Origin of the sequence: Rhodococcus sp. As11 (assembly GCF_048957735.1) — a bacterium.
Classification (GTDB): Bacteria; Actinomycetota; Actinomycetes; order Mycobacteriales; family Mycobacteriaceae; genus Rhodococcus; species Rhodococcus gordoniae.
The window spans coordinates 56332-171674 of sequence record NZ_JARDJE010000007.1 but is presented as its reverse complement, the minus strand read 5'-3'; the positions used below and the strand labels follow the sequence as shown (position 1 = coordinate 171674).

The following is a 115343-nucleotide window of genomic DNA, read 5'->3' as shown; positions in this document are numbered from 1 at the left end:
CGATCATCCCGCTCTACCGGGCACGCGAGGTCGGGGCAATGGTCGCCCAGTGCGAGTCGGATTGGCTGATCACCCTGGGAGAATTCCGCGGCTTCGACCACGGCGCCATGGCCGAGGAGCTGCGTGCGGCGAGTGGTGACCGCCTTAACCTGCTGATCGTCTCCTCCGAGCTGCCCGACGGCGACCCGGCCGGCCTTCCTCCTGTGCCGGTCGGCAGGGACGAGGTGCGCTGGATCTACACGACCTCCGGAACGACGTCGGCGCCCAAGGGTGTCTGCCATACGGACGGGACGCTCATCGCCGGCGGTGTCTCTCTCGCCGATGCGATCGGTGCGTCGGCCGAGGACGTCGGCACCATCTTCTTCCCGTACGCGCACATCGGCGGCCCCGACCTGCTGATCGCCTCGTTGACCACCGGCATGTCGTTGACGCTCATGGAGGTCTACGAGCCGCGTGCCGCAGTGGACCTGATGCGTCGTGCGGGCGTGACCATCACCGGTGGCTCGACCCCGCACTACGCCTTGCTGCTCGAGGAGCAGCGGAAGAACCCGGGCGCTCGCGTGGTTCCGACCCTGCGCATGCTGACCGGCGGTGGAGCGCCCATGCCGGAGAAGCTGTTCCGCGACGTGCTCGCCGAGATGGGCATCCCGATCCTGCACGCCTACGGCATGACCGAGTGTCCGATGATCACCTCGGCGCGGATGAGCGACAGTATCGAACAATTGGCCACCACCTCCGGTCGTCCCGTGCTCGGGTGCGAGGTGCAGATCCGCACCGAGGAGGACGACGTGCTGCCCACCGGCGAGGTGGGCCGGGTGTGGCTGCGCGGCCCGATGTTGTTCAAGGAGTACCGCGCCGACGGCGAGATCATCCGTCCCTTCGACGCCGACGGCTGGATGTTCACCGGCGACACCGGCAGGCTCGAGGTGGAGGGCCATCTGGTCCTCGTCGGCCGGGAGAAGGACCTGATCATCCGCAAGGGCGAATCGATCAGCCCCACCGAGATCGAAGAGGTGCTCGCGGCGCACTCCGCCGTCGCGGACGTCGCCGTCATCGGCCTTCCCGACGACCGGTCGGGCGAGCGCATCTGCGCTGTCCTGCAACTGCACGAGGGTGCAGCCGATCTCGACGTCGACGAGATCCGCGCGTACTGCCGGGAGGCCGGTATCTCGCCGGCGAAGTTCCCCGAGGACGTCGTGATCGTCTCGGAGATGCCGAAGACCCCGACGATGAAGATCCGTAAGCAGCATCTCCGGCAGTCCGTCATCGACCAGCGGGCACTGTCCGGCGCGGCCGTCGACTGACACGGCCCCCGTGCCCGCCCCCGAATCCGAGAATTGGAAGTTCCCATGCCAGGACGTAGCTTCATAGAGCGCGCCGTCGAGTGCGCCGACACCAATGCGTTGCGGATGGCGCTGTACCAGGCGACCCGCGACGCGGAGATCGCCGCGATCACCCCGGAACGCGTCTTCGGCCCGACGACGGACGCGATCGTGTTCTCCGACGAGGACACCGCGCTCATCCGCGCGAAGGCCGTCGAGTACCTGCTCACCGAACCGGACGAGTCGGCGCTGCCGGTCCCGTCGCGGGACGAGATCGTCGAGCTGCTCGAGATGGCGGAAGCCCGCACTCTCGCGTCCGACGATCTGATCATGCGGCACAAGCTCCCGGCCTTCTCCGACCTGCCCTATCAGGCACAATGGCACGGGGAGAAGGTGATTCCGGAGGGTTACCACGTCGCGATCGTCGGTGCCGGCTTCGCCGGTATCGCCATGGGTGTGCAGCTGGCGAATCTCGGCGTCCCGTTCACGATCTACGAGCGTCGCGCCGAGGTCGGCGGGGTGTGGAGCATCAACACCTACCCCGACGTGCGCGTCGACACGGTGAGCTTCACCTACGAGTACGCCTTCGAGAAGAAGTACCCGTGGACCGAGTATTTCGCCCGACAGTCCGACGTGCGCGCGTACATCGACCACGTGGCGCACAAGTACGGTGTGTACGAACACATCCGGTTCGGCTCCGACGTCACCCAAGCCCGCTTCGACGAACCGACGCAGCGCTGGACACTGACCGTGCAGGGCGAGGAGTCCGTCACCGAGGTCGAGGCGAACGTTGTCGTCGCCGCCAGCGGTGTGTTCGCGACGCCGCGTGAACTCTCGGTCGAGGGCGTCTCCGACTTCACCGGCCAGATCGTGCACACCGCCCGGTGGAACGAGGACGTCGAGTACGCCGGCAAGAAGGTCGCCGTGATCGGCAACGGCTCGACCGGCGTGCAGCTGCTGTCGAAGATCGCTGAGAAGGCCGAATCCGTGACGGTGTATCAGCGCACACCGCAGTGGATCTCGCCGCGAACCAACTACGGCGTGCCGATCTCCGACGAGCTGCAGTGGCTGATTCAGAAGATGCCGTTCTACTGGAACTGGAACAAGTACGTCGCCGGCCTCGCGACCATCGACCTGCGGAACGTGCTCATGCCGGACGCGGAGTGGATCGCGAACGGCGGGCAGATCAGCAAGCGCAACGACATGCTGCGCAAGATCCTGGTCGGCTACATCTCGGCCCAGGTCGACGGCCGGCAGGACCTCCTCGACAAGCTGATCCCGGACTACCCGCCGATGACGCGACGCCCGGTGGTCGACAACAACTGGTACGCCTCGCTGACCAGGAACAACGTCGAACTCGTCACGACCCCGATCGAGCGGATGACGGACACCTCCATCGTCACCGCCGACGGAGAGGACCGCGAGACGGAACTGGTCATCGCCGCGGTCGGCTTCCAAACGGAGAAGTACATCTGGCCGACGCAATACTTCGGCCTCGGTGGTGTGACCCTCGAAGACGTCTGGACCGCGCAGGGTGCGCAGGCACACCTCGGCATGACCGTGCCGGGTTTCCCGAACATGTTCATGCTGTACGGCCCCAACTCGCAGCCGGTGGCCAGCGGTGCAGGTCTGCCGGTGTGGTTCGAGGTCTGGACAGGGTACATCGCCGAGTGCATCGTGGGGATGCTCGAGAAGGGCCGGGCGTCGATGGTCATCCGCAAGGACGCCTTCGACGAGTACAACGAGCAATTGCACGAAGAGGCCAAGAAGCTCATCTACCTGATGCCGAACTCGGCGATGGAGAAGAACTACTACGTCAACGAGTTCGGCCGGCTGCAGATGAATGCACCGTGGAACGGTGAGAAGTACTACGAACTGTGCGAGAGCCCGGACGAGTCGCACTACGACTTCACCGAGGCGCCGTAGGGCCCCGGGTCCACGAACGAAGGACCACCGAGATGCGGTTCACTCTGGAGTATCCCGGCGACGTCGCAGGTGCGGCTCCCTGTTTCCGTGAGGGTCCCGTGCTCGCTCGGATCAGCAGGGAAGCGCAGGATCACGGCTTCGAGGCGCTGTGTCTGGCCGATCATCCGGCACCGTCCGCGAAGTGGTTCGAGGCCGGTGGGCACGACAGCTTCGAACCGGCGGTCGCGCTGGCGTACGCGGCGGCGGCCACCACATCGTTGAAGTTGATGACGAACCTCTACGTGTTGCCCTTCCGCAACCCGTATCTCGCCGCCAAGGCGCTGACCACTCTCGATCTTCTGTCCGGGGGACGCCTGGTCGTGGGGGTGGGGGCAGGTTACCTGCGATCGGAATTCGCCGCGTTGGGTGTGAGCTTCGACGACCGCGCCGCACTCTTCGACGAGGCCATCGATGCACTGCGGCACATCTGGTTCTCGCCGTCGACACCGGTGACCGGTGAAAGGTTCGGCGGTACCGGGGAAATGCGTCTGTACGGTCCTGTGCAGCAACCGCATCCGCCGCTGTGGATCGGTGGCAACAGTCGTGCCGCGATCAGGCGGGTGGTGAGCGCGGGGGAGGGGTGGTGCCCGGTCATCGGGTCCGAGCGGATGACGTCCTCCGTTCGGACGGCTTCGATGGCGGGCGTGGAGGATCTGCGTCGGGGCGTGGTGCGCCTGCGGGACGAGCTGCTGCGCGCCGAGCGCGACCCGGCGCAGATCTCGATCCAGGTGGGCGCCCCGCCGGTCGATCTCGCCGATTCCCGCTCCGTGATGCGGTTCGTCGAGCAGGCCGGCGAACTGGCGGAGGTCGGTGTCACGCATCTGTGTGTGCATGCCGACGCTCGGTCGATGAATGCCGCGTCGGAGTTCGTCGCCGGATTCGGGGAGCAGATCATCCGGCCGCAGTCGGGTTGACGTCGAGGCCGGGGATCTGCGTCGCGTTCTGCGGCCCGTCCCCGCGTGGACACGTGGACGCAGATATGTCAATGGGAAATGTGCGGCCTGTTATGCCAGGTGGATTCTGAATCCTTACTTGTGACCGCTCTTTCGCGGTCCCGTGCTACGCAGTGGCGGAATCCCGCTCGAAGCCGAACCGAATTCGGGCCGAGTTGTTGACGCAAACGTAGCCGGTGGCTACAGTGAGTCCGGTCACAAGTCGTGTGGGTAGATGTCGTCGTTCATGGATTCGATTCGTACTTGCTGTCCGGCACGTCCCGAACCGACCGACAACCACCCCCGAACCTCGTTACCGAGGACCCGATGTTGAGGAGTCGATGTTGAGCACGCGTAAGTCGAACTGGGGCCGCTGGGGCGAAGCGGATGAGCTGGGCGCCCTCAACCACCTCACACCGGAGCGGGTCCTCTCCGCCCTTCGCCTGCCCAAGACGGGCAAGACCTACAGTCTCAGCATCCCGATCCAGCGATCCGGCGTGCCGAACCTCGAATACCGCGGAATCCCGCAGCGGCTGACCCTGACCAACCATCAGGACGAGGCGATGGCGCGCGCCAACGGCGGTGCCCCGGGCGTGGGTGCCAACGAGGACCAGCTCGTCATGCCGTCGCACACCTCGACGCACATGGACGCACTGTGTCATGTCTACGCCGACAACAAGATCTACAACGGCTACCCCGCCGATCAGGTCACCCCGTACTCGGGTGCGGCCAAGTGCAGCATCGACAAGGTCGGCGGCATCGCCGGCCGCGGCGTCCTCATCGACGTCGCCACCTCGAAGGGCGTCGACCTGCTCGAACCGGGTTACGTCATCACCGTCGCCGACCTGCAGAAGGCGCTGGACGATCAGGACGTCGAACTGCAGACGGGCGACCTGGTGCTCATCCGCACGGGATGGCTGGAGGACTATCTGGTCAACCAGGGCGAGATGATGCCGCAACCAGGAATCGGCCTCGAAGCGGCTGCCTTCCTCGCCGAGAAGGACGTCGCGCTGGTCGGTTCCGACAATGCAGCGATCGAGCCGATCCCCTTCGATCAGAATGTCTACCTCGGCGGACACATCATCCTGCTCGTCGAGCACGGCATCTACCTGGTCGAGAACATGAACCTCGCAGAACTCGCCGCCGACAGATGCTACGAGTTCCTGCTGACCATCGGCGCCCTGAAGATCACCGGCGGAACGGCGAGCCCGGTTACCCCCGTCGCCGTCGGCTGACCGCACCCCTCACACGAACAGGACCTCCGGATGACTGCGAACACCGAAGCCACCGTGCACACGTACCGCACTTCCCATGTCGGGTTGTGTGTCTCCGATCTCGCCAAGAGTCTTCGCTTCTACTGCGACGGACTGGGTTTCATCAAGATCATGGAATACGACATCGACGAGCAGATCCCTGAGGTGGATGCACCGTGCAGCCTCACCTCGACCTTCCTGGAGAAGGACGGACTGCGCATCGAACTGCTGTCCTACCGGCAGCCCGGTGTGATCGGTACGCCTCCCACCCGTCGTAACCATCTGGGCATGACCCACCTGTCGTTCTTCGCCGACGACATCGACGCCGCGGCCGACGCGCTGTGCGAATACGGCGGCACGCTGGTGCCGGAGACCCGCGCCGGTCTGGGCGATCCGACCGCGCCGCAGTTCGTGTTCGTGGCCGACCCCGATGGCAACCGCGTCGAACTCATGCACATCCCTGCCGGCACCCCCTGGTGACCGGGCCTGCGCCGGACTACGGCTTCCCCTCGATACCTCGCTGAATGCGTCACAGCGACGAATCCCCTCCGCCGCCGGATCGCGCACTTCGACGCAGTGACGACCAAAGGACTTTCATGACCGCTCCTGACACCACCGCACGCGACCCACACCTCTGGGAACCCCAGCGCAAGGTCGACGACCTCGAATGGTTCCGCGCGAAGTACGCCGAAGAGCGCGACAAGCGCCTGCCGAACACCGGTGCCGATACCTTCCAGGCGATCGACTTCGAAGGCAAATTCGCGGACTACGACGCCGACCCGTACGCGGACGGTCCGCGCACCACGCCGCCGCAGACCGCCGACCTGGACATGCTCGTCATCGGCGCGGGCTTCATGGGCATCAGTACCGGCATCGAGCTGAAGAAGATCGGCGTCACGAATTTCAAGATCCTGGACGTCGCAGCAGATTTCGGCGGCACCTGGTACTGGAACCGTTACCCGGGCGTGCGCTGCGACATCGAGTCGTACATCTACCTGCCGTACCTCGAGGAGACCGGTTACATCCCCACCGAGAGATACACGCGCGGCAGCGAGATCTTCGCCTACACCCAGTCCCTCTGCACGCAGTTCGGCCTGTACGAGCACGCCCTGTTCCAGACTCGGGTCACCGAGATGGAATGGGACGAGGACACCGCGCGGTGGACGGTGCGCACCGACGGCGGCGATGTGTTCCGCGCCCGCTTCGTCTCCACGCAGAGCGGCCTGTTCAGCCGCCCTCAGCTGCCTGGCATTCCGGGCATCGAGAAGTTCGCCGGCCACAGCTTCCACACCAGCCGGTGGGACTACGACTACACCGGCGGCGACACCACCGGAAATCTGACCGGGCTCCGCGACAAGCGCGTGGCCATCATCGGCACCGGTGCCACCGGCATCCAGGCCATCCCGCACCTCGCCGAGCACGCGAAGTCGCTGGTCGTCTTCCAGCGCACGCCCAGCCAGATCGCGCCCCGCGAGAACGCCCCGACCGACCTCGAATGGTTCAAGTCCCTGCCCGCGGGGTGGCAGAAGGAGCGTCGTGTCTCCTTCGACAAGTGCGCGATGGACCGCGCCACCGTCGACTGCGACGTCGACGACGGCTGGATCAAGTTCGCGAAGTACCAGATGCGTAAGATCTACGAGGCCGGCGGTGCGGAACCGACCCTCGAGCAGTACATGGACGCGATGGAGCGCTCGGACTACGAGTGGAACGAGATGTTGCGCGACCGGGTCGACGCCATCGTCAAGGATCCGGCCAAGGCCGACAAACTCAAGACCTACTACCGCACCATGTGCAAGCGACCGGGCTTCAGCGACGACTTCCTTCCGGTGTTCAACAAGGAATCCGTCCACATCATCGACACCTCCACCACGCCGATCGACCGGATCACCGAGGAGGGCATCGTCGTCGGCGACCGCGAGTACGAGGTCGACCTCATCATCTACGCGACGGGCTTCCAGCAGGGACGCACCTGGACCGACAAGGCCGGCTACGACGTGCTGGGCCGCGACGGCAACCGGCTGTCGAAGAAGTTCGCCGAGGGCGCGAGCACCTACCACGGCTTCCTCAGCAAGGACTTCCCGAACCTGTTCTTCCTGGGGTTCGTTCAGTCGACCCAGGTTTCGAACATCTCGAATCTCATCGACAACCAGGCCCGGCACATGGTCTACATGGTCGGCAAGTGCCTGAAGGAGGACATCCGGGCCATCGAACCGACCGCCGAGGCCGAGGCAGGTTGGAACGCGACCATCGCCGAACACGCGGAGATGCGACGGGAATGGAACCTCTCGTGCACTCCGGGCCACTACAACAACGAGGGCCGTGTCGACGACAAGCGCAGCACCCTTGCGGGCGGTCTGTACGGACCCGGCTACGAATATTTCGAGATGCTCGAGAAGTGGCGTGAGGACGACACCTTCGACGGCATCGCCGCGACCCGCTGAGCCGGCGGCATACCGACAGGAATTCTCGAGGACTGCGGGCAGCCGACCTTCCGGCTGCCCGTGCGTCCGGTTCACGAAAGTCAGGAGAGAGTAATGACGTTGACTCCGGTGCGACTCGGTTACGCACTGTTCACCATGGTGGATCCGTCGCGCGGTCATGAGGTCGAGTACAACCGCTGGTACGAGCGCGATCACCGCTACTCGGGCTGCATGGTCGGTCCGGGCTGGTTCACCGGCAGCCGTTGGGTCGCCACGAAGGCTCTGAAGGACCTGCGCTTCCCGGAGACCGGACCGGTCGCGACGAAGACCGAGAATGGTTCGTACCTTGCGATCTACTGGGTACACGAGCCCGATGCGGAAGTCGCAGACGCGTGGGCGCAGAAGCAGGTCGGCGAACTGTACGCCGCCGGCCGCGGCTTCGCCGAGCGTGAGCACGTCCACACCGGCCAGTACCTGCCGGACTCGACCGTCTCTGCGCAGGAGGACGGCGTCCCTCTCGAACTCGCACACGATCACCATTACGGCGGCCTCGTCACCGTGATGATCGAACCAGCAGAGGGCGTCGACCGCGCCGCCGCTATCGACATGATCGACAACGGACCGGCCGAGACCCTGGTCGGCAAGGGTGCCGTCGATCTGATCAGCAGCTGGCGAATGAAGCCCTGGCCCTCCGACCACAATGTGCCGATGAAGATGGGCAACGACGGCGGAACCACCGACCGCATCCTTCAGATGCTGTTTCTCGAAGACGAGCCGACCGCGAGCTGGCAGCACATCGTCGACTACGCAACGGATATCGAGAAGTCGGGTGCGGGCACGGTCACCTTCGCGTCGCCGTTCATCCCGACTGTGGTCGGTACGGACAAGTACACCGACGAATTGTGGTGAGACCTGTGTTGAGCGGTGAGAAGATCCTGGTGACCGGGGTGACCGGTCAGATCGCGTTCCCGATCGCGAGGACGCTGGCGGCCGAGAACGAGGTGTGGGGACTGGCGCGTTACAGCCGGCCCGACGACCGGCAGCGGGTGAGCGAAGCGGGAATCGTCCCGATCACCTGCGATCTCGGCAACGGCGACTTCGACGGTGTACCCGAGGATTTCACGTACGTCGTACATCTGGCGGCGAGTCTGGCTCCGGGTTGGGATTACGACGCCGCGATCCGCGCCAACGCAGAAGGCACCGGACTTCTCCTGCAGCACTGCCGGTCCGCCAAGGGCGCACTCGTGATGTCCACCCATTCGGTCTACCGCCCGCAGGACGACCCGATGTACCTGTTCACCGAACAGTCACCGCTGGGCGAGTGCAACAGCACCCACACCCCGACCTACTCGATGTCGAAGATCAGCCAGGAGGCCACCGCGCGGTTCGCCGCCCGCGCCTTCGGTGTTCCGGTGACGATCGCTCGGATGAACGCGTCGTACGGGCCCAACGGGGGACTCCCGGCCATGCACGTCGACGCCATCGCTGACGGCCGGCCGATCACCACCCGCTGGGATCCGTGCATGTACAGCCCGATCTACGAGGACGACATCAACACCCAGGTCGGTGCCCTGCTCGAGGCAGCCTCCACACCTGCTCTCATCGTCAACTGGGGTGGCGACGAACCGGTGAGCGTGCAGGAGTGGGCGGCCTACGCCGGCGAGTTGATGGGGGTCGAGCCCGTCGTCGACGTGACTCCGATCGAGGGAACGCTGCGCGGATCCATCGCGGACACCACGCTGCGTGCCTCCATCACCGGGCCGTGCACGGTGGATTGGCGTGAAGGCATCCGCCGGACGGTTGCCGCTCGTCATCCGGACAAGCTCATCGAGACCGTCCGCTCGTGAGCATCCTTTCGTAGAACATCATTTGGGAGACGACATGCCGATGACAGTGCACGAGTCGCTGCCTGCCGAACGGGCCGGTAGGCCGGCGGGTCCGGAACTGCTGGACCGCCGCGCGATGTTCGCCGCGACCGAGATCGACCCCGCGCTGGGGGTCACGGCCGGTGATGCAAAGTTCGCGGGTGTGCCGTGCCGGACTCTTCGGGCCGGCGACCGGGCCACCATCCTCTACCTGCACGGGGGTGGATACCGGATGGGTAGTCCGGAGGCATACAACGCCTACGCGGCGAAGATCGCGGCCGGCGCCGACGCCACGGTCGTCCTGCCGCGGTATCGGCTCGCGCCGGAGAACCCGTTTCCGGCCGGGCTGCGCGACGCCATCGCTGTCTACGAGGCACTCACGTCCGCGGCGGAGGGACCGATCGTTCTTGCCGGTGACTCGGCAGGCGCCGGTCTCGCCGCTGCGGTGATCGTCGCGGCAAAGACGGGCGGTCTGCGCACTCCTGACGGGCTGATGCTGCTGTCGCCGTGGCTCGACCTGCACTGCTCGTCGCCGTTCTACGAGACCGCACCCGACGTCTTCTTCCCGCTGGCGACGGCTGAGTCGGCACGCGAGGACTACCTGCAGGGCGCCCCTGCAAGTGACCCGCTGGCGTCGCCGTTGCTGGCCGATCACACCGGATTCCCGGCCACCCTGATCCAGGTCGGCGGCAACGAGGCGCTGGTCGGTGATGCACTCGGGCTGGTCGGGTCACTCGCGAAGGCGAATGTCACCTGCACGCTGGAAGTGGTTGCGGATCAAGGACACACTTGGCCCTTGATCTACCCCGACCACAGCGTCTCCGTCGCGTCGATCGAGTCGTGTTCTCGGTTCGTCCAGTCGATCGAACGGACCGGACAGGGCTGATGACTGTGTGGGCCGAGGGTTCTACCTGTCCGTAGAACCCTCGGTAGTGGTGTCATCGGTCGTGTCGTGCTCTGTGGACAACGTCTCCATAAGGCTCCGCATGGCACGCATGTCGGAGCGCAGTTCGTCGAGTTCGGAACGAAGGCCGTCCAGTGTGTCGGCGGGTGACTCCGGACCGGTACTCGTAGCCGGTACCGGTTCGCGCCGCGCATCCGTCGACGACGGTGGCGTCGGCACATCGGATGAGCCGGTTCGTTCCGGAGCGAACCCGTCGAGGAACACCGAGGTGACGGTAGCCGTTATAGATTCGATGTCGGCTGCGAGCGTGTCCCGGTGCCACCTGACCGACTGGAAGACGCACTCTCGCATCATCCGCTGGAATTCGAAGACGTCGATACCGGACTTGAATTCACCGCCACGCACGCCTTCATCGACTACATCGAACCACACCCGGTGGGAGGACTCTACGGCTCCGGCGATCTCCGCATACTCGGGAAGTGCACCGAGGTTGTCGAACTCGTTCTGATAGATTTCCGTAGCGTAGGGGTGCTGATTTGCAACTTCCAGGGAAACCCGGACTATGAGTTCGAGACGGCCACGGGCCGTTCCGGTGCTGGTCAAGGCGTTTGTGTAACTGCCTACCAGGTCCGTCAGGAAACTCCTCAGGATCTCGGAGACGATCGCGTCCTTGGAGTCGAAGTAATGATACAAAGTCCCGGAGTTCAGGCCCACCGCATCGGCGATCTCGCGGATCGTGGTGGCCGAGATGCCTCGTTCGGAAAATAACCGAGCCGATTCGGCCAGGATCATCTGACGCCGGCTGGCTGTCACTGTTTACCTCTCGTATGCGGACGATTCGTGTAGGTGCCGCCACGAGGCTATCAGCGGGTCAGGGCTGTTTTACCTCGGTGGCGGCGCCGGGTTCCTCGCTCCCGAATGGGGTCGTTGCGTGGCTCAGTCGGCGGGGGGAGGGGCCAGGGCTATCGGAGGGGCGATCTCTGCGGCGGCGTCATCGCCCGAATCGCTTGCACCGCAAACGTCGTGGTCCGCACACTCGCGCGCATCCTCGACCTCCGCTCCTCTGCCGATCTCGGTTTCGAAGGTGGATTTCCACTGGGCGAGCTGCTCTGCGGTCCAGCCGAACTGTGTACGTTCACCGAGCAGGCGATCGGCGATCCTTACAACCATTGCTACCCGGGCCGCGCGTCGCGACTCGACCTGCCCGAGAATGTCTGCCGGGGTCAAGGGTCGTGTGCTCGTGCGGTAATGCGCCCAGGTGGTTTCGAGGGCGTCGGATTCGGAACAGTCCCTGAGGAGTTCGGCCCAGTAATACTCACCGAACCCCTCCGGCAACGCGTACTGTTCGATTCCGGACCGGATCCGCAGGATTTCCCGGCAGGTGAATACGTCGACGGTCTTGACTCTCATGACGCGATCGCAATGCGGGCGACCGGTGTGAGGTAACTGTCTTCGATCGCGAGCGCATCACCCATCGACATCCACCCCTCCTCGGGGTCCGGCTGTGCGTTGGCGTCGTTCTCCACGTCGATCGAACTCATGGACTGGGTCCTCCTGTGCGGAAGCGATGGGTGTGCGGATTATGCGGACTGCGGGTCGTCGGCGGGTTCTTTCGACCACGCCAGGTTCTGGTCACCCCACGTGCGGGGTGGGCGGGAGAAGACCTCCTCGAGCATCGGCATGAAGAACTCGAGAGGTTCCGAATCGTAGTCGGGGTCGAACGACTCCTGGTCCCAGGCTGCGCAGAAGTGGGCGCAGCTGTCGAAGTACGGCGAGTCCCGGTACCGGTCACGACTGTCGGTCGGAATGCCGAGCTTGTCACCGTAGTGGTAGGTCTGGAAGACACCGTGGTGCTTGACGATCCACACCGCCTCGTCGTCGAGGACCGGTCGCAGGATGGCGGCGGCGACCTCGCTGTGATTGTCCGGGCAGAGATCGTCGCCGATGTCGTGCAGCAGTGCGGCGATCACCAGATCGACACGGGCGCCCTCCCGGTGCGCGCGGGTCGCGGACTGCAACGAATGCTCGTAGCGATCGACGCGGTAACCGAAGGTGTAGCCCTTCATCGACTCGAGCAGACGCACCACCGTCCCTAGCCAATGGTCGCGTCGATGAATCGCGGCCTCGTCCCGGATCAGTTCCATCTCCGCGGCAGTGGCGTCGTCCATCCGGGAGAATTCGACGGTACGGGTGTTGTCGACCATGTCAGTTTCCTTCGGTGTCGGTGTCGGTGTCGGTGTCGGTGTCGGTGTCGGTGTAGGTGATCGGTGTCGGTGTAGGTGATCGGTGTGAGTCGGCCCGCGGCAGTCAGGCCGAGCGGACGGTGGTTTCGCTCGGGGCGTCTTTCTCCGCGGTGAGGACCAAACCCTTGGTCTCCTGAGTGAAGTAGGCGGCGGCGGCAACAGCCAGTGCGAGCACGATGACGTACCAGGTGAACAGGTCCGGCGTGCCGCGGGCGGTCAGCCACGAATTGAGGTAAGGCGCAGTACCTCCGAAGATCGCGGCCGCGAGCGACACGGCGATTCCCGTACCTGCCGCGCGGGACTTCGTGGAGAACAGTTCGGCGAACCAGGCGACCTGCGTACTGGCCGCGAGTGCCTGGATGACGAGCGCCAGGGACATCGCCACGACCAGGGTGACGGCCGAGTCGTCGAGCATGCCGGACAGGGGGAAGGCGAGCAGGGCCACCAGCAGTCCCCACACGATGTTGTTGGGGCGACGTCCGAACCGGTCGGCCAGCAGTGCCGCGAGCGGGAGAGCGAGGATGAAGACGACGTTGGCGACCACGCCGGCCCACATCGCCAGTTTGTCGTTCACGTTGTAAAAGCTGATGGCGTACGCGGGCGCGTTCACCGACCAGGTGTACGAGAAGACCGATGTGCCGCCGACAAGGAGGACGACGCGCAGGATCGAGGTGCGCTGCGCCCAGATGTCCCGGAGTGCGGAGCGGGCCGACGACGGTGCCCCCGCGCTCACGGCCTCGGCGGCCTGATCGGTGAAGGCTTCGGATTCCTCGAGGCCACGGCGGAGGTAGAGGGCGAAGAAGCCGAGTACACCACCGATCAGGAACGGGATTCGCCAGCCCCAGTCGGCCATCGTTTGGGAGTCGATCCCGGTACGCATCAACGCACCCAGGAGGGTGGCGAGCACGGTTCCGCCGACGGTGGACATGATGACAGTGGTACCCCACAGCGCGCGGTTGTCCGGCCGTGCCACCTCGGCGATGTAGGTGTACGAACCGCCCTGCTCACCACCGTGCGCGACACCCTGAACGCAGCGGACGACGAGCAGCCACAGCGATGCGAACACACCGATCTGCTCATAAGTGGGCGCGATCGCGATGAGGACGCTCGATACTGCGACGAGGGTCATGGTCAGCACCATGACGAATTTGCGGCCGCGGCGATCGGCGACCAGCCCGAAGAGCAGGCCGCCGATCGGGCGCATGACGAACCCGACCGCGAACACCGCCATCGTCGACAACAGGTTCGATACTTCGTTGGTGGAGTTGAAGAACTGGTTGGAGAAGTAGACCGCGAAGATCGCGAACACGGTCCAGTCGAACCACTCCAACGTGTTTCCCATGTTGACGGCCATGATCATCCGAGCTCGGCCTTTGGCCCGAGGCAGGTTCGGCGGCGTCGGCCTTCCCGAGGGGTCGTTCTGCGTTGGCGAGGCGGTCATGCCGGTTCTCCTTGTCGGGAGCATGCTGTGGGGTTGAGGGGACGGAGGAGCAGGCGCGCGGTGTGCGACGGCTGTTCGAGGGACACAGTGCCGTCGTGGGGCCATCGGCCTTCTGCACCTGACCGATTCGGAGTGCGGTCGGGGGCATGAAATGCCGAGGGGTGTGTGCCGTATGGCGCGCGTCACAAATCTAGGACTATCCGCGAATAATGTCAATCAAGCGGTTGGCTGGCCCCCGGTTCATCGAGGTCGGGGGGTGAATCTCTACCGATTCGGGCCGCTCGGCGGAGTGTATGTGCAGGTCGGAAGAATGCGGGCCTGCGCAGGTCGTGGGTGCGGCCCACCGGTGTTGCTCGCCGAAGGCGACGGCATCGTCCGAAGGGCGGCTTACATTCGTAACTTTTGTAAGATAGAGTTTCGCCACGTCCGACTCTGTGACCCCAATCTCACCCCTGGAGGCGCTGTGACTGTGTACGACGAATCGACTGCGATCGGAGGTGGTCCGGATTCGACAGGTGAGTGGCGACCACGTGCCACGCCCCCGATCGGGGTCGACCTCAGCAATGCGCAGAAACTCGCCTGCGCGTTCCGGATCCTGGCGCACAACGGCTTCAGCGAGAACATGGCCGGCCACATCACCTGGGCCGATCGGGACGACGACAGTCTTCTGATCAACCCGTGGGGGTTGTGGTGGGACGAGGTCAAAGCCTCCGACGTGTGCCGTGTGGACGCGAACGGTGCTGTGATAGAAGGAAAGTGGGATGTCACACCCGCCTATCACATCCACACCGAACTACATCGGCGTCGTCCTGACGCCCGGGTGGTCATCCACAACCACCCGTACTACGTGACCTTGCTGGCCGCCGTCGGTGTGTTGCCGATGATCGCGCACCAGACCGGCAGCTTGTACGACGACGACCTGTCCCTGGTCGACGAGTACGGGGGCGAGATCAACGACGCCGAACTCGGCCGCGGCCTCGCCGACCAGATCGGCGATCGTAACAACGTCATCCTCGCCAGCCACGGCATCATCACAACAGCCGACACGATCGAACTCGCGGTCTACCGCGCGGCCTCGATCGACCGGTTCTGCCGGTTGGCGTATGACATCCTGCTGCTCGGCAAAGACCCACTACCGATCGAGAAGAGCATTCGCGTCGCGATGCAGAAGGCGCTCGTCGAGCGCGCGGCCGGTGTCTACTGGGCAGGCGCCGTACGCAAGCTGATCCGTACCGATCTCGACGTTCTCGACTGACAACATCTGTATCCCAAACGTTTACGGTTGCGTGAGTAGCGCAGCCGGATTCGCCGACCCCCGACAATTGAGGAGCGTGCGAGATGGCCAATCTCGACGAACTGATCCACAACACCGACTTCACCCAGAACGTCAAGGGAAAGGTGACTTTCCTGCCCGAGCCGGAGAAGGCGCACCGGCCCTTCCCCTTCATCTCCGTCGACGACCACATCGTCGAGCCGAAGGACACCTTCGAGGGGCGCCTGCCGGCGAAGTTCGCCGACCGGGCACCCAAGGTCATCCACCGGGACGGCGCGGATATCTGGGTGTACGACGGTAAGGAGATTCCGAACGTCGGCTTCAACGCGGTCGTCGGACGCCCGGTCGACGAGTGGGGCTTCGACCCGCAGCGCTTCGAGGACATGCGCCGCGGTTCGTGGGACATCCACCACCGTGTCAAAGACATGAACCTCTCGGGTGTGTATGCGTCCCTGAATTTCCCGTCGTTCCTCCCTGGATTCGCCGGCCAGCGTCTGCAGCTCAGCACCAAGGATCAGGAACTGGCGCTCGCTGCGACCCGCGCCTACAACGACTGGCACCTCGAGGACTGGGCGGGTCCGTACCCGGACCGCATCATCCCGTGCCAGATCCCCTACTTCCTCGATCCCGAGATCGGTGCGCAGGAGATCTACCGCAACGCCGAGCGCGGCTTCAAGGCGGTGACCTTCTCCGAGGGTCCCCATGCCCTGGGGCTGCCGTCCGTGCACTCGGGTCACTGGGACCCGATCATGCGGGCGTGCGAGGAGACCGAGACCGTCATCAACCTGCACATCGGCTCGTCCAGCACGTCGCCGAGCACGTCGGAGGACGCCCCGCCGGACGTGTCCGGCACACTGTTCTTCGGTTACGCCATGTTCGCGACCGTCGACTGGCTGTTCTCGAAGATCCCGGTACGCTTCCCGAACATCAAGATCGTGATGTCGGAAGGTGGAATTGGTTGGGTTCCAGCACTTCTCGACCGTCTCGACCACATGACCACGTACTCGTCGATGTACGGCACGTGGGACGGCATCGACATCTCCCCCGCGGACGTGCTCAAGCGGAACTTCTGGTTCTGCGCCGTGGAAGACCCGTCGACGATGGTGCTGCGCGACCGGATCGGCATCGATCACATCCTGCTGGAGGAAGATTACCCGCACAGCGACAGCCTGTGGCCGCGGACCATGGAGGTCGTCAGCGAATCCATGAAGGGACTCTCCGCCGACGAACTGCGCAAGATCACCTGGGAGAACGCCTCCAAGCTGTACCGGCATCCGGTGCCGCAGAGCGTGATCGACGACCCGAACAGCTTCTGACCGGATTCTGAACGGCCCCGGCCGGACGGCCGGGGCCGTTCAACCGAAGAACAAGCGGTCCCGCGCGACCGCGGGATCGAGGGCAACGGCAGGTCGTTCCGGGTCGTGCGGATAGGTCTGTACGTCCCGGAGGTGCCGGGCCGCGATCACCCGCGCCGATGCGGCGTCGCCGTCCTCGATGCACTGCAGGATCTGGCCGTGCACGGCCAACGCCTGCGCTCGTTCGGCCGGCGGGATGCTCTCCGGGTCCGCTCGCTCGCTGGCCCAACCCGTCACGTGGCTCGACCACAGGGCTTCGAGGGCTCCCGCCAACACGATCAACGACCGGTTTCCGCACAGGTGCACCACGGATTCGTGAAACCGTCGCGAGAGCGTGGTTGCGGCAACAAGATCGTCGACATTCGAGAGGGATTCCTCGTGCAGCGCGCGAAGGACCGGAACCACTTCGGTGCCCCTGTCTTCACGTTCCGCGCACAAGGCGGCGCACATCGGCTCGACCTCGTGGAGAGCGCGGCCGACGTCGTCGATGTCCGTCCCCGACATCGCGAGCACCATCGAGAGGCTGTATGCGACATTTCCGGGGGTGGGTCGGTGCACGACGGCTCCGCCCCGGTTACCGCGCCGGACACGGACGAGACCCTCGGCTTCGAGGATGCGCAGGGCCTCACGCAGGGACTGCACGTTCACCGGGTACTGCTCGCGCAGTTCGGCCTCCTTCGGCAGGAGGTCACCCTCGTTCAGGTCGCCCCGCAGGATGCGCTCGCGGATCTGGTCTGCCACCATCTCGGCCAGCCGCCGCCAGCGCAGGCTGCTCGGATCGGGACTCTGCGACTTCCCGCCCTGTCCCTGTGCAGGTACTGCCGTCACGTCCTTGTGCCCCCTGGAATCCATAACGGCTGAATTTACCAAATTTACAGAACTTAGCTGCGGTCGACGGTTGTCACCTCGGCGTCCACCAGGGTGGTTCGTCGTGGCACACCCGTGCCACATCGGCCGCTGTCATACCGAACATTCGCCGACGGCGCGGCGCACCGCCCGCTCGACCGGCGGATCCTCCATGAGGATCAGGACTCGGTCGGTCGGGCGGTGCGTCCGGTGCTGATGCTGCGCGGGGATCAGGCCGTCGATGGTTCACCGTTTCTTCCGGGCAGTCGCGTTGCCGCCAGCCCGCCGAGCACTGCGCATGCGGCGATCAACATGTAGGCCCACTGGAACCCGATGCCCTCGTACAACGGAATTCCGCCGGTCATCGCCTGAATGTTCGCATTGAGCACCACGAACACCACGGTCGTGCCGATACCCGCCATCAGGGTGCGACTCACCTCGGTGAGGCTGGAGCTGACCACCTGATGTTCGGGTGGCACCGCCGCGATGACGAGGTTCGGGATCGCGGCGCCCGCCAGTCCCACACCGAGATGGGCCAGGCCGGTCGCGGTGAGCACGAGCAGTTCGTCACCCCGCCCGACGCCCATAGTCAGCGCGCCGACCGCGATGGCCACGGCCGCCGCGACCATGTGCACCTTCGCTCCGAGTCGCCGCACGGTGAGCCCGACGATCAGTCCGCCGCCGACGATGCCGATTCCGTTGATCACGCCGAAGATCGCGAACTCACCGGCAGTCATGCCGAATCCGTAGTCGCCGCCGGCTTCGCGAGGCGTCATCGCCATGATCGCGAGGATCGAGCTGGTCGTGGTGCCGACGCCGTACACCAGACCCGAGGCGAGCACCGTGTACAACAGCGCCGGACGTCGCAGTTGCTGCAGATCGACCAGTGGTTCGGGGACGTGGCCCGCCTGCACGATCCAGGCTGCGAACAGCGCGCACCCGACCGCCAGCAGACCGAGCGTTCCGGCGCTGGTCCAGCCCCACTGCGGCGCCGAACTCACCGCGACCAGAACGGCAGCGACCGAGCTGCCCAGTAGGAACGCACCTACCAGATCGGGACGCGAATCCGTGGACCGCACCGGGGATTCCGGCACCACGAGCAATGCGGCGACCGCCAGTACCGCCGTGAGGACGGTGACGAACCAGAAGGCGCCCGCGACACCGTGATTGTCGATGAGCCAGCCCGCGAGGAACGGCTGCAGCACGACGACGATACCGGTGCCGGTCACGGTGACACTGACCGCGAACGGCACGATCTTCTCCGGGAAGACGTCCCGGATCAGCGAATAGCAGAGGAACGCGACCGAGAAGATCGCACCCTGCAGCGCCCGCCCGAGAAGGAACATCGGGAAGCTCGACGCGACCGCGGACAGCAGGGATCCGACGAGGGTGATGGCGAGCACGATCATCAACAGGCGCTTCTTGCCGTACATGTCGGCGAGCTTGCCCACCAACGGCATCGCGATGCTCGCGATGAGGAACGCGATCGTCATGGTCCAGCCGGCCTGTGCTGTCGCGTACTCGGCCGAGATGGCAGGCAATGCGGTACCCGCGAGGACCGCGGACACCGGGATGATCTCGCTGACGAGAATCAGGACGATCAGAATCGAGACCAACCGGGGCGTCCACCGGTGGGTGTCCTCCGCGACGGCGGCGGTGCCACCCGCCGGCACCGCGCCGTCGACGGTGCCCGTCACTGCGGAAGACCCTTCGTTCCGGCCGGCGGCGGCGTGTACCGGTGGCCCCACACCGCGCCCTCGGTGATCCGGTAGGTCGGGGCCGCGCCTTCGATTCGCTCACCACCCCATCCGATCTCGGTGGCGTGACCCTCGGGGGAGTAGGTGTAGAACGAGAGCATCCGGTCGTTGGTGTGCTTGCCCAGCGACTGCATCATCGGAACTCCGAGATCGTGGGCGCGATCGAGAGCCTTGCCCACGTCGTCGAGGTCGACGGTCTCCACCATGAAGTGCAGCAGCGCAGGGCCCGCGGCAGGATTGAGTCCGAGCGTGTGCTGGCGCGCGTTGCAGCCGAGGAAGTAGCTGGTGCCGCCGGGCAACGCGAGCGAGTTGCGTTCGGCGAATCCCAGTACCCCTACGTAAAATTTGTAGGCCGCTTCCGTGTCGACACAGTTGAGGATGACGTGTCCCATGCCTTGATCGCCGGTGACGAAGCCGGACACGTGCGGAAGCTCCACACGCCGATGGCTCAGCACCGGCCCGTAGAACAGTTCCACCCGGTTGCCGGACGGGTCGTCGAATGCGGCGAAGCCCGTGACCTGCCGCAGCGCACACTCCTCGGCGGTGCCGGCACGGGTTTCGATGCCCATGGCCTCGACCCGGGACACCAGATCCTTCAGGTCGGAGCGGTTGAGTACCTCGAAGCCGACGGCCTCCAGTCCCGGCGTGGCCGATTCGGTGACGACCAGGCGCGGCGGGTAATGGTCCATGCGGTAGTGCAGTGAGTCCGGCGACGGGCCGTCGACCGGCATCATGCCGATGAAATCGCGGACGAAGGTATTCCACCGCTCCGCCGACTCGACGTTGAGCCGTAAGTATCCCAGTGACAGAACAGGCATTGTGTACTCCTCGAGATCAGTAGAGGTTGCCGGGTTCGCCGGTAAGCATGTACCGGCCGTACTCGAAATTGACGATGTCCGGCAGGTTGATGGCGTGGTGCTGGCCGGCATGGACGTCGCGCCAGACCGATTGCAGGGCACTCGACAGCGCGATCGACCGTGGCCCACCCACCTGGTAGGCCTTGTCCGCCGCCGAGACCGCGAGCCCGACGGCCGCGATGTGATCGCGTTTGGTGCGCTGACGCATCGCCATCGAGACCGGCTCGCCGCGTTCGACGGCGTCGAAGGCGTCGGCGAGGTCGGACTGCAGGATTCGGTACGCGGTATCGACCTCGAAGTCCGCCTCGGTCAGGCGTGCCAGTGTGGCCGCGTGCGGCATCTTGGACGCGTCGATCGTCAAGCGGGACTTGTGGATCGAGACAGCTTCGTCGATCACTCGGCGGGCCATGCCGATCAACGGCACTGCGACGGCGTTGACGAACAGGGTGTACCAGGGCAACCGGAAGAGTCCGGCGGTGTTCACCTCGTTGCCGGGATAGCGTTCCGCGTAGAGGTCGACGACGTCGTGCGTGCGATGCTCGGGCACGAATGCGCCGTCGACGACGATGTCGTTGCTGCCGGTGCCGGCGAGCCCGGACATGAACCAGACGTCGTCGATGGTGTAGTCGGCGCGGGGGAGCAGCAGATGGATGTGCTGCCCGGTGCGCTTCCCCTGCTCGTCGGTGACCATCGCGCCCAGGAAGACCCAGTCGCAGTGATCGCTGCCCGACGAGAATCCCCACCGTCCGGTCAGTTCGTAGCCGCCCGGCACGATCTTGGCGGTGCCGGCCGGACTGTAGGACGAACTGATCCACGCGTCGGGGTTCTCTCCCCATACGTCCTTCTGGGCCTGATCCGGGAACAGGCCGAGGTGCCAGGAGTGGACGCCGACGACACCGGTGACCCAACCCGCCGAGCTCGACAGCCGCGCAAGCTCGTACATCGCGGTGTTGAAGACCCCCGGATCGGCCTCGAACCCGCCGTAACGCTTGGGTTGGATGAGTCGCATGACGCCCGCGTCGCGCAGGATTTTCGCGGTGTCCGCCGAGAGGCGGCGCTCCTCGGCGCACTCCGCCTCGAGTGCCTTCAGACGGTCGCCTGCGGCGAGGGCGGTGTCCAGTGCTTCGTGCCGGAACTCCATGTGGGGAAACTCCTTCGATGTCAGAGGGGAAATCAGCGGGTGAGGAAATCGGTGGTGAGCGACTCGAAGTCGTGCTTGCGCTCGACCTGCGCCCAGTGCCCGCATTCACCGAGGATGTGCAGGTCCGCCTTGGGCATGCGCCGGAGCGCGAACAGGGCGCCGTCCGGCGGCAGCATGCGGTCGTCGCGTCCCCACGTGACCAGGGTCCGGTGCGGGATCTCGTCGGTGCGTGCCCACAACGGAGCCTTGCCGGGCAGTGCCAGCGATGCCATGACCGCGCGCATCCGCTCGATGGCCCGGGGGGCGGTGGCGTTGTTCCAGCGTTCGTCGAGCAACTGCGGTGTGATCGTCGCCGGGTCGTAGACCATCGAGTCGACCCAGGCCTCGAGCGCCTCACGGGTGGGGTCGACGAGGAACGCGTTCAGACGCCGGGCACCCTCGCTCATCATCGGTCCGAGCAGCGGCGCGTACAGGCCGCCGGGGCCCATCAACACCAGGCGCTCGACGCGTTCGGGTGCGAGCGCCGCCGTCTCGAGTGCAACCCATCCACCCATGGAATTGCCGAGGAGGTGGGCCTTTTCGATACCGAGGTCGTCGAGCAGCCTGACCATCGACTCCGCGGCGAGTTCGGGGTACGGGCGGTCGTACTCGATATCCGGGCTCGCACCGAAACCGGGCATGTCGACGACGATGGTGCGGAAGTTGCGCGCGAAGACCGGCAGGTTCTTCGAGAAGTTGGACCAGCCGGAGACTCCCGGGCCCGACCCGTGCAACAGCACAAGCGGATGACCCTCACCGGCCTCGTGAAAGTGCAGTTGGTCGGTGGCTGACGGCCCGGAAGTGGTGGCGTCGTAGTCGAGGGTTTCCATGCTATCCAATCTCTTTTGCGGGGAGTGCATTTCGTCCCGGCGAGGCCGAGAGGACCCACGGGGAGGTGGGTCCACCACGGTGGGAACGTGGTGTGAGGCGGGTCACGAATGTGCATTATGGTAGCCGTTGTGGTCGACCTAATCAAGCGATCGATTGGAAAGCCAATCAATCGTTTGATAATTCCGCCTCGAAGGCGTTACCGTGGGGTCCGGCCGTCATGTGACGGCCGACACGATCACGAGTTCGGGCCCGGGAGGCAGCGATGGACAACGCGGTGGCTGCGCGTTACAAACAAGCCGGTTGGTGGGGTACGCGCTCGCTCGGTCGAGTGGTGGCCGACCACGCAAAGAGGATTCCCGCGGCGCCGGCCTTCGTCGCGGGTATGGACCGGACGAGCTGGCGCGACTACGACGTCTACGCCGACGCGATCGCGGCAGCACTGGTCGGCGCCGGGATCGAGCCCGGGGAACGAGTCGGAGTGCTCCTTCCGGACACTGCCGACGTACACGCGGCGTTGGTAGGAACCGAGCGCGCCGGTCTCGTGGCGATGGGCATCGGCGCACGTGCCGGTGACGCCGAGATCACGCACCTGCTGGGCCGTTCCGGTGCGGTCGCGCTGATCACCAGGGCGGACGACCGTGGCCGCGACGTCGAGCAATTGGGGAAGCTTTTGCTCGCGGCCGGGTTGCCGGTCCGCATACACTTCGTCATCGGTAACGGGCAGGTGCAGATGCTGCGTCGGCTCGATTCCGGGAGCTGGCGTGAGGTCCCGATCGAGTTCGCCCCGCACGACGTGGTGCGTCCGCGTGCCCTCGGCCCGGACGATGTCTCGATGCTGAACTCCACCTCGGGGACTACCGGCCTGCCGAAGTGTGTGGTGCAGTTCCAGAATCGCTGGATGCACTTCTCTCAGCTGGCCATCGAGGCCGGCGAACTCGGGCATGACGACGTTTTCCTCGCAGCTGTTCCTGCCCCCTTCGGTTTCGGACTGTGGACGAGCCACTTCGCGCCGACTCTGCTCGGGGCACCCACGGTGTTGCTGCCTCGTTTCAGTGCCGACGAGATGGTGCGAAAGATCGAGGAAGAACGGGTGACCGTTCTGTTCTGCGTCAGTACGCAATTTCGCATGCTGCTCGCGTCCGATCTGGCGGAACAGGTCGACCTTTCGTCCCTGAAGGTCATGTTCACCGGCGGGGAGGCGGTGCCTTACCCCGATGCAGCGCGATTCGAGGACCGGACCGGCGCCACTGTGCTGCAGTTCTTCGGATCCAACGAGAGTGGCGCCTTCAGCTACACGACGACCAAGGACCCTCGGGAGAAGCGGCTGACGACCGCGGGACGGATAGTACCGTCGATGACCGTTCGGCTGTATGACGACGAGGGGCGGGACATCACCGCGAGTGGCGGACCGGGACAGCCGGGTGGGACGGGGCCACTTCTGAGTATGGGGTACTACGACGACCCGGCGGCCAACGACGAGCTCTACGCACCGGACGGCTCGCTGCTCATGGGAGACCTGGTCACCATCGACGACAGCGGCTATCTCACGGTCGTCGGCCGCAAGGCCGAAATCATCATCCGGGGAGGGAAGAACATCTCGGCCGCCCACGTGGAGCGAGAGATGGAGACTCACCCGGACGTAGAGATGGCGGTGGCCGTAGGGCTTCCCGACGACGTTTTCGGTGAACGGGTTTGCGCAGTCATCAGCGGAAGTTCCGCTGCCGGTCCGACACTTCCCGACCTGACCGCGCATCTGGTCGAGCACGGGATAACCAAGGAGTACCTGCCCGAATATCTACTCGTCGTCGACGAGATACCTCGATCTTCGGGAGGCAAGCTGGCCAAGGGGAAGGTTCGAGATCTGGCTCTGGCAGCGCTCGCCGCCGGTGAACTCGAGGTTGCGGCGAGCGTCGGCCGCCTCGAGCCGGCAGGCAAAGGTGCACAAGGATGAATCCATCCGCGACCGTACTCGTTCCCGGTGGGACAGGCGGTCTCGGAGTGGCGGTCGTCGAACGGCTGCTGCGCGACGGCTGGCGCGTGGTGGTGCCGTCTCGTTCCGAGGCCGCCGATCGGCGACTGGCCGGGCTCGCCGACAGCGAGCTGGAGCTGGTTCGAGCCGACCCGCTGGACGAGGCAGCGGTCGGTCGCGCGGTCGAGGTGGCAGCCTCGCGGACCGACGCACCGCTACGTGGGCTGGTGAACTTGGTCGGTGGCTTTGCCATGGGTGGACGAGTCCACGAAACCAGGGTCGAGGATTTCGATGCACAACTGTGCCTGAACGTACGCCCGACATTCCTGGCCAGCCGGGCCGCGCTGCCGCACATGATCGCGACCGGTGGCGGGTCGATCGTGTGTATCTCCAGCGCAGCTGCCCGCGCCCCGTTCCCGGGAGCATCCGGCTACATCACCTCGAAGGCTGCACTGCTCGCGTTCGTCGACGTGCTGGCCACCGAGTACCGCGCCGAGGGAGTGCGGGTCAACGCCTTGCTGCCGACGGTGATCGACACCCCCGCCAACCGCACGTTGCAACCGAACGCGGACCGGTCCGCGTGGGTGACAACCGACCTGGTAGCCCGGACCGCCGCGTTTCTGGTGTCCGAAGAATCCGTGCCGACGACCGGCGCTCATATACCGGTGTCGGCGATCGGCCCCCGTGAGAGATCAGCCCGATGAGAGGGAAAGCCGTTGCGGTAGGGGCCGCTGCGTCAGTAGGAAGAACGCACGTCAGTGGGCCACGATGCTGTATTCGCCGAAGAAGGGAATCCCTGTGACCGAGATCGGCCAGCCGAACCGCGTTGTCAGCTTCACTCGAATGGACGAGTCGACGAAGGAGGACATCGATCTCATCTTCACCGAGTCGAAGAAGTTCCTCAACGATCGCTTGGTCGACACCATGATCGACTTGCTCGACTCCCTCAAAGGACCGACGCTGGGATACCAGGTCGACCGCTATGAGCACTCGCTGCAAACGGCTTCGAGGGCTCTCCGCGAAGGCGCCAGAACAGATCTGGTCGTCGCGGCCCTGCTGCACGACGTCGGTGACGCCATGGCACCGGCGAATCACGCAGAACTGGCAGCGTCGATCGTCCGTCCCTATCTGGACGCGGAATCGACCTGGGTCGTACAGCACCACGGCATCTTCCAGGGTTACCACTACTGGGACCGGCTCGGGCTCGATACCAATGCACGCGAAAAATTCCGTGGCTCTCCCTATTTCGATACCTGTGCCCATTTCTGCGCCGAGTGGGATCAGGTGTCCTTCGACCCGGCATACCCCACCTTGCCGATCGATCACTTCGTGCCGATGTTGCGTGAAGTCTTTGCCCGCCCGGCATCCGGTTTCGGTACGGACTGACAAGTGGTGCGACGGTCGGTCTCATACATCTGCAGCGAATCGTGTCCAGAAATTCGATGACCGTGTCGCCGGCAACTACCAGCCGGCGACACGGCAGAGGAACCCGTCGATCTACTCGTCGGTTCCGAGAATCATGGCGCTCGTGGGCACACCGGTACCTGCAGTCACCAACACATTCTCTACTCCGTCGACCTGGTTCACCGACATCCCGCGAACCTGCCGGACACCTTCCGCGATGCCGTTCATGCCGTGAATGTAGGCCTCACCCAATTGCCCTCCGTGCGTATTGATCGGGAGACTGCCACCGAGTTCGATTTCACCGTCACGAATGAAATGCTTGGCATCCCCTCGTTCGCAGAAACCGAACTCTTCGAGTTGGCACAACACGAACGGTGTGAAGTGGTCGTAGAAGATCGCTGTTTGAATATCCTTCGGGCCCAACCCGGTATCGGACCACAACTGTCTACCTACGACGCCCATTTCGGGCAGGAACGTGTCCTTGTCGGCCCGGTAGTAGCTCGTCATCGAGTGCTGGTCGTATCCCGAGCCCTGCGCGGCGGAACGGATAACCGCGGGCTTTGACACGAGGTCGCGTGCTCTTTCCAGACTGGTGATGACGAAAGCTTGACCACCATCCGATTCCTGGCAGCAGTCCAGAAGATGCAGCGGTTTGGCAATCCACCGCGAGGCCTGGTGATCTTCCAATGTGATGGGCGCTTCATAGAACCATGCGTTCGGGTTCGTCGCTGCATGGCGCCGGTCGGCTACCGCGACGCGTCCGAAGTCCTCGCTGGTCGCGCCGGAGACGTGCATGTACCGACGAGCCAGCATCGCAACCCACGACGCGGGGGTGAGCAGCCCATGGGGGACATACCAACCGAAGTGCGCCGCCCGGGCGTCCGGTGCCAATCCCTCCACGCTCATAGCTCTACCGAAGCGCCTGCCGGATCGTTCGTTGAACGCTCTGTAACACAGAACCGTTTCAGCAGCGCCTGTCGCGACTGCCATCGCAGCATGTAGCACGGTACCTGCAGCGGCCCCGCCGCCGTAGTCGACCAGACTGAAGTAGGACAGTTCCTTGCACCCCAATCCGCGAGCCACCTCGATCGTCGGGTTGGTGTCCATCGAGAAGGTCACCATACCGTCGACTTCGTGCGGCGAAATCCCAGCGTCATCGAGAGCCGCTTTGCATGCTTCGAGGGCAAGCTGCAGCTCGGAACGACCCGATGCTTTGGAGAATTCGGTAGCCCCGATGCCGACGATCGCTGTTTTGTCGACGATGTTATGCATGTGCAGTCACCTCGTTACTGTCCAGGGCGAGCACGGCAGTTCCCGACACGTGGACCCCCAAGGAGTTTCGACCCTCTATCGACACGCGAGCCGTTCCGTCCTCTGAGAGCTCGTCTATGTGCCCTGTGAATGTCAGACAGTCACCGGGAAAGTTCGGTGCTCCGAGGGTGATATCGAGCTTCTTCAATCGTGCTTCGGGGCCGGCCCAGTCGGTGATATACCGGCCCACGAGGCCGTTCGTCGTCAGGATGTTCATGAAGATGTCTTGTGTACCGGCCGCTCGGGCAGCATCGCGGTCGTGGTGAACGGGCTGGAAGTCTCGTGTGGCAATGGCGCCGGCGACCACGAGGTACGTCGTAACGGGAACGTCGGAGGCAGGAAGACGATCCCCGGCCTGGTAGTTCTTCACGGCAGTACTCCTGTTCGGGGTTCGGTGGCGGACGGCTACGCGCACAGTGACGCCGTCGGCAATGTCAACTCGTCGTCTACCGCATGTGCGGTTACCTCGACTTTCATGCCGATCTCGACGTCGTCTTCCCTGGTTCCTTCCAGGTTCATCACCAAACGTGGACCCTCGGTCAGCTCGATCAAGGCAACGATGTACCCGTCCTGGAAAGGTGGCACGATGGGATGATGCATTACGACATAGCTGATCAATTCGCCCTCGCCCGACATCTGTCTCGGCGACCAATCCAACGAGTGGCAGTTGGGACACATAGGCACTGGCGGGTGGCGCAATTCTTCGCATGAGTTGCATCCTTGAACTGAAACCCTCCCGGCCTTCAGTTCGTCGTAGAAGAACTGGTTGTCACCATTGATCGGGGGACGAGGTCGTATCGCGTCAATCATCTTCTCTGCCTTGAGTATTGGTGTACCACAATGTTCGGAAACGCATCGAACCGACAAATTGCTCCGTCTGGTCCGTATAGGTGGTGAGGGTCGTGACAAAATAGCCGGAACCGAGTTTCGTCGACTTCCGCGTTGACAGATGTTCGACCTTCTCGGCGCAGGTCAGCACATCACCCGGAATCAGGTATCGCGCGTACTCCTGCGCGCAGTTCACTGCAACGACGTTTGCGAAACCTCCCTCACGTAACAGGCTGTAGACACGTTCGACATCATTGGGACGCGACGCATCGATCTCACCGGGGCTGGGCATGTTCCACACCTGTAGCGCACTGGGCGGAGCCACGACATCCGGGTGTCCTGCTTGTTCCGCCGCTTTCCGGTCCAGATATACCGGATTCCGGTCCCTGATCGCATCACACAGATGATGAATCATGGGTTCATTCACCGGATCCCGCGCAACCGAGACCCGTGCATCACCCGACTCGATGATCAGGTGTATTTCCTTTTCCATACGGTCTTGGTCCATCATCTCCCCCTCGACCGCGCGTAATCGGATGTGCGCAGGGCAGTGAGAAGGTTGGTTCGGCTGTTCTTGTCGAAGTCTTCCGATATTCTGTCCACATCTTCCTGCGTCAGAAGTCGATACTGCAGATCTGCGGACGGCCGGTAGTAGATGACATCGTCCACGTACCACAATTCGTTGCGCAACTGCACTTTGTCGATCTTGCGCGTCGCAGTGACGGGAACGTTGGTGACGATTCGGACATATTTGGGAGCCCACTTGGTCCCGAGGTCGGGTTGGTCTTCCAGGAACTGCGCAAAGCCGCCGGGGTCGAAGTGTCGGGGATCCGCGACTTGCAGTGTCGCCATGACCTGGTCCCCCGTCCGCTCGTCGGGAGCCGGATACACTGCTGCAAGAACGACCTGAGGGTGGCGTGAAAGGATGCGCTCTATCGGCGCAGCCGAAAAGTTCTCGCTGTCGACTCGCAACTTTTCCCCGGCCCTGCCCGCGAAATAGAAGTAGCCGTCCTCGTCGCAGTATCCGAGGTCGCCGGTCAGGAAAATATCTCCTCGGATCCGTTCGTCGGCAGCCGAGGGATTCTTGTAATAGCCCTCGAATTGTCGGGCACCGGTCAGATTGGCCATCTCTCCGATGGCCTCGCCTGCATTCAGGAGGCGACCGTTCCGGTCGAATCTGGCGCGGGCGCATTCTTCGAGCGTCTCCGGATCGAGGATTGCTGCCCCCATCTCGTCTCGGGGACGTCCTAACGCGTCTTCGGGCGTGTCCGTTGTTCTGACGATCGCGAGACCGCCTTCGCTGGCTCCGTAGCTTTCCGTGGGAACTATTCCGAAGCGACGTTCGAACTCCTCACGGTCGACTTTCGACGCTTCGGTGCCGAATGCGAACTTGAGGAAGGTTTGCTTCTCCTCGGGGCGTTCGGGTCGGGACAGGACGTACGCAAGTGCGCGGCCGACATAATTGAAATACGTCGCCTTGAACTTCAGAAGGTCGTCGACGAAGCGCGAAGCCGAGAATTTTCGGGCCAGCGCAAATGTTCCGCCGGTGTACAGAGGATTCGACCAGCACGCCATGAGTGCGTTGCCGTGGAAGAGTGGCATGGCGTTGTAGGAGACGTCGTCGCGCCCGAGGTTCATGTGCGCACGCGATGCAATTCGCGCAAATCGACCCGTCGAGCAAATTACTGCCTTCGGTTTTCCCGTGGATCCGGAAGTGAAGAGGAGCAACAACTGTGTCTGTGGGTCATGTGCTGCAGGAACATCCGGTATTCCGCGATCTCGATACGAGTCGAGCCGATTGCTGTACTCCGACGAATCGATCAGGATGATCTTGTCCGGGTGTAGCCCGAGTTGGAGACCCTCCAGGCGTTTTACGAGAACGCTGTCGGTGATGATCATCTCGCAATCGGTGTAGCGGATATCCGCGGCCAGTTCCTCACCGTTTCGAGTCAGATTGATGCCGACCGCCGTCCCTCCCGCGAAGGAAGCACCGCCTATTGCGAACAGGTAGTCGGGAACGTTCTCGAGCATGATGCCGATATGAAAGGGCCGGTCAGGGTCATGGAGGTCCTGGAACAAATGGGCTCGTCGGCTCGATTCGGCGACGAACTCTCGCCACGACCATTGCGAGTCCTCGAAAAGGAGGGCGGGATGGTCATCCGCCGCCCGCCTCCGTAGCAAGTCCGCCGTGGTCAACGGGGCATCGTGATTCAACAGAACTCCTTTCGTGGCCACCATTCTGGGATCGGTCATCTTCAGATCCCTGCGGTGAGGACAGCACTGAGCTCGTCGAGCAGAGCGGGCGCCGGCCCTGCGACAATGTCGAGTTCTCGAACCCAGAGAAAAAATCGATGGATGTGGTTGTCGACGTCGGCGCCCATACCGCCGTGAAGGTGTTGAGTCGCGTGCACTACACGGACACCTCCTTCACGTGCCCACCATGCCGCCACCAGAGCGGCTGTCGCTGCGTCTTCACCCTGGTCGAGTTGCCAGGCTGCGTCCAACATCGTCAACCGGATGGCTTCGGTGTCGATGTAGGCGTCGGCCGCCCGCATTGCCACCCCTTGATTGGTCGACAAAGGCCGGCCGAACTGCTCCCTGGTAGATGTGTACTCCGCGGTGCGCTTCACAGCCTCTTCGCACAGACCCAACTCGAGCGCCGCGATCCCGGTCAGCAGCCGGGTGCGTATCCACCGTGCCGGGTCTCCGGAATGTGAGGGGCGGCCCACGAGATCGCGATTGTCGACGTGAACCGAGTTGAAGTCTATGGAGGCGTGGATATTACGGCTGATGCCTTCGAAGCGGTCGACCTCGAGTCCGTCGCGCTCGAGGGACAACAGAAATGTTCGAGTGCATCGTGAATCGTCAGCGAGAACGAGGACGTGTGTGCACGATCCCGCCAGGTAGACCTGAGGGAGGCTTCCGTTCAGAACCCAGCCGTAGTCATGCCCTTCGGCACGTACGCTGCCCCACGGATCGGAAACGGCCACTGCGATACGGGCGCTACCGTCCCGGATCGACGGCAGGGCCGGGGAGTCCACATCACCGAATTCCGCTAGGGCAGATGCGGCGATGGACGTGGACACGAGGGGGACTCGGCTGAGATGTCTGCCTTGTTGTTCCAGCACAATCGCCAGTCCCACCGTGCCCACGCCGCCTCCACCGATCTCGGCGGGCAGGACGACATCCAGCAACCCGGTGTCGATCAATCGAGTCCATAGTTCGCTGTCGAACGCCTGGCCGGCGCGTTCGAGTTCTGCAACCCGCTCGTCGGTGCTGTGTTTCGCAAACACCGACACTGCGAGTTCATGGACGATCTGTTGTTGCTCGTCGAACGAGAAGTCCATGCTGCGCTCGGTCATCGAGTCCTCCGTGCCATGCCAAGTCGGTTCCATGCAACGATTTCTCGTTGAATCTCTGCTACGCCTCCGCCGAACGTGTTGATCTGTGCAGAAAGGTTCAGCAGAGCGAGGCGTCCGGAGTCGCTCCGCCATGGTTGTTCTGTGATGCGCATCGCTGTCGAACCACGCACTTCGAGTAACATGCGATAGACGTCGATTGCGGTTTCGGTGGCAAACACTTTGGCGGCGGATGCGTCTCCTGGGAGTGCAGATCGGTCTCCGGTCGCGTCCACGAGTTGCCAGTTCAGTAACTGCATGGCTCGTACTCGGGCGTACGATTCCGCGAGCTTGGTTGCAGCCCAAGGGAGCTCGATCACAGCGCGATCGTCCGGCGTCTTTGCGCATCGGGCCCATTCGATGGTGTCCTCGAGCATCCCTTCGCACACGCCGCTGAGTGCTGCGAGACCGATGCGCTCGTGGTTCAACTGGGTGGTGATCATTTCCCAGCCGCGGTTCTCCTGGCCCACGACGTTCGTGACCGGAACCCGTACATTGTCGTAGTAGGTCGCTGTCGTCGTCCCGCCGCCGACCGTGTGTATCGGCGTTGCCGAGAACCCGTTCGAACTGGTCGGTACGAGGATCAGCGAAATGCCCTTGTGTTTGGGCGCCTCCGGGTCGGTGCGGGCTGCAAGCCAGATCCAGTCGGCGCCGTCGGCTCCGGACGTGAACACCTTGTTCCCATTGATGACGTATTCGTCGCCGTCGCGGACCGCGCGTGTGCGCAACGATGCCAGGTCGGTGCCGGCGGCCGGTTCCGTGTAGCCGATGGCAAATATCAGTTCTCCGCGAAGAATTCGGGGCAGAAAGTACTCCTTTTGGTCTTCCGAGCCCTTGGCCATGAGTGTCGGGGCCACCGTGGTGAGCGTGACCATCGGTAGCGGTGCTCCGGCGCGATAGGCCTCGTCGAAGAGGACATATTGCGCGTCCGGCCCTTTGCTCTGACCGCCGAAGTCCGTCGGCCATCCGATACCGAGCCAGCCGTCGCTTCCCATCTGCCGCAACACTCGGCTGCGGGTCGGGCCACCGGCCGCGCCTTCCGCGCGGAGTTCGGCACGGACCTCTTCTGTGAGTAGGAGATTGAAGTACCGGCGAAGTTCTTGGCGCAGCTTGTCGGTCTTCTCCGACGTTCGTAGATACACCCGCTGCCTCCTTTCTGTCGTGGGCTCGGTCCCCACGCTGCGGCGCTGGGACGATCGCGGTGTGTATTGAGGCTAACGACTACTCGTTGCGCATACAAGACTTGTATATGCAACAGTTGTGTCTCACCACTATGGGCAGCGCATGCAGTAGAATGGGCGCGCAAGAGGCGTGGGAGTCGACGTGTTGAGGAGATACGAGAATGCCTGTTCCGCCGAACTCCGAGGAGCTCGTGCCCGATCGGATCACCACGCCGGTATGGGGCGACCTGCAGCCCGAAAGTGAATCCGTGGTTATCGGAGACCGCTTGATCGACGTGACCCGCCGGTTTCTGCATACGAAACGGCGGGAGTGGAACCAGACAAAGTTGTACACGGTCGATGGTCAGGGACTCGGCGTCGCTCAGATCGATGCTCTGGAGGTGGTGGCTCAGCACGGCGAGATGCACATGAATCAGCTTGCAGCGAAGCTGAGGCTCGACCCCTCGACAGTCACACGCGCAATCAACCCTCTGGTTGAGATGCAGCTCCTCGAGCGCTATACCGATCCTTCGAACCGCAGGTACGTCGTCCTTCGATGTACCCCGAGCGGAGAGGCGGCCGTCGGGCGCTTCGTCGAGGAGCGCCGGCGTGTGATGCGAGAAATGCTGGACCCGATGGACCCTGCTCGCCGCTTGTTGCTCGTCGAGCTTTTCGAGGAGTACACGGCTCTTCTCGAGCAGAATCAGGCGAGGAGAGAAGATGCGGCCGGCTGATCGATTGCGAGTTGTCCTGGTGTGCCAGTGCCGGCAGTACTCATGGGGCAGGTGCGGTCGGCTCGCAGAGTCGGTCGAGCGGCCGCAACGGTCTGCGTGCTCATGATGGTCTCGGCCTCGACGAACCTCGAGGCGCTGAGCCGGGGTTGGGGGTATCTGCTCGACGAGCAGGCCGCGCTCGGGTAGTCGTATGTCACTACCCGAGCGCGGCCCGCTCGGCAAAGGGCGCGTGATCGACCATCGAGGTAGGTGAGCGACCGGGCGTCCTCGCGTCACCTGTGAAAGAAGAATCATCTTCTGCAGCGGTAGATCTCGAATGTCAGGCCCGGATATGCCACATCATCCGGCAGATCCCGAAGGGAATGTCCGAGATCAGTCGCGGATGAACGCCTTGTCGAACAACATGATGTGGTCGATCGACGGATTCATTCGAAAGACGTTCGGGGACCACGCGACGTAGGTATTGCTGGCTCCCCATGCGAGGAACGGCTGTTCCTCGTTCACGTACGTCTGGATGTCGTCGATTGCCTGCTTCTTCGTCTCGGCATCCGGAGCGGACAGTACCGCGGCAAGGAGGCTGTCGGCCTTCGGATCTGCAAGACCCACAAGGTTGTTCGCCTTGCTGTGCATCGCATTGAACATGCGGATCTCGGGGTCGATGTCGGAGGCATTGTATGCGCCGTGTGCAAGGTCGAAGTCACGGTCGACGTAGACGCGCCTGATCATGTCCGGGGCACTGTTGGTGTACTCGATCGAGGTGTCGAATCCGACTGAATCGAGTTGTGCCTGTATTGCCAGAGCGAGCTTCTGGGCATCGGGGTCATTGATGCTGACGTAGGTGACTTTGCCGTCGAAACCATCCTTCTTCGCCTCGTCGACCAGTTGCTCGGCCCTGGAGGCTTCGGGCGTGACGCCGGTTTCCTCGCCGTGCCATTGCGACCACGGCTGGAACAGGTCGGTACCGGGCAGGCCTTGCCCGTCCCGGGCTCGCTGGTTGAGGACTGTGGGGTCGAGGGCATAGGCCATCGCCTGACGTAGCCGTCGATCCGCGCCAGGACGCCCTGGTGCTTGGTTGATCTGTCCGATCATCGCTTGGCTGTGAGCCTCGATGAATCCGGGAAACTCTTCCTTCGCGGCATTGACGGTGGCGGCGTTTCGGAGGTAGATCGCCTGTACGCCACCGGTCCTCAGTGTCTCGATCTTCGCCTGCTCACCTGCAACGGCGACAAACTTCAGACCGTCGAGATTGGGTTCCCCACCCCAGTAGTCGGGCCGGGCTTTCAATTCGAGTTCTTGCTGGGGAAGCAGTTTGACAACGCTGAAGGGTCCGGCGCCGATAGGCGTGAAGGTGTCACCTTGCTGCGCGGAAGGCGCCACGATCATGCCGTGTCCGTAGCAAAGGATGGCGGGAAAGTTGGACCACGCTCTGTTCAGCTTGAACTCGACGGTGCTGGAGTCCTTCGCGGTGACGCTCTGGACGATCTCGGTGAACAGCTGTGAGTAGAGCCCTCGATTGTCGTTGTATCGCTCGATGCTGGCAACCACCGCGTCGGCATCGAAAGGTGTACCGTCGCTGAACCGTACATCGGCCCGCAACGTCAAGGTCCATGTCGACCGATCTGTGCTCTCCTCGAGAGACTGCGCGATCTGAGGCACGAACGTTTGCGAATCCGCGTCGTATCGCATGAGCACGTCGTACACGGCTGCCATTTCGGTGCCCCCAGTGGGGCCCGCTCCCTGAGTCTTCGCTGGGTCCAGGTTGGTGACAGGGGAGTACGAGGCGAAGCTCAGCGTTCCACCCTTGGTGGGTGTGCCCGGATCGCCTTGGTCGCCCAGGACCCCACGCGGCACCGAGGTGGAATCCGCTTGTCCGCTCCGGGCATCGTCGCCCGCGGTCGTGTTGGCGCAACCCGCCAGGACGACGGCGGTCACCGCCATGGTCGACAGGAGCCTGCCGAACCTAGAGTATTTGATTGTCACTGATTGACCTCCATGCTCTTGGAACACTGCTCGTCGGTGCGAAGGTGGTACGCCCAGTTAGGAGAAGCCGCTTGCGTACGGTCCGGACCGTCGTCACTGGGTTTGTGCGTGTGCCGCATTACCGGGCTACCGAGGGCAATACTTCGCGCGCAGAGAAAGATTGAGCTGACGGGTAGAGGCGTGCGTGGCCTGATCGCGTCAGTGGTCTCCACTTCTGCCGCTCTGCCGGCCTCGGCGCATCACTTTCGATGTGGCGACGGTAACAATCGAGGCTTGGCTGTGCAATAGTTGTAGGGGCCATGAATGAATCTCGCCTCGGCGACAGCGACAACAGGTGTAACTTCCGGAGTTGCTCGGCCGGGACGAACTTCGTTCCGTACGAACGGGAACGCACGGCATCCCGCCAGGCACGGCCGGGGTTCATTCGGCTCGGAGAACCTGATCACCTGCGATTCCGTGTGGTGAGCACAAAGTCATGCCAACACAGAGATTGGGACCCATGAACACAGTGAGGAGGGGATAACACGATGGTGAGAACAGTGATCGACAAGTTGACCGAACTGGTCGTGGTGCTCTTCATCGTCAGCCTCGGCACCTTCGCTCTTGTATCGTTCATCCCCGGCGATCCGTCGGTCGCGATACTCGGCGAGGGCCACGCGCCCGAGGACTACGCGCGGGTGCGCGCCGAGATGGGCCTCGATGATCCCTTCTTGACTCGGTACTGGCACTGGTTGTCGGGTGCGCTTCAGGGCGATCTCGGAACTTCCATGGTCCCGCCACAGGGGCCGGTCATCGACAGCATCGGCAGGGCGATGCCCGTCAGCCTCCAACTGGCATTGATGGGCCTGGTCATCGCGATCGTCGTCGCGGTGCCGTTGGCTGTGTACTCCGCTCGTCACCAGGGCAGCTGGATCGATCGCGCGATCGGGGCCGGCACGTTCGGTGTGTTGTCGATCCCGAGTTTTCTGTCCGGTCTCCTGCTGATCATGCTGGCGGTGAATCACCTGGGATGGTTTCCCCGGTCCCAGTGGGTCCGCATCTCGGAGGGGTTGGGGCAGAACCTCTACCACGCCATCCTTCCGGCGATCGCCATCAGCCTGCTGGAGATGGCGATGTTCACCCGTATTCTCCGCAGCGACCTGGTCATGACACTCAGGGAAAAGTTCATCCTCGTCGCCAAGGCGAAGGGTATGTCGAACACTCGGCTACTCTTCAGCGACGCGTTGCGCCCGTCGTCGTTCTCGCTGATCACGATGCTCGGCGTCGTCCTCGGTTCGATGATCGGCAGCACCGTTATCGTCGAGACGCTGTTCTCGTTGCCCGGGATGGGTTCGCTCATCGTCCGCGCGGCGCAGCAGGGTGATATGCCGATGGTGCAGGGTGCGGTGCTGGTTATCGCCGTCATCTACGTCGTGGCCAACGGCGTCATCGACATCGCCTACGGATACCTCGACCCAAGGAGCCGACGAGCCCATGTCTGAGACCACAACCGACGAAATCGAGATGCCGGCCATCACAGGGCGCGTCCTCGACGACGCGAATGCAGGGAGGTCGGCCGACGCGTCCGACCTCGTGGAACGCCGCAACCTGTACCGGATCGGAGCGTTTCTGACAGTGGTGGGCGTCGTCGCCATCGGTATCGGTCTGGCGCCGCTACTGGTCATCGGCGTCCGGACCGTGCTCTTCGTGGTCGGACCGGTCGCGCTGTACATGGGAATGCGCCGGCTCGGGCTGGCCCGGTTCGGCGCGGACTTCGACCTGACCTTCGTCCTGTCCTGTGTATGGCTGGCGGCTCTCATCGCGGCGGCGCTGTTCGCCCCACTGCTACCGCTGGCCGAGCACGAGGACACTACCAAGACCCTCGCCGCCGAGAGCTATGCCGAACCGAACTTGTTCTCGTCCAACCCATTGGGAACCAACAATTTTGGTCTCGACTTGCTCGCGCGTTCCGTCTACGGTGCCCGGTCGTCGCTCATCGTTGCTGTGGCAGCCGTGCTGATCGGTATGGTCATCGGCGGAGCGATCGGCATCGTCGCAGGCTACTTCGGAGGCAAGGTCGACCGCATCATCGGTGTCATGACGAACTCGCTGCTCGCGGTACCAGCTCTGATCCTGCTGATCGCGCTCGCATCGGTGCTCGAACCGAATCTGCGAAACATTGCGCTAGCTCTCGCCATACTGGCGATTCCCAGTATGGTCCGTATCGCCAGAGCGAACACGCTTGTGTACTCTCAACGCGAATTCGTGCTTGCCGCAAGGTCTATGGGAGCAACTAAGCTGCGAGTGATGCTCCGTGAGATCGCACCGAACGTTGCACTGCCGCTGGCCTCGCTCGGCATGGTGATGATCTCGGTAATGATCGTTGCCGAAGCATCGCTGAGCTTCCTCGGGCTCGGCATTCAGCCACCGTCCCCGACATGGGGCAACATGATCTCCGAAGGGCAGGGGAACGTCTTCGAGCAGTATCCGTACGTCGTGCTGGTGCCCGGCTTCTTCCTTTTCTTGACCGTGTTCTCGTTCAATATGGTCGGTGAGAAAGCTCAGAGGAAGACCGGGGGCACTCGGGAGGTGAAATTGTGAGCAGTAATGAACCGATCTTGACGGTGGACAACGTGTCCACCAGGTTTCGCACCAAGCGCGGACAACTCCGGGCGGTCGAGCAAGTCTCCTTACAGCTCGCCGCCGGGGAGACGCTTGGCCTCGTCGGCGAATCCGGATCGGGTAAATCCGTTCTGGCGCAGACGATCATGGGTCTCGTATCGAACGATAGCGGTACCACTGTCACGGGCGAGGTGCGCTTCATGGGCCGGAACATGCAGACTTCGACCCGCAAGGAGCAGCAGCAGCTGTGGGGCAAGGATATCGCGATGGTGTTCCAAGACCCGATGTCGGCACTCAATCCCTTCAAACGGATCGGTACCCATATCACCGAGTCCCTTCGCACGCACCTCGGCCTGGGCAAGATCCAGGCGAACGAACGCGCGATAGAACTGCTGCGCAAGGTGCGCATTCCCGAACCTGCGCGGCGCATCGACCAGTACCCGCACGAGTTGTCAGGCGGTATGCGCCAGCGCGTGGTCATTGCGATGGCACTCGCGTGTGGCCCGAAACTGACCATCGCAGACGAACCGACGACCGCGCTGGACGTCACCGTCCAGAAGCAGATCCTCGAGCTGCTCGATTCGCTGCGCACCGAACTCGGGATGGCCACTATTCTGGTCAGTCACGACCTCGGAGTTGTTGCCGGACAGACGGACCGGGTTGCGGTGATGTACGCGGGACGGATCGTCGAGATGGCACCCACCCGAGAGCTGTTCACCGGTCCGCGACATCCTTACACCGAGGCTCTCCTGGCGGCGGTGCCTCGCCTCGACCAGCAACCGCACGCCCGCCTCGAGTCCATCGACGGCGGCCTGCCGGACATGACCGAGCCCCCCATGGGATGCGCCTTCGCGTCCCGGTGCAAGTACGTGCAGCAGTCGTGCCGGGAGGTGGTGCCGGTCCTGACTGCCACTCTGGATACCGTCGGAGCCCGCCACCCGCATGAAGTGGCCTGCCATTTCCCTCTGGGCGGTGTGGCTGTGAGCGACCTCGGAGCGCCGGGAGCCGCCGACACCAACGATGTCGAGCTCGAAGTGGAGACCATCTGATGGCCGGTAGTGGTGTTGCGCACCTGCGCAAGAACGAGAAACCTGTGCTCGCAGTCGAGAATATGGTGGTGGAGTTCCCCGTCGGGCGGGGACAGACGGTACACGCCGTCTCGAACATCAGCTTCGACCTACTCCAGGGCGAAACACTCGGCATCGTCGGTGAATCGGGCTGCGGCAAGTCCACTGCCGGGCGCGCCGTTCTGCAGTTGCCGGCGCCGAAGTCCGGCAGTGTGGAGATCGACGGAACCGAGCTGACCACGCTGAGCGCGTCGGCACTGCGTAAGATTCGAGCGCAGATGCAGATGATCATGCAGGACCCGGTCTCGTCGCTCAATCCGCGCCGCAAGGTCAAGCATCTCGTCACGGAGGGCCCCCGCATGTGGGGCCAGCGCAACAAGGAGCGGCTCGACCGATTGGGTCGGAACCTGCTGCAATCGGTCGGGCTCGATCCGGACATGGTGTGGGAACGGCTTCCGGGCGAGCTCTCGGGCGGTCAGTGTCAGCGGGTGTGCATCGCGCGCGCCATGATGCTCAAGCCGAAGGTTCTCATCTGCGATGAACCCGTGTCCAGCCTGGACGTCTCGGTGCAGGCCCAGATCCTCAACCTCCTCGAGCAGGCCAAGGCTGAGTTCGAGCTTACGATGATCTTCATCGCCCACAACATGGCGGTGGTGAAGAACATCAGCGACCGAGTCATGGTCATGTATCTCGGCAAGGTGTGTGAGATCGCGCCGAGCCGAGAAATGGAAAGCCTGGCGTTGCATCCGTATACACAGTTGCTGTTGGCGTCGATCCCCGATCCTGACATTCTGCGCGGCGAATCCGAGGCCGTACCTCTCATCGAGGGAGACCTTCCGTCTCCTCTCGATCCACCATCCGGTTGCCGGTTCCGCACGCGATGTCCACTGGTGACCGACCGCTGCGCGGCGGAAGAACCGTTGCTGCGCGAGATAGCGGAAGGTCATTACGTGGCGTGTCACAATGTCTGACGCGTAGTAGTGCGAGCGATGAAAGTCCTGTGCGGTCCGATCGGTGGCCGGCAGCCATCCGTGCCCAGTCGGCGAGTCGACCTACTTTGTCACGGGTTCGGCATCAATGCGATGCTTGCAATCGCGCACGACTATAGCATCATGCGCGGCGCAAACGACGTGCCTATCGGAGGAAGCGCGCATAGTCCGCACGCCGCTCTGCCTTCAGTGTCGTGTTGAGCACCAGCCGGGTCTGGAGGCGGATGTAGTCGTCGAGGGTGTAGATGGATCCGAAGTGCCAGTGCTTGAGCGCCCACCCGTGGGCGAGCAACAGGATGTCGAACACCATCAGGTCGACGTCGATGGGCTCCATGATTCCGGCGGCGATACCGTCATCGAGGGCGGAGCGCAGCGGCGCCGACGTCTCGACCTCCAGTTCCTTGATCCGGGCGCGACCGTCGGCGTCGAGCGTGCGGCTCTCCCGGTAGGTGAGGACGGTGGCGTCGAGGTTCTCGTCGACGATCTCGATGTAGCGACGGATGCCGGCGGCGAGCCGTTCGACGGGATCGTCGCCGGCGGCCTCCATCGCAGGTTCGATCTGGTCGCGGAAGGTGTCGAGGATCGAGACGATGGTGGCGAGGAGGATCTCCTCCTTGCCACCGAAGTACTTGTAGATCAATCCGACGCTGACACCGGCCTCGTCGGCCAGCGCCTGCATCGACATCTGGTGGAAACCGGTGCGCTGCATGACCTGCACGGCGGCGTCGAGGACCTGCTTGCGGCGGGAACTGGTACGAACTGCCCGCACGGCCTCTTCCACGGGAAGTGCATCGTGGTCGGTGGTCATAGGGGCTCCTCGTCGCTTTTCGGTCCGATTCACAGTACCGAGTGCTCAGCGGTGTGAATCGTGCAGCTGGGACGGTCGTCAGATCCCGAGATCCTTCGCAACGATCGTCTTCATGATCTCGGTGGTTCCGCCGTAGATCGTCTGGATGCGGGCGTCGACGAAAGCGCGTGCGACGCCGTATTCGCGCATGTAGCCATAGCCGCCGTGCAGTTGCAGGCAGCGATCGGCGACACGCACCTGCAGTTCGGTGGCCCACCACTTCAGGCGCGCGGCGCGGGCGGCGGTGAGCTGCCCGGCCACGTGCTCGGCGATGCAATCGTCGAGGTAGGTGCGGGCGATGTCGAGCTCGGTGGCCAGCTCGGCGAGCACGAACTGGGTGTTCTGGAAGCTCGACACCGGCTTCCCGAAGGCCTTCCGTTCGCGGACGTAGTCGAGGGTCTGCGCGAGGACGCCTTCGGCGGCTGCGACCGCGCCGATGGACAGCGACAACCGTTCCTGCGGGAGGTTGTGCACCAGCTGGTAGAAGCCGCGACCTTCGTCGCCGAGCCGGTTCGCGACCGGCACCCGCATGTCGGTGAACGTCAGCTCGCTGGTGTCCTGGGCATGCAGACCGATCTTCTCGAGATTGCGTCCGCGGGAGAAGCCGGGGGTGTCGGCCTCGACGACCAGCAGCGTCAGACCCTTGTGCGGGTCGTCGGAGGTGCGGGTCGCGACCACGAACAGGTCGCCGTTCTGACCGTTGGAGATGAACGTCTTGGCTCCGTTGACGACGTAGTGGTCGCCGTCGCGCACCGCGGAGGTGCGGATGCCGGTGAGGTCGCTGCCGGTGCCGGGTTCGGTCATGGCGATACCCAGCACCGTCTCGCCGCGGACGACGCCGGGCAGCCACCGCGCCTTCTGTTCGTCGTCGGTCAGCTCGGTCAGGTAGGGCAGCACCACGTCGTTCTGCAGGGAGAACGCAATGCCGGCTGCGGCGTTGCCGGCGCGGTTGACCTCCTCGATGAGGATGGCGTTGTAGCGGAAGTCGTCGACACCGGGACCGCCGTACTCCTCGTCGACGGAGAAGGCGAGCAGTCCGAGCTTGCCGGCCTCGGTGAACAACGACCGGTCGAGGCAGCTCGCGTGCTCCCAGTCCTCGTGCACGGGAGTGATCTTGCTGTGCACGAAGTCGCGTGCGACCTCTCGGAACTGGTTGTGCTCGGTCTCGTATTCGAGGCGTGCATTCATCGGGTGATCCTCGAGTCGGTGGGTGCGGTGAACAATCCTGCGGCGAACTCGTCGGCTGCCGTTCGGGTTGCCTTGTAGTGCAGTTTCTTTCCGGTGGCAGAGACCGGCAGCGACTCGACGAACCGGTAGGCACGCGGTCGCTTGAATGTGGAGAGCATCGGATGCTCACGGCAGTGCGCGTCGAGGACGTCGGCCGTGACATCGGAACTTCCGGCGACGATGTATGCGACGACGACGCGTCCCCAGCGCTCGTCGGGCACGCCGACGACGAGGCAGTCGGACACACCCGGATGCGAGTTGAGCGCTTCCTCGACCTGCACCGGATGGACGTTCTCCCCACCGCAGACGAGCATGTCGTCCTTGCGTCCGACGATCGTGACGAACTCTTCGGCGTCCCATGTGGCGAGGTCGCCGATGTGCAGCCACCCGTTGTTGAACTTGGCCTTCTCCTGGTCGGGGGAGTCGAAGTAGGCGTTCGAACCCTTGGGGGAGCGGACGATTACCTCTCCGACCTCTTCGCCGTCCTTGGCGACGACGTCGTCGTGGTGGGCGAGTCGGTCCTCGTAGATGTGGACCACGCGCACGTCGTCGTCGGTGCAAGCGCGACCCGCGGTGCCGGCATGTTCGGGCAGATCGGTGGGGCGCAGGAAGGTGTTCCAGAACCCTTCGGTGCTGCCGTAGCCGTTGAAGATCCGCGGGTTGAGGACCTGTTGGTAGCGCAGTGCCGCTTCGCGTTCGAGCGGCGCACCCATCGTGACGATGCCGCGCAGCGATGACAGGTCGCGCGGACGGGCCTCCTGCGCGGTCGCGAGCATCGCGAGGTTGGTGGGCGCTCCGATGAGGAAGGTGAGGCCGTGCTCGGCGACGAGGTCGAGGACACGGTCGGCGTCGAAGGTGCGCAGCGGCAACACTTCTCCGCCGATGTAGAAGACCGGGTTGGGTCCCCCGGAGTACAGGCCGCCCCTGTGGAACCACGGCGTCATGTTGAGCGTCTTGTCCTCGGGGCTCAACGGGAAGTGCATGATGACGTCGTGCGCGCTGAAGATCTCGATCATGCTGTTGAGCGGCACACCCTTCGGCATGCCGGTGGTGCCCGAGGTGTAGAGGCGGGTGGTCTCGTCCCACACCGTCCGGTGCAGCGGCGGGAGCGCGACCCGATCCGCCGCCAGGTGCCGGTACCGCACGACGGTGGCGCCGGGAACGGAGACAGGGTCGCCGTCGCCCACCGCGACGATCACCTTCGGTGTGTGCGCCGAGCGTTCCAGCGCCTCCGTCACCATCGGGGTGAGCTCGGTGTCGTAGACGAAGACCGTGGGTGCGGACTTGTCGAGGATGAACGAGGTTTCGCCGGAGGCGAGCCGGAAGTTGATCGGCGAACCCACCGCGCCCACCGCCTGGGTGGCGAGATACAGCTCGGCGAACTCGACACTGTTGAACAGCTGATAGGCGACGACATCCCCGGCCTGCACACCTGCATCGGCCAGACCTGTGGCGACTCGGTCGACACGCTCGCCGAGTTCGGCGTAGGTCAACCGGGTTCCGGTGTCGGGATCGGTGATGGCAACGCGGTTCCCGTACCGTCCCAGGTTGCGCCGGAAGCCGTTGAGATACGTGAAGTCGTTCTCGAAGTACTCCCGGTAGGCCCGGGCGTTGTACGACGCGCTCATGATTCGATCTCCCCTGACGATGTCGATCAGCCGGCCATGGTGAGGCCGCCGCTGACGCTGATCACCTGGCCCGTGATGAACGATGCGGCCTCGGATGCGAAGAACAGGACGGGTGCGGCGACCTCCTCGGGTCGCGCGAGTCGCCGGAACGGGATGGCCTTGATGAGAGCAGCTTTGAGCTTCTCCTCCTGGGCCTGGAACAGCGGTGTGTCGGTGGGGCCGGGGCACACGCAGTTGACGTTGATGTTGTGCCGGGCCATCTCGCGGGCGAGCGACTTGGTGAGGGCGATGACGCCGCCCTTCGCTCCCGCATAGATGGATTCGCCGGAGCTGCCGACCCGGCCGGCATCGCTGGCGAGGTTGATCACGCGACCACCGTTGCCGGCGTCGATGATGCCGGGCAGGAAGGCACTGCAGATGTGCACCGGGCCGAGATAGTTGATCGCGACGACCTTCTCGGCGAACTCCGGTGTGGCGTTGAGGAACTGATCGGTGCGGTCCCAGCCGGCAGCGTTGACGATCACGTTGGGCACGCCCACTTCTGCGTGGGTGCGGTCGCGGAGTTCGTCGACCTGGGCGCGGTCGGAGATGTCCACCGGCAATGCGGTGATCAGCTGGGGGTACTCCTTGGCCGTGGCTTCGGCAGCCGCCAGGTCGAGATCGGCGGCGACGACGCGATCACCCTGCGCGGCGAAGGCGAGAGCGATGGCCTTGCCGATTCCGGAACCAGCGCCGGTGACCAGTGCGATGTTGCTCATGGGAGGTCCTTACGGGTCTGGGAAATTCGGATCAGGCCTTGACGTACTTCGCGAAGTCGGCGGGACGCTTCTCCGCGAACGCCTTGGCGCCTTCGAGTCCTTCGTCGGACTTGCCGAACAGGTCGAGTGCCGACATCGCGAGGTTGCTCAAGCCGGCCTGGTGGTCGGTGTCGGCATTGAACGACTGCTTGAGGAACTTGATCGCGGTGGGGCTCTTCTCGGCGATCTCGGCAACGACCGCCTTCGCCTCGTCGAGCAGTTTGTCTTGCGGGACAACCCAGTTCACCAGTCCCCAGCGTTCGGCGGTGGCGGCGTCGTACTGGCGGCACAGGTACCAGATTTCTCTCGCGCGCTTCTCCCCGACGACGCGGGCGAGGAAGGCAGAGCCGAATCCGGCGTCGAACGAGCCGACCTTGGGTCCGGCCTGGCCGAACCGGGCGTTCTCCGACGCGATCGTCAGGTCGCACAGGACGTGGAGAACGTGTCCGCCGCCGACGGCGACACCGTTGACGGCTGCGATGACCGGCTTGGGGATGTCGCGGATGAGCTTGTGGAGGTAGCCGATCTCGAACATGCCGCTCTCGGTGGGGCCGTAGTCGCCGGTCTCGGCGCGCTGCTTGACGTCGCCGCCCGTGCAGAAGGCTTTCTCACCGGCGCCGGTGAGGATGACGGCCGAGACCCGGCTGTCGGCCCAGGCCGACCGGAATGCCTTGATCAGTTCCTCGACGGTCTTGCCCCGGAAGGCGTTGTAGCGCTCGGGCCGGTTGATCGTGATGATGCCGGCTGCGCCGTCGGTCTCGTAGGTGATGTCTTCGAAGTCGGTCATGGGATCCCCTTCATCGCTGCAGGTAGGAGTCTTATCGAACGGACATTCTCTGCGAGTGAATGGATATTCATTTTCCATGAAGCTACATTCACGAACAGGGTGTGTCAACCATCACATGAAGGCTTCGCCGACTTGGGTGGATCTGCCCCCGGATTCCGGGGCTGAACACACTGAAATCGCCACCCGAGTGTCGTAACGACGAGGGGTGACGCTCCGACACCAGTTCAGGAGGGCATTCAGCGCGTGTGCGATCGGGAAAGCGGCACACGGGGCCTGGTGCCGGGTTGAAGGAGAAACATGAAGTTCGTCGTCCCCTACCTGCGCGTTGTAGCGGGGATGTTCGCCGCCATCACGCTGTGGCTGGCGATCGTGGAAGTGGTCAACGGCAACGTGGCCGACGCCATCCTGTTCCTGGCATTCGCGGCCGGCCTGGGATATCTCGCGATCGGCAAGCCCCTGCGCGATCGGCGTAAGCGCATCAAGGCCGAGCAGGACGCGATCGCCGCACGCGCCGAAGCCGGCCACCGCGCGTTCCTCGCGGGGGATGTGCGGGCGGCGATGGCACCGCCGCCCGAGCCGCCGAAGCCTCCGAGGATCCGTCGCGGGGTGGTCATCGCCGCTGCCGTCGCCGGACTGATCGTCCTCATGGGAATCATCGGCGATATCTCGGACGGTCTGGACTCACCCACGAAGGACGACGCGAGTACGACTCCTCGCGCTGCCGCACCGACGACCACCACGTCGTACACGACGTCGGCTGCCACCACGGCGCGGACCGTCGCTCCGGAAACCGCTCCCGCGACGAAGGTCTCCACCACGCAGGTCGCGGCTGTCGCGTCCACTGCGGTGATGCCGAACGTCGTGTGCATGGATCTCCAAGCGGCACAGGACACCATCCAGGCCGCCGGCGTGTTCTACTCCACGAGCGTCGACGCGACCGGTCAGGGGCGCGCGCAGGTATGGGACAGGAACTGGGTCGTCGTCGACCAGGCTCCCTCGGTGGGAGCATCGATCGGTGAAGGCGGCCCCGTGCTGTCGGTTCTGAAAGAGGACGAATTCAGCGGGTGCTAGGTCATCGGCTGTTCCGTGCGGGAGAGATCCTCGGTGGTTGCGGGCGGCTGTCCCCGACCGATCGGAGACCCTTCGGGTCCCTGAGTCGTCGTCCCCTTCCCCAAGGCTGCCCGGTCGCCATGCCCCGATAGACCATCTCGGCCAGCACGGATAGCCCCACGTCGCGGAGGACGTGCGGCTCGCACTGGACCCGGTCGTTCGTGTCGACCCTCACGAGCGGGTGCTCCACCACCAGCTGTGGAGACGAGGGGTACTGGTGCCCAGTCGGTTTCGAGACAGGGAACGGCCCCGGCTCGCAGCGTCGGCGCGCTGACGTCGGACTGTGGGAGACGAGCGACGAGCTGCGTCGACGAGCCTCGGCTACCGGAACGGCCCTCGTGCGCGACGATGCAGGTGAAACGCCTCGAGCCCTTCGATCACGATCGGATCGGAGGGCTGAAAAGTCAGGACGTCGGGGGTGAACCCGGGGGAGCGGGTAGATGGCGGCCGGCGCGGACGAATGCGCTCACAGCTCGTTGCTGAGGTACGCCTCTCGGGGGCGTGTGGATAGACTCCACCCTACGGTGCATGACAGTCCTGTCTGTCTTGTGCCCAGACCCCGGTCCGGTGTTGGCGCACCTGCCGGGGTCGACCTGTTTTCAGGTCGGTGGAGGGATGGTCGCACGGGTGTGCGACGTCGTCAACTCGAACACACGTTCTGCTCGTGCGCATCGTGGGAACATCGGTGTGTCCGAATGGAGCGCCTTGCAACGATCGTCGCTGTTGTTCATGGACAGTCCAGTGGTGCGGATGTAAAGCCGATTGTCAGACGTCATCGATCCGGCTGCGGCATGCGGTGAGACTTCCTCGCGTCGGGCTCGATCTCCCCCAGGCGCGCGTCCAGATGGCACAGTGCGGCACGGCCGACATCCGAGAAGACAAGGGGGACTCGCATGGGAGCTGTGCGACGGACGGTGGTGGCGACGGCAGTCGCGGCCACAGCTGCAGTAGGAGGATCGACAGGGCAGGCGGCGGCGACGCCGGCAGTCGACACCGTGGTGAACGGCGTACTGTCCATCACCCCGCTGTGCCAGGGAACCATCGACGCACTCATTGTCGCGTGCACCGAGCTCGAGAAGCTGACGCCGCACTTTCCGCTGATGCTCGACCTGAATCCGAGGGGTACGCATCTCGTCGTGCTCGGGGCCGGACTCACCGAGGACGGCAAGATCAGGCCGGTGCTCGAAGAACGTCTCGACACGGCTTTGCTTGCAGCGCACCGCTATCCGGAAGCGCCGATCGTCGTCACCGGTGGTGTGCCGCGCAACGGCGTCACCGAAGCGCGGGCGATGAAGGACTGGTTGGTGGCACGGGGGATTCCACCGGAACGCATCACCGAAGAATCAGAATCCGGTTCTACCGTCGAGAACGCACGCTTCACCAACGATGTTCTGCTCGAACGTCGCGCAACAGGCGCTGTACTCGTGACGAACCGCGACCACCTCGAACGCGCGATGATCAACTTCCGGCAGGCGGTCGACGCGCGTATTCCCGTCGCGGGCATCGTCGCAGCGTAAGTCCCGGAAGAGGGAGTCGATCAGTTCTGGAACGGCGGGACGGGCGTAGGAGTGGCGTCTCATCCGGGGGGAAGGCGCAGGTAGATCAGTCGGCGGTCCTCTTGCGTGGCCGGCCGCGCCGCACCGCCTTCTTGATCGGGGCTTTCGGACGCGAAGTGGTGTGCGGCGGTTCGTCCTCCTCCTCTTCGTCCTCGTCTCGAACCCTCTCCTCGTCTCGAACCCTCTCCTCGTCTTCGCCCTCGCCTTCGTCCTCGTCCTTGCTCTCGTCCCTCTCGTTCTCCTCTTCGTCCACATCCGAATCTTCTTCCGAACTCTCGGAAGGGGTGTCGCTCCAGCTGAATTCGATTTCGATCTCGACTTCGTCTCCGTCCACCTCGATCTCGAGTTCCCATCGGAGCCGGTCGGGGACATCGACCGAAATCGAGCCTCCGTCCGAGTCCAGGTCCACTTCGGATCCCGTCGCCAGGGCGCGTCCGAGTGCAATCAACCGCTCGGAAACCTGGTTGCGGGAGAGTTGAGATTTCTGCTTGATTTCCAGCTTCGGCACAGCGACTCCTGACCTCGGTGCAGTATGCATCTACGGTATCTGCCCCGGTGGGGGTAGGTGTTGTGAAGGAGACGTCTCGGCGACGAGTTCGTGCAGTGGGAAAGATCGAATTCGCCGGGTGTCCCGACGTGCTCGCCGCAACCGCTTCCGGGCGCGGGTAGCGACCATGCGCCCAGGGCAAAACAATCACGATTGCTTGCTTTGAGGGCGATGACATGTGACGCTGACCGCATGATGGAGTTGCCGCGACTATCGAGTCGGACATATTCGTCGCCGACAGGGCGTCCGGTCCAGGAGGGGACCGCGTGAGCAATCCCGTGCGTATCGGCAATTGCTCCGGCTTCTACGGCGATCGTCTGTCTGCGATGCGCGAGATGCTCGAAGGCGGGGAACTCGACTATCTGACCGGTGACTACCTTGCCGAACTGACGATGCTCATCCTCGGTCGTGACCGTCTGAAGGATCCGGGTCTCGGCTACGCCAAGACGTTCCTGCGGCAGGCCGAGGACTGTATGGGTCTCGCCCTCGACAAGGGGGTGCGGATCGTCGCGAACGCCGGTGGGCTCAATCCCGCAGGCCTGGCCGCGGCGCTACGCACGGTTGCGGATCGGCTCGGCCTGTCGCCGCGCATCGCCCATGTCGAGGGCGACGATCTCGTCGCCCGCATCGACGAGTTCGGTTTCGCCGCCGACCCCCGCCCGCTCACCGCCAACGCCTATCTCGGTGCGTGGGGCATCGCCCGGTGTCTCGAGGCCGGAGCCGACATCGTCGTGACCGGGCGCGTGACCGACGCGTCCGTGATCGTCGGTCCCGCCGCCGCTCACTTCGGCTGGGCACCCGATGACTTCGATGCACTTGCAGGTGCCGTCGTCGCCGGGCACGTCATCGAATGCGGTACCCAGGCCACCGGCGGAAACTACGCGTTCTTCACCGAACTCGACGATCTCGTCCGCCCCGGATTTCCCATCGCCGAGATCGAGGCCGATGGAGCGGCCACCATCACCAAACACCCGGGCACCGGAGGAGCCGTGACCGTCGGCACGGTCACCGCGCAACTGCTGTACGAGGTGGCGGGCGGACGGTACGCGAACCCCGACGTCACCGCGCGCATCGACACCGCCCGGCTGAGCCTGCACGCACCCGATCGTGTCCGCATCACCGGAGTGAGGGGCGAGCCGCCCCCGCCGACGCTGAAGGTGTGCCTCAACGCGCTCGGCGGGTTCTACAACGAGGTCGTCTTCGTCCTGACCGGATTGGACATCGACGCGAAGGCACACTTGGTGCGATCGCAGATGGAATCGAACCTGCCCAGGCGGCCTGCCGAACTCGAGTGGATCCTCGCTCGCACCGATCATGCCGATGCCGATACGGAGGAGACCGCGAGTGCGCTGCTGCGCTGTACTGCACGTGATCCCGATCCGGACGTCGTCGGACGCGCCTTCACCTCCACGGCGGTCGAATTCGCCCTCGCCGGATATCCCGGTTTCTTCGTCACCGCTCCGCCCGGTCCGGGCACCGCCTACGGTGTCTACACGGCCGAGTACGTCGAGGCGACACGCGTGCCGCATGTCGCGGTGCTGCCCGACGGCACCCGCCTCGACATTCCGGTCGCGGCGGTCACCCGTGTCCTCGAGCCGTTGCCGGACCCGGGTGTGCCCGCGCCGTTGCCGCCCGGACCGACTCGCCGCGTTCCGCTCGGCACGCTCGCCGGTGCCCGCAGCGGCGACAAGGGCGGTGATGCCAATATCGGAGTATGGGTCCGATCCGACGACGAATGGTGTTGGCTCGCACATTTCCTCACCGTCGACGTTGTGAAGGATCTGCTTCCCGAAATCGAGCCCCTGTCCGTCACGCGGCATCTGCTCCCGAACCTGCGGGCCGTGAACTTCGTGATCGAGGGCATCCTCGGCCGTGGCGTCGCTTCGCGCAACCGATTCGACCCGCAGGCCAAGGGACTCGGTGAATGGTTGCGCGCCCGATACCTCGACATTCCCACCGTCCTCCTGGAGAAGCGCACGTGAGCATATTGATCTCGACCCTCGACCGCGGTTCCACGGAATACGGCGCGGCCGCCGACACGATGCGCGCTCGCCTGGCCGACCTCGACGCCGAACACGCCAAGGCCCTCGCCGGCGGTGGTGAGAAGTACGTCCGCCGACACCACGATCGAGGCAAGTTGCTCGCGCGGGAGCGCATCGAATTGCTCCTCGACCGCGACTCGCCGTTTCTCGAACTGTCGCCGCTCGCCGCCTGGGGCACCGACTTTCCAGTCGGCGGCAGTGTCGTCACAGGTATCGGCGTGGTCGAAGGCGTCGAATGTGTCATCGTGGCCAACGACCCCACCGTGCGCGGCGGCACCAGCAATCCGTGGACGTTGCGTAAGACCTTGCGTGCCGACGACATCGCCCTGCAGAACCGGATGCCGCTGATATCCCTCGTCGAATCGGGCGGTGCGGATCTGCCCACGCAGAAGGAGGTGTTCATCCCCGGCGGACGGCTCTTCCGTGATCTGACCCGGTTGTCGGCGGCGGGCATCCCCACCATCGCGCTGGTGTTCGGCAATTCGACCGCCGGCGGCGCATACATTCCCGGCATGTCCGACCACGTGGTGATGATCGAGAACCGGTCGAAGGTATTCCTCGCCGGACCGCCTCTGGTGAAGATGGCCACCGGTGAGGAATCCGACGACGAGTCGCTCGGCGGTGCCGAAATGCACGCGCGTATCTCGGGTCTGGCCGACCACTTCGCCGTCGACGAACAGGACGCGGTGCGCCTCGGGCGCAGCATCGTGCGGCGTCTCAACCACCGCAAGGCCGGTCCGGCGCCCCGTACCGGGGTACGCGAACCCCGGTACGACTCCGAGGAGTTGCTCGGGATCGTCCCCGAGGATCTCCGGCAGCCCTTCGATCCGCGAGAAGTCATCGCCCGTATCGTCGACGATTCCGACTTCGACGAGTTCAAACCGCTGTACGGGTCCTCGCTCGTGACCGGTTGGGCACAGGTGCACGGCTATCCGATCGGGATTCTCGCCAACGCACGCGGTGTGTTGTTCAACGAGGAATCGCAGAAGGCAACACAGTTCATCCAACTCGCCAACCGCGCCGACACCCCGTTGTTGTTCCTGCACAACACCACCGGGTACATGGTGGGCCGGGAGTACGAGGAACGCGGCATGATCAAACACGGGGCGATGATGATCAACGCGGTCGCCAATTCCACGGTGCCGCATATCTCCGTTCTGCTCGGTGCGTCCTACGGCGCCGGCCACTACGGCATGTGCGGGCGGGCATTCGATCCGCGGTTCCTGTTCGCGTGGCCCAGCGCCAAATCCGCGGTCATGGGCGGTGCCCAGCTGGCCGGGGTCGTTTCCCTCGTCGGACGCGCGGCCGCGCAGGCGCGTGGACAGGATTTCGACGAAGCCGCCGACGAGGCGATGCGCGCGGCCGTCGAGAACCAGATCGAAGCCGAATCGCTGCCGATGTTCCTGTCCGGTCGTCTCTACGACGACGGCATCATCGACCCACGCGATACCCGTACTGTGCTGGGACTGTGCCTATCGGCTGTTGCCACCGCCCCGATCAGCGGCGCCGAATCCTTCGGCGTCTTCCGGATGTGAGGTTCCCGTGACCGAATCGACCATCACCACCGTGCTCGTGGCGAATCGCGGGGAGATCGCCCGCCGCGTGTTCGCCTCGTGCCGCCGGGCCGGTCTCGGCGCGATCGCCGTGTTCTCCGATGCCGACGCGAACAGTCCGCACGTGCGCGATGCCGATGCCGCTGTGCGACTTCCGGGAGTCTCTCCCGCCGAGACCTACCTCGACGGGAAGAAGATCGTCGCGGCTGCACTGGCCGCGGGTGCCGACGCGGTTCACCCGGGCTACGGATTCTTGTCCGAGAACGCCGGATTCGCACGTGCGGTGCTCGAGGCGGGGCTGATCTGGATCGGACCACGCCCGGAGTCGATCGAACGGATGGGCTCGAAGGTCGAAGCCAAGAAGATCATGGCCGACGCGGGTGTCCCCGTTCTCGCCGAACTCGACCCCGCCGACATCACCGACGCCGACCTCCCGGTGCTCGTCAAGGCGTCCGCAGGCGGCGGAGGACGCGGAATGCGGGTGGTGCGCACGCTCGACGACCTGCCGCGGCAACTCGAGGCGGCCCGCCGGGAGGCGGCGTCGGCGTTCGGCGACTCCACGGTGTTCTGCGAGCGTTATCTCGAGAACGGACGACATATCGAGGTTCAGGTCCTCGCGGACCGGCACGGCACGGTGTGGGCGGTGGGTGAACGTGAATGCTCGATCCAACGACGCCACCAGAAGGTGATCGAGGAAGCACCGTCGCCGCTCGTCGACGCGATCGACGGGATGCGCCGGCGCCTGTTCGATGCCGCTCACCGCGCCGCACAGGCCATCGGTTACGAGGGCGCCGGCACCGTCGAGTTCCTCGCGGACCGCTCCGGGCAGTTCCACTTCCTGGAGATGAATACACGCCTGCAGGTCGAGCATCCCGTCACCGAATGCACGACCGGACTCGATCTCGTCGACCTGCAGATCCGCATCGCCGACGGCGACCGCCTCGACCCCGAACCTCCACCTGTACAAGGTCATTCCGTGGAGGCCAGGCTCTACGCCGAGGACCCGGCCCGGGACTGGCAACCGCAGTCCGGCACCCTGCACCGTTTAGCGTTGCCGCACGAGGCACGTGAGTTCGACGTGCTCCGGCAGCCCGGTGTGCGCGTCGATTCGGGTGTCGTCGCGGGAACGGAGGTCGGGGTCCACTACGACGCGATGCTCGCCAAGGTCATCTCGTACGCGCCGACCCGCGACCACGCGGTGCGTCTGCTGGCGTCGACGTTGGCACGCACCGAGATTCACGGCATCGTCACCAACCGCGATCTCCTCGTCGCGGTGCTGCGACATCCCGCCTTCGGTGCGGGAGAGACCGACACCGCCTTCTTCGACACCCACGGACTCGCGGAACTGTCGGCCCCGCTCGCCTCCCCGCACGCGGAAGCGGTGTCCGCGATCGCAGCCGCTCTGGCGGAGTCGGCCGGCAACCGCGCTGCCGCCACGGTGAATAGGGGCCTGCCCTCGGGATGGCGGAATCTGCCCTCCCAGCCGCAGCTCACGCGTTTCACCGGCGTGCACGGCGACCACGAGGTGCGCTACCGGCTCACGCGTGACGGGGCATACGTCGACGGCCGTGGCGACCTCCGTGTCGTCGAGTTCGCACCGGATCGGGTGGTCCTGGACGTCGACGGTGTCCGCCGGCATGTCGCGGTGACGCGGTACGGCGATGCGGTGCACGTCGATTCGTCGCTCGGACCGGTGCGCCTGACCGCCGTCCCGCGCTTCGTCGACCCCACGGCCCGGATAGCCGCCGGATCACTGCTCGCACCCATGCCGGGATCGGTGATCCGGCTCGGTGCTGCCGTCGGCGATGCGGTCGAAGCGGGCCGGCCGCTCGTGTGGCTCGACGCGATGAAGATGGAGCACACCGTCACCGCACCCGCCGCCGGCACCCTCACGGCACTTGGGGTTGAGGTCGGAGATCAGGTCGCCGTCGGTACCGTCCTCGCCGTGGTCACGCCGCACGACGACGCGCCGTCCGACAGTCCCGGCCCGGAAGGCAGACCATGAGCGTTATTCAGGAGCCGTCATGACCGAACCGAACCCCGTGGTGGTGCACTACGACGTCGACCACGGCGTCGCGACACTGACCTTCGACTCCCCGCACAACCGCAACGCCCTGTCCGCCTCGCTGCTGACACAACTGAGCCACGGACTCGATGCCGCGGCCACCGACCCTGATATCCGCGCGGTCGTCCTCACCCACACCGGTGGAACATTCTGTGCCGGAGCAGATTTGAGTGGATCCTCCGGATCTGCGCAGGAGGCGGCTTCCGCCCGCACCTGGGACATGACCGCGTTGCTGCGGCAGATCCTGGAACTGCCCAAACCGGTCCTCGCTCGTATCGACGGGCACGTCCGCGCCGGTGGTATGGGCCTGATCGGAGCCTGCGACATCGTCGTGGCCGGCCCCGAGTCGACGTTCGCCCTCACGGAAGCACGGCTCGGTCTGGCCGCCTCGATCATCTCCTTGACCGTACTTCCGCGACTGTCCTCGCGTGCGGCAGCACGGTACTTCCTGACCGGCGAACGGTTCGGCCCGGAGGAGGCGTGCTCCGAGGGTCTCGTCACCGTCTCGACAGGGGATACCGGAACTGCCGTCGCGGAACTGCTCGCGGAGATCCGTGCATGCTCACCGCAGGGTCTGGCCGAATCGAAACGTCTCGTCACAGAGCGGATCCTCGCGGACTTCGATCGCTACGGAGACGACCTGGCAGCGCGTTCGGCCCGGTTGTTCGGTTCCGAGGAAGCGGTGGAAGGGATGACGGCGTTCCTGCAGAAGCGGTCCCCGTGGTGGGCCGACCGGTGAGAACGCGACACGCACGGGGGCCGTTCGAATTCGCGGTGGTCGGCGTGTGCGGTCCGTTGTCGCTCGATCTACGTGGGTCCCGGTGAGCGGGAATCGGCGCGTAGGAATGTGATTCGCATCATAGCGTCCGCCGCATGACCATCGTGACCAGCGCCGATCCCGTTCTCGGCGAGTTGCTCGAGAAGCAGCGCCGACAGTTCCGTGCACAACGCACCAGCACGGCCGTGCAACGACGAGAGCGGATCCAGAGCGTGATCGACATGCTCGTCGCCCGCACGGACGAGATCGTGGACGCGATCGACGCCGACTTCGGTGGACGCCATCCCGGCTATTCCACGACCAATGATGTGCTCGGTTCGCTCTCGGCCCTGAAGTACGCACGCGACCACCTCGAAGAATGGATGCGGCCGCAGCAGCGAGCCCCCTTCTCGCCGTACGACCAGCTGGGTGCGACCGCCTCGGTTCACTATCAACCCAAGGGATCGGTCGCGATCATCGGCACCTGGAACGCCCCGGTGTTCACTCTTCTCGCCCCGCTGGCCGGGGTCCTGGCCGCAGGCAATCGCGCCGTTCTCAAACCGTCCGAGATCGTGCCGCGCACATCCCGGGCACTGGCGGACGCCGCGGCGGAATTCCTGGATCCCGCCGACGTCGCGGTGGTCACCGGTGGACCGGATGTCGCGAAGGCGCTGACCTCCCTTCCGTTCGACCACATCGTGTTCACCGGCGGGGAAGCGGCCGGGCGCTCGGTGATGGCGAACGCGGCCCTCAATCTCGTACCCGTCACCCTCGAACTCGGGGGCAAGTCTCCGGTGATCGTCGGCCGTTCCGCGGACATCGCGACGGCTGCCTACCGGATCGCGGTCGGCAAGTCGATCAACAGCGGTCAGCTGTGTGTCGGTCCCGACACCGTCCACGTGCCGGCCGAGATGCTCGAATCGTTCCTCGACGTCGTGTGCGGGACCTACCGGGAACTGTTCCCGACCATCGCCGGCAATCCGGACGTCACCGCGATCGTCGACGACCGGCACGCGGCCCGCATCGACGGATATGTCCGTCAGGCACAGGAACTCGGAGCGAGGATCGTGGTGGCACCGGACGAGCCCGTCGCCATCGCCGAACGCCGCCGCCCGCTCCGCATCGTGATCGACCCGCCGGAGTCCGCAGCCGTCTCACAGGAGGAGATCTTCGGCCCGGTCATGGTCGTACGCACGTACGACGACCTCGGACAGGTGCTGGGCACGATCAATTCCGGTCGGAAGCCGCTCGCGCTCTACTACTTCGGGCAGGACGACGAGGAACGACGGTGCGTCCTCGAATGCACCACCTCGGGCGGCGTCACCATCAACGACATCGCGATGCATCCGGGCATGCTCGATGCGCCCTTCGGCGGGGTCGGGGCATCCGGGATGGGGCACTACAACGGCCTGGAGGGATTCCTCGAATTCAGTCATGCCAGAACAATTTTCGTTTCTCCCGACTACGACCCCCGGCGTGAATGGGGGATGTTGCCGCCCTACGCGGACGGTTACAGAGCCGGAATGTCCGCCCAGGTGACGCCGTGATTCCGCCGTTGCTGTCCCGTCCTTCGATGCCTTCAGGAGAAAACCGATGAGAACTCGCGGCGCGATCATCCGCAGCACGCCCGGAACCTACGAGGTGGTCGACCTCGACCTCGACGAGCCGCGCCGCGGCGAACTGACCGTCGAGATGGTGGCCGCGGGGCTGTGTCATTCCGACGACCACATCGCCGCCGGTGACCACGCGGTCGGGGTCTACCCGATCTGCGGCGGGCACGAAGGTGCCGGTGTCGTCGTGCAGGTCGGGCCGGAAACGCACGGATGGACCGTCGGAGACCATGTGGTCTTCTCGTTCCTGGCAGCGTGCGGTCGGTGCCGGTGGTGCGCGAAGGGAATGCAGAACCTGTGCGACCGCGGCGCGGCGATCATGACCGGCAGTCGTCCCGACGATCCGACGAGTTTCCGCCTGAGCCTCGAGGGAACACCGGTGGCCCAGACGTGCGGGCTGTCGACCTTCAGTCAGTACACGACGGTCAGCGTCGACTCGGCGATCAAGGTGGACAAGGATCTGCCGCTCGACAAGCTGTGCCTGCTCGGTTGCGGAGTCGGCACCGGTTGGGGTGCGGCGGTCAACTCCGCCGAGGTGTATCCGGGGCAGACCGTGATCGTCCAGGGGATCGGCGGTATCGGGATCAACGCGGTCCAGGGCGCTGCGCACGCGGGGGCAGCTCGGATCATCGCGGTCGATCCGGTGCCGTTCAAACGGGAGTCGGCATTGCGGTTCGGGGCCACCCATGCGGTCGCCGATATGACGGAAGCGACCGAGATCGCTCGGTCGTACACCAACGGGCAGGGTGCGGACTCCGCGATCGTCACGGTCGGAGTGACGACGGGTGAGCACATCGCGGAGGCATTCTCGGCGATCCGCAAAGCGGGAACCTGCGTCGTCACGGGTCTGGGCAAGATGACGGATTTCGGTATCCCCATCAGCCCGATGGAGCTGGTGCTCTACCAGAAGCGCCTGCAGGGTTCGCTGTTCGGCGCGTCGACGCCGACCGCCGACATCCCCTGGTTGATCGACCTGTACACCTCGGGCGTGCTGAAGCTCGACGAGCTCGTGACGACCACCTACAAGCTCGACGACATCGCCCAGGGATTCGTCGACATGCACGAGGGCAGGAACCTGCGCGGAGTCGTCCTGTTCTGAGCAGGGACCCATCGCCGCCGGCGCATCGGCGAAGACGCGTGGAGCCGCCCGGGTGAATGGGGTGGGCGCAATCTCCTCCCCGGCTACCGGGCGGCCTCGGCGACTCCCAGCGACAGCGCACCGAACAACTTCGGAGTCTTCTCCTCGTAGAAGGTGTCGAGTTCGCGGATGTCGAAACCCGCACCGCGGATGAGGTCGGGAATCCGTCGTGTCAGGTGGCAACCACCGGCGATCCGCTTCTGGATCGGTTCGAGCCGGTGCTGCCACCGTCGGACGCTCTCGTCCGGGGCGAGCCCGTGTTCGACGAAGTGCAGCGTGCCCCCGGGCGTGAGGACACGCCGTACCTCGCGCAGGGCCGCGTCGGCATCGGGGATGGTGCACAGGGTCCAGGTCGTCAGTGCGCTGTCGAAGGTGTTGTCCTCGAACGGAAGCGATTGCCCGTCGAGACCGGATCGTTCGATGTGGACGGGTGAGTCCTCGATGCGTGATCGGGCGAGTTTCCATCCGAGATCGGCGGGTTCGACGGCGCTGACCGATTCGATCGAAGTGGGGTAGTACGGAACGTTCAGGCCCGAACCGAATCCGATCTCGAGGACGCGGCCGCTCAAGCCTGCGCACACTCGCTTCCGGTTCGCCTCGGTGAACGACGGTGCACAGGCGATGTTCACCAGTCGCGGTACGACGTGATCGTTGTAGAGGCCCATGGCAGTCCTTTCGCCTCGTGGCGTACCGATCTGCTCCGTTCCATGATGGCATCTGCGGCGCCGAACGTAACCCCCGACGCGGACTCAGCGCAGCCCGTCGCCGGGTCACTCCACTTCGGCGAGTCCGTACTCGGGTCGCCCGGCCGGGCGGTACACGGTGATGACGATGCCGGACGGAGTAGTGCGCGAGTCGACGAGATCCAACTTCGTGTCGCGACCCCCGATCGGGAACAGTCGCCGCCCCTGACCGAGGACCACAGGGAACGTGATGAGGCGGTACTCGTCCACCAGATCGTGCTCGAAGAGGGTGTGGACGAGCCCGATGCTGCCGTGGACCTGCAGTTCCCGTCCCGGCTGCTTTTTCAGTTCCGCGACCGCGTTGGGCACGTCGCCGTCGAGGACGGTCGTGTTCTGCCACTTCGGGTCGGTGAGCGTCGTGGAGGCGACGTACTTCGGGAGGGTGTCGAGTGCACGGGCGACCGGGTCGTCGGGGTCGGTCGAGTTCGGCCACGACGCAGCGAAGACGTCGTAGGTGTTCCGGCCCAGCAGGAACGCATCGACCTTCGAGAACACCTCGTCGATGAACGTGCCGGTGTCCTCGTCGAACAGGGGCACCACCCAACCACCGCGTTCGAAACCGTCGCTGCGGTCCTCGTCGGGACCGCCGGGCCCCTGGGCCACACCGTCGGCCGATACGAAGGTCGTCACCGTGAGCTTCATCGTCGTCCCCTTTCGAAGGTCGTCGCCGAGTACAGACACGGGAAGCGCGGAGAACTCATCGCTTGCATCCCTCCGGCACGGAAGGTATCTCTGGACGCAGCGTCGCGTGCCGATGACGGACTGCGTCAGGCATGGAGGCGCGGGACCACAAGGAGTTCTCCTTGAGTATTGCGTTCAACCACACCATCGTCGCGGCCGACGACAAGCAGCATTCGGCCTACTTCCTCACCACCCTGTTCGGGCTGCCCGACCCGGTGCCCGCCGGGCACTTCCTCGCCGTCGAACTCGGCAACGGTGTCACCCTCGATTTCGCCGAACCGCCACCGGACGTGGAGTATCCGCCGCAGCACTATGCATTCCTGGTGTCGGAGGAGGAATTCGACGAGATCTACGCCCGGATCCTCGAGCAGAAGATCGAACACTGGGCCGATCCTCGGCAGTCGGCACCCGGTATCAACAGAAACGACGGGGGTCGAGGAACCTACTTCCTCGACCCCGCCGGTCACTTCATGGAGATCATCACGCGCCCTTACGGTTGGCGCCCCTGAACCGTCTCGGCCGCAGCGCGTCGCCGTGCCAGCACCGTGCAGGTACCGGCGATCGCTGCGGTCAGCGCGCCGGTCGCGAGCAGCTGTGTACGAGCGGCGGGGTCGAACAGGGCGAGCACCGCGATACCGGCGAGCAGACCGAGCGTCGCGTACGACAGGTACGGGAAGCCCCACATCTTCAGCGGCAGTGCGTCCTCGCTGCCGTTGCGGCGTGCGCGACGACGGAGCACGATGTGCGAGACCGCGACGAACGTCCACAGCACCAGGATCGTGGAGCCGACGGCGTTGAGCAGCAGCGGCAGCACCCGGTCGGGGTAGAGGTAGTTCAGTCCGACCGTGACGAAGCCGAACGCCACCGAGGCGAGCACCGCATTGCGGGGAACGCCGTTGGACGACAGTCGCCCGAAGACGGGATGCGCCGATCCGCGGTGCGACAGCGAGAAGATCATCCGGGAAGCGCTGAACAGCATCGCGTTGAGCGAGGAGAGCAGTGCGACCACGACGATCACGGTCATCACCGCGGCGGCACCCGGGACGGCCCCGGCCTCCAGCACGGCGACGAACGGACCGGTCGCGAGATCTTCGGAGGTCCACGGCAGGATCGTCACCATCACGAGCACCGACCCGATGTAGAACACGAGGATGCGCCACACCAGGGTGCGTACCGCGCGGCCCACGTTGCGACGGGGATCGGCGGTCTCCGCGGCGGCGATCGCGATGATCTCGGTGCCACCGAACGCGAACACCACGATGAGCAGGCCGGCGGCGATACCGGCGATACCGGTGGGAGCGAACCCGCCGTGTGCCGTGAGATTCGCGAAGCCGGTCGTCTCGAAGGTGGGCATCCACCCGGCGATCATCGCGACACCGATCACCAGGAACCCGAGGATCGCGACGATCTTGATTGCGGCGAACCAGAATTCGACCTCACCGAAGCGGCGCACGCCGACGAGGTTCACGCCCGTCAGCACGACCATGTAGAACAGCGCGGACGCCCACTGCGGGATGCCGGGCAGTGCCACCGCGGTGATCGCGGCGGCACCGGTGGCCTCCGCGGCGATCACGATGATCACCTGCACCCAGTACAGCCAGCCGATTGTGCGCCCCGCGACGGGACCGAGCGCGTTCTCGGTGTGCTCGGAGAACGCACCGCTGGCGGGGTTGGCCGCGGCCATCTCGCCCATCATGCGCATCACGAACACGACGAGAACGGCCGCCACCAGGAACGAGATCAGGATCGCCGGGCCGGCGACCGCGATACCCGCCCCCGACCCGACGAACAGGCCGGCCCCGATGGCGCCGCCGAGGCTCATCATGACGAGCTGGCGGGGCCGCATGGCGCGATGCAGGCCCGCGATGCTCTGAGCACCCGTCGTGGTCCCTGCGGGGCCCTGGGCGCCGGTCGTCGTCGCCGTAGCCAGGGTGTCAGTCATCGATGCGCTCCCCGGCCGGGACCAGCTGATCGAGTGCGATCTCGAAGGCCGTCGCGGCGAGTCCGGTGAGCTCGGTCGAGCGGTCGTGGCACCGGCGCAGGGCCGTCTCGATGGTGGTGGACACATCGCCGAAGATCGCGGCGTCGGAGACCTCCACGTCGCCTTCCATGAGCTGGGCGAAGGCCCGGGCCATTCCGCAGTTGGCGATGAAGTCGGGAATCACGGCGACGGACTTGTCGGCGTGCTCGTAGGTAGGGCCGTAGAAGATCTCGTCGTCGGCGAACGGGACGTTGGCGCCGGAGGCGATCGTCTCGAGCCCTGCAGCGACCATGCGGTCGACCTGTTCGCGGGTGACGAGCCGGCTTGCGGCGCACGGCAGGAAGATCTCGGCTCCGAGATCCCAGATGCGGGCGTTCACCTCGTCGAAGGGGAGCATCCGGTCGCTGCGCAGGGCGTTGCCGTCGCGCTCGAGCAGCAGGGTGCGGATCTCGTCGAAGGAGAGTCCTTCGGGTTCGAGGATGCCGCCGTCGCGGTCGATGATGCCCACGATCGACGCGCCGGCCTGAGCGAGATAGTAGGCAGCGGCGGCGCCGACATTGCCCCAGCCCTGCACCACCACGCGCTTGCCCGCGAGGTCGCTGCCCCGGTAGACGAGCTGATGGTGACGGACCGACTCGGCCACACCGTAGCCGGTGATCAGATCGGCGACAGTGTATTTCGTGCTGGTGGCGGGAGTGAACCGCGCGTCCTCGACGACCTTCGCGACGCCGAGCCGCAGCTGGCCCACCCGTTGGATGCGCTGGCGCTCGTCCTTGCCGAAGTGACCGTTGACGACACCTTCCTGCGGGTGCCACAGGCCGTTGGCCTCGGTGAGCGGAACGACCTCGTTCATCTCGTCGACGTTGAGGTCGCCACCGGTGCCGTAGTAGGCCCGCAGCAGGGGAGTGACTGCCGCGAACCAGCGGCGCAGCACGCCCTCCTTGCGGGGGTCGGACGGATCGAAATCGATACCGGACTTGGCACCACCGATTGCGGGTCCGGAGACGGTGAACTTGATCTCCATGGTCTTCGCCAGCGACTCCACCTCGCGCCGGTCGAGGCCGCGGCGCATGCGGGTGCCGCCACCGGCCGCACCGCCCCGCAGCGAGTTGATGACGACCCAGCCCCGGGCGGTGGTCTCGGTGTCGTGCCACTCGAAGACGATCTCAGGGGCTTTTTCTTCGAATCGGGTCAGCAGGTTCTTCATGGCGAACGACTGTGACGGCAGTAACAAATCCTGCGCAAGTGTGGCTCGGTCAACTGTGCAGCGTGCGGAGGGTCCGGACGCCCGAAGCACTTTTTTCTGTGCAATCCGGCTAGCCGGAACGAGATTGTGGCGGTGATCGGCTCACCGCCGGTAGGCCGGTGCTTTCGCGGATCGTTCGGGCTGGAGGGTGCGGAGCAGCGGCATCGCCCGGTAGTGCACGACCTCCGAGAGCACCATGACGCTCGTCGACCGCGCGACGATCGATGAGCGGTTCAGTTCGATGAGGGTTTGCTGGAGACCGAGATGCGATTCGGCCCCGATGCGGCACAGAACGTCGCCCGCGCCGGTGGTGGCGAACGCTTCGAGCACTCCCGGGATGCGTTCGAGGACCTCGGTGACGTCTTCGAGAGCGCCCTGCACGATCTCCATCGTCACGAATGCCTGCACGTCGAAACCTGCTGCGGCGAGGTTGATCCGAGGTTCGTAGCCGGCGATCACCCCGGTGTCCTCGAGGCGTCGCAGGCGTGCCGAGACGGTGGCGCGCGCGACCTTCAGGCGACGGGACAGCTCGAGCGCGCCGACCTTCGGGTCGGCATGCAGGGCCTCGAGGAGAGCGAAATCCAATTCGTCCAGCTGTACGGGCTCGCGCATTGCGCTTCCTTCCCCTCGAGCGCCGAAAACTAGCCTGATTGTATAGGTGAGCACAAGGATTCCGACGAATTCGAGTCAGTCGGACCAGTTGTCGAAGGCGACGTTGCGTCCCACCACCGGGTGGGTTTCTCCTGGTGACACACGACACAACGACTGTGCCGCAGTGAGCGGCAGGAGGTTGCAGCCATGACTCTGGAATACACCCTGACCGACAGCGAACGCCTCGCTCAGCTCGACGCCGAGGAGCTCCGGCGCCTCGTCGGTCTCGTGGAGTACGACAGTGAGCGGGATCCGTTCCCGGTGAGCGGCTGGGACGCTGTGGTGTGGGTGGTCGGCAACGCTACGCAGACGGCGCACTACTTCCAGTCGGCCTACGGTATGGAACTCGTCGCCTATTCCGGACCCACCACCGGCAACCGCGACCATCACGCCTACGTACTGCGCAGCGGCGCCGTGCGATTCGTGATCAAGGGTGCGGTGGATCCGGACAGCCCGCTGATCGAGCACCATCGCCTCCACGGTGACGGCGTGGTCGACATCGCGCTCCAGGTCCCGGATGTCGACAAGTGCATCGAGCACGCCCGGCGCCAGGGGGCGGCCGTCCTCGAGGAGCCCTACGAGATCAGTGACGAGAACGGCACGGTCCGCATCGGCGCCATCGCGACGTACGGCGACACCCGGCACACGCTCGTCGACCGGTCGCGCTACAACGGTCCGTATCTGCCCGGCTACGTCGAGCGCACCTCGACCTACCGCAAGCGTCAGGGTGCGCCCAAGCGGATCTTCCAGGCGCTCGATCACGTCGTCGGCAACGTCGAACTCGGGCACATGGACGAGTGGGTCGACTTCTACAACCGCGTCATGGGTTTCACGAACATGGCGGAGTTCGTCGGCGACGACATCGCGACCGATTACTCGGCGCTCATGAGCAAGGTGGTGTGCAACGGCAACCACCGCGTGAAGTTCCCGCTCAACGAGCCCGCCATCGCGAAGAAGCGTTCGCAGATCGACGAGTATCTCGATTTCTACCGCGGACCGGGCGCACAGCATCTCGCCTTGGCCACCAACGACATCCTCACCGCGGTCGATTCGCTGCGCGAGGAGGGCGTGGAGTTCCTCGCGACTCCCGATGCGTACTACGACGATCCGGAGCTGCGCGCTCGTATCGGTGAGGTCCGGGTGCCGATCGAGGAGCTGAAGAAGCGGGGCATCCTGGTGGACCGCGACGAGGACGGCTACCTGCTGCAGATCTTCACCAAGCCCGTCGGCGACCGTCCGACCGTGTTCTTCGAGCTGATCGAGCGGCACGGTTCGCTCGGTTTCGGCAAGGGCAACTTCAAGGCGCTGTTCGAGGCGATCGAGCGGGAGCAGGCCGCGCGCGGCAACTTCTGAGTCCGGTCCTAGATCAGCCGACCGAGCCGCGTGCGCAACGCGTGCTCGGTCTGCCGGATCGCCGTTCCCACAATCGGTTCGATGAGCATGCCGAGTGTGCGGCCGGCGATCCCGCCGGGCAGCCGGTAGCCGAAGTCGACGTCGAGCCGCGTCGCGTCGCCGAGGTCCGTGAAGGTCCACGACGATGCGGCGCGGAATCCGGCGATCGAGTCGAGGACGATCGTGCGGTTGCGTTCCCATTCGACGACTTCCACACGCGAGTCGAGATCCTTGGGGCCGATCCGCATGGTCGAGTCGTAGACGGCGCCGAGGCCGGAGACCTGTCCGCCCACGGGCTGGAAACGGGCTACTCCGAACATCCAGTCGGGAACGTTCCGGTAGTCGTCGACGTAGGAGAACGCGAGGTCGATGGGGATGTCTGCGACGGCGCTGTGGCGGACGTGAATCATGGCGGTAGCCCTTTACGAGAAGTTGTCTGTTACCGAATGTAGCGGTTAACTGCGCACTCCGGAAGGGGTTCGCACCCCGTTGCCCCCCTGTTCGATAAGTGTTTGAATTTCGTGACGCACGTCACATGCACTTTCGGCTCAGGAGGCTCGGGTGAAGACGAAGGCAGCAATCATCAAAGGAATCGACCGCCCGTGGGAGATCGAGGAGATCGATCTCGGCGATCCCGTAGCAGGTGAGGTGCAGATCCGTCTCGCGGCTTCGGGTCTGTGCCATTCCGACGAGCACTTGCGCTCGGGCGCGACACCACTTCCCTTCTTCCCGGTCCTCGGCGGTCACGAAGGGGCGGGCGTGGTCACCAAGGTGGGGCCGGGAGTGAGCGGTCTCGAGGAGGGCGACCACGTCGTCCTCGCGTTCATTCCGGCCTGCGGGCGCTGCCGGTCCTGCGCGAAGGGTCTGCAGAACATCTGCGACGAGGGCGCCGGCCTGCTCACCGGCCAGGCCATCTCCGACAAGACCTACCGCGCGACCCTGAACGGCGACCCGGTGCTGCAGATGTGCCTGCTCGGCACGTTCGCGCCGTACGTCACCGTCAACGAGGCGTCGGTCATCAAGATCGAGAAGGACATCCCGCTCGAGAAGGCCGCCCTGCTCGGGTGCGGCGTCGCGACCGGCTGGGGTTCGGCCACGGAGATCGGCGGCACCAAGCTCGGCGACACCGTCGTGGTCATCGGTGTCGGCGGTGTCGGCATCAACTCCGTACAGGGTGCGGCGCACGCCGGTGCGCGGTTCGTCGTCGCGATCGACCCCGTCGAATTCAAGCGGCAGAAGGCCAAGGAGTTCGGTGCCACGCACGTCTTCGCATCGATCGAGGAGGCCGCCCCGGTGATCGGCGAGATCACCTGGGGGCAGATGGCCGACGTCACCGTCATCACCGTCGGCGAGATCACCGGCGACATCATCGGTCCCGCACTCGGTCTCACGGCCAAGGGCGGGCAGGTCGTCGTCGTGGGCATGGGCCACGCCACCGACTCGCAGGTGACGATGAGCCTGTTCGAGCTGACGCTGCTGCAGAAGCGATTGCAGGGGGCCATCTTCGGTGGCACCGGTCCGCGCTCGCAGATCCCCAGGCTCCTCGAGCTGTACCGCAACGGGCAGCTCGATCTCGACAACCTCGTCACCAAGACCTACAAGCTCGAGGACATCAACGAGGGCTACGCCGACATGCACGCCGGCAAGAACCTCCGCGGTGTCGTCCTCTACGGCGAGGACGATTACTGATCCTGCGAGCGGCTACCGCTCCTGCGAGCGCCGAGGTCGCCGGAGCCGTCCCTTACGGTGTTGACCATGGACACGCGTGAGGATCCGGTTTCCGGCGACGTCGGGTCGTGGCGGCACTACGGCCCGGCCGATCTGCCCAAGCCGCTCGTCGCTGCGCTCGAGGCGTTCGCCGAACGCGGCTACGACGGCACGTCCATCCGGGAGGTCGCGTCGCGCTCCGGTCTGTCGGTGCCGGGGCTGTACCACCACTACCCGTCGAAGCAGGCGCTGCTGGTCTCGCTCACCACCACCGTGCTGCACGACCTGCTCGCCCGTAGCAGGCAGGCGCTCGCCGAGGCCGGGCCCAGCCCGTCCGAGCGATTCGACGCGGTCGTCGAGTCGCTGCTGCGCTTCCACATGTTCCGCCGCGACCAGGCGTTCGTGGCGTCGACGGAGATGCGCAGCATGGAACCCCAGGCCCGCCGGGCCTTCGTCGCGCTGCGCGACGAGCAGCAGCGCATCATCGACGAGATCGTCGAGGCCGGCGTTGCCGACGGCACCTTCTCCACGTCCTTCCCGAAGGACGCCAGTCGCGCGGTGACGACGATGTGCGTCGCGGTGGCCGGCTGGTACCGGCCCGACGGCTCGTTGTCTCCCGACGAGATAGTGCGCCGATACCTGCAGGTCGCGCGGAATGCGGTCGGGGCGGCGTAGCCGAGCACCCCCTGGGCTTGACCCGATCGTGAGGGTATGTCACGGTGAACTTCACCGAGCGATCGATCGGTCGGTACGGAAGGAGCTCAGTATGGCGGTCGACCTGTCCTACTCGGACCACGTCCGGGACCTCATCGCACGGACCGAGCAGTTCGTCCGCGACGAAGTGCTTCCCGTCGAGGACACCCACGGTGGCGACATCACCGCTGCCGGCGGCGACGTGATCCGGGCGGATCTGCAGAAGGCCGCCAAGGCTGCCGGTGTCTTCGCTCCGCACGCGCCCGTCGAATACGGTGGCCACGGCCTGAACATGTCCGACCGCGCCCCGGTCTTCGAGGCCGCGGGATACTCGCTCTTCGGCCCCACCGCGCTCAACATCGCTGCCCCCGACGAGGGCAACGTGCACATGCTCGCGCACATCGCGAGCGACGAGCAGAAACAGCAGTTCCTCGCACCGCTGGCCGCCGGCGACGTGCGCTCGGCCTTCGCAATGACCGAACCGGCCCCCGGTGCCGGTGCCGATCCGAACGCGTTGAACACGCGCGCCGAGAAGGTGCCCGGCGGATGGAAGATCAACGGCCGCAAGCACTTCATCACCGGTGCCGACGGTGCCGGATTCTTCATCGTCATGGCCCGCACGTCCGGTGAGCCCGGGCAGCGCGGCGGCGCCACGATGTTCCTCGCCCCCGCCGACACCGCAGGTCTGAAGATCGGCCGCCATATCGACACCCTCGACCGCTCCATGATCGGCGGTCACTGCGAGGTCGATTTCGAGGATCTGTTCGTCCCCGACTCGGCGGTGCTCGGCGAGGTCGACCAAGGCTTCGCCTACGCGCAGGTGCGTCTCGGACCTGCCCGCATGACGCACGTGATGCGCTGGCTCGGTGCCGCCCGCCGCGGTCACGACACCGCCGTCCGCTATGTCGCCGAACGCGAAGGATTCGGTTCCCGCCTCGGCGATCTCGGCATGATCCAGAAGATGATCGCCGACAACGAAATCGACATCGCGGCGACCCGGGCCCTGCTCGTGCAGGCGTGCTGGGAACTCGACCAGGGTTCCCACGCCGCGAATGCCACGTCGATCGCCAAGACCTTCGCCGCCGAAGCGATCTTCCGCATCGTCGACCGGTCCGCTCAGATGTGCGGCGGTCTCGGTGTCTCCGAAGATCTTCCGATCGCACGCCTCACCCGTGAGGTCCGGCCGTTCCGCGTGTACGACGGCCCGTCGGAGGTGCACCGCTGGGCCATCGCCAAGCGCGCCGTCGGTGCCGTCCGCAAGGCAGCCCGCGAGGCCGCGAAATGACCGCGGTACACGAAGGACTCGATCTCGCTGCGCTCGAACGGTTCCTGACCGACTCCGGCGTCGCCGTCGACGGTGAACTGCGCGCCGAGCTGATCGCGGGCGGCAAGTCCAACCTCACCTACGGCATCCTCGACGACACCTCACACTGGGTGCTGCGACGTCCGCCCACCGCAGGTCTGACGCCGTCGGCGCATGACGTCGCCCGCGAATTCCGCATCACCTCGGCACTGAAGAACACCGGTGTGCCGGTCGCACCCACCGTCGTCCAGTGCGAGGACGAGTCCGTGATGGGTGCGCCGTTCACGCTCGTCGACTTCGTCGAGGGAGGTGTGGTGCGCAGCAAGGCCGACCTCGACGCGCTCGGTGACGACGAGGTCGACCGCTGTGTCGGTGAACTCGTGCGTATCCTCGCCGAACTGCACAACGTCGACTTCGAAGCTGTCGGTCTCGGGGGACTGGGCCGACCGGACGGTTACGTGACCCGTCAGGTGAAGCTGTGGGCGAGCCAGTGGGGTCGCGTCAAGACCCGCGAGCTGCCCGACCTCGAACGGTTGCACGCCGCACTCGCCGAATCGATTCCGGAGTCACCCGCTCCCACGATCGTCCACGGCGACTACCGCATCGACAACACCATCCTGGATGCGAGCGACACGGGACGTGTCGTCGCCGTGGTGGACTGGGAACTGTCCACCCTCGGCGACCCGCTCACCGACCTCGCGATGATGTGCGTCTACCGGCATCCTGCCCTCGACGACGTGCTCGGCTTCCCGGCCGCATGGTCGAGCGATCGCCTCCCCGGAACGGACGATCTGGTGCAGCGGTATGCCACCGCATCGGGTCGCGACATCGCCCACTGGAACTTCTACCTGAGCCTGGCCTACCTCAAGCTCGCCGTCATCGCGGAGGGCATCCACCACCGGTGGCGTGCCGGAGCGACCGTCGGCGACGGCTTCGACCGCGCCGGGGAAGCCGTGCCGGACCTGGTGGCAGCAGGACTCGCAGCACTGAAGGGAGCCCACGCGTGAGCAGCGCGCTCGTGACCGGAGCATCGAGGGGAATCGGCCTCGGTATCGCAACCCGTCTCGCCGAACGCGGCTACGCACTGACGATCAGCGCTCGCGGGGCGGAACGCCTCGAGAGCGTCGCCGAGCGTCTGCGGGAGGTGGGTGCCAAGGAAGTACGCGCTGTCGCAGCCGATCTCGCTGATCCGGAAGCCACCGCCCGTGTCGTGGAGACGCATCGCGAGGCGTTCGGTTCGATGAAGGCGCTGATCCTCAATGCCGGTGTCGGCACGGCAGGTCCGATCGCCGAGTTCCCGGCCCGCCGGTTCGACAAGACGGTCGCCGTGAACCTCAACGCTCCGTTCGCGCTCATCCAGGCGTCACTGCCGTTGCTGCGCGCCGAGGCGGAGAACAATCCGACCCGCGGATCGAAGATCGTTGCACTCTCGTCGATCACGGGTGTCTACGCCGAGGCCGGTCTCGCCGCCTACGGTGCGACGAAGGCCGCGCTGATCTCACTGGTGGAGACGCTCAACGCCGAGGAATCCGGCAACGGCATCTCGGCGTCGGCGCTGGCACCCGCCTACGTCGACACCGACATGTCCGACTGGATCAAGGACAAGATCCCGGCCGAGTCCATGATCGAGGTGAATGACGTCGTCGAGATCGTCGACGCGCTGCTCGAGCTGTCGTCGCGGGCCGTCGTGCCCAAGCTCGTGCTCAGCCGCGCCGGCGCAGGTCTCTACACCGCTTGACCCTCTACGCGGCCTGACGGTCGGGGGCGGTCGACCGCAGTCGCAGGTCGACCGGCTGCCCGTCGGACGGGAACGGCAGCGACGTGAAGGGCCGGGTCTCACTCATCGAATCCGCCGGCTTCGAACCCCCGCGCACCCACAGGCGAGCGTCGCTACGGAGTTCCGCCCAGATGGTCGCCGACGAAGCGACCCGCATGTTCGGCGACCGGACGTGGCCGCCCGAACGCGGTGCGGTCGATCGTCGCCGACCGCGGTGCGGTGCGGTCGATCGTCGCCGACCGCGGTGCGGTGCGGTCAATCGTCACCGTTGGTCTCCTTCTCCTCCCCGCGTCGGCGCAGGAAGTTGAAGCCGGGGACGCCGACGATGGCTTGGCGGACATCCTTCGCGACGAGAAGCAGTTCGTGGATCTCGGGTGAGACGGTGTCGAGTGTGGCCATGATCGGCAGCACGGCATCCACCCGCTCGGTGATCTCGGGGAGCCGGTCGATGAGGCTGATCGCGGCGTGCAACTCCACCGCCGAGAACTCCTCGACGAACTGGGTGGCCAGCGGCGCCGCCCGATCGGCGAGAGGACGGTAGGTCTCGAGTAGCTCCGCGGCGGCATCGGAGCTGCGACCTGCGGATTCGACGACAACTCGCGCATCCGACGCCACGGTCGTCGCGTCGCGTACGACCCCGCCCGTGGAGTCGATGATCTCCGTTGCGCGTGTGACCGCGTCGGCGGCCTCCTCCACCACACCGATGGTCGAGGCGATCACCTGCGTCGCCTGTGCGACAGCCACCGATGCTCCCTCGACGATGTCGGTGGCGTCGGTGACCACGCTGTCGATGCGGCGGATCAACGACTCGACGGAGCCGATGAGTGATTCGGCATCGTCGAGCAGGCCTTCCACCCGCGCCGGGATCGAGAGCGCGAACTCGGCGGTCTCGCGTGTGCGTCCGAGCACGGTCCGGGTGACGTCGACGAGGGAACCGGCGACCGAGAGTCCGAGCGCGGGCACAGGCAGCGAGATCATGTCGCCATAGTGCAGTACGACCGGTCGTCGTGATCACGGACCTCACATTTTCGGCGTCCCGTTCGTCTACCCGGTACAGAGCACACACCGAATGGAAGGATCGAAGCCGTGACCGCATTGCGCACCCACACCGTGATCGACTCACCGATCGGCGAGCTGACGTTGGTGAACACAGACGGCGTCCTGAGCGGCGTGTACATGGCCGAGCATCGCCCCGCGCCCGATCGCACCGGCTTCGGCGAGCAGGCGGCCGATGGTTTCGACGAGGCGATCGCCCAGTTCGTGGAGTACTTCGCGGGTCGTCGCACCCGGTTCACCGTCCCGATCGCTCCCGTCGGAACCCCCTTCCAGCACGAGGTGTGGGAGTCGCTGAAGACGATCGAGTACGGCACCACACGCACCTACTCGGAGATCGCACTCGCCCTCGGCCGGCCCACTGCGGTACGGGCGGTGGCCGCGGCCAATGCCCGCAACCCCCTCTGCATCATCGTCCCGTGCCATCGCGTCATCGGCAGCGGCGGCAAGCTCACGGGCTATGTCGGCGGCATCGAGCGCAAACGGTTCCTGCTCGACCAGGAAGCGCAGGTGCTGTGTTCCGGCGATGCCGGAGTCCCCGGCGACACCCATGTCTCTGCCTGATCACATAGTGCGGACGAGCCTCCCGCCGTTCGAGGAGGTGGTCACCCGCCACGGCGCGACGGTTCTCCGGGTCTGCCGCGCACTGCTCGGATCCGTCGACGCCGACGACGCCTGGTCGGAGACCTTCCTCGCGGCATTGCGCGCGTATCCCGAACTTCCGCCGGGCAGCAATGTCGAAGCGTGGCTGGTGACCATCGCGCACCGGAAGGCCGTCGACATCCACCGCGTGCGCGGGCGAACCCCGGTACCCACCGAGAACCTGCCCGAACCCACGTCGACCACGGGGAATCCCGGTGAGGGCGACGACGAGCTGTGGACCGCGGTTGCAGAGCTTCCCTTCACGCAACGGGCGGCGTTGGTCTACCACTACGTCGGCGGCCTGCCCTACGCCGAGATCGGCACGATCCTCGGCAACAGCCCGGCTGCGGCGCGTCGCGCGGCAGCCGACGGGCGGACGGCGCTGCGTCGTCGGATCGAATACGGAACAGGATGTCGCTCATGAACTTTCCACAACCCTCGGTCGGCCCGACCGACCTCGCGTGGTTGCGGGAGAAGCTCGTACTCGACGCCGGGGCAGCCGGACTGCTCGATGTCGCGTTCCGCGTCGTCGACACCCCCGTCGGTCCGCTCCTGCTGGCCACCACCACCGTCGGACTGGTGCGGGTCGCCTACGTCGCCGACGGATCCGACGCCGTGCTCGACGAACTTTCCCGCCGGATCAGTCCGCGCGTCCTCGACGCACCGCTGCGACTCGACCCCGTCGTCCGGCAACTCGACGAATACTTCGCCGGTACCCGGACACATTTCGACCTCCCGCTCGATCTACGCCTCGCCGACGGATTCCGCCGCGAGGTGATCACGCGACTACCCGACATCGAATACGGGCACACGGCGAGCTACGCGGAGATCGCGGCCGCTGCCGGCAGCCCTCGGGCGGTGCGGGCGGTCGGTACGGCGTGCGCGAAGAACCCACTGCCCGTGGTGGTGCCGTGCCATCGGGTGGTACGCAGCGACGGCAGTATGGGGCAGTACGTCGGGGGAGTCGACGCGAAGAAGGCACTGCTGCAACTCGAGTCGGTGGCATGACCACAACCTTTCGCATCCCGGTTGCGGAACCCGTTGCGGTGGGGCCGATGCTGGCGTCGCTGCGAAACCACACCGTCCCCGGCTACGAACAGCACGACAGCGCAACCGGTACCCACCACCGTGCGCTCCGCACGAACGGCGGTACCGCACACGTCACCGTCCGCCTCGGAGACCTGGCGACATCCGCGCTCGGAAAGGGTGGAGATGCGCGGCATCTCGAGATTCTCGTCGAGACTGCCGGTCGCGCGGATGCCGCCGACGTCGGCGACACGATACGGACGTGGCTCGATCTCGGGGTCGACCCGTCCGTCGTGGATGCGGCGTTCGTGTCCGATCCCGTGCTCGGGCCTCTCGTCCGAACCCATCCCGGTCTGCGCGTGGTCGGTACCACCGACTGGTTCGCCACCGCCGTGGCGACCGTGCTCGGGCAGCAGGTGAGTGTTGCCGCGGCGTGCACATTCGCGGGGCGTCTCGTCGCGGCGTTCGGCGACGACGCACCGGGCGGATTACGGTGCTTTCCCGCGCCGCACCGACTCGCGGGCGTCGAGCAGAGCGAACTGCGTGCCGTTATCGGCACAACGCGGTCCCGTGCCCGCACCGTCTCCGAACTGGCCCGGGCCGTGGCCGACGGAGTGGGTCCGGAGCAGCCGTCGTTCACCGAAGATCTCCTCGCGCTCCCCGGTATCGGTCCGTGGACCGTCGACTATCTGGCCCTGCGGCTCGGCGACCGCGATGCTTGTCCGTCCGGCGATCTCGTTCTCCGGCGCGCTCTGCAGGTGACGAGCGCGCGCGAAGCCGCTGAGCGGGCCGAGCAGTGGAGGCCGTGGCGGGCCTATGCCGTCACCCATCTGTGGACACACGCCACCTACTCGCCGCCGGAATCCTCGGCATAGACGGCGCGCACCGCAGTATCCATCGGGAAGCGAACCTGCGTGTCGCCGAACATCAATCGCGTCGCCACCTCAACGGAGGCCGTGACGTGCGACCGCGCGAGCTCCGGATTGCCGGTGTGCACCACGACTTCGTCGTGCTGGAAGAACACGAGATCGCCGGCGGTCGGGTCGGGATCGGTGGTCAGTCGCCGGCGCAGCTCGGCGAGCACGCACAATGCCCACTCGGCTGCGGTGGCCTGCACGACGAAGTTCCGTGTGAAGCGCCCGCGCGCGTGCGCATCGCCGTGCGAGTGGAACCCCTCCGGGGCGGGTGGGCACGCGCGGCCCAGCCACGAATGCGCCACCTCGCCACGCTCGCCCGCGCGCGCCGCACGTTCGACGAAGTCGACGGCGGTGGGGAAACTGCGACGCAGCACCGCGAGCAGGGCGCGCGCGTCGCCGGAGGTGGCCCCGTACAACACGCCGAGCACGGCGACCTTCGCCTTCGCGCGGTCGCCGCCGAAGGACGCGGCTGCGACGGGGGCGTACAGATCGTCCGAACCGGCAGCTGCCACCATGCGCCGGTCACCCGACATCGCCGCCAGGATGCGTGGCTCGAGCTGGCCTGCGTCGGCGACGACGAACGACCGTCCGGGATCGGCGACCACGCTCGACCGCAACGCCTTGGGGATCTGCAGAGCACCGCCGCCCCGGCTCGCCCACCGGCCCGAGACGACGGCGCCGGGAACGTACACCGGGCGGAACCGGTCGTCGCGTACCCAGGTGTCGAGCCAGTGCCAGCCGTTCGTGCTGTACAACTTCGACAGCTCGCGGTGCCGCAGCAACAGCGGCACCACAGGATGGTCGATCCGCTGCAACACGTGCTTGCGGGTCGACTCGACCGTGATGCCTTCGCGACGGAACGCCTCGAGCACCTCGCTGTGCGAGGCGGGATTCACGGCACGACCGAAGACGGCGCTGATCTCCTCGACGACTTCGGCGATGCGGCTCGGCAGGTCGTAACCGGTCGGGCGTGGCCCGAGAGTGTCCTCGAGCAGACGACGATGCGCCCGCGCCGAGAACGGCAACCCGTCGAAACTCATCTCGGCCGCTGCGAGCGTGCCGGCCGATTCGGCGGCGGTGAGCAGTTCCAGGCGGGCATCGCCGGAGATGCGCCGACGCTGATCGGCGACCTGTTCGACGACTGCTTCGACGTCGATCGCGGGTGCGGCATCGAAGAGGCCGGGTCGCTCGTCGATCGGCTCCTCCGAGGAAGGTGGGGGCAGACCTTCCCGTACGGCGAGGATGACGCCGGTGGTGGCGAGGTCGTGGCATCGCTGCACCCGGACGCCGGCGCGAAGAAGCTCGGGATAGACGGTTGCCGTCGAGGTCCACACCCAGCGCGGTCGAGATTCGGCTTCGATCGCTGCGACCGCTGCTGCGAACTCGGGATACTCACGTATCGGTCCGAGTGGCGCACCCGATGGGTCGACCTCGACGATGCTTGCACCGCGACGGCCCCGGCCGTCCGCAGGATGAGGAACGACGACCGTGCGCATCCATACAGTGTGCTTCATCACGGCGACAGCTTTCGGCGCGCCATGCCCCACGATTCACCCTCGAATTCACCCGTACCGAGAGCGACCCCCGAGAGAACCGGCACTACCGTGATAGTGGAGGGGCTCCGCCGCTACCCCCGACGCGCGGCGGGGCCCCCATTTCGTCGACGGGCCCGTCGTTGTCGTCCGAACGCTCGCTGCCGCCGGAAGATTCGCCCGTGTCGTCGCGATCGTCCTGCCCACGTTCATCGACGGTGTCGTCCGAATGGACCGGATCGCCCACGATCGCCGAATCCTGATCGCGTTGTCGGGACGGCCGCCAGGGCAGTCGCACCGGTGCGTCCGGTGCCCGGTGGAATCCGACGCGGTCGTAGATCCACGTCACGGCGGCGCCGACGACGAGTCCGAACACGAGTCCGACGATCGTCATGGTCGCACCGTGGCCGAGCCCGGCGCCGGCGCGTCCGTCGAAGTAGAGGATGGCGCGCACCGCGAGATAGATCTGGTGCATCGGCTCGAAGGTCGACAGCCACTCGAACAATCGCGGCGTGGCCTCGATCGGGATGGTGCCACCGGACGAAGGAAGTCCGAGCACGATGAACACGATCAGGTTCACCAGCAGGCCCGCCGCGCCGAAGATCGACATCACGGCGAGCGAGGTGATGCCCACCGCCGAGATCGCGAGTGCCCCGTACTCCCACAACAGCAACGCGCGTGGTGCCGGCATACCGAGTCCGGTGGCGATCCACACGTACAACGCCGAGACGATCAACGACATGATCACCGTGATGCCCCACTTCAGTGCCAGCACCTGCAGGCGCGACATCCGGGTGGTCTCCCGTGCGATGTAGAGGGGGCCGTATTCGGTGGGTACGAAGCCGAGCTTGGTGTCGACGACCGCGTTGATGATCGTGGCACCGGTGAAGCCGGCCAGGATCAGCAGCAATGTGTAGAAGAAGGCGGACAGACCCGCGCCCGTCCCACCCGGCAGCGGTTTGTGCTCGACGGTGAGCGCATCGATCGGTTGGGCCAGCGTCAGGCTACCGGCTCCGGAGAGCTGCAGGTCGGGGGCGGTGTCGGCGAGGGTGGCGGTGACGGTCTCGGTCAGCTGTTCACCCACAGAGTCGTTCACCTGGGTCAGTGCGCGGTCGCCGATCGTGGTGACGATGCCCGTCGCGAACGCCCCCGTGCGGGGGTTCGTGTACAGGGTGATGATCGGTTTCTCGATGTCGCCGGGGACTACCGAGGCCTGCGCGAGGATCGAGATGCGTTTGGTGAAGTCGCTCGGGATGACGATCGCCCCGTACAGGCTGCCGTCGTCGAGCCCGCGGTCGGCGGCCGAGATGCCCATCTGTTGCAGGTCGATCTCCTCGGGATCGATGCCGTCGAGGATGCCCTCGGTGATCTGGTCGCCGAAGTTCTGTCGTTCGTCCGATCCGGGCAGCACGTCGCCGACGTCCTGGTTGACGATGGCCATCGGGAACTGCCTCAGGTTCTCGCTGGGATCGAGGAGGGCGCCGAGGTAGAAGTACGCCAAGGCACTCATCACCGCCGCGACGACAGCGAAGGGCGCGAGCCAGAAGCGCGCGCTGCGCAGGGTGCTGTGGTGCGGGTCGATGGACGACTGGGTTGGACTCACCTGTCAATTGTGCACACAGGTGTGTGCTGTCGAGGTCCCGAGTGCTCGAGTACACGTGGAACCGGGCTGCGTGATCTGGCACTCCGAAGGTCGTCACCCGTCATCGGTCACCGGAGCAGGTTGCCGAGGGTCGACGCCGCAGAGAGTACGGCCGCCGCGAGGCGAGTTTCGTCGGTGGCGTCGAAGACCGAGACGCCTATCGCCGCCTGAGTACCCCCGGGGCGGCTCGGCACCGCGGCCGAGATTCCGATGGTGGTGGATACGACCTCGCCGGCGGAGACGGCATAGCCCGTCTGCCGCGCCCGGGTCACTTCCGGCCGCTCGTCGGGACGCGGTGGCATGGATCCGAGGATTGCCAGACCGGCGGAGCCGCGGTCCAGCGGATGGACCTGACCCGGACGGAAGGCGATGTGGACATCGGAGCGCCGGGGTTCGATCACCATCATCGCCCGCACCGTGGTGTCGGACTCGCGGACGACGAGGTGGGCCGTGGCCTCGACGCTGTCGGCGAGTTCCTCGAGGATCGGCCGCGCGAGGGTCCGCAGGTCCTGTTCGACCGATTCGGCGAGTGTCACCAGGCCGGTGCCCAGTGAGATGCGCTTGTGGTCGTCGCGGCGGCACAGCCGGTGTGCCTCGAGAGTCCGGACGAGTCGGTGGGCGACCGTGCGGTGTACGTCGAGGCTCTCGGCGATCTCGCTGACGGACAGGCCGTGTGGGTTCCGCGCAAGCAGTTCCAGGATTTCGAGACCGTTGTGGAGCGTCTTGGACATGCCTGCGTCCGGCTCGATCCGCGGTAGGTCCAGATCCCCGGTTTGCGCAGGTACATCCCGCATTTGCGTCATGACCCCCATTACCTCCCTTGACGTCTGTGAACTGTAACACCTAGCATTTCCGTTAATCGCACACTGAGTGCGATTATCGCACACACTCACGGATGGTTTTCGTACGACATGACACGAACCGACTACGTGGACGCGGCGGTTCTCGCTCATATCCACCAGCTCTACGGGCGACAGAGCCACCTCATCGACGAGGGCTCTGCGCGTGAGTGGGCCGAAACGTTCACCGCCGACGGCGAGTTCTGCTCGCCCAGCTACCCGGCCCCCGTGGCAGGTACCGACGATCTCGTGGCCTTCGCCGAGCGCTTCCATGTCGGCGCGCAGGCAGCAGGTGAAGTGCACCGGCACGTCGTCACCGACCTCGCGGCCTACCGCGTCGACGACGACGCCCTCCGTGTACGGGCCTATCTGCAGATCGTGGCCACCGTTCGTGGGGGCGAATCCCGACTCGTCCGGTTCACCACCATCGACGACCACGTCGTGCGCACCGGCGGCGAATGGCGCATAGCCCGCCGCGTCGTCTCCCGCGACGACAGCTGATCGTCACACCTCTTTCCACTTCGCTTCATATTCTCGGAGGAATCACCCATGACCGTCGACGCCCAGAACCCGGGCCGTACCGTCACCACCCCGATCGTCGCCCTCTACCCGGAGATGGCAGGCAAAGTTGCCGTCGTCACCGGCGCGGCGCGCGGTATGGGTGCCCAGTTCGCGCGCGGTCTGGCCACGCGCGGCGTGCACGTGGTGGGCGGCGACATCAACGATGTGCAGATGAAGGAGGCCGCAGAGCAGATCGATACCGATCTCGCCGTGGAAGCCCTCGTCGAGACGCCCGGCACGGTGATCGGCGCACGTGTCGACGTGACCGATCCGGCCGACCACGAGGCGCTCGCGCAGGTCGCACTCCAGGAGTTCGGCCGCATCGACTTCTGGATCAACAACGCCGGCATCTTCCCGTTCGCCCTTGCCGAGGAGATCTCGAAGGAGCAGATCGCGGCGACTCTGGACGTCAATGTCGAAGGCGTTCTCTTCGGTTCGCAGGCCGCGGCGCGGCACATGGAGCCCGGTAGCGCGATCGTGAACATGTCGTCGGTCTCGGCGCTGCGCGTGCGCAAGGGCCGCGGTGCCTACTGCGCCTCCAAGGCCGCCGTCGCCCATCTGACCGAATCGTTGGCAGTCGAATTCGGCGACAAGGGGATCCGCGTCAACTCGATCGCGCCGGGATATATCGACACCGAGATGACCCGGTGGGTCCAGGAGGACCCGGCCGCCTTGAAGCACGCGCTCGACGTCGTCCCGCTGCACCGGCTCGGTGCCCCCGAAGAGGTCTTCGGACCGTTGCTGTTCCTGCTCTCCGACAGCGCCCGCTACGTCACCGGACACTCGATTGCCGTCGACGGCGGATCACGTCATGTCTGACCGCGTCGTCGAATCGGTGTCGTACCCCTCGGTCGTACTCGTCACGGGTGCGGCCGGGGGGATGGGCGCCAACCACGCACGGGTGCTCGCTGCACGCGGAACGCATGTGTGCCTTGCTGATATCCACGACCCGTCCGAGGTCGTCGAACAGATCCGGGCTGCAGGCGGTTCCGCGACGGCACACACACTCGACGTGTCCGACGCCGCGGCATGGCAGAGAGTCGTCGACGAAATCCGCTCCCAGCGAGGTGAACTCGGCGGACTCGTCAACAACGCCGGCATCTCTCGACGTCTCGAATTCATGGACACCCCGGACGACGTCTGGGAGAAGACCATGCGGATCAACCTGTTCGGCCCGTTCTACGGGATGAAGGCGGTGGCTCCGCTCATGCGTGACAGCGGCGGCGGCTCGATCGTCAACATCTCGTCGATCTCGGGGCAGATCGGCTACTTCTCTCCGGCCTACTCGTCGAGCAAGTGGGGACTGCGGGGTCTGTCCAAATCCGCGGCGGGGAATTTCGCGCGCTGGGGTATCCGCGTCAATTCGGTCCATCCCGGCCTCGTGGGCACGGCCCTGCTCGGCGGCGCCGACGCATTCGTCGGTGCCGCGTTGAACAGCGTGCCGGCCGGGCGTGCGGCCACCGTCGACGAGATCACCGACGCTGTGCTCTTCCTGCTGTCGGATCGTTCGAGCTACATGACCGGCAGCGAAGTGACCGTCGACGGCGGCATGACGTCCAACGGCCTCTATCACCGCATCATCGCGGAGACGGGAGATCAACTCTCATGAACGACGACATCATCGACGTCGTGGTGATCGGAGGTGGCGGTGCCGGTCTCGCGGCCGCAGTGTCCGCTGCCGAATCCGGCGCGAGCGTCCTGCTGTTCGAATCCGAGACCGAACTGGGCGGGTCGACCCAGCTGTCCGCGGGATTGTTCACCGCGGCAGGGACGAGTGTGCAGCGCGGTCTCGGTATCGAGGACTCCGCCGAGAAGTTCTTCCAGCACTACATGGATCTGAACCACTGGGTACTCACACCCGGGTTGGTCCGTGCATTCTGCGAGAACGCGGGCCCGACGCTCGAATGGCTGATCGGTCTCGGCGTGGAGATCCCCGCCCGCGAATCGTCGAACGCGCACATGCCCGGTCTGTGCCAGGCCGGTGTCGAAGACGTCTGGCGCGGGCACGTGCCGAAGGATCAGGGCTACGGACTCGTGCAGACACTCGACCGTGCGCGTCGCACGCACGGTGTGGAAGCCGTGCTCGGTACCCGGGTCCAGAAGCTGCTCGTCGAGGGCGGACGTGTGGTCGGTGTCGTCGCGGACGACATCGAGGTCCGTGCACATGCCGTCGTGGTCGCGTCCGGTGGTTTCGCGCAGAACCGCGACCTGCTGGAGCAGTACTATCCGTATCCGCTCCGAGCAGGGGAGTCGCTGTTCGTCGTGGCCGCGCCGGGTAGCCGCGGTGACCACTTCCGCTTCGGCGAGCAGGTCGATTCGTCGATCGCCGGCACGGACTGGGGACTGACCATGCCCACCGCATACTTCCAGCGTTACCACCATTGGCAGGCCGGCTTCCCGCCCAAGTCGCGGGTGTACGTGAACAAATCCGGCCGACGGTTCATGGACGAGGATGCGTCGTACGCGGTCTCCGGCGGTCTCATGGATCGTCAGGACGGACCGGTATGGGTGATCTTCGACGAGAAGGCCCGCACCGGGCTGCCGTCGGGCTACACCGACTGGGACGCCGACCGGATCGCAGAGGAAGCCGACGCCGGTCGTACCCTGCGTGCCGACAGCCTTCCCGAACTCGCCGACCTCATCGGCGTACCGGCCGATGCCTTGGTCACCACGATCGATCGTTGGAACACCCAGCTGCCCAACGGGAACGATCCCGACTTCCTGCGGCATCGCACCCTCGCCAACAAGGGATCGACCTCGAACCCCGACCCCGTCACGGAGGGACCGTTCTACGCGGCACGTATGCTGCCCGCCGAACTGGTCTGCACCCACGCCGGACTCGAGATCAACCCGAACGCGGAAGTTCTCGACACCCTCGGGAACGTCGTACCCGGCCTGTACGCGGCCGGAGAAGCGGGCGCCGGCATCCTCGGCCTCCGCTATGTGGGCGGCGGCAACGCCGTCGCCAACGCAGTGACCATGGGTCGCATCGCCGGCCTCAACGCGGCCCGCTGGGCTGCATCCGGCGCCGCTCCACGCGCCGCACTCGGCGTTGCCGGCGTGTAGCGCCACCTCCCCCTCACATTCGAAAAGGACACGAACATGCTCGGATCGGACGCGGCATCCCCCGCAGTGAGTCCACCCCAGGCCGGCACTCCGCAGCCGAAGCAGTCGACGACGAAGGTCATTCGTGCTGCCGTCGTGGGCACCATCGTGGAGTACTACGACTTCGGTATCTACGGCTACATGGCGACGATGGTCGCCACCCTGTTCTTCGTCTCGGAAGATGAGACGGCTGCTCTGCTGGGAACATTCGCGGCCTTTGCCGTGGCGTTCTTCCTCCGGGTGCCCGGTGGCATCTTCTTCGGGCACATCGGTGACAAGTACGGCCGGAAGAATGCGCTGTCGTGGACGATCCTGCTCATGGTCGTGGCGACCGCGGCCATGGGACTGATGCCCACCTACGCCACTCTGGGCGTGTGGGCGACGGTTCTGCTCGTGCTCGCCCGCTGTCTGCAGGGCTTCGCGGCCGGCGGTGAACTCGGCGGCGCAAACGCATTCGTCTCCGAATCCGCACCGGCACGCTGGCGCGCGACGCAGACGTCCATGGTCAACTCGGGTACCTACCTGGGGTCGTTGGTGGCGTCTCTCGTGGCGCTCGGCATCACGTCCACCTTCTCGGAGGAGCAGATCCTCGAATGGGCATGGCGCATCCCGTTTCTGCTCAGCGTGGTCATCGGTGTCGTCGGCATCTGGATCCGTAATCATCTCGAGGACACCCCGCAGTTCGAGGAACTCGAGGAAAAGGGTGAGACGAAGAAGCTGCCCATCGCGGAGCTGCTGAAGACGTCGGGCGGAAGCGTCGTCAAGATCATCCTGCTCGGTGCGCTCATCATCGGTGGCTACTACATCGCCTCCGTGTATGCCGCGACCTACCTCCAGACCACGGGTGGACTGTCGTCCTCCGTCGCGTTCCTGTCGACCTGCCTCGCTCTCGTGCTCGGTGTGATCACGCTGCCCATCGCCGGTTATCTCGCCGACAAGTACGGGCGCAAGCCGGTGCTGTTCGCCGGTAGTGCCGCATCCGCGATCGTCGGTGTTCCGATGTTCATGCTGATGTCCGGCGGCACCGTCTGGCAGGCCGTCGTCGGCCAGTCCGTGCTGTTCATCTGCGTGTCGGTGGTCAACGGTGCCTCCTTCGTCACCTATGTCGAGATGCTCAAGGCGTCTGTGCGATACAGCGGTATCGCTCTCGGGAACAACGTGACGAACATGTGCCTCGGTGGCACCGCACCGTTCATCGCGACGTGGCTGATCGACGTCACCGGGAACTCGCTGGCACCGGCGGGGTACTTCGTGTTCTGTGCGCTGCTCACCCTCGGTGCGGTCTTCTTCATCGAGGAGACGAAGGGCATCGAACTCCGCACCGACTAGTCCTGTGGTGCAGCCGGAATTGTCGGAACCCGTCGGGGGCCGACAATTCCGGCATTCCCGTATCCGGACCGCGTGGTCCGTGTTTCGATGTCCGGGAGGCACGGGTCCTCGAGACACGGGGTGGAGGGGAACGATGGCGAACGTATTTCGACGGGTACTGCGAGCCGGATCGGTCGCCGCAGTGACAGGAGGGATCGTCCTCGGCGGCGCCGGCATCGCGGCGGCGCAGGACGAGTGGCCGGTCCAGCAACCGAACAGCCCGATCTCCGTGTCGGATGTGGACCCCGCCAACTGGCTCACGCCGGACGAGCTTGCCTACTGGAATCCGCTGGCGAACGAGCCGCGGCTGACCTCGCCCTTCGGCACGAACACCCGCATCGTGTGTCAGGGCTTCCACGGCGTGACGACCGATTGCTGGCAGGCCGACCTCGAAGGCCGTCCACACAAGCTTCAGCGTCTGCCCGCGAACCTGCCCAACGTGACGGGGTCGAGCGCACCCGGCGGAGGCGTCGGGCACTTCGTGTATCCGCTCTTCTGATCCGCACGGGGCGTCAGCGGTCGTCCCGAGAGCTCGGGGTGCCCGTGCTTTCGAGATAGAGGAGCACCGCCCGTACCCGCCGACTACGGTCGGCCTCGCGCGGCAGGTCGAGCTTCACGAAGATCGAATTGACGTGCTTCTCGACGGCGCTGACCGACATGGTCAGACGATCGGCGATGCCGGTGTTCGTCAAACCCTGCGCGAGGGCCTCGAGCACCTCGCGCTCGCGTTCGGTGAGGGCGGCGATGGGGTCGGTGCGGCGGGTGTTCGCGAACAGTTGCCGCACCACCTCGGGATCGAAGGCCGTCCCGCCCGCGGCCACACGTTCCAGGTCGGTGAGGAACGCCCCCACGTCCGACACGCGATCCTCGAGCAGATAGCCCACGCCACCCCAGCCGTTCGTGAGCAGGCCGGTCGCGTTCCGGTGCTCGACGTACTGCGACAGCACGAGCACAGCGACCTGCGGGTGTTCCTCCTTGATGCGCCGCGCCGCGTCGATGCCCTCCGTCGAGTAGGTCGGGGGCATACGCACGTCGAGCAACACGAGGTCGGGCACCTCGCGCTCGACGACGTGGTGCAACTCGACGGCGTTGCCCACACCGGCAACCACCTCGTGGCCTTCGTCCGCGAGCAACCGGGACAGGCCCTCGCGAAGAAGGGTCGAGTCCTCGGCTATCACGATGCGCACGGGATCCTCGCTTCCACGACGGTCGGCCCTCCGCGGGGGCTGTGTACGGAGAACTGCCCGTCCAGCGCGGCGATACGGCGCGCGAGACCTGTCAGCCCGGAGCCCGTCATCTCGGCCCCGCCACATCCGTCGTCGACGACCGTGACCGTGACGACGTGACCGTCCGCCGCGACGGTCACCGACACACTGTTGGCGCCGGAGTGCTTCGTCGCGTTCGTGACCCCTTCCGCGGCAACGTAGTACGAGGCTGCCGCGACATCGTGCGGCGGTTCCGGACGGATCGACAGATCCAGGTCGACGGGGAGGGAGGTGTGCGCGGACAATCCTTCCAGCGCCGCGGCGAGTCCGTGTTCGTCCAGCGCGGCCGGGTAGATCCGCCACGCCACGTCGCGCAGTTCGGTGAGCAATGCCTGTGCCTGGGCGCCGGCGTTGTCGAGGTCGGCGACGAGATTTCCGCCGCGTTCGGCGGTGCGTCGCGCGCGGCCGACGTCGAGTGCGAGCGCGACGGCCCGCTGCTGCACGTCGTCGTGCAGGGCGCGTTCGATCCGCCGGCGTTCGTCGTCGATGGCGGTGACGACGTCGGCACGGGTGCGCTGCAGGTCGCGGAGACGATGCTGCGTCGCGTCGTCACCGAGCAGCCGCAGTGCCGTGCGGACGTCCCACTGGCCCACGATCATCGCCATCCGGACGGCGAGGTAGATCATGACGGCGGCGACGAGGAGCGAGACGAGCCCGTCGGCGACGGAGATGCGACCGCCGGCCAGCAGGACGATCGCCCAGCCCCCGTAGCCGGTCGCGGCGATCAGGACGAGCAGTACGACGATGCCGACAAGTGGACCGTAGGCCAGACGGACGAGGAAGTACCCCGTCGGCTCGCGATCCGGGAGATCCCGGACCGTCTCGGCGTCGAACCATCGCACGAGACGGGTGCGGTCGCGTTCGGCCGCCCGGCCCGGTCCGTCGGTGGTGCGGCGGACCGATGCCGCCGCACCCGCCACCGCGGTGACGATCCCGAGTTTCTGCAGCACATCCGCATACGGTTCGATGACTCCCCAGGTCTCACCGAGAAGGTATCCGGCGAGCACGAAGATCGAGTTCCACAGTGCGCTGCCCAGAACGGTCAGGACGACGAAGCGGCCGACGGGCATGGCCTCCACCCCGGCGGGAACCGAGATCACGCTCCGCACGAGCGGCACCATCCGGCCGAGGAACACCGATTTCTCACCGTGGCGGGCGAACCATTCTTCGCCGCGCCGCAGATCGGAGATGCTCACCAGTGGGAGTCGCTCGACCACGGCATACATCCGCGGACGCCCGAAGGCTCGTCCGGTGAGGTGGAGCAGCAGCGCGCCGACGACGGAGCCGAGGGCGGTCCACACGACGGCCGAGACGAGGGAGATCTCCCCGCGGGAGGCCGCGAAGCCGGCGAGGGGAAGGATCACCTCGCTCGGGATCGGCGGGAAGAGGTTCTCCGCGGCGACCACGAGACCGGCGCCGGGTGCTCCGAGCATCTCCATCAGCTGCAGCGAGAGGCCCGCGAGGCCGTCGAGTTCGTCGGTGGGTGACTGCGAGAGGGTGTGTTCGAGGTTCATGTCCGGAACGCTATGAGCAGTGAATGCGCAGTTCACTGCGGTTTTCCGCCGATTTCGAGGTGTTCGGGGTGTGGTTTTCCATAGTCCTGCCGATCTCCGGCCGATCTACCGGATAGTAAATAGATGAATTATTCCGGGCCTGCGGTACTGTGACCGCATGTCCGGACCCCGCGACCTCGACTACTGGTCCTTCGTCGAACTCGCGCAGGAGCGTCTGAACAGCAAGTTCGGTGAACATCACCGCAGTGCGACCGAAGTCCTGCTCACGCTCAACCGGGCCTCGGACATCGTCACCTACGACCTCGAGGCCGCGGTTCACCGTCCGCGTGGCCGGTCGTGGTCGGCCTATCGGCTCATGTTCGTCATCTGGCTCGCGGGTCCGATCGAACCGAATGTCGCCGCGCGGCTCACCGGGATGAGTCGCGCCGCCGTGTCGAACCTCGCGAAACCCCTGGTCGAGGCGGGAATCCTCGAGAAGACTCCGGTCAGCCACGACGCGCGTTCGGTGCAACTGTCGCTCACCGAAGCGGGAGAGAAAGAGATCCGGGACAGTTTCCGTGCCCAGAACGAGCGCGAAGAGGCCTGGGTGGAGGTGCTCACCCCCACCGAACAGCAAATTCTCGTGATGCTGCTGAACAAGCTGATCACCAACCGCAGCCAGTTCGACGTGCGCGGACGCAACTGACGCAGGGTCGTGACCTCTCTGTGGTTGCGCTCACGGCCTCGGTTTAGTTAACGTATTTACTAATTCCAGGCGAGCGACCGTCCCTCGCACGCCCGAGATCCGCGAGGAGTCAGATCATGGCGTTCTACCGACAGCTCGGCGTCATCCCGCCGAAGCGTCACACCCAGCACCGCGACGAGAACGGCGACCTGTACTACGAAGAGCTCATGGGCGAGGAGGGCTTCTCGTCCGACTCGGCGCTGCTCTACCACCGGTACATCCCGTCGGCGATCGTCGACGCCACGGAGTGGAAGCTGCCCGATCAGACCACCACACCGAACCATCCGCTCAAGCCGCGGCACCTGAAGCTGCACGATCTGTTCCCCGAGACGATCTGGGCCGAAACCGATGTCGTGACCGGTCGCCGCCTGGTCCTGGGCAACGCCGACGTCCGCATCTCGTACGTCGTGTCGACCGAGCCCTCGCCGCTGTACCGCAACGTCGTCGGCGACGAGATGGTCTACGTCGAATCCGGTGAGGCCACCGTCGAGACGGTCTTCGGTCCGCTCGAAGCGAAGGCCGGCGACTACGTCCTGCTGCCGATGGCCACCACCCACCGCTGGGTGCCCCGGGGCAACGGACCGCTGCGCGCCTACACGATCGAGGCGAACAGCCACATCGTCCCGCCCAAGCGCTACCTGTCGAAGTTCGGGCAGTTCCTCGAGCACGCGCCGTTCTGCGAACGCGACCTGCACGGACCGACCGAGCTCATGCAGGTCGAGGAAGAGAACGTGGAGGTGCTGGTCAAGCACCGCACCTCGCAGGGCATCGTCGGCACCCGCTACCTGATGCCGCACCACCCCTTCGACGTGGTCGGCTGGGACGGCTGCCTGTACCCGTACACGTTCTCGATCCACGACTTCGAGCCCATCACCGGCCGCGTCCACCAGCCGCCGCCGGCGCACCAGGCGTTCGAAGGAAACAACTTCGTCATCTGCAACTTCGTGCCCCGCAAGGTGGACTACCACCCACTGGCCGTACCGGTGCCGTACTACCACTCGAACGTCGACTCCGACGAGGTCATGTTCTACTGCGGCGGCGACTACGAGGCCCGCAAGGGATCGGGCATCGGCCAGGGTTCGATCTCGGTGCACCCCGGTGGTCACGCGCACGGCCCGCAGCCGGGTGCCTACGAGCGCAGCATCGGTGTGGAGTTCTTCGACGAACTTGCCGTCATGGTCGACACCTTCCGCCCGCTCGAACTCGGTGAGGGTGCGCTCGCGTGCGAGGACGCCGCCTACGCCGGCAGCTGGAACCGCAATGCAGGAGCGGCCAAATGACTTTCGGACCTCTCCTGACCGGACTGTGCGACGACGCTGCGCTGTTCCCTCCGGGCAACGCCCCGCTGCCCGTCGCCGTCCCCGCCCACGCCGGGCACCGCTCGTCCGCGCACGCACCGCTCGTCGGAGCGTTCGTCTTCCCGGCCGGTCGCCTCGGTGAACTCGCAGATCACCTGGCGCAGCACCCGTATCCCGGTGAGCTGGCCCTGAGCCTGACCGCACCGACCGGCACCGCCGCCGTCCGGCCCGCACTCGAGCAGGTCGACGCGATGGACTCGGTGTCCGTGGTGGCCCTCGAGATCGCGGTCCCCGCAGAGCAATCCGTCGACGAGCTGTTCGCGGCGCTCGACGAGATCAGGGTGAGTCGACCGGATATCGATGTATTCGTCGAGGTTCCGCGTGACGAGCGCCGAGCCGAGATCCTCGCCCGACTGACCGGGACGCCGTACGCCGCCAAGTTCCGCACCGGCGGGATCGTGGCGGAGGCGTATCCGGACGAGGCCGAGCTCGCCGCAGCGGTCTCGACGGTCGTCACCACGGGAGTTCCGTTCAAGGCGACCGCCGGTCTGCACCACGCGGTGCGCAACACCGACCCGAGGACGGGCTTCGAACAGCACGGGTTCGTGAACCTGTTGGCCGCGGTGGACGCGGTGCTGTCCGGAGCCGACATCGACGAGGTCGCTTCCGTGCTGGCCGAACGTGACGGGGCAGTGCTCTCCGCACGTCTCGGCGCACTCTCCGACGAGCGGGCCGCAGAAGTCCGGCGCCGTTTCCTGTCGTACGGCACCTGCAGCATCGCCGAACCGCTCGAGGATCTGCTCGACCTCGGCCTGGCGCCCTCGACCGTTTCCCCGATCACCGAAGGAACGAACGCATGACCACCATCGCCATTCCGGAGGGTTCGCTCTTCGGCATCGACAACCTGCCGTACGGCATCTTCTCCACGGCCGACAGCGAACCCCGTGTCGGTGTCCGCGTCGGAGATACGGTTCTCGACCTGAGCCGTGTCTTCGAGGACGACGTCGTCTTCGCCGAGCCCTCGCTCAATGCGTTCATGGCCCAGGGTCGTGCACGGTGGGACGAAGTTCGCGCTGCGATCAGGGAACTCGTGACCGGCGATGTCGCCGACGAGGCGGTCTTCGCCGTTGCCGACGTGACGATGCACCTGCCGATCGAGGTGGCAGACTACGTCGACTTCTACGCCTCGGAGAACCACGCGTCGAACCTCGGCCGACTGTTCCGCCCGCAGAACCCCGACCCGCTGATGCCGAACTGGAAGCACCTTCCCGTCGGTTACCACGGTCGGTCGAGCACCGTCGTGACCTCGGGGGTCGACATCGTGCGGCCGAGCGGACAGCGCAAGGGCCCCAACGACCCTGCACCGGTCTTCGGTCCGTCGATCCGGCTCGACATCGAGGCCGAGATGGGCTTCATCGTCGGTGTCGGCTCCCCGATGGGTTCGCAGATCACTCCCGACGAGTTCGCCGACCACTGCTTCGGTGCGGTCATCCTCAACGACTGGTCGGCCCGCGACATCCAGGCGTGGGAGTACGTGCCGCTGGGCCCGAACCTCGGCAAGTCCTTCGCGACGTCGATCTCGCCGTGGGTCGTTCCGCTCGCCGCCCTCGAGGCCGCCCGCATCGACACCCCGGTGCAGGACCCGGAGCCGCTGCCGTACCTGAAGGGCACCGAGAAGTGGGGCCTGGACATCGATCTCGAGGTCGAGTGGAACGGGCACGTCGTGTCGCGCCCGCCGTACGCGCAGATGTACTGGTCGCCGGCGCAGATGCTCGCCCACACCTCGGTCAACGGTGCCGCGACCCGCACCGGCGACCTGTTCGGATCCGGCACCATCTCCGGCCCGGAGAAGGACCAGCGTGGCGCCTTCATCGAACTCACCTGGGGCGGAGCAGAACCCGTGCAGGTGGGCGACGAGACACGCACCTTCCTCGAGGACGGCGACGAAATCGCCATTTCGGCCACCGCTCCCGGCCCGAACGGGACGCGCATCGGCTTCGGTGAGGTCCGCACCCGCATTCTTCCCGCGATCGGGGAATAAAGAAAACAGGTCCGTGCGTCAGCCGGAGCGCCACCGGCCGGACCATCGGCGATGCCCGGAACCCACGAGGTTCCGGGCATCGCCGTGTTCGGGGTCGGTCAGTCGACCGAAAGAATGTCGCCCACAGAACAATCCAGTACGCGGCACAGGGCGGTGAGGGTCGAGAAGCGGATCGCGCGGGCGCGTCCGTTCTTGAGTACCGACAGGTTCACCACGCTGACGCCGACCTTCTCGGCCAACTCGGTGAGCGTCATGCCCCGATCGGCCAGCAGTTCGTCGAGATGACACCGGACGGCATGCTCGGTTTCCGGAGGCATCAGACGAGTCCTTCGTTGTCGCGCGCCATGCGGCTGCCGATCCGCAGCACCACACCCACGGCCGAGATCACCATGCAGAAGACGTAGGCGTACCAGAACTCCGGTCCGAGAGGCGCGTTCGAGAGGACGTAGTTCATGTCCACGTCCCGGATCAGCATGTTGGTGCCCAGCGTGCGGGGGATCATCGGGACGATGATGGTCGCGATCGCCACGATGGATGTGATCCACACGAGCCGGATGACACCGCGGTCGAACAACCGGCCCCGGACGAATCGCACCATGATCCAGCTCAGCAGGGCCAGGGCCGTCAGGTAGCCGAGGGTCTGTACCGCCTCCCCGGCGCGGAGGAGGGCGACGCTGACGGGTGAGAGGACGTCGGTCGGAACGTCGATCACCGTCGTCGAGGTGGTCCGGAGGTCGACGCCGTTCGGGGTGGACAGCACCGGCGCCGCTGCCGCGTCGTCGAACCGGACCCGCGCGGTCACGATGCCGTCGCCGAGAGAGCTTGCGAGGTCGCGAACATAGGTGAAGAGCACGATCAACGACGTCAGCGCGAAGACCGTGAGGGACGCCCACAGATCGGTGCGGTCCTTCTTCGACGTCTCGGTGGGGGAGAGCGTGTCGGGTTCGGAGCCCGGGCTCTGGGGGCGGTCGGTGTCGTGGGTGGAATTCATGGTCGTCTCCGAACTCGCCGGGCGGCGGCACTATCGATTGTCGATACCATCGATAATCGTTATACATATCGAGAAACGATATGTCCAGAGAGGGTGCGTTCCCGCCGGTCCCGCCCGGAGCGGATCAGGGCAGGCGACGCTCGATCGCGTCCCGCGCTGCCAGCGCCTTCGCGCCGTAGTCGGCGAAGAGGTCGGGGGTCAGTCGCGAAGCCGGACCGGAGATGCTGAAGCAGCCGCGCACGGTGCCACCGCGCCCGCGCAGGGCGACGGCGACGGCGGCGATGCCGTCGTGCAGCCCCTGTTCGGTCACGGCGTACCCGCGGGCGCGAATCTCGGCGATCTCCTCGCGCAGAGCCGCCGGATCGGTGACGGTGTGCTCGGTCAGCGAGGGGAGTTCGGTCGCGAGGAAATTCTCGATCCGTTCGTCGGGCAGCGACGCGAGATAGGCCTTGCCGGTGGACGCGGCGTGCAGAGGCAGGCGCGTGCCGAGGGCGAGGAAGGCGCGCAGCTGGTGGGCGCTGTCGAGTCGCTCGATCAGGACCAGCTCGTTCCCGTCCGGCACGGCGAGATGAACGGTCTCGCCCGTCTCGGTCTGCAGGCGGTTCAACTCGGAGAGTGCGACCTCGCGCAGGTCGTCGCCGGACGACATCGCGCTACCCAGGCTGAACGCGCGGCCGGTGATGACCCACTGCCCGGCGTTCGTCGTCGAGGGGCGCAGCCAGCCGGCTTCGGCGAGGGTCTTGAGGCATCGCTGAACGGTGCTCTTGGGGACGTCGAGTCGCTTGCTCACGTCCGAGAGTCCGACCGGTTGCGTGGTCGCGACCTCCTCGAACACGCGGAGTGCGGTGAGAACGCTGTTCATCGGGACCTTTCGCGCGTCGTTGACGGCAGGCGGCACGGGCTATAAGTTGAGCCGGACCGCATCGTAGCACGTCGGTCCACAATGTGGACCGTGCGCCGCGCGACACCGTCCGGCAGGACGTCGAGAAGGGACCACCACCGATGACCACCACCACGCCCGTGCCGTTGCTGACCTCGCTCACCGAGTCCGGAGCAGGCAGTGACGACCGCAGCGCTGTCCGCGTCGGAGACGTCTCGCTCACCCGATCCGAACTGATCGCGGCTGCCGCCGCTGTGGCCGACGAGGTCGCAGGCTCCTCGCGGGTCGCTGTCGACGCCACCGCGAGCATCGAGACGGTGATCGCCACGACCGGATGCCTCATGGCCGGTGTGGCCGCGGTGCCCGTGCCGCCGGATTCCGGTCCTGCCGAGCGCGCCCACATCCTGAAGGACTCGGGTGCGCAGGTGTGGCTCGGCACGGCCCCCGAGGATGTCACCCTGCCTGCGATCCCTGTCGACGCGAGCGCGCGTTCGTCGTCCTCGCACGCGGAGGCCGATCCGGGCAGTGCCGCGATGATCATGTACACCTCGGGAACCACGGGCGCCCCCAAGGGGGTCGTGCTCTCGCGGTCCGCCGTGGCGGCCGGTCTCGACGGTCTCGCCGAGGCATGGAACTGGACGTCCGACGACACGCTCGTCCACGGACTTCCCCTGTTCCACGTCCACGGACTCATCCTCGGTGTCGTCGGCGCGCTCCGGCAGGGCTCGCCACTCGTGCACACGGTGCGACCGAAACCCGAAGCCTATGCGGCAGCCGGTGGTTCGCTGTACTTCGGTGTTCCTACCGTGTGGTCGCGGGTCGCTGCCGACGAATCATCCGCTCGCGCACTGTCGTCCGCGCGACTTCTGGTGTCGGGCAGTGCGCCCCTTCCCGTTCCGGTCTTCGAGCGCATGCTCGCCCTCACCGGTTCCGCGCCGATCGAGCGGTACGGGATGAGCGAAACGATCATCACGATCAGCACACGCCACGACGGTGAGCGCCGGCCCGGCTGGGTGGGACTGCCGATCCAGGGCGTCTCCACCCGCCTGCGCGACCAGGCCGGCAACCTCGTGCCGCACGACGGTGAAACCCTCGGCCAGTTGGAGGTGTCCGGCGCGACCCTGTTCGACGGCTACCTGAACAACCCCGAGAAGACCGCCGAGTCGATGACCGAGGACGGCTGGTTCAAGACCGGCGACATCGCCGTGATCGACGACCAGGGTTTCCACCGCATCGTCGGCCGCGAATCGGTCGACATGATCAAGTCCGGTGGCTACCGGATCGGCGCCGGCGAAGTGGAGCACGCGCTGCTGAACCATCCCGGCGTGCAGGAGGCCGCGGTGGTGGGTGTGCCGGACGACGATCTCGGACAGCGGATCGTCGCCTACGTCGTCGGGGATCTCCGTGATCCGGGCGAACTCTCGGACTTCGTCGCGCAGACCCTCTCGATCCACAAGCGCCCCCGCGAGATCCGTAGCGTCGACGCTCTTCCGCGCAACGCCATGGGCAAGGTGCAGAAGAAGCTTCTCGTCGAGGACTACCTCGCCGGGAAGTGACCCGATCTACTCGACTGTGCTCGAGCAGTCGGCTCGGCCGACGCCGATCTCGTCACCGACGGTGATGTCGCCGGGAGTCCGGACCGTCGCGTAGACACCGATGCACGGCATCGGCTTGCCCCCCGGCGCAGTGGGCACCTGATGCGCGGCCGTCACCTCGCGCAGCATGCCGCGCCGCGCGGGAACCTCCTGATGGGGGAGCGTCACCATGACGCACCGCGCGGTGCGCTCGTGCGGTGCGAGGACCACGGAACCCATCGAGACCCGTCGGCCGATCCACTCGTCCTCCACGAAACCGGGCGAGTGGGGAATGTCGACGACCAGCTGCGGACGGAACCGCCGCAGGGCCACGTCGGTGGGGTCGCCGGTGCCGAGCGCCTCCACCGCGGAGCGGGAGACGAGATGCAGCGGCGCCTCGTCGTAGCTGCGGTCGCGCGGTTCGAGACGCACGTCGTGACCGACCAGTTCCGACAGGAGGTCGTCGACCTCGGGATCGTCGCCGCGGATCACCGTGCCGTCGGCCAGGGTGAGTTCGAGTGCCGCCGGATCGCGAGGATCGTCGTCGCTCAGCAGTCGCGCCGAGCAGGTCAGCAGCAGACCGTAGCGGCGGAAGCGCTTCGCACTCGCGACATTTCCGGATTCCGCGTCGACCAGCGCCCACACATGATCGCCGCGCAGACCGTCCGCTTCGATCGCTGCGGTGTCGAGCCGTTCACCCCCGAACGACTTCACCGGATAACGCCACAACTGATCGATACGCACGACTCGCGAGCATACGGGGACCGGAGCGGCCGCGGGGCGGGCCCGACCGGCCGGCCCGGAAGACGTCCGGCTATGACGTGGACCACAGTGTGGTTAGGTGGCGGTCATGACGGAGAACACGACACGACGATGGGGCCTGACCGTCCCCCTCGACGGCATCCCTCTGCTCGACCAGCGACGCATCATCGAAGAGCTCCCCGACCTCGGGTACACGGACGTGTGGTCGTCCGAGGCCGGCGCCGCCGATGCGTTCACCCCGCTCACCCTCGCGAGCGTGTGGGCTCCCGGCCTGCGCCTGGGCACCGCGATCGTCCCTGTCTACACCCGAGGCCCCGCCACGCTGGCCATGTCGGCCGCGAGCCTCGCTGCCGCCGCGCCCGGCCGCTTCGTGCTCGGGGTGGGCACATCGTCCGACGTCATCGTCGAGAAGTGGAACGGCATTCCCTTCGAGGAACCGTTCAAGCGCGCCCGCGACACCCTCCGGTTCCTGCGTTCGGCGCTGGCAGGGGAGAAGGTCTCCGAGAAGTACGACACCTTCGCCGTCGACGGCTTCCGGGCCGGCGTCGTGCCCGACCCGGCGCCGCCGGTGCTGCTGGCGGCGCTGCGGCCGGGCATGTTGCGTCTCGCCGGACGTGAGGCCGACGGCGCCATCATCAACTGGTTGTCCGCCGACGACGTGCGCACCGTGGCGCCCTACGTCCACGAGGGCGGCGAGAACAAGGAGATCGTCGCGCGGATCTTCGTGCTCCCCGGCTTCGACACCGAGACGGCCCGCGCCATCGGCCGGCGCATGATCGCCGCCTACATGAACGTCCCCGTCTACCGGGCCTTCCACGAATTCCTCGGCCGCTCAGACGATTTCGCCGGTATGTGGAAGGCGTGGGCGGAAGGCGACCGCAAGGCCGCCCTCGAAGCGATCCCGGACCACGTGGTCGACGCCCTCGTGATCCACGGCGAACCCGAGGCCTGCCGCGAGCATGTGGAGCGCTACGTCGAGGCAGGTGTGACCACCCCGGCCATCGCCCTGGTGCCCTCGGGCGATCCCGCACCAATGATCCGGGCGCTCGCCCCGCGCTGACGACCGGACGTCACGATTCGATGTCGGCGGTTGACGGCACCCGAGGGCGACGCGACAACTCCTGCAGATGCGCTGTGCAGGAGGCGAGATGGCCGAGCCGACGTCGAGTACGGACCCGAACACGATCGCTCGTGTGACCGTGGTTGCCGACGACGGAGTGCCGTTGGCCACCACGGTGACCGGATCGCGGGATGCGGGTCTGACCCTCGTGTGCCTGCACGGCCACTGCCAGGACGCCGCGAGCTGGGATGCCGTCTGCGAATCGGTGGACCTGCCGGGTCTGCGCATCGTCCGCTACGACCAGCGAGGACACGGTCGTTCCGGGACCGGCGACGTCACGGCGTGCACGGTCTCCGGGATGGCCGACGACCTCGACGCGGTGCTCCGGACCCTCGCGCCGGACGGACCGGTGGTGCTGGCGGGATATTCGATGGGCGGCATGGTCGCACTGTCCTACGTCCGTCGTCACCCTGACGCCGTCGGCGACCGCATCGTGGGTGTCGGCCTGTTCGCCACCGCAGCATCGGGACTCGCGGACGGCGGTATCGGACGCTATCTGCGGCATCCGGCCGCCTCCATCGTGCACCGGGCGGTGTCGCGTGCACCGCGCGTCATGGAGTTGTCGAAACGCGCCGGGGGCCGGGTGTGCACGGTTGCCGCACGCAGGCGCACGGAGGAATCGTGGCTGCGGGTGGTCGGATCGGCGCTGTCGAACGAGACCTCCGTCGTCACCTGGTCGCGGCTGCTGGCCGACTTCGCGGTCCTCGACGAGTCCGCCGCTCTCGCCGTGCTCGCGAGAGTGCCGGTGGTGGTCGCGGCGGGCACGGAGGACATCTTCGTGCCCTTGGCGTTGTCGGAGGTGATGGCGGCCGGCCTGCCCCACGCCGACCTCGTGCGGTTCGTGGGTGCCGGTCACCGTGTGCTCGCCGACCGGCCCGAGGAGGTCGCCCGCGCACTGTCGGACCTGCTCGGGCAGGTGCGCGCGGGTAGCCCTGTCGCCACCGCTCAGCGCGAACCGACGAGGGTCGCGTCCTGATCGGCGATCAGCTTCCGGGGGACGAGCGCGAGCACGAGCAGGGCCACGGCGATCGCGAAGCACGCGACGAAGCCGATATGCGGCGCGGCGAGCGAGATGACGAAGGGCACCGCGAAGCCCAGATAGATCAGGCAGTAGAAGACGGCGACGGTCTGCGCCAGTTCGTCGGAGGGCGCGATGTTCTCGGCGGTGACGAGGCCGGAGACGAGCAGCATGCCGTAACCCCCGCCGAGGAAGACGGCGGTGACGAGGACGGCGAACACCGATCCCGGACCGTCCACGAGCACCGCGACAGCGGCCGAGACGAACCCCAGGACACCGAGGCCCACCCCGGTCCACACCCCACGATCCTCACCGTGCCGGGTGATGCGCCGGGCCACGGGCTGGACCAGTGCACCGGTGAGCAGCGTCAGTGCGGCGACCACACCGGTGAACGCGACGGCCACACTGTCGACCCGATCCGACACGATCGGCGGCATCGTGGCGAACGAGACGGTCGCGCACCCGAAGACCCACGGAGCCCAAGGGACGACACCCCACCGGAAGCGTGGGGACGACAGGGTCGACAGGCGCCACGAACCCTGCACGGTGCGGGGCCGGTGAGCGTCGGGGACGGCCCACACCAGCACCAGCGCGACCACCATCAGGGCGATGTGCACCAGATAGGGCAGACGGTCGGGGGCGGGCAGCCACTGCGCGATCAGGCCGGCGAACAGGGCACCGCTGCCGAATCCCGCCGACAGTGAGACGGCCGCCCGGCGTGCTCCCACACCCGGTCCCTCGCTGAGTTCCTTCATCCAGGCCGTGCCCGCTCCGAACGCCATCCCGGACGCCAATCCGGCGAGGACCCGCCCGAGATAGAGCAGGGCGGGGATGTCGGCGCCGAGGAGCAGAACGATCGACGACACGACGCTCACCGGGATCATCGCCCGGATCACCGGGCGACGGCCGATCCGGTCGGCCACCCGCCCGAAGTAGAGCAGGGCGGGGATCAACCCCACGATGTAGGACCCGAGCATGGCGGTGAACGACCCGCTGCCGAGCCCGAGATGATCGCGGTAGACCAACTGCATCGGAGCGAACTGATTGGCACCCCAGCTCACCGCGAACACGGCGAACGCGAGACGGGCCCAGGACGGAATCATTCCCCGATCCTCCCAGGCCCGCTCCGGCGGGAAAGTATCAACTCTTCACACCACGGCGACCACCTTCCTGTGGAGTGTGGACGTAGGAGGGGCCCGGAGCCCGTCATAGCGTTCTCGTCGATCGCAGACGAAGGAGGGCCAGTGGCGGTAGACGGTCGATCCCCGACACGCGACACCGAACGCATCGGTCCGGCGACCGGCGCGGACGCGCGGTCGATCGCCACGAGGGTCCGGAGTCGCGAGATCACCGCACGTCGGGTGGTCGAGGATCATCTCGCACTGATCGCCGAGCAGAACCCGCGCCTCAACGCGATCGTCACCGTCGCGGCGGCCGGTGCGCGCGAGGAAGCCGACGCCCTCGACCACCGCCTCGACCGGGGCGGCCCGGCCGGTCCGCTCGCCGGAGTGCCGTTCACCGTCAAGGACCTCATCGCCACGGCAGGCGTGCGCACGACGGCGGCCTCGCCGGCATTGGCAGCGAACGTCCCCGTCGTCGACGCACCTGCCGTCGCCGCGATGAGGGCGGCCGGCGCGATCCTCATCGGCAAAACCAACACGCCCGAATTCGGGACCTCCGGACTCACCGACAACGAGATGTTCGGACCGACGGTCAACCCGCTGGGTAGTCCCGACTCGCCGCGCTCGCCCGGTGGATCGAGCGGGGGCGAAGCGGCATCGATCGCCTCGGGCATGAGCGTTCTCGGCCTGGGCACCGACTTCGGCGGGTCGGTGCGCTGGCCCGCGCACTGCACCGGTCTGTGCTCGATCCGCCCCACCGTGGGCAGGGTCTCCGCGGACGGCCAGTACCCGGGGGTGCTCGTCGGCGACCACGTGTGGGCCAATCCCACGACGGTGCACGGCACGCTGCAGACCGTCGGCCCCATGGCACGGACCCTCGGCGACCTCGTCCTCGCCCTGCGTGTGATCTCCGAGCCGCACATCGCGTGGACGGACCCGGCGACGGTCGACGTCGACGCTCTGACGATCACCTGGGCGGCCGGGGAAGGTACCGTCCCCGTCGCCGACGAGATCGTGGACGTCGTCCGGGAGAGCGCGCGGCGACTGGGTGCCCGTCCGTACCGGGGGTCGGCGCTGGCCGAGGGAAACGACCTGTTCGGGCGGCTGCGGTCCACCCAGACCCACACCGACATCGACGCGCTGGGGAGCGTAGACCGGTTCGGGGCCGTCATCCGCGACCTGCTGTCCGCGGCCGGCCGCGCGGGGCAACGGGAGGTGGAGGAGCTGTGGGCGCAGCGCACCGCGCTCGTCCATCGGCTGCTCGCCGAGATGGGCGACGTGCTGGTGCTGCCGGTCGCATCCATCGGTGCGCCCCCGCTCGGTCTCGAGCGTTTCGGTGTCGACGATCGGCTGCTCACCTGGCAGGAGGCGCTGGCGAGTTGCCGCACGATCAGCGTCACCGGGTTCCCGTCCGTCGTCGTCCCCGTCGGGCGGGCGAGCGACGGCATGCCCATCGGCGTGCAGATCGTTGCGCGCCCGTTCCACGACCATGTCGCGCTGGCCGTCGCCGCGCGTCTGTGACACGCCTGCTGCGACATGCCGGCAAGAACCGAAGGAGGTTGCTGTGCGGGACATTCTCGACGAGCTGGCGCACTGGTTCGACGACGGTGACGCGTTCGCGCTGGCGACCGTCGTTCGCACCTGGAAGTCGTCGCCGCGCGACCCCGGCGCCGCGATGGCCGTCTCGCAGTCCGGCGAGGTGGTGGGCAGTGTCTCGGGAGGCTGCATCGAAGGTGCCCTGTACGACATCGCCCACGACGTGCTCGCCGACGGACACGCCCGGACCGAGGTCTTCCGCGTCACCGACGACGACGCCTTCGGTGTGGGTCTGACCTGCGGCGGCACCATCGAGGTGTTCGTGCAACGAGTCGATGCCGCCACCTTCCCGGAGTTCGCGGAGGTGGCGCGACGAATCGGGGCGGGGGAACCGGTCGCGGTGGTGACCGGCCGTGAGCCCGTCGTCCATCGGATGATCACCCTCGACGGGGACGGACCCGAGACCGAGGTCCGCACGCGTCTCGCTCAGGGCGAGTCGGAGGTGTACGTCGACGAGGAGAATGCGCAGATCGTGGAGATCTTCGCTCCGAGGCCGAGGATGTACGTCTTCGGCGCCATCGACTTCGCGTCCGCCCTGTGCACGCTGGGGAAGTTCGCCGGGTACCGCGTGACGGTGATCGACGCACGGCCCGTCTTCGCGACCTCTGCCCGGTTCCCGGACGCCGACGAGGTCGTGGTGGCGTGGCCGCACGTCTTCCTCGAGTCGGCGCCGATCGACCCGACCACCGTCGTCGCGGTCCTCACCCACGACGAGAAGTTCGATATTCCGCTGCTCGAACGTGCGCTCCGGTGCGATGCCGGATACATCGGCGCGATGGGCAGCCGATCCACGCACGAGCGCAGGGTCGCGCTGTTGCGCGAGGCCGGTCTGTCGGCGGACGAGCTGGCACGACTGCACTCGCCCATCGGGCTCGATCTCGGTGCGCGCACTCCGGAGGAGACGGCCGTGTCGATCCTCGCGGAGATCCTCGTGAGCACGCGCGGCGCCACCGGGCGCAGCCTCGCGGCGCTGCGCGGACCCATCCACCGGGCGCCTGGGGGACGCGCTGTCCGACCTGCGGCTTGTCCCCCTGTGATTGACGGTGCTGCCGCAGCCCTCTAATGTCACGTGTCTCCCGAGCGGGGTGAACGACTGGCAGGTGGACGGATAGTGCTGTGACGGTGCGCAAGGCTGAGAAACCGGGACGCAGCACCGCCGAACCGGAAGACAGTGCAGCGATCGGATTCGAACCCTGCCCGCTCGCCGACGTCGTCTCTTCGGGTTTCCTCGTCGCGCCGACGGTGGTCGCCGGCGACCTCTCTGCGGCGCGCGCTGTGGTCGAGGTCGCGGTGATGATGCTCCCGGAGATCGGGCCGTGGCTGCGTCCTGGATTGTTGCTCGTCACCTCCACCACGGTGCTCGCGCGACTCGCCGTGCCGATCGCGGACTTCCTGGCACGCCTGAATCGCAACGAGGTCTCGGCGCTCGTGGTCCGGCTCGACGCCGGACATTCTCTGCCGCAAGGGCTCACGGACGGCGTTCCCTTCCCGGTGCTGACGACGCCGGAGGACCTCGTCGCAGACCATCGGCTCGCGCGTGGGCTTCGCGAGATGGCCGCAGCTCAGGTGGAGGCGGTCTTCGAGGCGGATCACCTGCGTCGTGCGCTGCTCGAGATCGTCATGGCGGGCGGTGGGCACAGAGCCCTCGCCGAGGGTATCTCGCGCCGGCTCGGCGGGTCGGCCCTGATCACCACCCCCGACGGCCGGCAGACCTACAGGGCCGGAAAGGAATCCGACTTCGCCTGGTTGTCGTCGACGGCGGCCGTCGACCAGACGGGCCGGGTGCGGACCGATTCGATCGAGGGCGGGCTGGGATTGCACCGTTTCGGCGACGAGTACGTGGCGATCGCCGCGATCTCCGCCAACGGCGTCGACCACGGGCGGCTCGTATTCTTCTGCCCTTCACGTGGTCTCTCCGCGCCGGATCTGTATCTGGTGGAGCAGGCGGCGACGGTGTGCGCGCTCGTCGTCAGCCGTGAGCTCGCAGTCTCGGCGGTCGAGGAGAGGCACCGGGCCAACTTCGTCCGGGACATGTTGCGCGGCCGTGCCGGTGAGCCCGAGCAGGTGATCGTGCACGCCCAGATGTTCGGCTGGAATCTCGACCGCCGGGTCGTCGTGGTCGTCGTCGAACCCGATCGCGTGGACGATGATTCGTCGGGGACACCGGCCCGCTTGCCGGTCGTGGAACGGCAGGCCCGTGCGTTCGCGGGTGCGCTGGCAGGCCGCGATTCCGGGGCGTCCGTCACTGCGCTGGCGACCGAGACCGTCGTGCTCATGGGGGAGGGCAGCGACACCATGACCCTCGTGCGCGAACTCGTTGCCCAGGTGCGCGGAGCCGGCGGGGGAGGCCGACGACCGTTCGGGGTCGGGGTTTCGCGTGCGTCGTCGTCCACCGACGACCTGCCGGCGCTCTACACTCAGGCGCGCACGGCACTCGAAGTGGGACGCAAGATCTCCGGACCGTGGGCGGTGACCCATTTCGACGATCTGGGCGTGTACCGTTTGCTCAGCCTCGTCGAGGACACCGAGGAACTCGAGTCGTTCGCGCGCGAGACACTCAAGGAACTGACCGACGGCACGGCGGAGGCACAGGACATGTGCCGCACCCTCGAGGTGCTCCTCGCCACCAACATCAACATCGCAGAAGCCGCGCGCCAGTTACATTTTCATTACAACACTCTGCGCTATCGTGTGGCGAAACTCGAAAAGATCCTCGGCCCCTTCACCGAGCAGCCCGAACTGCGGCTGGACCTGTCGCTCGCGCTCAAGATCATCGCGATGCGTGGAATCGACTCCTGACGATCAACCACCGATCTTGCCAATTTCGGAAGGTCGCTCCTGGCAGATTCCTCCCACGCCGGGCCGGAGCTGCTCCGTTAGCGTTTGCGGCTACCGAAGTACACGTGTGATCGGCAACACAGGCGTAACGATCCACGTGAACGCTATCGGCACCCACACTCTGCTGAAAGGTCCGATATGCCCATCTGGACAGTGCACGGAGACGGCAAGAACATAGAACCGGGACAGGTCGTGGCGCCGATGGAGCGCCTGAGTTGGGGCCGCACCATCGGCCTGGGCGGCCAGCACGTGGTGTCGATGTTCGGCGCCACCTTCGTCTTCCCCATCATCATGGGACTCAACCCGCAACTCGCAGTCATGCTTTCGGGCTTCTGCACCCTGTTCTTCCTCGCTGTCGTCAAGGGCCGGATCCCCAGCTATCTCGGTACCTCTGCCGCCTTCGTGGGTGGTATCGCCGCGATCTACGCCCAGGGTGGCTCCCCCTCGGAGGTCACCGGCGCGATCATGGTCTCGGGGCTCGTGCTCGCCGCGGTCGGTGTGGTGATCCATTTCCTCGGCGGCTCGCTGGTGTTCAGGATCCTGCCGCCGGTGGTCACCGGCGCGGTGGTCATGCTCATCGGCTTCAACCTGGCGCCGGTAGTAGCCGGTACCTACTGGCCGCAGGACCAGTGGGTGGCCCTGACCGTCATGGTCGCGCTGATCGTGGGCAGTGTCGTGTTGCGCGGATTCCTCGGCCGCATCGCCATCTTCCTGGCGCTGCTGTTCGGCTACGCACTGTCGTGGATCCTCGACCGGATCAGCGGACCGATCACCTCCTACGACGCCGGTGCCGATGCCGTCACAGAACACTTCCGCGTGAACTGGGAAGGTGTTGCGTCCGCGCCCTGGTTCGGTCTGCCCCCGTTCACGGACGAGGCAGCCGGTGTCGTCGGCATCCACGCCCCGTCGTTCAGCCTCACCTTCATCGTGCTCGTCCTCCCCGGTGTCATCGCCCTGATCGCGGAGAACGCCGGACACGTCAAGGCGGTAGCCGAGATCACCAAGACCGACCTCGACCCGATGATGGGACGCGCTCTGGCCGGTGACGGTCTCGCCACCGCACTCGCCACGAGCGTCGGCGGCTCGCCGACGACGACCTACGCGGAGAACATCGGCGTCATGGCCGCCACCCGCGTGTACTCGACGGCCGCCTACGCCGCGGCCGGCGTCATCGCCATGCTCCTCGGCTTCTCACCGAAGTTCGGCGCGGTCATCTCCGCGACCCCGGGTGGCGTGCTCGGCGGCATCACCGTGGTCCTCTACGGCATCATCGGTCTGCTCGGCGCCAAGATCTGGAAGGAGAACGGCGTCGACTTCGGCGACCCCCGTAACCTCATGCCCGTCGCGGCCGGACTGATCATCGCGATCGGCGACACCAGCCTCCAGTTCACCGACACCTTCTCGTTGAGCGGTATCGCGCTGGGCACCATCGTCGTCATCGGTCTCTATCACCTGTGCCGGGTCATCGCTCCCGAGGATGTCGCGCCCGAGGCTCCCGACACCCCTGCCGAGCAGGGAGAACCGGTACGGACAGAGCCCGACCCGGACGGAGAGGGCGGCTCCGGGAGAGTCAAGGAATTCGCGTGACCTCTGTTACATCTGACATTGTCGAGCGGTGAGCTTTGTCACTTCTTCACGAAACGTCGATCACACTATGCGGGCAGGATCTGTCGAATGAAACCGTCGCCACTCACTTATCACCGACCGCGGTCGATCGATGAAGCCTGCGAGATCCTCGCAGGGGTCGCGCACGAGGGCAAAGTGCTCGCCGGCGGACAGTCGCTGATTCCGCTGCTGTCGATGCGGCTGGCGGCACCGGCTCACCTCGTCGACATCGGCGCGGTCCCGCGGCTCGACGCGATCTCCGCCTCGCCGGAACTCGGCGTCACCTTCGACGCGCTCACCACCCACGCAGCACTCGAATCCGACCCGACGGTCGCGCAGGTCCAGCCCCTGCTGGGCCGCGCGCTCCGGCTGGTGGCGCACCCGACCATCCGGAACCGCGGAACGACCGTCGGATCGATCGTCCACGCCGATCCGTCCGCGGAGATGCCGGCGGTCCTGTCGCTGCTCGGTGGCACGCTCACCGTCCGCTCCGTGCGGGGAATCCGGCTGATCCCCGCCGCCGAACTCTTCGCCGGGCCGCTCGAATCGACCCTCGAGTCCGACGAGATCGCGACCAGCGTGACGGTGCCGGCAGCGCGGCCGGGCACCGGCACCGCGATCGACGAGATCGCACGACGCCACGGCGACTACGCCCTCGTCGGCGTGGTCGCGCAGGTGGAGGTCGAGGACGCGGCGGTGACATCCGCCCGGATGACCTACGTCTCGGCGGGAGAGCTCGGGCAGGTCGTCGACTACACCGACATCCTGCGTGGGGCCTCGGCGCACGACGAGCGCGACCCGCTCTGGCAGCAGGTCGCGGAGAAGGCACGCGAGACCGTCGAGACGGAGGCGGACATCCACGCCACCGACCGCTACCGGTCGCAGTTGGTGGCCGCACTGACCGGCCGTGTCGGGTTCGCCGCCGCGCAGGACGCGATCCGCGACGACACACGGGTACCGATGCACACGGGAGGAAGTCGATGACGAACTCGATCCACAAGGGTGGTCGCGACGCCTCGCGGCGGACCGTCGCCGAACAGGTCGACGAGCTGCAGGCGGAGACCGGCGAGCACCATGTCGCCGTGACGTTCACCCTCAACGGTGTGACGCAGACGGTGGTGCTGCCCTCGCGCACGCTGGCATCGGACGCGATCCGTCATCACCTCCGTCGGACCGGCACCCACGTGGGATGCGAGCACGGTGTGTGCGGCGCGTGCACGGTGCTGCTCGACGGCAAGCCGGTGCGGTCGTGCCTCGTGCTCGCCGCGAGTCTCGAAGGCCGCTCGGTGACGACGGTCGAAGGGCTCGTCGAACCGGACGGCACCCTGCATCCCGTGCAGGAGGCGTTCGTCGACTGCCACGGTCTGCAATGCGGTTTCTGCACGCCGGGTTTCGTCACCACCATCGCCGCCTTCCTCGAGGAGAACCCGTCGCCCACCCACGAGGAGGCGACCGATGCGATCGCCGGCAACCTCTGTCGGTGCACGGGCTACCAGAACATCCGGGCGGCCGTGCTGCGCGCCGCCGAGATCAAGCGCGAACGGTCCGGAGGCTCACCGCTCGGCCCCGACAGCGAGGCGGCACGCGCCTCGCTCGACGCCAAGGTTCGCGGCGCCACCGCTCCGGTCGGAGGAAAGGCAGGACGAGCATGACCAGCGTCTCCGATTCGCCCGTCTCCATCTCGGTCTCGACGGGCACGGCAACCGACCTCGCCCCCGTCGACATCGGTGGTGCCACCGAGTCGGGCAAGTCGTTCGGCAGGCCCATCCCGCGTGTCGAGGACAACCGGCTCGTCAGCGGTAACGGCCGCTATCTCGACGATCTCGGGCACGGCGCTCTCGCCGCGGCCTTCGTCCGGTCGCCGCACGCGCACGCCCGCATCCTCGACATCGCCGTCGATGCGGCGCTGGAACTGCCGGGTGTGCACGCCATCTACACCTACGACGATCTCGAGGCCGACTCGCCGGAGATGGCCGAGAACCTCCCGCTGCTGATCCCGCACCCCGCGATCACCGCTCCGCGCAACGGATATCCGCTCGCCAAGGACGAGGTGAACCACGTCGGCGAGGCGATCGTGATGGTCGTGGCCGACAACCGGTACATCGCCGAGGACGCCTGCGCGCTGATCGACATCACCTACGAAGCCCTTCCGGCCGTGGTCGGTGTCGACACCGCACGCAACGCCGAGCACGTCGTCCATCCGGATGTGCCCGACAACGTCGCGGCGCACCTCCAGCACGGGTTCGGCGACATCGAGGCGGAACTCGCCGCGGCACCGCACACGTTGACCCTCGACCTCGAGATCGAACGTTCGGCGTCGATGCCGATGGAGGGCAAGGGCGTCTACGCCCGCTGGGACGACGACGAGAAGGTACTGACCTTCTGGACGTCCACCCAGACCTCGACGTCCGCCCGCGCCGCGATCGCAGCGCGACTGGGCATGGCACACAACAAGGTCCACTGCATCGCCCCCGACGTCGGTGGCGGTTTCGGTGTGAAGATCGTCCACCCGTGGCCCGAGGAGGTCATGGTCACCTGGGCCGCCCGCAAGCTGGGTCGGGCCGGGATCTCCAGCGAGGTCAAGTGGGTCGAGGACCGGCGCGAACATTTCATCTCGAGCGCCCACGAGCGCGGGCAGGTCCACGAGGTCACCGTCGGGTTCGACGACGACGGCCGGCTGCTGGCCTTCGACTTCTCGATCTGGCACGACAACGGCGCGTACCTGCCGTACGGAATCATCGTGCTGCTCAACACGTCCACTCAGGTGCTCGGTCCCTACAAACCGCGCGCCTTCCGGGTGGACGCCTATTCGCTGTACACCAACACGGTCATCGTCACGCCCTACCGCGGGGCGGGGCGGCCCCAGGCGGTGTTCGCGATGGAACGGGCGATGGACGCCATCGCGAAGTATCTCGGCAAGGACGCCATCGAGGTCCGCGAGACCAACTTCATCCGCCCCGAGGAGATGCCCTACGACTTCCACCTGATCTTCCAGGACGGCCGTCCCCTCATCTACGACACCGGCGACTACCAGGCCGGCGCCGACAAGCTCAAGAAGCTCATCGGCTGGGACGAGTTCGCGGAGTACAAGGAACGTGCCCGCGCCGAGGGCCGCCGCGTCGGTATCGGTGTGGGAGCATACGTCGAGGGCACGGGACCGGGCCCCTACGAGGGCGCACACGTGCTCATCGAGACCTCGGGCAAGGTCAAGGCCGCCACGGGTCTGACGACCCAGGGCCAGGGACACCAGACCTCCTTCGCGCAGATCGTCGCCGATGATCTCGGTGTGCCGGTCGCCGATGTCGAGATCGTCACCGGCGACACCCGCCGATTCGGGTACGCGGTCGGCACGTTCGCCTCGCGCGGTGCCGTGATGTCCGGCTCCGCCTTCCACGTCGCCGCGCAGATGGTGGCGGAGAAGGCGAAGAAGATCGCCGCGGACCACCTCCGCGCCGACATCGCCGACCTCGAACTACGCGGGGGGCACGTGTGCGTGGTGGGCACCGAACCCGGTGCGGAGGGCACCTCGATCCCGCTCGGCGTCGTGGCCGTGCTGTCGAACCCGCTCCGCTACGCCTTCGACGATGCCTCCCGTCGCGCAACGGGATTCGCGAACGCCGAAACCGACATGTCGGTGCCGCCCGTCCTCGAGGGCGAGCAGCCCGGCCTGGAAGCGACCGGCTACTATTCGCCGCCCACGTCGACGTTCGCGTCGGGCATCCACGCGGCGATCGTCGAGACCGATCCCGTCACCGCCGAGATCCGGGTGCTCCGGTACGCGGTGGTGCACGACTGCGGCAACGTCATCAACCCGCGCATCGTCGAAGGCCAGGTGCAGGGCGCGGTCGCGCAGGGCATCGGCGGCGCGCTCTACGAGAAGATCGTCTACGACGAGCACGGGCAGATGCTCAACGCGTCGTACATGGACTTCCTCATGCCCTTCGTGACGGAGATGCCCGACTCTCTCGAGATGGACCACACCGTCACCCCGTCCGCACTCAATCCCCTCGGGATGAAGGGCGCCGGCGAGGCCGGTGTCATCCCGACCTCGGCGGTGATCGCTGCGGCCGTCGAGGACGCGGAGGGCATCCCGATCACCAGCATGCCGATTTCCCCCTCGGAGTTGTTCGAGCTGCGTCTGACCCACGCGGCATCCCGAAACAAGGAGAACGAATGAGAATCGCCGGTACCGCGCAACTGCAGGCACCTCCCGACGTGGTGTACGACAGCCTGCAGGACGGCCGTGTTCTCGCGGCGACGATCCCGGGCGTGCAGTCGCTCGAGCAGATCAACGACAACCACTACAAGCTGTCCATCACCGCCGGGGTGGCCTCCATCAAGGGCACCTACGACGGGGAAGTGGTTCTGTCGCAGCAGAATCGTCCCGAATCGTTCGTCATGACGGCATCGGGATCCGGTGCTCCGGGAACGGTCAAGGCCGACGTGACGGTGCGTCTCGAAGAACGCGACGGCGGCACCGTGCTCACCTACGACGCGGACGCGGTCGTCGGCGGCATGGTCGGTGGGGTCGGACAACGAATGATCACCGGTGTCGCCAAGAAGATGGCCGGTGTGTTCTTCAACGGCATCGACGGTGTGATCGCCGACGGTCTGCCGGCGGCTCCGAGTGCGGCCGAAGCCGAAGTTGTCGCGGGCGTGAACGGAGCCGAGGTGGCCGAGGTCGCCGAGGGTGCGGGTGTGAAGACCACTGCGTTGCCCGTGGCCGCTGCGGCAGCTGCACCGGTACCGGCCGGAACACCTTCGGCAGCGATGGTGCTGCTGTCCGCAGGGGTGGGCGCCGGTATCGCCCTCGCGGGCGTCGCACTGGGAGCGATCCTCGCCCGACGCTGACCTTGTCGTCGGATTCCCACGGCACCCCCGGGCCATCACGGCCCGGGGGTGCCGTCGTCTGTGGGTGGCAGGTGCACGAACCCCGAACTCCGGGCGACGAGTTCGGCGAGATGTGACAAAGAAACACCGCCACCGAGCGAGTGGAATGTCATCAGACGTCAGGTGGGACACCGGCGAGACGAACCCAGGAGGAAACATGGGATCCAGGAAGATTCGGGTCGGTATCGATACCGGCGGAACATTCACGGACGTGGTCGCGGTGGACGACGAGTCCGGCGCCATCGTCACCACGAAGACCCCGTCGACACCGCAGGATCCGGCCGTCGGTTTCCTCGCGGGCATCGAGAAGGTCCTCGCGCAGCTCGGTGAGACCGGTGACGCGATCGAGGCTGTCAGCCACGGCACCACCGTCGCCACGAACAAACTGCTCGAGGGCAAGGTCGGCACCCTCGGTTTCATCACCACCGAAGGTTACGAACACGTCCTCGAGATCGCCCGGCAGTCGGTACCCGACGGCTACGGCAACTCGTACTTCTGGGTCAAGCCCGACCGCATCGTGCCGGCCGACCGCGTCCGTACCGTCCGCGGCCGTCTCGCCTACGAGGGCAGCGAAATCCGTCCCCTGAACGAGGATGACGTCCGCGCCGCCGCCCGCTTCTTCAAGGACCGCGACATCCGCACCGTCGGCGTGTGCCTGATGCACTCCTACGCCAACCCCGAGCACGAGCGCCGCGTCCGCGACATCCTCATGGAGGAGTACCCGGAGGCGACGGTGAGCATCTCCAGCGAGGTGCTGCGCGAGTACCGCGAGTACGAGCGGTCCATCACGACCCTCGTCGACGCCGCGGTCAAGCCCAACATTCGCAACTACGTCAACAACATCGCGAGCCGGCTCCGCGAGTTCTCCTCCGCCGAGGGCGAACAGCGCGACATCCCGTTCTACGTGATGAAGTCCAACGGTGGCGTGCTGTCGGCGAAGGAAGTCGTGCACCAGCCGATCACGACCGTGCTCTCCGGCCCCGCTGCCGGTGCCCTGGGTGCGGCCCTGATTGCCGGCGTCGCCGGCGTCGACCAGGTGCTGACCTGCGACGGTGGCGGCACCTCCACGGACGTCACCGTGGTCGTCGGCGGCGAGCCGGCACTCACCACGGAAGGTCGCGTGGGTGTCTACCCGTCCAAGATCCCCATGATCGACGTGGTGACCGTCGGCGCCGGCGGTGGCTCCATCGCGTGGATGACCCCCGAGGGCACCCTGCGCGTCGGCCCGCAGTCGGCGGGCGCCGATCCCGGACCCCTGTGCTACGCCAAGGGCGGCAACGAGCCGACCATCACCGACGCCCACGTCCTGCTCGGTCGCATCCCTCCCCACCTGCTCGGCGGTGAGATCCCGCTCGACACCGAACTCGCCCGCAAGGGCGTCGAGGAGCTCGCACACCGTCTCGGCCTCGAATTCGAGGCGTGCGCCACGGGCATTCTCGAAGTGTCGGCCTGGAACCAGGCCAACGCGCTGCGCCAGATCACCGTCAAGCGTGGTCTCGACGTCCGCGACTTCACCCTGGTGACCTTCGGCGGCTCCGGGTCGCTGCTGGCCTGTCGCCTCATCGACATCCTCGGTCTCAAGGACGTCCTCGTGCCGCTCGAGCCCGGCAACGTCTCGGCCTTCGGTCTGCTCACCGTCGATGTCCGCAACGACTATGTGCAGACGCACGTCAGCCGTCACGACCGGTTGAAGATCGACGAACTGCAGGCCGGACTCGACGCCCTCGCGGCCGAGGCCGAACGCGCTCTGGAGGACGAGGGATTCGGGCCCGACCAGCGGCAGTACGCCCGCTCGGCGGACCTGCGCTATTTCGGCCAGGCCTTCGAGGTGCGCGTGCCGGTGGGCGACGGCCCCATCACCCAGGAACTGATGGACGAGGCGGCCGAACGCTTCCACCAGGCCCACCGTGAGCTCTACGGTTACGACTTCCGCAACGATCCCCACCAGCACGTGGAATGGGTCAACCTCCGCGTCAGCGGTATCGGCCCCATCAAGCGACCGGAACTCGCCGAGATCGCCCCGGGCACGGGGGCGGACGACGCCCTCACCGGCACCCGTCAGGCGTACTTCGACGAGTGGGTCACCACCCGCGTGTACGACCGCGCCCGCCTCGGCGCCGGCGACGAACTCGAAGGTCCCGCCGTGATCGAGGAATTCAGCTCGACCATCCCGGTTCATCCCGGATTCCGCGCTCGCATCGACACTTTCGGCAACATCCGCCTCAGCAAGACGTCCGACTCGAACGGAGCCACCCGATGACTGCGACTCTCGAACCCGCCGCGGCCACGACCCGCAAGCCCTTCCGGCTGACCGACGCTTCGGGTAGCGCTCCCGATCCGGTGCTGGTCGAGATCGTCGCCGGCTATCTCGCCAGTGTCGAGATGGAGGTGGAGACCTCCATCTCCCGGACCTCGCGCTCGCCGATGATCCGCGACGCCCACGACTTCCGTGCCGGCATCCACGACCGCAACCTGCGCAAGCTCACCGGTCGTTCGTACTCGGCGCTCGTGCATCCGGTGGCGCGGGACTTCCCGCTCGAGACGATGAAGCCCGGCGACGTCTTCTTCCACAACGACGTCTACCTCTCCGAAGGCGGCATCGGGCACCTGCCCGACCTGTGTGTCACCGTCCCGGTCTTCGCGACCCGCCCCGGCGACACCGAGCCCTCGGTGGTCGCGTTCGTGCAGGCCTTCGGCCACCACGACGACATCGGCGGTTGCTGCCCGGGCTCCATGCCCTCGGGTGCGACCACCGTGTACGAGGAGGGACTGATGGTCCCGCCGATCAAGCTGTGGGACCAGGGCGTTCCCAACGAGGCGGCACTGCGCATCATGACCCGCAACTCCCGCATGCCCGATTCGCTCGCCGCCGACCTCGACGCCGAGTGCTCGGCGTGCCTCATGGGTGCGCGCCGGCTGTCGGAGCTGTTCGAACGCTACGGTGTCGAGACCGTCGAGGCCTGCTTCGACGCGATCCTCGATGCGACCACCGAGACGTACCGCCGCGAGATCCTCAGCAAGATCCCGGTGGGCACGTACACCTGGGAGGACTACGCCGAGCACGACGGTGTGGACGAGCCGATGCTGCACGTGCAGCGCATCACGCTCACCAAGACCTCCCCGGAGGACGAGGGCGGCGAGCGCCTGATCCTGGACTTCAACGGCACCGGACCGCAGGCGAAGGGTCCGATCAACCACTGCGGTGACTACGCCGACGGCAACTTCCTCATCAAGTGGCTGGCGCCGATCCTGCGCAACCTGGCCGACACCCCCGACCGCATGGCGGAACTGGACGTCAACGAAGGTGTCGTGCCGCTGATCGAGATGAAGTTCCCGGAGCCGGGCACCCTGATCACGCCGATCTTCCCGGCCCCCACCAACGCTCGGACGTTCGTGATCCTGCGTCTGCTCGGTGTGCTCTCCGGTGTGGTTGCCAAGGCGGTCGACGGCAACATGCCCGCCGACCAGGAGACCATCCGCTACACCGGTGTGTACGGCGAGGACTTCGACGGCCACTCGTACCTCATGCGTGAGGTGCTCGGCGGCGGCTCCGGCGGCCGGCACTACGCCGACGGCGAGGACACCATCCACGTGGTGCCCGACTCGCGGAACCTGCCCACGGAGTTCACCGAGAGCCGCTTCCCGTTCATCGTCGAGAAGCTGGGTCTGGCAATCGATTCCGGCGGAGCCGGTCGCTACCGCGGCGGTCTCGGCTACGAGAAGCACATCCGGATGCTCAAGGACGCGAACTTCATGTCCATCGCCGACCGTTCGATCCTCGCGTGCTGGGGTGTCAAGGGCGGTAAGGCCGGCAAGCCGTTCTCCGTCACCCTCGATCCCGGCGGCCCGAACGAGCGCGAGTTCGACGCCCTCACGGACGCCGAGCCGATCAAGGCCGGCGAAGTCGTGCGCATCCGCACCACCGGCGGCGGTGGCTGGGGCGACCCGCTCGATCGCCCGATCGACGAAGTGATCCGGGACGTTTTGTGGCGCAAGGTGTCCGTCGAGGGTGCCCGCGACGACTACGGTGTGGTCCTGAAGGACACCTCGGCCGACGAACCTGTCGCCGATGTGGAGGCCACCGACGCGCTGCGTGCGCAGCTGCGCGCCGAGCGCGGCGAGGAGGAGCCCTTCTTCGACCGCGGTCCCGGTTACGCCCGCCTGTCGGGTGGCGCCGAGTTCGCCGAGTACGACTTCGTCGGCAACTGATGCCGACGACGGCCGACATCTCCCGCGGCGCCGATCTCGCTGTGATCGGTGCCGCGGGGAAGACCGGAACGGCTGTCGTCTCGGCGCTGGAGACAGCAGACGCGACCCCCGTCCGCCGAGTGGTGCACACCGCTCGGCGGGCGGGGGATCGTGCTGTCGACCTCGAGACGGGCGCCGGACTCGCCGACGCGCTGTCGGGTTGCTGCGGCGTCTATTTCATCGCCCCGAACGTGCACCCCGACGAACCGGCACTGTTCGAGCGGTTCCTGAGGGCAGCGGCCGGGGCCGGTGTCGATCACGTCGTCTACCACTCCGTCGCCTGGCCGTACACGCCGGCGATGCCGCACCACCTCGACAAGGCGCGCTGCGAGGACATCCTGCACGCCTCCGGGGTGCGGTGGACCGTTCTGCAGCCCTGCGCGTACACGGAGAACTTCGCATCGGTGCTCGACGGATCGGTCGACGCACTCGACGTCCCCTACGACCCCGACGCGCAGTTCTCGTTCGTCGCGCTGGCGGATGTCGCCGCGGTGGCGGCCCGAGTCCTGATCGAGGGTGCGGACGTCCACCACGGCGCCACCTACGAGCTCGGGGGACCGGACGCGGTGAGCGTGCGACAGCTGTGCGCGGTCACCGGGCGATCGGTGGAGATCGAGCAGGTGTCCGTCCCGACGTGGATGGAGCGTCACGGCCGCGGCCTGTCCGAAGACGCCCGCGAACGCCTGGCCGCGATGTTCGACTTCTACGACGATCACGGCTTCGTCGCGGGGAGCGTGGTGACGGCGGCGCTGCTCGGCCGGGCACCCGCCCGCGTCGAGGATCTCGTCTCGTCGATGCCGCGCCGGTAACCCGCCGGTGGTGTAGGAAGGGGAACGTGACGGATCGCTCTGCGGACGGCCCCGACGCCGTCGACACCCTGCCCCCGCCCGTGCTCATCGCTGTCGATGAGGCCAGCGGTATCGGGGTGCTCACCCTCGACCGCCCGGAGCAGCGCAACCCGCTGTCGGTGGAGACGATGCGCGAGGTCATCGCCGGTCTGACGGCGCTCACGGCCGACACGAAGGTGATCGTGGTCCGCGCGGAGGGACCGGTGTTCTCGGCCGGGCACGACCTGCGGCAGATGATCGGACGCACGCTCGACGAGGAGCGCGCGATCTTCGAGACGTGCAACGAGATGATGCGGACGGTGCAGTCGATCCCTCAGCCGGTGATCGCATCGGTGCAGGGCACGGCGCTCGCGGCGGGATGCCAGCTCGTCGCGGCGTGCGATCTCGCCGTCGCCGCCACCGATGCCCGCTTCGGCACCCCCGGTGTGCGGATCGGGCTGTTCTGCTCCACACCGATGGTCGCGGTCAGCCGCGCGATCGGACGCAAGCGGGCGCTGCAGATGTTGCTGACCGGCGACACGATCGACGCGCAGACCGCCGCCGACTGGGGTCTGGTGAACTACGTCGTCGAACCGGAGGCGCTGGAAACCGCGACCACCGAACTCGCCCTGAAGATCACAGGTTCGTCCCCCGCCACGATGCGGATCGGCAAGGAGGCGTTCTACCGTCAGATCGATCTGCCGCAGGAGACGGCCTATGCCGCGATGGCGGAGACGATGGCGTCGAACGCGATGATCGGCGACGCGCAGGAGGGGATGACGGCCTTCCTCGAGAAGCGCGCGCCGGTCTGGAAGGGTCGCTGATTTCGAGCGGTCATCAAGTCTGGACGAGATGGTTGGACGTCCTATAAAGTTCGCTGCATGACCCCCGATCCGCGTCAGAGCACCGTCGACGGCATCCTCCACCGCACTGCCGCGCGTCATCCCGCCCGCGTCGCACTCCGCTTCGGCGACCGGCAGTTCACCTACCGGGAACTCGACGACGCCGTCACCCGCGCCGCTGCGCACCTGCTCTCCTTGGGTCTGGTCAAGGGCGACCGTGTGGCCGCCTACGGCACCAACTCCGACGGCTACGCGATCGGATATCTCGCCGCTGCCCGCGCCGGCCTGGTACACGTGCCGGTCAACTACGCGCTGCGCGGCGAGGAACTGTCGTACCTGCTCGGCCAGTCGGGCGCGAAGGCCGTGCTCGTCGACCCGGTGCTGCGGGAGAACCTCGACGCCGTCCTGGCCGACGTGCCGGCCGAGACCGTCGTCCCGCTCCGCGACGCCGACGACTCCCTGGTGGCGGTGGCGCAGGCGGGCGACGTGCCGACGCTCGACGTCGCGGTGGCCGACACCGACCTCGTCCAGCTCCTCTACACCTCGGGCACGACGTCGAAGCCCAAGGGCGCCATGATGACCCACCGGGCGCTCACCTTCGAGTACATGTCGTCGATCGAGGCGCTCGACCTGTCGGCCGGCGACGACCCGCTCGTGTGCATGCCCCTCTACCACTCCGCCGCGATGCACGTCTTCCTCATCCCGTATTTCGCGGTGGGCGCGACCGTACGGCTGCTGCCCGCACCCGACGTCGCCGAGATCCTCCGGCTGGTGGAGGAGGAGCGCATCGGATCGCTGTTCCTCGCCCCGACCGTGTGGGTACCGCTGACCAACCATCCCGACCTCGACGAGCGTGACCTGTCGTCGCTGCGCAAGGCGCAGTACGGGGCGTCGATCATGCCGGTCACCGTCCTCGAGCGACTGCGCGGACGCTACCCGGAGCTCGGCTTCTACAACTGCTTCGGCCAATCCGAGATCGGCCCGCTCGCCACCGTTCTCCGTCCCGAGGAGCACGATGCGCGTCCAGCCTCGTGCGGCCGGGCCGTGCTGTTCGTCGAGACCCGCGTCGTCGACGCCGACGGCAACGACGTCCCCGACGGTGAACCCGGCGAGATCCTGTACCGCTCACCGCAACTGTGCCTGGGCTATTGGGAGAACCCCGCCGCGACCGAGGAGGCCTTCCGCGACGGCTGGTTCCACTCCGGCGACCTCGTCACCCGCGATGCCGAGGGCTTCATCACCGTCGTCGACCGCATCAAGGACGTCATCAACACCGGTGGCATCCTCGTGGCCTCGCGCGAGGTCGAGGACGCGATCTACACACACCCGGCCGTCGCCGAGGCCGCGGTGATCGGTACTCCGGACGAGAAGTGGATCGAAGCGGTGACCGCGGTGGTCGTCCTCAAGGACGGTCACGAACTCGACGAGGTCACTTTGATCGACCATGTCAAACAGCGCCTCGCACCGTTCAAGGTGCCCAAGGCCGTTCGCTTCGCCGACGTCCTGCCGCGTAATCAGAGCGGCAAGCTCCTCAAGCGCGAACTGCGCGGATCCTGACCACTCTCCGAACCGACCACTGCGAAAAGGAAGCCGAGTTCGATGCCGAAGAAGCACGTCGCCTCCTGGTACGACGACGAGGTCTCTGCCGTCTACGAACTCGCGCGCGAGTTCTTCGATCGCGAGGTCATGGGTAAGGCCGAGAAGTGGGACTCGCAGCGCCGTATCGATCGTGAGGTGTGGCTCGAAGCCGGCAAACTCGGTCTGCTGTGCTGCTCGATCCC

The 115343-nt window shown here is 66.1% G+C and carries 106 protein-coding genes and 2 pseudogenes (2 of these 108 only partly in view); 67 read left to right on the top strand and 41 right to left on the bottom strand.

Features of this window, described 5'->3' with window-relative positions:
- From PV766_RS11825 to PV766_RS11785, 9 genes are all read left to right on the top strand, one after another.
- Window positions 1-1304 carry the 3' portion of a class I adenylate-forming enzyme family protein gene (locus PV766_RS11825; RefSeq protein ID WP_421097058.1) on the top strand. It extends 271 nt beyond the left edge of the window, so 1304 of the gene's 1575 nt are visible here — the last part of the coding sequence; its start codon lies off the left edge, out of view; the stop codon is at window positions 1302-1304.
- 45 nt (window positions 1305-1349) lie between these two features.
- Window positions 1350-3248, top strand: a complete 1899-nt coding sequence (locus PV766_RS11820; protein WP_421097057.1) for a flavin-containing monooxygenase — start codon at window positions 1350-1352, stop codon at window positions 3246-3248.
- Between the two features lie 32 nt (window positions 3249-3280).
- Window positions 3281-4201: a TIGR03619 family F420-dependent LLM class oxidoreductase gene (locus PV766_RS11815; protein ID WP_129975419.1), complete on the top strand. Its 921-nt coding sequence runs from the start codon at window positions 3281-3283 to the stop codon at window positions 4199-4201.
- A 359-nt stretch (window positions 4202-4560) separates the two neighbouring features.
- Entirely contained in the window at window positions 4561-5454 is an 894-nt protein-coding gene (locus tag PV766_RS11810) for a cyclase family protein (RefSeq protein WP_129975421.1), read from the top strand.
- Window positions 5455-5484: 30 nt separating this feature from the next.
- Complete coding sequence (locus PV766_RS11805) at window positions 5485-5952, top strand: VOC family protein (RefSeq protein WP_129975423.1); 468 nt, start codon at window positions 5485-5487, stop codon at window positions 5950-5952.
- A 116-nt stretch (window positions 5953-6068) separates the two neighbouring features.
- A complete protein-coding gene (locus tag PV766_RS11800) occupies window positions 6069-7913 on the top strand; it encodes a flavin-containing monooxygenase (protein ID WP_165369180.1) in 1845 nt (614 codons plus the stop codon).
- Between the two features lie 93 nt (window positions 7914-8006).
- On the top strand, window positions 8007-8801 hold the full coding sequence (locus PV766_RS11795) for a hypothetical protein (protein ID WP_129975427.1): 795 nt from the start codon (window positions 8007-8009) through the stop codon (window positions 8799-8801).
- Window positions 8798-9739 (top strand): NAD-dependent epimerase/dehydratase family protein, encoded by a 942-nt coding sequence (locus tag PV766_RS11790; RefSeq protein WP_242496612.1) that lies wholly within the window; start codon window positions 8798-8800, stop codon window positions 9737-9739. The genes PV766_RS11795 and PV766_RS11790 overlap by 4 nt, the downstream gene beginning before the upstream one ends.
- A gap of 40 nt (window positions 9740-9779) precedes the next feature.
- Window positions 9780-10643, top strand: coding sequence for an alpha/beta hydrolase (locus PV766_RS11785; protein ID WP_165369181.1), 864 nt, complete (start codon window positions 9780-9782; stop codon window positions 10641-10643).
- A gap of 21 nt (window positions 10644-10664) precedes the next feature.
- Here PV766_RS11785 and PV766_RS11780 read toward each other — a convergent pair whose 3' ends face one another.
- The 5 genes from PV766_RS11780 to PV766_RS11760 form a co-directional block, all read right to left on the bottom strand.
- A complete protein-coding gene (locus PV766_RS11780) occupies window positions 10665-11453 on the bottom strand; it encodes a TetR/AcrR family transcriptional regulator (protein ID WP_129975950.1) in 789 nt (262 codons plus the stop codon).
- A 144-nt stretch (window positions 11454-11597) separates the two neighbouring features.
- A complete protein-coding gene (locus PV766_RS11775) occupies window positions 11598-12071 on the bottom strand; it encodes a hypothetical protein (RefSeq protein WP_207213462.1) in 474 nt (157 codons plus the stop codon).
- Entirely contained in the window at window positions 12068-12202 is a 135-nt protein-coding gene (locus tag PV766_RS11770; protein ID WP_277986173.1) for a hypothetical protein, read from the bottom strand. Before PV766_RS11770 ends, PV766_RS11775 begins: the two co-directional genes overlap by 4 nt.
- Before the next feature lie 39 nt (window positions 12203-12241).
- On the bottom strand, window positions 12242-12865 hold the full coding sequence (locus PV766_RS11765) for an HD domain-containing protein (protein ID WP_165369182.1): 624 nt from the start codon (window positions 12863-12865) through the stop codon (window positions 12242-12244).
- Window positions 12866-12968: 103 nt separating this feature from the next.
- Window positions 12969-14345, bottom strand: a complete 1377-nt coding sequence (locus tag PV766_RS11760; RefSeq protein ID WP_242496614.1) for an MFS transporter — start codon at window positions 14343-14345, stop codon at window positions 12969-12971.
- A 463-nt stretch (window positions 14346-14808) separates the two neighbouring features.
- Here PV766_RS11760 and PV766_RS11755 point away from each other — a divergent pair, with 463 nt between their 5' ends.
- Both PV766_RS11755 and PV766_RS11750 read left to right on the top strand, forming a co-directional pair.
- A complete protein-coding gene (locus PV766_RS11755) occupies window positions 14809-15600 on the top strand; it encodes a class II aldolase/adducin family protein (RefSeq protein WP_129975956.1) in 792 nt (263 codons plus the stop codon).
- An 83-nt stretch (window positions 15601-15683) separates the two neighbouring features.
- Entirely contained in the window at window positions 15684-16934 is a 1251-nt protein-coding gene (locus PV766_RS11750; protein WP_129975431.1) for an amidohydrolase family protein, read from the top strand.
- 39 nt (window positions 16935-16973) lie between these two features.
- On the opposite strand, the gene PV766_RS11745 is transcribed toward PV766_RS11750, so the two are convergent.
- The 5 genes from PV766_RS11745 to PV766_RS11725 all read right to left on the bottom strand — a co-directional run bounded on the left by PV766_RS11745 (window position 16974) and on the right by PV766_RS11725 (window position 22443).
- A complete protein-coding gene (locus tag PV766_RS11745; protein WP_129975433.1) occupies window positions 16974-17801 on the bottom strand; it encodes a FadR/GntR family transcriptional regulator in 828 nt (275 codons plus the stop codon).
- 248 nt (window positions 17802-18049) lie between these two features.
- The gene (locus PV766_RS11740; protein ID WP_165369183.1) at window positions 18050-19516 is read right to left on the bottom strand and encodes an MFS transporter; all 1467 of its coding nucleotides are present in this window, start codon (window positions 19514-19516) and stop codon (window positions 18050-18052) included.
- On the bottom strand, window positions 19513-20394 hold the full coding sequence (locus PV766_RS11735) for a VOC family protein (RefSeq protein WP_129975436.1): 882 nt from the start codon (window positions 20392-20394) through the stop codon (window positions 19513-19515). Before PV766_RS11735 ends, PV766_RS11740 begins: the two co-directional genes overlap by 4 nt.
- 16 nt (window positions 20395-20410) lie before the next feature.
- Window positions 20411-21574 (bottom strand): acyl-CoA dehydrogenase family protein, encoded by a 1164-nt coding sequence (locus tag PV766_RS11730; RefSeq protein WP_129975438.1) that lies wholly within the window; start codon window positions 21572-21574, stop codon window positions 20411-20413.
- 32 nt (window positions 21575-21606) lie between these two features.
- Complete coding sequence (locus PV766_RS11725) at window positions 21607-22443, bottom strand: alpha/beta fold hydrolase (RefSeq protein WP_129975440.1); 837 nt, start codon at window positions 22441-22443, stop codon at window positions 21607-21609.
- A 263-nt stretch (window positions 22444-22706) separates the two neighbouring features.
- Between PV766_RS11725 and PV766_RS11720 the strand changes: the two genes are divergently transcribed.
- The 3 genes from PV766_RS11720 (at window position 22707) to PV766_RS11710 (ending at window position 25799) form a co-directional block, all read left to right on the top strand.
- Window positions 22707-24395, top strand: coding sequence for a class I adenylate-forming enzyme family protein (locus PV766_RS11720; RefSeq protein WP_129975442.1), 1689 nt, complete (start codon window positions 22707-22709; stop codon window positions 24393-24395).
- The gene (locus tag PV766_RS11715) at window positions 24392-25117 is read left to right on the top strand and encodes an SDR family NAD(P)-dependent oxidoreductase (RefSeq protein ID WP_129975444.1); all 726 of its coding nucleotides are present in this window, start codon (window positions 24392-24394) and stop codon (window positions 25115-25117) included. Before PV766_RS11720 ends, PV766_RS11715 begins: the two co-directional genes overlap by 4 nt.
- Before the next feature lie 94 nt (window positions 25118-25211).
- Entirely contained in the window at window positions 25212-25799 is a 588-nt protein-coding gene (locus PV766_RS11710; RefSeq protein ID WP_242496615.1) for an HD domain-containing protein, read from the top strand.
- A gap of 111 nt (window positions 25800-25910) precedes the next feature.
- On the opposite strand, the gene PV766_RS11705 is transcribed toward PV766_RS11710, so the two are convergent.
- From PV766_RS11705 to PV766_RS11675, 7 genes are read right to left on the bottom strand one after another with little or no spacing between them, the layout of a single operon-like run.
- A complete protein-coding gene (locus tag PV766_RS11705; RefSeq protein ID WP_129975448.1) occupies window positions 25911-27089 on the bottom strand; it encodes a lipid-transfer protein in 1179 nt (392 codons plus the stop codon).
- On the bottom strand, window positions 27082-27498 hold the full coding sequence (locus PV766_RS11700) for a MaoC family dehydratase (RefSeq protein ID WP_129975450.1): 417 nt from the start codon (window positions 27496-27498) through the stop codon (window positions 27082-27084). The genes PV766_RS11705 and PV766_RS11700 overlap by 8 nt, the downstream gene beginning before the upstream one ends.
- A gap of 35 nt (window positions 27499-27533) precedes the next feature.
- Window positions 27534-27938, bottom strand: coding sequence for a Zn-ribbon domain-containing OB-fold protein (locus PV766_RS11695; RefSeq protein ID WP_129975452.1), 405 nt, complete (start codon window positions 27936-27938; stop codon window positions 27534-27536).
- The gene (locus PV766_RS11690) at window positions 27931-28467 is read right to left on the bottom strand and encodes an FAS1-like dehydratase domain-containing protein (protein ID WP_129975454.1); all 537 of its coding nucleotides are present in this window, start codon (window positions 28465-28467) and stop codon (window positions 27931-27933) included. The genes PV766_RS11695 and PV766_RS11690 overlap by 8 nt, the downstream gene beginning before the upstream one ends.
- Complete coding sequence (locus tag PV766_RS11685; RefSeq protein ID WP_129975456.1) at window positions 28464-30209, bottom strand: AMP-binding protein; 1746 nt, start codon at window positions 30207-30209, stop codon at window positions 28464-28466. Before PV766_RS11685 ends, PV766_RS11690 begins: the two co-directional genes overlap by 4 nt.
- Before the next feature lie 2 nt (window positions 30210-30211).
- Window positions 30212-31318: an acyl-CoA dehydrogenase family protein gene (locus PV766_RS11680; RefSeq protein ID WP_165369184.1), complete on the bottom strand. Its 1107-nt coding sequence runs from the start codon at window positions 31316-31318 to the stop codon at window positions 30212-30214.
- Window positions 31315-32496 carry an acyl-CoA dehydrogenase family protein gene (locus PV766_RS11675; RefSeq protein ID WP_129975460.1) on the bottom strand — a complete coding sequence of 394 codons (1182 nt, stop codon included), beginning with the start codon at window positions 32494-32496 and terminating at the stop codon, window positions 31315-31317. Before PV766_RS11675 ends, PV766_RS11680 begins: the two co-directional genes overlap by 4 nt.
- Before the next feature lie 200 nt (window positions 32497-32696).
- Between PV766_RS11675 and PV766_RS11670 the strand changes: the two genes are divergently transcribed.
- Both PV766_RS11670 and PV766_RS11665 read left to right on the top strand, forming a co-directional pair.
- On the top strand, window positions 32697-33248 hold the full coding sequence (locus PV766_RS11670; protein ID WP_129975462.1) for a MarR family winged helix-turn-helix transcriptional regulator: 552 nt from the start codon (window positions 32697-32699) through the stop codon (window positions 33246-33248).
- A 27-nt stretch (window positions 33249-33275) separates the two neighbouring features.
- A complete protein-coding gene (locus PV766_RS11665; protein ID WP_165369185.1) occupies window positions 33276-33434 on the top strand; it encodes a hypothetical protein in 159 nt (52 codons plus the stop codon).
- 186 nt (window positions 33435-33620) lie between these two features.
- On the opposite strand, the gene PV766_RS11660 is transcribed toward PV766_RS11665, so the two are convergent.
- Window positions 33621-35228 (bottom strand): ABC transporter substrate-binding protein, encoded by a 1608-nt coding sequence (locus PV766_RS11660; protein WP_165369186.1) that lies wholly within the window; start codon window positions 35226-35228, stop codon window positions 33621-33623.
- A 527-nt stretch (window positions 35229-35755) separates the two neighbouring features.
- Between PV766_RS11660 and PV766_RS11655 the strand changes: the two genes are divergently transcribed.
- From PV766_RS11655 to PV766_RS11640, 4 genes are read left to right on the top strand one after another with little or no spacing between them, the layout of a single operon-like run.
- Window positions 35756-36709: an ABC transporter permease gene (locus PV766_RS11655; protein WP_129975464.1), complete on the top strand. Its 954-nt coding sequence runs from the start codon at window positions 35756-35758 to the stop codon at window positions 36707-36709.
- A complete protein-coding gene (locus PV766_RS11650) occupies window positions 36702-37808 on the top strand; it encodes an ABC transporter permease (RefSeq protein ID WP_129975466.1) in 1107 nt (368 codons plus the stop codon). The genes PV766_RS11655 and PV766_RS11650 overlap by 8 nt, the downstream gene beginning before the upstream one ends.
- Entirely contained in the window at window positions 37805-38878 is a 1074-nt protein-coding gene (locus PV766_RS11645) for an ABC transporter ATP-binding protein (RefSeq protein ID WP_129975468.1), read from the top strand. Before PV766_RS11650 ends, PV766_RS11645 begins: the two co-directional genes overlap by 4 nt.
- Window positions 38878-39867, top strand: a complete 990-nt coding sequence (locus PV766_RS11640; protein WP_129975470.1) for an ABC transporter ATP-binding protein — start codon at window positions 38878-38880, stop codon at window positions 39865-39867. The genes PV766_RS11645 and PV766_RS11640 overlap by 1 nt, the downstream gene beginning before the upstream one ends.
- Window positions 39868-40030: 163 nt before the next feature.
- On the opposite strand, the gene PV766_RS11635 is transcribed toward PV766_RS11640, so the two are convergent.
- From PV766_RS11635 to PV766_RS11615, 5 genes are all read right to left on the bottom strand, one after another.
- Entirely contained in the window at window positions 40031-40693 is a 663-nt protein-coding gene (locus PV766_RS11635; RefSeq protein WP_129975472.1) for a TetR/AcrR family transcriptional regulator, read from the bottom strand.
- A gap of 78 nt (window positions 40694-40771) precedes the next feature.
- Entirely contained in the window at window positions 40772-41920 is a 1149-nt protein-coding gene (locus PV766_RS11630; protein WP_129975474.1) for an acyl-CoA dehydrogenase family protein, read from the bottom strand.
- Window positions 41917-43587 (bottom strand): class I adenylate-forming enzyme family protein, encoded by a 1671-nt coding sequence (locus tag PV766_RS11625; RefSeq protein ID WP_129975476.1) that lies wholly within the window; start codon window positions 43585-43587, stop codon window positions 41917-41919. The genes PV766_RS11630 and PV766_RS11625 overlap by 4 nt, the downstream gene beginning before the upstream one ends.
- Before the next feature lie 26 nt (window positions 43588-43613).
- Complete coding sequence (locus tag PV766_RS11620) at window positions 43614-44345, bottom strand: SDR family NAD(P)-dependent oxidoreductase (protein WP_129975478.1); 732 nt, start codon at window positions 44343-44345, stop codon at window positions 43614-43616.
- A 31-nt stretch (window positions 44346-44376) separates the two neighbouring features.
- Window positions 44377-45171, bottom strand: a complete 795-nt coding sequence (locus PV766_RS11615; protein WP_129975480.1) for an enoyl-CoA hydratase-related protein — start codon at window positions 45169-45171, stop codon at window positions 44377-44379.
- Between the two features lie 297 nt (window positions 45172-45468).
- On the opposite strand from PV766_RS11615, the gene PV766_RS11610 reads away from it, so the two are divergent.
- Window positions 45469-46242 carry a PASTA domain-containing protein gene (locus PV766_RS11610; RefSeq protein WP_129975482.1) on the top strand — a complete coding sequence of 258 codons (774 nt, stop codon included), beginning with the start codon at window positions 45469-45471 and terminating at the stop codon, window positions 46240-46242.
- Window positions 46243-47183: 941 nt separating this feature from the next.
- Entirely contained in the window at window positions 47184-47798 is a 615-nt protein-coding gene (locus PV766_RS11605) for a YdcF family protein (RefSeq protein WP_421097106.1), read from the top strand.
- Between the two features lie 85 nt (window positions 47799-47883).
- Here PV766_RS11605 and PV766_RS11600 read toward each other — a convergent pair whose 3' ends face one another.
- Window positions 47884-48345 (bottom strand): amphi-Trp domain-containing protein, encoded by a 462-nt coding sequence (locus PV766_RS11600; protein ID WP_129975484.1) that lies wholly within the window; start codon window positions 48343-48345, stop codon window positions 47884-47886.
- A gap of 365 nt (window positions 48346-48710) precedes the next feature.
- Here PV766_RS11600 and PV766_RS11595 point away from each other — a divergent pair, with 365 nt between their 5' ends.
- From PV766_RS11595 to PV766_RS11570, 6 genes are all read left to right on the top strand, one after another.
- Window positions 48711-50366 (top strand): acyclic terpene utilization AtuA family protein, encoded by a 1656-nt coding sequence (locus tag PV766_RS11595; RefSeq protein ID WP_242496652.1) that lies wholly within the window; start codon window positions 48711-48713, stop codon window positions 50364-50366.
- Window positions 50363-51961, top strand: coding sequence for an acyl-CoA carboxylase subunit beta (locus PV766_RS11590; RefSeq protein ID WP_064064276.1), 1599 nt, complete (start codon window positions 50363-50365; stop codon window positions 51959-51961). Before PV766_RS11595 ends, PV766_RS11590 begins: the two co-directional genes overlap by 4 nt.
- A gap of 7 nt (window positions 51962-51968) precedes the next feature.
- A complete protein-coding gene (locus tag PV766_RS11585; RefSeq protein WP_129975488.1) occupies window positions 51969-53984 on the top strand; it encodes an acetyl/propionyl/methylcrotonyl-CoA carboxylase subunit alpha in 2016 nt (671 codons plus the stop codon).
- 19 nt (window positions 53985-54003) lie between these two features.
- Window positions 54004-54783: an enoyl-CoA hydratase family protein gene (locus tag PV766_RS11580; RefSeq protein ID WP_129975490.1), complete on the top strand. Its 780-nt coding sequence runs from the start codon at window positions 54004-54006 to the stop codon at window positions 54781-54783.
- Window positions 54784-54917: 134 nt separating this feature from the next.
- Entirely contained in the window at window positions 54918-56348 is a 1431-nt protein-coding gene (locus PV766_RS11575) for an aldehyde dehydrogenase family protein (protein ID WP_129975492.1), read from the top strand.
- Between the two features lie 46 nt (window positions 56349-56394).
- Window positions 56395-57510 carry an NDMA-dependent alcohol dehydrogenase gene (locus PV766_RS11570; protein WP_129975494.1) on the top strand — a complete coding sequence of 372 codons (1116 nt, stop codon included), beginning with the start codon at window positions 56395-56397 and terminating at the stop codon, window positions 57508-57510.
- Window positions 57511-57593: 83 nt separating this feature from the next.
- On the opposite strand, the gene PV766_RS11565 is transcribed toward PV766_RS11570, so the two are convergent.
- Entirely contained in the window at window positions 57594-58214 is a 621-nt protein-coding gene (locus PV766_RS11565; protein ID WP_129975496.1) for a class I SAM-dependent methyltransferase, read from the bottom strand.
- Between the two features lie 105 nt (window positions 58215-58319).
- Window positions 58320-58934, bottom strand: coding sequence for a dihydrofolate reductase family protein (locus PV766_RS11560; RefSeq protein WP_129975498.1), 615 nt, complete (start codon window positions 58932-58934; stop codon window positions 58320-58322).
- A gap of 131 nt (window positions 58935-59065) precedes the next feature.
- Here PV766_RS11560 and PV766_RS11555 point away from each other — a divergent pair, with 131 nt between their 5' ends.
- On the top strand, window positions 59066-59482 hold the full coding sequence (locus PV766_RS11555; RefSeq protein WP_129975500.1) for a VOC family protein: 417 nt from the start codon (window positions 59066-59068) through the stop codon (window positions 59480-59482).
- Here PV766_RS11555 and PV766_RS11550 read toward each other — a convergent pair.
- From PV766_RS11550 to PV766_RS11540, 3 genes are all read right to left on the bottom strand, one after another.
- Entirely contained in the window at window positions 59464-60915 is a 1452-nt protein-coding gene (locus PV766_RS11550) for an amino acid permease (RefSeq protein ID WP_064064284.1), read from the bottom strand. The genes PV766_RS11555 and PV766_RS11550 overlap by 19 nt on opposite strands.
- A complete protein-coding gene (locus PV766_RS11545) occupies window positions 60908-62161 on the bottom strand; it encodes a Glu/Leu/Phe/Val dehydrogenase dimerization domain-containing protein (RefSeq protein WP_016932973.1) in 1254 nt (417 codons plus the stop codon). Before PV766_RS11545 ends, PV766_RS11550 begins: the two co-directional genes overlap by 8 nt.
- A gap of 141 nt (window positions 62162-62302) precedes the next feature.
- Window positions 62303-62812: an Lrp/AsnC family transcriptional regulator gene (locus tag PV766_RS11540; RefSeq protein WP_016932974.1), complete on the bottom strand. Its 510-nt coding sequence runs from the start codon at window positions 62810-62812 to the stop codon at window positions 62303-62305.
- 186 nt (window positions 62813-62998) lie between these two features.
- Here PV766_RS11540 and hppD point away from each other — a divergent pair, with 186 nt between their 5' ends.
- Window positions 62999-64204, top strand: coding sequence for a 4-hydroxyphenylpyruvate dioxygenase (hppD, locus tag PV766_RS11535; protein ID WP_255161779.1), 1206 nt, complete (start codon window positions 62999-63001; stop codon window positions 64202-64204).
- Window positions 64205-64212: 8 nt separating this feature from the next.
- On the opposite strand, the gene PV766_RS11530 is transcribed toward hppD, so the two are convergent.
- Window positions 64213-64653, bottom strand: coding sequence for an SRPBCC family protein (locus tag PV766_RS11530; protein WP_129975504.1), 441 nt, complete (start codon window positions 64651-64653; stop codon window positions 64213-64215).
- Between the two features lie 151 nt (window positions 64654-64804).
- Here PV766_RS11530 and PV766_RS11525 point away from each other — a divergent pair, with 151 nt between their 5' ends.
- From PV766_RS11525 to PV766_RS11500, 6 genes and pseudogenes are all read left to right on the top strand, one after another.
- Window positions 64805-65932 (top strand): NDMA-dependent alcohol dehydrogenase, encoded by a 1128-nt coding sequence (locus tag PV766_RS11525; RefSeq protein WP_016932977.1) that lies wholly within the window; start codon window positions 64805-64807, stop codon window positions 65930-65932.
- Between the two features lie 66 nt (window positions 65933-65998).
- Window positions 65999-66625, top strand: coding sequence for a TetR/AcrR family transcriptional regulator (locus PV766_RS11520; RefSeq protein ID WP_129975508.1), 627 nt, complete (start codon window positions 65999-66001; stop codon window positions 66623-66625).
- A gap of 91 nt (window positions 66626-66716) precedes the next feature.
- Window positions 66717-67928 (top strand): acyl-CoA dehydrogenase family protein, encoded by a 1212-nt coding sequence (locus PV766_RS11515; RefSeq protein WP_129975510.1) that lies wholly within the window; start codon window positions 66717-66719, stop codon window positions 67926-67928.
- Complete coding sequence (locus PV766_RS11510; RefSeq protein WP_421097056.1) at window positions 67925-68953, top strand: phosphotransferase family protein; 1029 nt, start codon at window positions 67925-67927, stop codon at window positions 68951-68953. Before PV766_RS11515 ends, PV766_RS11510 begins: the two co-directional genes overlap by 4 nt.
- Entirely contained in the window at window positions 68950-69684 is a 735-nt protein-coding gene (locus PV766_RS11505) for an SDR family NAD(P)-dependent oxidoreductase (RefSeq protein WP_064064291.1), read from the top strand. The genes PV766_RS11510 and PV766_RS11505 overlap by 4 nt, the downstream gene beginning before the upstream one ends.
- Window positions 69685-69770: 86 nt before the next feature.
- Window positions 69771-69923, top strand: a pseudogene (locus PV766_RS11500) (TetR/AcrR family transcriptional regulator); the annotation flags it as partial.
- A 55-nt stretch (window positions 69924-69978) separates the two neighbouring features.
- Here the strand turns inward: PV766_RS11500 and PV766_RS11495 are convergent.
- A complete protein-coding gene (locus PV766_RS11495) occupies window positions 69979-70701 on the bottom strand; it encodes a ribulose 1,5-bisphosphate carboxylase large subunit (RefSeq protein WP_371053865.1) in 723 nt (240 codons plus the stop codon).
- Between the two features lie 108 nt (window positions 70702-70809).
- On the opposite strand from PV766_RS11495, the gene PV766_RS11490 reads away from it, so the two are divergent.
- From PV766_RS11490 to PV766_RS11475, 4 genes are read left to right on the top strand one after another with little or no spacing between them, the layout of a single operon-like run.
- Window positions 70810-71340 (top strand): methylated-DNA--[protein]-cysteine S-methyltransferase, encoded by a 531-nt coding sequence (locus PV766_RS11490; protein ID WP_421097055.1) that lies wholly within the window; start codon window positions 70810-70812, stop codon window positions 71338-71340.
- Complete coding sequence (locus PV766_RS11485; protein ID WP_026003439.1) at window positions 71327-71842, top strand: RNA polymerase sigma factor; 516 nt, start codon at window positions 71327-71329, stop codon at window positions 71840-71842. Before PV766_RS11490 ends, PV766_RS11485 begins: the two co-directional genes overlap by 14 nt.
- The gene (locus tag PV766_RS11480) at window positions 71830-72426 is read left to right on the top strand and encodes a methylated-DNA--[protein]-cysteine S-methyltransferase (RefSeq protein ID WP_064064295.1); all 597 of its coding nucleotides are present in this window, start codon (window positions 71830-71832) and stop codon (window positions 72424-72426) included. The genes PV766_RS11485 and PV766_RS11480 overlap by 13 nt, the downstream gene beginning before the upstream one ends.
- Window positions 72423-73319 (top strand): DNA-3-methyladenine glycosylase family protein, encoded by an 897-nt coding sequence (locus tag PV766_RS11475; RefSeq protein WP_064064296.1) that lies wholly within the window; start codon window positions 72423-72425, stop codon window positions 73317-73319. The genes PV766_RS11480 and PV766_RS11475 overlap by 4 nt, the downstream gene beginning before the upstream one ends.
- Here the strand turns inward: PV766_RS11475 and PV766_RS11470 are convergent.
- The 3 genes and pseudogenes from PV766_RS11470 to PV766_RS11460 all read right to left on the bottom strand — a co-directional run bounded on the left by PV766_RS11470 (window position 73292) and on the right by PV766_RS11460 (window position 77266).
- Entirely contained in the window at window positions 73292-74857 is a 1566-nt protein-coding gene (locus PV766_RS11470) for a bifunctional 3'-5' exonuclease/DNA polymerase (RefSeq protein WP_421097054.1), read from the bottom strand. The two genes, PV766_RS11475 and PV766_RS11470, sit on opposite strands and share 28 nt — an antisense overlap.
- A 131-nt stretch (window positions 74858-74988) precedes the next feature.
- A pseudogene (locus tag PV766_RS11465) lies at window positions 74989-76496 on the bottom strand (YhgE/Pip domain-containing protein).
- Window positions 76497-76603: 107 nt separating this feature from the next.
- Window positions 76604-77266 carry an IclR family transcriptional regulator gene (locus PV766_RS11460; RefSeq protein WP_421097053.1) on the bottom strand — a complete coding sequence of 221 codons (663 nt, stop codon included), beginning with the start codon at window positions 77264-77266 and terminating at the stop codon, window positions 76604-76606.
- Between the two features lie 180 nt (window positions 77267-77446).
- Between PV766_RS11460 and PV766_RS11455 the strand changes: the two genes are divergently transcribed.
- From PV766_RS11455 to PV766_RS11430, 6 genes are all read left to right on the top strand, one after another.
- Entirely contained in the window at window positions 77447-77875 is a 429-nt protein-coding gene (locus PV766_RS11455) for a nuclear transport factor 2 family protein (protein WP_064064300.1), read from the top strand.
- 48 nt (window positions 77876-77923) lie between these two features.
- Complete coding sequence (locus PV766_RS11450) at window positions 77924-78754, top strand: SDR family NAD(P)-dependent oxidoreductase (protein ID WP_064064301.1); 831 nt, start codon at window positions 77924-77926, stop codon at window positions 78752-78754.
- Window positions 78747-79544: an SDR family NAD(P)-dependent oxidoreductase gene (locus tag PV766_RS11445; protein ID WP_421097052.1), complete on the top strand. Its 798-nt coding sequence runs from the start codon at window positions 78747-78749 to the stop codon at window positions 79542-79544. The genes PV766_RS11450 and PV766_RS11445 overlap by 8 nt, the downstream gene beginning before the upstream one ends.
- Window positions 79541-81001, top strand: a complete 1461-nt coding sequence (locus tag PV766_RS11440; RefSeq protein ID WP_421097051.1) for an FAD-dependent oxidoreductase — start codon at window positions 79541-79543, stop codon at window positions 80999-81001. The genes PV766_RS11445 and PV766_RS11440 overlap by 4 nt, the downstream gene beginning before the upstream one ends.
- Before the next feature lie 36 nt (window positions 81002-81037).
- The gene (locus PV766_RS11435; RefSeq protein WP_064064304.1) at window positions 81038-82369 is read left to right on the top strand and encodes an MFS transporter; all 1332 of its coding nucleotides are present in this window, start codon (window positions 81038-81040) and stop codon (window positions 82367-82369) included.
- A gap of 133 nt (window positions 82370-82502) precedes the next feature.
- Window positions 82503-82907 carry a hypothetical protein gene (locus tag PV766_RS11430; protein WP_421097050.1) on the top strand — a complete coding sequence of 135 codons (405 nt, stop codon included), beginning with the start codon at window positions 82503-82505 and terminating at the stop codon, window positions 82905-82907.
- A 13-nt stretch (window positions 82908-82920) separates the two neighbouring features.
- Here the strand turns inward: PV766_RS11430 and PV766_RS11425 are convergent, their stop codons facing one another.
- Together PV766_RS11425 and PV766_RS11420 are read right to left on the bottom strand one after the other, a co-directional pair.
- The gene (locus PV766_RS11425; protein ID WP_421097049.1) at window positions 82921-83595 is read right to left on the bottom strand and encodes a response regulator transcription factor; all 675 of its coding nucleotides are present in this window, start codon (window positions 83593-83595) and stop codon (window positions 82921-82923) included.
- Entirely contained in the window at window positions 83583-85187 is a 1605-nt protein-coding gene (locus tag PV766_RS11420) for a VTT domain-containing protein (protein ID WP_421097048.1), read from the bottom strand. Before PV766_RS11420 ends, PV766_RS11425 begins: the two co-directional genes overlap by 13 nt.
- Before the next feature lie 157 nt (window positions 85188-85344).
- Here PV766_RS11420 and PV766_RS11415 point away from each other — a divergent pair, with 157 nt between their 5' ends.
- The 4 genes from PV766_RS11415 to fahA all read left to right on the top strand — a co-directional run bounded on the left by PV766_RS11415 (window position 85345) and on the right by fahA (window position 89250).
- A complete protein-coding gene (locus tag PV766_RS11415; RefSeq protein ID WP_016692512.1) occupies window positions 85345-85872 on the top strand; it encodes a MarR family winged helix-turn-helix transcriptional regulator in 528 nt (175 codons plus the stop codon).
- 116 nt (window positions 85873-85988) lie between these two features.
- On the top strand, window positions 85989-87191 hold the full coding sequence (locus PV766_RS11410) for a homogentisate 1,2-dioxygenase (RefSeq protein ID WP_129975532.1): 1203 nt from the start codon (window positions 85989-85991) through the stop codon (window positions 87189-87191).
- Entirely contained in the window at window positions 87188-88069 is an 882-nt protein-coding gene (locus PV766_RS11405; protein WP_064064311.1) for a hypothetical protein, read from the top strand. The genes PV766_RS11410 and PV766_RS11405 overlap by 4 nt, the downstream gene beginning before the upstream one ends.
- Window positions 88066-89250, top strand: a complete 1185-nt coding sequence (fahA, locus tag PV766_RS11400; RefSeq protein ID WP_421097047.1) for a fumarylacetoacetase — start codon at window positions 88066-88068, stop codon at window positions 89248-89250. Before PV766_RS11405 ends, fahA begins: the two co-directional genes overlap by 4 nt.
- A gap of 98 nt (window positions 89251-89348) precedes the next feature.
- On the opposite strand, the gene PV766_RS11395 is transcribed toward fahA, so the two are convergent.
- The 3 genes from PV766_RS11395 to PV766_RS11385 all read right to left on the bottom strand — a co-directional run bounded on the left by PV766_RS11395 (window position 89349) and on the right by PV766_RS11385 (window position 91103).
- Window positions 89349-89567 (bottom strand): helix-turn-helix domain-containing protein, encoded by a 219-nt coding sequence (locus PV766_RS11395; protein ID WP_016932798.1) that lies wholly within the window; start codon window positions 89565-89567, stop codon window positions 89349-89351.
- Window positions 89567-90241 (bottom strand): hypothetical protein, encoded by a 675-nt coding sequence (locus PV766_RS11390; protein WP_016932797.1) that lies wholly within the window; start codon window positions 90239-90241, stop codon window positions 89567-89569. The genes PV766_RS11395 and PV766_RS11390 overlap by 1 nt, the downstream gene beginning before the upstream one ends.
- 124 nt (window positions 90242-90365) lie before the next feature.
- Window positions 90366-91103 (bottom strand): IclR family transcriptional regulator, encoded by a 738-nt coding sequence (locus PV766_RS11385; protein ID WP_064064338.1) that lies wholly within the window; start codon window positions 91101-91103, stop codon window positions 90366-90368.
- 140 nt (window positions 91104-91243) lie between these two features.
- On the opposite strand from PV766_RS11385, the gene PV766_RS11380 reads away from it, so the two are divergent.
- A complete protein-coding gene (locus PV766_RS11380; RefSeq protein ID WP_026002989.1) occupies window positions 91244-92677 on the top strand; it encodes an acyl-CoA synthetase in 1434 nt (477 codons plus the stop codon).
- 6 nt (window positions 92678-92683) lie between these two features.
- Here PV766_RS11380 and PV766_RS11375 read toward each other — a convergent pair whose 3' ends face one another.
- Window positions 92684-93439 (bottom strand): MOSC domain-containing protein, encoded by a 756-nt coding sequence (locus PV766_RS11375; protein ID WP_255161767.1) that lies wholly within the window; start codon window positions 93437-93439, stop codon window positions 92684-92686.
- A gap of 106 nt (window positions 93440-93545) precedes the next feature.
- Here PV766_RS11375 and PV766_RS11370 point away from each other — a divergent pair, with 106 nt between their 5' ends.
- Together PV766_RS11370 and PV766_RS11365 are read left to right on the top strand one after the other, a co-directional pair.
- Complete coding sequence (locus tag PV766_RS11370) at window positions 93546-94517, top strand: LLM class F420-dependent oxidoreductase (RefSeq protein WP_064064339.1); 972 nt, start codon at window positions 93546-93548, stop codon at window positions 94515-94517.
- 88 nt (window positions 94518-94605) lie between these two features.
- Window positions 94606-95553, top strand: a complete 948-nt coding sequence (locus tag PV766_RS11365) for an alpha/beta fold hydrolase (protein ID WP_129975542.1) — start codon at window positions 94606-94608, stop codon at window positions 95551-95553.
- Here the strand turns inward: PV766_RS11365 and PV766_RS11360 are convergent.
- Window positions 95523-96698, bottom strand: a complete 1176-nt coding sequence (locus PV766_RS11360; RefSeq protein WP_064064315.1) for an MFS transporter — start codon at window positions 96696-96698, stop codon at window positions 95523-95525. The genes PV766_RS11365 and PV766_RS11360 overlap by 31 nt on opposite strands.
- Before the next feature lie 141 nt (window positions 96699-96839).
- On the opposite strand from PV766_RS11360, the gene PV766_RS11355 reads away from it, so the two are divergent.
- From PV766_RS11355 to PV766_RS11290, 14 genes are all read left to right on the top strand, one after another.
- Window positions 96840-98237, top strand: coding sequence for an amidase (locus PV766_RS11355; protein ID WP_064064316.1), 1398 nt, complete (start codon window positions 96840-96842; stop codon window positions 98235-98237).
- A gap of 43 nt (window positions 98238-98280) precedes the next feature.
- The gene (locus tag PV766_RS11350) at window positions 98281-99375 is read left to right on the top strand and encodes an XdhC family protein (RefSeq protein ID WP_421097046.1); all 1095 of its coding nucleotides are present in this window, start codon (window positions 98281-98283) and stop codon (window positions 99373-99375) included.
- Window positions 99376-99428: 53 nt separating this feature from the next.
- The gene (locus PV766_RS11345) at window positions 99429-101111 is read left to right on the top strand and encodes a helix-turn-helix domain-containing protein (protein WP_207213465.1); all 1683 of its coding nucleotides are present in this window, start codon (window positions 99429-99431) and stop codon (window positions 101109-101111) included.
- Between the two features lie 177 nt (window positions 101112-101288).
- Entirely contained in the window at window positions 101289-102737 is a 1449-nt protein-coding gene (locus PV766_RS11340) for a uracil-xanthine permease family protein (RefSeq protein WP_064064319.1), read from the top strand.
- An 87-nt stretch (window positions 102738-102824) separates the two neighbouring features.
- Complete coding sequence (locus PV766_RS11335) at window positions 102825-103739, top strand: FAD binding domain-containing protein (protein WP_421097045.1); 915 nt, start codon at window positions 102825-102827, stop codon at window positions 103737-103739.
- Complete coding sequence (locus PV766_RS11330; RefSeq protein WP_064064321.1) at window positions 103736-104407, top strand: (2Fe-2S)-binding protein; 672 nt, start codon at window positions 103736-103738, stop codon at window positions 104405-104407. Before PV766_RS11335 ends, PV766_RS11330 begins: the two co-directional genes overlap by 4 nt.
- Window positions 104404-106932 (top strand): aerobic carbon-monoxide dehydrogenase large subunit, encoded by a 2529-nt coding sequence (cutA, locus tag PV766_RS11325; RefSeq protein WP_084421793.1) that lies wholly within the window; start codon window positions 104404-104406, stop codon window positions 106930-106932. Before PV766_RS11330 ends, cutA begins: the two co-directional genes overlap by 4 nt.
- Window positions 106929-107606 (top strand): SRPBCC family protein, encoded by a 678-nt coding sequence (locus tag PV766_RS11320; RefSeq protein ID WP_064064322.1) that lies wholly within the window; start codon window positions 106929-106931, stop codon window positions 107604-107606. Before cutA ends, PV766_RS11320 begins: the two co-directional genes overlap by 4 nt.
- Window positions 107607-107802: 196 nt before the next feature.
- Window positions 107803-109905 carry a hydantoinase/oxoprolinase family protein gene (locus PV766_RS11315; protein WP_129975552.1) on the top strand — a complete coding sequence of 701 codons (2103 nt, stop codon included), beginning with the start codon at window positions 107803-107805 and terminating at the stop codon, window positions 109903-109905.
- Entirely contained in the window at window positions 109902-111854 is a 1953-nt protein-coding gene (locus PV766_RS11310) for a hydantoinase B/oxoprolinase family protein (RefSeq protein ID WP_064064324.1), read from the top strand. The genes PV766_RS11315 and PV766_RS11310 overlap by 4 nt, the downstream gene beginning before the upstream one ends.
- Complete coding sequence (locus PV766_RS11305) at window positions 111854-112702, top strand: SDR family oxidoreductase (protein WP_421097044.1); 849 nt, start codon at window positions 111854-111856, stop codon at window positions 112700-112702. Before PV766_RS11310 ends, PV766_RS11305 begins: the two co-directional genes overlap by 1 nt.
- Before the next feature lie 68 nt (window positions 112703-112770).
- The gene (locus tag PV766_RS11300; protein WP_421097105.1) at window positions 112771-113544 is read left to right on the top strand and encodes an enoyl-CoA hydratase; all 774 of its coding nucleotides are present in this window, start codon (window positions 112771-112773) and stop codon (window positions 113542-113544) included.
- Window positions 113545-113601: 57 nt separating this feature from the next.
- Window positions 113602-115119: an acyl-CoA synthetase gene (locus tag PV766_RS11295; RefSeq protein ID WP_064064327.1), complete on the top strand. Its 1518-nt coding sequence runs from the start codon at window positions 113602-113604 to the stop codon at window positions 115117-115119.
- Window positions 115120-115161: 42 nt separating this feature from the next.
- Window positions 115162-115343, top strand: the start of a protein-coding gene (locus PV766_RS11290; protein ID WP_255161758.1) for an acyl-CoA dehydrogenase family protein. It continues 970 nt past the right edge of the window; only the first 182 of its 1152 coding nucleotides appear in the window; the start codon lies at window positions 115162-115164; the stop codon falls past the right edge of the window.

Excerpts from the sequence above, each read along its gene's own strand:
- PV766_RS11550 (WP_064064284.1), bottom strand. The coding sequence starts at position 60,915 with ATGACTGACACCCTGGCTACGGCGACGACGACCGGCGCCCAGGGCCCC.
- PV766_RS11570 (WP_129975494.1), top strand. The coding sequence starts at position 56,395 with ATGAGAACTCGCGGCGCGATCATCCGCAGCACGCCCGGAACCTACGAG.
- PV766_RS11420 (WP_421097048.1), bottom strand. The coding sequence starts at position 85,187 with ATGAACCTCGAACACACCCTCTCGCAGTCACCCACCGACGAACTCGAC.
- PV766_RS11555 (WP_129975500.1), top strand. The coding sequence starts at position 59,066 with ATGGAGGCGCGGGACCACAAGGAGTTCTCCTTGAGTATTGCGTTCAAC.
- fahA (WP_421097047.1), top strand. The coding sequence starts at position 88,066 with ATGACCACCATCGCCATTCCGGAGGGTTCGCTCTTCGGCATCGACAAC.
- PV766_RS11815 (WP_129975419.1), top strand. The coding sequence starts at position 3,281 with ATGCGGTTCACTCTGGAGTATCCCGGCGACGTCGCAGGTGCGGCTCCC.
- PV766_RS11650 (WP_129975466.1), top strand. The coding sequence starts at position 36,702 with ATGTCTGAGACCACAACCGACGAAATCGAGATGCCGGCCATCACAGGG.
- PV766_RS11765 (WP_165369182.1), bottom strand. The coding sequence starts at position 12,865 with ATGGTCGACAACACCCGTACCGTCGAATTCTCCCGGATGGACGACGCC.
- PV766_RS11735 (WP_129975436.1), bottom strand. The coding sequence starts at position 20,394 with ATGCCTGTTCTGTCACTGGGATACTTACGGCTCAACGTCGAGTCGGCG.
- PV766_RS11640 (WP_129975470.1), top strand. The coding sequence starts at position 38,878 with ATGGCCGGTAGTGGTGTTGCGCACCTGCGCAAGAACGAGAAACCTGTG.
- PV766_RS11340 (WP_064064319.1), top strand. The coding sequence starts at position 101,289 with ATGCCCATCTGGACAGTGCACGGAGACGGCAAGAACATAGAACCGGGA.
- PV766_RS11370 (WP_064064339.1), top strand. The coding sequence starts at position 93,546 with ATGACGGAGAACACGACACGACGATGGGGCCTGACCGTCCCCCTCGAC.
- PV766_RS11810 (WP_129975421.1), top strand. The coding sequence starts at position 4,561 with ATGTTGAGCACGCGTAAGTCGAACTGGGGCCGCTGGGGCGAAGCGGAT.
- PV766_RS11610 (WP_129975482.1), top strand. The coding sequence starts at position 45,469 with ATGAAGTTCGTCGTCCCCTACCTGCGCGTTGTAGCGGGGATGTTCGCC.
- PV766_RS11805 (WP_129975423.1), top strand. The coding sequence starts at position 5,485 with ATGACTGCGAACACCGAAGCCACCGTGCACACGTACCGCACTTCCCAT.
- PV766_RS11460 (WP_421097053.1), bottom strand. The coding sequence starts at position 77,266 with ATGTCCAAGACGCTCCACAACGGTCTCGAAATCCTGGAACTGCTTGCG.
- PV766_RS11615 (WP_129975480.1), bottom strand. The coding sequence starts at position 45,171 with ATGACCGACTTCGAAGACATCACCTACGAGACCGACGGCGCAGCCGGC.
- cutA (WP_084421793.1), top strand. The coding sequence starts at position 104,404 with ATGACCAGCGTCTCCGATTCGCCCGTCTCCATCTCGGTCTCGACGGGC.
- PV766_RS11635 (WP_129975472.1), bottom strand. The coding sequence starts at position 40,693 with ATGACCACCGACCACGATGCACTTCCCGTGGAAGAGGCCGTGCGGGCA.
- PV766_RS11775 (WP_207213462.1), bottom strand. The coding sequence starts at position 12,071 with ATGAGAGTCAAGACCGTCGACGTATTCACCTGCCGGGAAATCCTGCGG.
- PV766_RS11440 (WP_421097051.1), top strand. The coding sequence starts at position 79,541 with ATGAACGACGACATCATCGACGTCGTGGTGATCGGAGGTGGCGGTGCC.
- PV766_RS11385 (WP_064064338.1), bottom strand. The coding sequence starts at position 91,103 with ATGAACAGCGTTCTCACCGCACTCCGCGTGTTCGAGGAGGTCGCGACC.
- PV766_RS11455 (WP_064064300.1), top strand. The coding sequence starts at position 77,447 with ATGACACGAACCGACTACGTGGACGCGGCGGTTCTCGCTCATATCCAC.
- PV766_RS11295 (WP_064064327.1), top strand. The coding sequence starts at position 113,602 with ATGACCCCCGATCCGCGTCAGAGCACCGTCGACGGCATCCTCCACCGC.
- PV766_RS11730 (WP_129975438.1), bottom strand. The coding sequence starts at position 21,574 with ATGGAGTTCCGGCACGAAGCACTGGACACCGCCCTCGCCGCAGGCGAC.
- PV766_RS11720 (WP_129975442.1), top strand. The coding sequence starts at position 22,707 with ATGGACAACGCGGTGGCTGCGCGTTACAAACAAGCCGGTTGGTGGGGT.
- PV766_RS11625 (WP_129975476.1), bottom strand. The coding sequence starts at position 43,587 with ATGAGCGCGTCGTACAACGCCCGGGCCTACCGGGAGTACTTCGAGAAC.
- PV766_RS11310 (WP_064064324.1), top strand. The coding sequence starts at position 109,902 with ATGACTGCGACTCTCGAACCCGCCGCGGCCACGACCCGCAAGCCCTTC.
- PV766_RS11510 (WP_421097056.1), top strand. The coding sequence starts at position 67,925 with ATGACCGCGGTACACGAAGGACTCGATCTCGCTGCGCTCGAACGGTTC.
- PV766_RS11475 (WP_064064296.1), top strand. The coding sequence starts at position 72,423 with ATGACCACAACCTTTCGCATCCCGGTTGCGGAACCCGTTGCGGTGGGG.
- PV766_RS11450 (WP_064064301.1), top strand. The coding sequence starts at position 77,924 with ATGACCGTCGACGCCCAGAACCCGGGCCGTACCGTCACCACCCCGATC.
- PV766_RS11415 (WP_016692512.1), top strand. The coding sequence starts at position 85,345 with ATGTCCGGACCCCGCGACCTCGACTACTGGTCCTTCGTCGAACTCGCG.
- PV766_RS11705 (WP_129975448.1), bottom strand. The coding sequence starts at position 27,089 with ATGCATAACATCGTCGACAAAACAGCGATCGTCGGCATCGGGGCTACC.
- PV766_RS11620 (WP_129975478.1), bottom strand. The coding sequence starts at position 44,345 with ATGAGCAACATCGCACTGGTCACCGGCGCTGGTTCCGGAATCGGCAAG.
- PV766_RS11305 (WP_421097044.1), top strand. The coding sequence starts at position 111,854 with ATGCCGACGACGGCCGACATCTCCCGCGGCGCCGATCTCGCTGTGATC.
- PV766_RS11405 (WP_064064311.1), top strand. The coding sequence starts at position 87,188 with ATGACTTTCGGACCTCTCCTGACCGGACTGTGCGACGACGCTGCGCTG.
- PV766_RS11655 (WP_129975464.1), top strand. The coding sequence starts at position 35,756 with ATGGTGAGAACAGTGATCGACAAGTTGACCGAACTGGTCGTGGTGCTC.
- PV766_RS11410 (WP_129975532.1), top strand. The coding sequence starts at position 85,989 with ATGGCGTTCTACCGACAGCTCGGCGTCATCCCGCCGAAGCGTCACACC.
- PV766_RS11470 (WP_421097054.1), bottom strand. The coding sequence starts at position 74,857 with ATGCGCACGGTCGTCGTTCCTCATCCTGCGGACGGCCGGGGCCGTCGC.
- PV766_RS11520 (WP_129975508.1), top strand. The coding sequence starts at position 65,999 with ATGGACACGCGTGAGGATCCGGTTTCCGGCGACGTCGGGTCGTGGCGG.
- PV766_RS11565 (WP_129975496.1), bottom strand. The coding sequence starts at position 58,214 with ATGGGCCTCTACAACGATCACGTCGTACCGCGACTGGTGAACATCGCC.
- PV766_RS11495 (WP_371053865.1), bottom strand. The coding sequence starts at position 70,701 with ATGATCTCGCTGCCTGTGCCCGCGCTCGGACTCTCGGTCGCCGGTTCC.
- PV766_RS11430 (WP_421097050.1), top strand. The coding sequence starts at position 82,503 with ATGGCGAACGTATTTCGACGGGTACTGCGAGCCGGATCGGTCGCCGCA.
- PV766_RS11715 (WP_129975444.1), top strand. The coding sequence starts at position 24,392 with ATGAATCCATCCGCGACCGTACTCGTTCCCGGTGGGACAGGCGGTCTC.
- PV766_RS11545 (WP_016932973.1), bottom strand. The coding sequence starts at position 62,161 with ATGAAGAACCTGCTGACCCGATTCGAAGAAAAAGCCCCTGAGATCGTC.
- PV766_RS11725 (WP_129975440.1), bottom strand. The coding sequence starts at position 22,443 with ATGGAAACCCTCGACTACGACGCCACCACTTCCGGGCCGTCAGCCACC.
- PV766_RS11390 (WP_016932797.1), bottom strand. The coding sequence starts at position 90,241 with ATGAATTCCACCCACGACACCGACCGCCCCCAGAGCCCGGGCTCCGAA.
- PV766_RS11695 (WP_129975452.1), bottom strand. The coding sequence starts at position 27,938 with ATGATTGACGCGATACGACCTCGTCCCCCGATCAATGGTGACAACCAG.
- PV766_RS11530 (WP_129975504.1), bottom strand. The coding sequence starts at position 64,653 with ATGATTCACGTCCGCCACAGCGCCGTCGCAGACATCCCCATCGACCTC.
- PV766_RS11360 (WP_064064315.1), bottom strand. The coding sequence starts at position 96,698 with ATGATTCCGTCCTGGGCCCGTCTCGCGTTCGCCGTGTTCGCGGTGAGC.
- PV766_RS11365 (WP_129975542.1), top strand. The coding sequence starts at position 94,606 with ATGGCCGAGCCGACGTCGAGTACGGACCCGAACACGATCGCTCGTGTG.
- PV766_RS11770 (WP_277986173.1), bottom strand. The coding sequence starts at position 12,202 with ATGAGTTCGATCGACGTGGAGAACGACGCCAACGCACAGCCGGACCCC.
- PV766_RS11575 (WP_129975492.1), top strand. The coding sequence starts at position 54,918 with ATGACCATCGTGACCAGCGCCGATCCCGTTCTCGGCGAGTTGCTCGAG.
- PV766_RS11380 (WP_026002989.1), top strand. The coding sequence starts at position 91,244 with ATGACCACCACCACGCCCGTGCCGTTGCTGACCTCGCTCACCGAGTCC.
- PV766_RS11330 (WP_064064321.1), top strand. The coding sequence starts at position 103,736 with ATGACGAACTCGATCCACAAGGGTGGTCGCGACGCCTCGCGGCGGACC.
- PV766_RS11750 (WP_129975431.1), top strand. The coding sequence starts at position 15,684 with ATGGCCAATCTCGACGAACTGATCCACAACACCGACTTCACCCAGAAC.
- PV766_RS11595 (WP_242496652.1), top strand. The coding sequence starts at position 48,711 with ATGCGCGAGATGCTCGAAGGCGGGGAACTCGACTATCTGACCGGTGAC.
- PV766_RS11560 (WP_129975498.1), bottom strand. The coding sequence starts at position 58,934 with ATGAAGCTCACGGTGACGACCTTCGTATCGGCCGACGGTGTGGCCCAG.
- PV766_RS11680 (WP_165369184.1), bottom strand. The coding sequence starts at position 31,318 with ATGACCGAGCGCAGCATGGACTTCTCGTTCGACGAGCAACAACAGATC.
- PV766_RS11820 (WP_421097057.1), top strand. The coding sequence starts at position 1,350 with ATGCCAGGACGTAGCTTCATAGAGCGCGCCGTCGAGTGCGCCGACACC.
- PV766_RS11760 (WP_242496614.1), bottom strand. The coding sequence starts at position 14,345 with ATGACCGCCTCGCCAACGCAGAACGACCCCTCGGGAAGGCCGACGCCG.
- PV766_RS11485 (WP_026003439.1), top strand. The coding sequence starts at position 71,327 with ATGTCTCTGCCTGATCACATAGTGCGGACGAGCCTCCCGCCGTTCGAG.
- PV766_RS11445 (WP_421097052.1), top strand. The coding sequence starts at position 78,747 with ATGTCTGACCGCGTCGTCGAATCGGTGTCGTACCCCTCGGTCGTACTC.
- PV766_RS11480 (WP_064064295.1), top strand. The coding sequence starts at position 71,830 with ATGTCGCTCATGAACTTTCCACAACCCTCGGTCGGCCCGACCGACCTC.
- PV766_RS11690 (WP_129975454.1), bottom strand. The coding sequence starts at position 28,467 with ATGATGGACCAAGACCGTATGGAAAAGGAAATACACCTGATCATCGAG.
- PV766_RS11795 (WP_129975427.1), top strand. The coding sequence starts at position 8,007 with ATGACGTTGACTCCGGTGCGACTCGGTTACGCACTGTTCACCATGGTG.
- PV766_RS11540 (WP_016932974.1), bottom strand. The coding sequence starts at position 62,812 with ATGCGCGAGCCCGTACAGCTGGACGAATTGGATTTCGCTCTCCTCGAG.
- PV766_RS11320 (WP_064064322.1), top strand. The coding sequence starts at position 106,929 with ATGAGAATCGCCGGTACCGCGCAACTGCAGGCACCTCCCGACGTGGTG.
- PV766_RS11580 (WP_129975490.1), top strand. The coding sequence starts at position 54,004 with ATGACCGAACCGAACCCCGTGGTGGTGCACTACGACGTCGACCACGGC.
- PV766_RS11780 (WP_129975950.1), bottom strand. The coding sequence starts at position 11,453 with ATGATCCTGGCCGAATCGGCTCGGTTATTTTCCGAACGAGGCATCTCG.
- PV766_RS11630 (WP_129975474.1), bottom strand. The coding sequence starts at position 41,920 with ATGAATGCACGCCTCGAATACGAGACCGAGCACAACCAGTTCCGAGAG.
- PV766_RS11800 (WP_165369180.1), top strand. The coding sequence starts at position 6,069 with ATGACCGCTCCTGACACCACCGCACGCGACCCACACCTCTGGGAACCC.
- PV766_RS11315 (WP_129975552.1), top strand. The coding sequence starts at position 107,803 with ATGGGATCCAGGAAGATTCGGGTCGGTATCGATACCGGCGGAACATTC.
- PV766_RS11670 (WP_129975462.1), top strand. The coding sequence starts at position 32,697 with ATGCCTGTTCCGCCGAACTCCGAGGAGCTCGTGCCCGATCGGATCACC.
- PV766_RS11515 (WP_129975510.1), top strand. The coding sequence starts at position 66,717 with ATGGCGGTCGACCTGTCCTACTCGGACCACGTCCGGGACCTCATCGCA.
- PV766_RS11435 (WP_064064304.1), top strand. The coding sequence starts at position 81,038 with ATGCTCGGATCGGACGCGGCATCCCCCGCAGTGAGTCCACCCCAGGCC.
- PV766_RS11685 (WP_129975456.1), bottom strand. The coding sequence starts at position 30,209 with ATGACCGATCCCAGAATGGTGGCCACGAAAGGAGTTCTGTTGAATCAC.
- PV766_RS11335 (WP_421097045.1), top strand. The coding sequence starts at position 102,825 with ATGAAACCGTCGCCACTCACTTATCACCGACCGCGGTCGATCGATGAA.
- hppD (WP_255161779.1), top strand. The coding sequence starts at position 62,999 with ATGACTCTGGAATACACCCTGACCGACAGCGAACGCCTCGCTCAGCTC.
- PV766_RS11395 (WP_016932798.1), bottom strand. The coding sequence starts at position 89,567 with ATGCCTCCGGAAACCGAGCATGCCGTCCGGTGTCATCTCGACGAACTG.
- PV766_RS11785 (WP_165369181.1), top strand. The coding sequence starts at position 9,780 with ATGACAGTGCACGAGTCGCTGCCTGCCGAACGGGCCGGTAGGCCGGCG.